Raw genomic sequence first — 115,343 nt, 5'->3', positions numbered from 1 at the left:
TCTGGGAAGATGGCAACGGTCAATTTTATGGGTTGGATGAGTCCTACTTAAAACATATCTCTGATGAGGTGTCTTTCAGTAGTAATTGGCATTTTATCAAACTGACGACAGATATTGGTAATCGTCACTTGTTGGCTCGCCGAACTCCGATTGTGGACAACCAAACAGGAGAGGTTCTAGGCCAGCTCTATATCGCTATCGTACTTGATAACAACTTCTCTCTAGCGGAGTCGATTCAACAAGGCAGTAATTGTGAAAACATCGTTATTGAAGCGCATGGGACACCTGTCACCTCTACATTCAATGGTGATGAGAGCTACACAATCTCTGACATCCTTAACTATCAAATGTACGAGCAATTACCTCGCCATTTTGTCACTGTCGCAACGATTAAAATCAATGCTGTTGAAACCCCTCTCACTATTCGTGCCGTTCAAAAGAACACCAACTTCATAGCGTTAGAAGAGAACTATGAACGTGCGATCATTGTTGTGATAGTAGTGATCATATTTATGTCTTTCTTTGCGCGAGCTTGGATCCAAAGAAGGGTAGCTGCCGAGCTAGACAAGTTGATGGACTTTACTCGCTCTGCAAGTGATAGCGAGGAGTACAACAAGTTTGATGGCTCTAACATTTTCGAGTTTCATCATATTGGCTGTACGCTTGAAGATACCTTTGAACGCTTGTCTGAACAGAACCAAAAGTTCCAAGATCTCTTCAATTTTGCTCACTCACCTATCTTGGTTTGGTCTGAAAAAGGGGATTTGATTCAGATGAACCCCGCGGCTCGAATGGCGTTATTTGATGCCGATGACAATTACGGAGCGGTGGCTCAAGAGTTTGAAACCCGAATGCTGCCGAATATTCAGATGGTAGTTCAAGGCTCGAAACTAACGGGTATCAATGTGCCTATTGGCAAGAAGGTATTTCGCTGGAACATGTCTGCAATAAGCGTTGAACACGGTATCACCGGAGTGGTAGTGCAAGGACAAGATATTACCAAGCTTATTGAAGCTGAGAGGCAAGCAGATCGAGCAAGAGAAGAAGCAGAACACCTTGCTAATGTACGTGCAGACTTCTTAGCTAAGATGAGTCATGAGATTCGTACTCCACTAAACGGTATTCTCGGTGTTTCTCAGTTACTGAAGCGCTCTATACACAGTGAAGATAACCGAGAACAGGTGGATGTACTTTGTAACAGTGCGGAGCATCTACTTGCGGTACTTAACGATATTTTGGATTTCTCAAAGATAGAGCAGGGGCAGTTCAATATTCAAAAGAAAAACTTCCGTTTGGGGGAGTTGGTCAATACCTTGGACAGCATTTATCGTCCGCTTTGTGAAGATAAATCATTAGCGTTTACTATTGTGAATCACATAGTTGATGACATCGAAATAAATACCGACCAAGTGCGTCTTAACCAGATCATGTTTAACCTGCTGAGTAACGCCCTTAAGTTCACTCACCAAGGTGGCATTTCCGTGAGCTTTGAACTCGAAAGTATTTTTAATTCAGACCATGCTAGTTTGGTCGTTCGAGTGAAAGATACAGGTATTGGTATCGATGAAAGTAAAATTGATGCTGTGTTCGAACCTTTTGTTCAAGCTGAAGAGACTACGACTCGTGAATATGGTGGAACAGGGTTGGGTTTAACGATTGTAAAAAACCTTGTCGATATGCTGGAGGGGGACATCCAAGTCCGAAGCGTTATAGAACAAGGTTCGGAGTTCATTATAGAAATTCCTGTGGAAGTGCGCTCTAAGTCGCTCTTGAGCATTAAGCAACAAGTGAATATCGAGCCAGAGGTGTTGTTTAGCCGGTCTTTGAAGGTGCTGCTGGTGGAAGATAATCACACTAACGCCTTTATTGCTCAGGCTTTCTGCAAAAAATATGGAATGGTAGTTACTTGGGCAAAAGACGGTTTAGAAGCGATAGAAATGGCTAAGGCGACAACCTATGACCTTATTTTGATGGATAACCAACTTCCCAATCTAGGTGGTGTTGAAACTACACAGCAATTAAGAGGTGAAATTGGTGTCACAGCTCCAATTTATGCGTGTACCGCTGATGCTCAAGATTCAACCAGAGACAACTTTATGGCTGCAGGGGCGAATTACGTGATTGTAAAGCCTATTAAAGAAGAGTCGTTACACCAAGCATTTGTTCATTTTAAAAACTTACACTGGGATGTAACGAAATACTAATTTGACTCTTTGAAAGTGCTATAGAGCAAGTATTGTGAATAAAATCATTTATACAAAGCCGGCAACAAAGGCCTGCTCTAACAGCAGTGTTTTTAACTCGTCACTCATATCTAGGTGTTCAGGGAACTGAATGCCTAATAGCCAGCCTTGGCCTTGTCGTTTCTTGCTCACCACTTTGTAGACCAGTTCACTATCTAAGTATTCACTTAAGACAGAGTTTACTTGTATCTTCCAACCTACATCGATATCTGATTGTTGCGTGATATAAATGCCGCAGCCTGAAACTGAAAAGTCGACCAAAGTGGCATCCAATGACAAAGTATCAAAGGTGACTTCACAGCTAAGGCGTACCTTGTATCTTTCGTGTTCTCGGATAGGCTTGCTTGCAAAGCTCGAAGGAGGACGCAGGAAAATAAGGTGCGCGGGCGAGGTGATATGAGCCAGTACATTGGTTTTAAAGGCGACAATATGCCCCAGTTCAGTATCGGTGATAGCACGAACAATAATATCTACATTGATGAGTTTTCTGAGCGTCAGAGCCTCTGTCGCTTTTTGTGAAAGCTCTAGGATAAGGTACTGATCCTCTTTGTATCCGATATAAAGTGTACTGATCTGGATGGAGTCGTCTGGGCCAAATTCTAATACAGCTGCTGTTTTTGTACCTGGTTTAAGGTATCTAAACAGTTCTAAGTTCTTATCTTTATGCATATTCGTTACTGAACAATGTTAACCGCTTGATAAAATAATATAACGCCCTGATAAAACTATGTCATTAGTTTCATTGAGGTAATTAGCATTGTAAGCCAAAAAGTGAATCGCTGTCCAAAGTAAACAACGGCTTACTCTTACCGAAAAACAAGATACACTGCTGTCAGTTATATACTTGATGGAGAAATAGTAAATGGAACTGGAAACCTTATTAAATACTCTGGCTGAAACCCCAGAAAGCGTGCAATTTGAAGAAACAATGCAGGTGATTGAAGCTCACTATGATTTTACGGAGAGTGAATTTCGTAATGGCGAGGTGGTGAATGCAGCAGGGCAAAATAATGGTTCGTGTAAGATTTTTGCTTTTGGTTTAGCGCAAGGCCTATCAGTAGAGCAAACACTTGCTTGTTTTGGTCAATTTTATCGTAATGACGTGCTAGCTTTTCCTGAGAACACCGACCATCAAAATATTCGTAACTTCATGGTTCATGGCTGGAACGGAATACAGTTTTCTCAGCCTGCGCTGGTTGCAAAAGCTAAGTAATAAGTAAATTGCTTTAAAGAAGAAGTAAATACTTACTAAACAACAAGTGTTTTGAAGCGAGATTTGATTTTCTCGCTTTTTCTTTTTGAGTGGCTTTTATCTTGGTAGGCTACTGAATCGGCAACTCAGACAAGCACTTACGACACATGCATACCCCAGTTGTAGGTACGGAGTTAGTGTCTCTCTTCTCTAGTTCAAAACACCAACACGTTTCTTTACCTGCACTAATATCGCACTGAGCCGGTTCATTGCATTGTGGACACTGGTGAGTGGAACTTACACCGCTAAGGTTATTCATGACAGACAGTCTTTCGTCTTCAGATAAGCCTTTCCAGCCTATAATCTCATCCATAGTTCGAAAGCAGCCACTGCACATTCCACCGTTATTTTTACAAGCCGCTCGGCAAGGTGTTTTCATTTAACTAACCTGTGATTCATTTGCGCTGAAATGTAGCATACTTGTTTCGCTATTAAGAGTCAGAAAAATAAAAATGACCAAGCGAAAGAAGCAAATGACCTCGTAATTTCAAGGCTTTTCAGGTAGCATCTTGCCCCTTTTGTTGAGTGGGGGATACTATGTTTATTGGATTTGATTATGGAACGGCTAACTGTTCTGTCGCGGCGATGGTTAATGGAGAGCCAAGCCTGTTACCGCTAGAAGGTAACAACCACTATATTCCCTCAACCGTGTTTGCGCCTACCCGTGAAAGCGTTTCTGAACATCTATTCCGCCACTTGAATATCAAGCCGAGTGATACGATCGGTGAGCAAGTACTCCGACGAGCTATTGCTCTGAACAGAGAAGAGAGTATCGATCTAGTGCCAGAAGACATGGCATTTGGTCAGGCTGCGTTGGATCTCTATTTAGAAGACCCTCGCGACGTTTATTATGTTAAGTCCCCTAAGTCTTTCCTTGGTGCGAGTGGACTGCATGATGTTCAGGTGAGCTTTTTCGAAGATTTAGTGTGCGCCATGATGGCAAATATTAAACACCAAGCTGAGCTTACGACTCAAGAGCAGATCAAACAAGCCGTCATCGGCCGACCAATTAACTTTCATGGTCGAGGTGGTGAAGAGGCGAACCGACAAGCTGAAGATATACTGTCTCGCGCAGCTAAGCGTGCCGGTTTCTTTGATATCGCTTTTCAATTTGAGCCAGTAGCTGCAGGTCTTGATTACGAAAGCACCTTAACTGAAAACCAAACGGTATTGGTTGTGGATATTGGCGGTGGTACCACCGATTGTTCATTGTTAGAAATGGGACCAACTTGGTCTGGTAAAGCGGATCGTACCCAGAGTTTGCTCGCACACAGTGGACAAAGGGTAGGGGGCAATGACCTTGATATCTATCTTGCGTTCAAACAACTGATGTCACCTTTTGGTATGGGCAGCAAAGGCATTTCGGGTATCGATATGCCACTGACTCAATTCTGGAATCCAATTGCGATTAATAATGTTGAAGCTCAAAAGAATTTCTATTCAAGAGAAAACCTAGCAGCATTGAAATTACTTCGTAAAGAAGCGTCAGAGCCTCAAAAGCTAGAACGTTTGATGAAGGTTTATCATGATACTTTAGGTTACGGCATTGTGCGCAGAGCGGAAGAAGCTAAGATCGCGCTGGCAGAATCCTCTCAATATCGTGCTGCGATTAATGTTGCCTCTGAATTGGTCGAGGTGGACATCTCAATCGAACAGATGGTTGAAGCGATTGAAACCCCAAAGTCTAAGATGATTGAGTTGGTTAAAGAAGCGATTCAACAAGGTCAGAAACAGCCAGACGTAATCTACATGACGGGTGGTTCAGCTCGTTCACCGATACTTCGTGAAGCTGTACAACAAGCTGTGCCTAACGTACCTATTGTGAGTGGCAACTATTTCGGTTCGGTAACTGCAGGTTTAGCTCGCTGGGCTGAAGTTTGCTTCAAATAAGAGTTTAATGATGTGTTATTTAGGGCAACCGGTCGCTGATTGGTTGCCCTTTTTTTGTCTTTTTTCTAGTGAACTTCCAATTGAGTGATTTTTCCTAGCTCAAATTGGGAATTGTTTCACAAAGCAAAATATTTCAGCCGAGTTCTGTGTGTTACAAAATGTTTCAAAGTTAAAGATATGTCACTCAATGGTCTAATGAGTAATATGTTGCTTTGAATTTTAATGCTACTTTTGCGATTGAAAAATCAAAAGTTGATGAGCAATCGGTCTCAAAATATAAAAAAGGTTACGACAGGTTTGTGCTCTATCTTTTTGTTTAGTATTGATTTTTTGTTTTTTATAGTGTGATTTGTTTTATTTTATATATTTTAATGCAACTTTTTTGTCATTCGTATATTAGTGTTTTCCTACTTGTTAAATGCAGGTAACAACTTCTCCGTAAGCACGAGGTTGTTAGTGAATAACTCACCCAGTTACAAATGGATATGACAATGAATAAGAAACTTTTAGCGCTAGCAATTTCTGGTGCAGTATTTGGTACACAGGCAGTTGCAGTAGAACTTTACAACGAAGACGGCACAACATTCTCAGTTGGCGGCCACGTTTCAGTTGCAGTTGGTGACGTAAATAGCGATGACCGTCAAAACAGCGATGATATTGGTGTAGAGACTGTTTCTCCACGTATCAACTTCGGTGCAACTCACGAACTAGGTAACGGCTTTACTGCTGACGCTAAAGGTGAATGGGCGCTAAACATGCTTGACGGTGGTGAACAGTCTTTCACTACTCGTCTTGGTTATGTTGGTGTTTCTCATGATGACTTAGGTCGTGCAGCTGTTGGTACTCAATGGGCGCCTTACTACAGCGTTGCTGGTGTAGCTGATATGCCAATTGCATTCGCGAATGACTTCATCTACGAAGATCACGGCAATCTAGGTACTGGCCGTGGTGAAGAGATGGTTAGCTACGGTAATGCGATCGATTTCGGGAATGCTGGTTCTCTAAACGTAGGTGTTGCATGGCAAGGCCGCAAAGCTGATACAATTGATTACGGTAACCGTGGTCAAATCGCTTTGAACTACTCCATTGCAGATTTCACTGCAAACTACGCATACAACACTGGTGACGTAGACTACGTTGTAGCTGGTTCACAAACTGCGGATTCTCACGTAGTAAGTGCAACTTACGGTTCTTACGGCGCTGAAGGTCTTTACCTTGCTGGTGTTTACGCAATGAACAACTACATGAATTCTGGTAACAACCAGATTCTTGAAGAGTCAGTTGCTATTGAATTACTAGCGTCTTACGCACTTTCTAACAGTCTTAACCTAAGCGTTAACTACGAAGCTGTAGAAGATGATAAGAAGAGCGAAACTGTATACAGCACGACTGCTCTACAAGCTGAATACAACTTCACATCTCAGTTCGTAGGTTTTGCTGGCTACCAGTTCGACCTACAAGGTTCTGGTGAGTACAAAGAAAAAGCTGATGACCAATGGCTACTTGGTGCTCGTTACTACCTGTAAGTCGAAAACTAATTTAGCATAGTGTTTACTCCTTAGGTTTACCTTCAGGATACTGTCCTAGACACCATGCTAAGCCCTCTCAAGCCTTTTGGTTTGAGAGGGCTTCTTTCGTTCTATACACACCTGTTTTAGCTTTTCCTTCATGCTCCCCAACTATTCATTTTGTCTACGTAGCTATGATCTACGAAGCTATGGCTCTTGTCATCAGTTCTTATATGTCGCGATCTTCGGATAAAAGTATTTAAATCATTTAATTGAGCTCAAGATCAGAATTTAGATATTGGTAACCATCTTGTCAAAGACTCTCATTTTATGATGCGTTAAACTCTGCACTCCAAAAATAGTTCAGGGATAAACTATGAGCAGCGTTGTAGATCAGGAACAATTGATGAATTCGAAACGAACAGCAACTCCCAGCAAAGTGTTGTGTGTTGGGCGTAACTATGTCGATCACATCGAAGAACTAAACAATGCAATCCCTGATGCTATGGTGGTTTTCAATAAACCGAGTACCAGTGTTACGTCATCTCTGTCTTCTTTTCATCAAGAAGCACTGCACTACGAAGCCGAAATCTGTTTCATCGTCGAAAGTGGCCAATATTCAGCTGTGGGTTTAGGACTAGATCTTACCAAGCGCGAGCTACAAAGTAGCTTAAAAGCGAAAGGCTTGCCTTGGGAGCGTGCTAAAGCGTTTGATGGTTCTGCTGTTCTCAGTCGCTTTGTTCCTACTACTGACTTGGAGCTCACGGACTTGAATTTAGAGCTGTTTATCAACTGTGTTCGCGTTCAAAAAGGGCATGTAGAGCAGATGCTTTACTCTCCACAAACTATCCTCGAAGAGTTATCTTCTTACACTACTTTTCTTGATGGCGATGTTGTAATGACAGGTACGCCTAAAGGTGTTGGTGAGGTGCATCGAGGTGATATATTCCTTGGTCGTCTAAAGTGTGGTGAAACGACACTGATTGAGATCGAGTGGGTAGCAAGTTAATCAGTCTTTTCTATTTAGTTAATAAATTGGAATTATCGCTTAATGCTGGTTTTTAATTCGAATAAATAAACGACGAACAACTGATTGCATCTGGAAGGGTGTTGGTAATTGATATAAAATCCGCCTCCGTTTTTATCAATGCTGACCCACATGATCGATTTAACCATCTTACCTGTTTACCTGACTGCCGTTGTTGCACTTCTACTTTTACCTGGCCCTGATATGTTACTTATCGCGAGCTCAAGTATGAGCTATGGCCGCAAGGTTGGTGTGTTCGCAAGTTTAGGCAACGCGACTTCTGGAATCATTCTGACAGTGTTAGCGGCTATGGGTGTATCAGCGTTGATCGCAATGAGCCCAATAGCGCTTAAAGCCCTTCACCTTTTAGGCGGAGCCTACTTATTGAAAATGGGGTGGGATTGCCTTCGGACAGAGCAGGGTAACGCGCCTGAGCTAAGCGATAACTTTGCAGCAAAAGCCTACTACCAACGAGCACTTATTAGTAACCTGCTTAATCCTAAAGCCTTGGTTTTTTTCGTGATGTTTTTGCCTCAGTTCGTATCGACGAATATTGAAGCGACTTCCGGTGAGCAGATGCTTGTTCTGGGTTTATTATTGAATGTTCTTGGCCTAACGTTCAACTTTTTGCTGGTGGCTTTAGTGGGTACGATTGGTAAGTCACTGGTGGAAAATGCTAAGTTTCGCACCTATCAACAGAAAGTGATGGGCGGAGTCTTCATCGTATTGGCGATCTGGATGTTGTCTTCTTTCTTTACTTCGTAGACGAATCAAACCAGACATCTTCTTGCGGTTAGCCGCTGAGACAAAAATGGACGCTTCGAGCGTCCATTTTTTATTTATAACCGTTACATGGTGAACACGCTAAATCGCTATGAGTTTAACTCTTTTTGGTGCTGTTCAATCAGTTTTTCCATGTACTGTTCGCCGCGCAAGCGAGTATCTTCGTACGTTTCTGTCCCTTCAAACTTTGTCACAGTCTCATAATAGACTTTCACTTTCGGTTCTGTGCCGGAAGGTCTTACGATAATGCGTGAGCCGTCCTCGAGATGATAGATGAGCACATCACTCGAAGGCAGGTTAATGGCTTCAGTATTGCCCCCAATGACGAAGCGCAAAGAAGACTGTAGATCTTCAATCACAGAGATAGCGACTCCGTTTATTGCATTAGGTTGTGCCGATCGGAGTTTAGAACCAATCGACGGTGAATCTGGGTCGAGGGCAATACTTCGTTGCGCGTTGGTGTGAACCCCATGTTCAAATGAAATCTGAGCAAGGAGATCCCAAACCGTTCGGCCTTGAGATTTTAACTCTTCAACCAATTGAGCAAACACGACGATAGCCGATAGCCCATCCTTGTCTCGTACCTGAGTACCAATGGTGTAGCCTAACGCTTCTTCATAGGCGAACAAGAACTCGTTATTCTCATCTTCTAATTGCATGCCAATATTAGCTAACCATTTAAACCCGGTCAGCGTTTGGAAATAAGTCGCACCATGAGATTGAGCCACTTTTTCAAGCAAGGTTGAAGATACAATACTGTTGCCAACTAACTGGTTTTTGGCATGTGGCTTTGACAGTAAGTAATGTGCGAATAACACACCCACTTGGTCGCCAGTTAGCATTTTGTATGAGCCATCATCTGTTCTAACCGCAACCGCAAATCGGTCCGCATCTGGGTCATTGGCACAAGCAATGTCGGCATCGACACTTTTTGCTAAGTTAACCACCAGATCCATCGCGCCTTTTTCTTCCGGATTCGGGAAGTTCACGGTTGGGAAGTTACCATCAGGCTCTCTTTGTTCTGCAACGCTGAATACCTTATGGAAACCAGAATCATGGAGCAAATCTTCAGCCATTTGTGCGCCCACACCATGCATAGCGGTGTAGGTGATGGTGGTGTTCGCCGATTCAATGTCTTTACTCACATATGGGCTCTGATTGATCGCAGCGCGATACGTTTGGTAATAGCCTTCAGTTAACCACACTAACTTGCCTTGTGCTTCCGCGTCACTCAAGCTCATTAAAGGAATAGGCTTGGTCGATGCGATATCGATTTCAGAGGCAATGCCAGCATCATGCGGTGGAATGATTTGAGCACCATTCTCCCAGTACACTTTGAAGCCATTGTATTCTGGTGGATTATGACTAGCCGTTACCACAACAGCTGCGGCTGCGTTGAAATGTTCAATACCGAAAGCAACGATAGGGGTTGCTGCGACATTCGAGGTTAAGTAAACCTTAATACCCAAAGCCGTGAGTACAGAAGCGGTATCAATAGCGAATTGCTTTGAATCTAAGCGGCCGTCATAGCCCACAACAACACCACGAATCTTGGCATTTGCAACGTGCTCTATCAAATAATGACCAAGCCCAGTCGCGGTTTCTTGTATCACTAAGCGATTCATTCTATTTGGACCACATCCCACTTTGCCTCGTAGACCTGCTGTTCCGAACTCCAATCGCTGCGTAAAGCGGTCTTCTAATTCGTCGTGCATTCCTTCATCGATGAGGTGTTGAAGCTCTTCACGAGTTCTCGGGTCTGGGTCTCTCGCTAACCAATTCATTGCATCTTGCATAATCACTAAACCTTTTAATGTCTGTATGACTTACTGTTGATTTAACTTAAGTGATATTGATTATCATTTCTATGAAAGCAATCGTAAAACTCGATATAAAATAAATTCCAACGGCAAGAGGGCATGTAGCTTAGTCACTTCAAATAATTGACTGTTTAGTAAGTAAACTTACCTTGAACAATTGGATATCACTAACTAGCCTTTTACATAAATATAACAAAATTTAACAAATTCGCCGTTTTTGAATCTTTCATGGAAACCTCCAACGCTTTTGAGCCGTATTGGCTCATGGGGAGATATGAGGTTGATAGTGTTTTAAAGCTGTCTCCATGTGAGTTGTAGATTGAGATTCAGATTCAGCCTTTTCATGTGTAGTCGGGATAACAATGAATGTTGTCTGGCTCGTAATGGCATATAGCTTGTAATGAAACTTAGCTCACAACGAAATATGGCTCGTAACGACATTTAGGTCGCAAGTATCCAATTAGGAAGGATAAGGAGAGATCTTTTGAAAAGATTACTGGTTAGGCTAGCGTGGCTTTTGAAGAGTTTTGTTGTGGTTTTAGTGTCGCCTTTAGTGCATGCAAGTAGTGAATACAACATGACAAGAGGTGTGACTGAGATCAGCGGTGAGGTTTATGAACTTCACATGCTTATCTTCTACATCTGCTGTGCAATCGCCTTCGTCGTTTTTGGTGTGATGTTCTATTCGATTCTGAGGCACAGAAAGTCGAAGGGCGCGGTAGCCGCTCATTTTCACGAAAGCACCAAAGTTGAAATCCTCTGGACCATCATTCCTATTATCATCCTCATCGCTATGGCCATACCTGCCACCAAAACCTTGATAGCGATGGAAGATACCTCCCAATCAGACCTGACAGTTAAAATCACTGGATCACAATGGAAATGGCATTACAGCTACTTTGGTGAGGATGTCGAATTCTTCAGCCTTCTAGCGACCAGCGACAAAGAGATTGAAGGCATCGAAGTGAAAGGCGCGCATTACCTACTAGAAGTTGATAAGCCACTTGTATTGCCTATTGACCGTAAAGTCCGCTTCTTAATGACTTCCGACGATGTAATTCACTCATGGTGGGTGCCAGCGTTCGCCGTTAAGAAAGATACCATTCCAGGTTTTATCAATGAGGCTTGGACAAAAATCGATGAGCCTGGGGTATATCGCGGCCAATGTGCTGAGCTATGTGGTCGTGCTCATGGCTTCATGCCGATAGTGGTGCATGCCATGGAAGAAGCCGAGTTTGACGCATGGCTAGCCGAGCAGAAAGAGTTAGCGATAGCTGAACAACAAGCCGCGAAAGATGCATTAGATGCGTCACTTTCCTTGGAAGAGTTGAATATGATCGGTGAAGAGGTTTACAAAACTCGATGTGCAGTTTGTCATCAAGCAAACGGTGAGGGTATTCCTGGATCGTTCCCTGCCATTAAAGGGAGCCCTATTGCTCTTGGTGATGTGGGTGTTCATATCGACACCATTGTTTATGGACGTGGCGGCACGGCGATGCAAGCATTCGATAATCAGTTAACCGAGAAAGAGATCGCAGCGGTAGTGACCTATCAACGAAACGCTTGGGGCAATGATACAGGTGATATTGTTCAGGCTTCAGATGTGAATGCTTATAAGACCAAGCAAGAAAGCGGTTCTGAAAGCTCATCGGACGAAGCACAAAGTGATGCTAAGGAGCAGTTATGAGTTCACCAATTAATAAGCCGGTGAAATCGGCTCCAGCAGAAGACCAAGCGCTAAGCCATTCTGTGGAAGGTACGCTGGGCAATAGTGATTTGCCTGTTGATGATCACGACTCACATGCGGCACCTAAAGGCTGGGCTCGTTGGCTATATTCAACCAATCATAAAGATATTGGGACACTTTATTTGTGGTTCAGCTTTGCGATGTTCTTAACGGGTGGAGCCATGGCAATGGTGATCCGCGCGGAGCTATTCCAACCGGGGTTACAACTCGTTGAGCCAGATTTCTTCAACCAGATGACCACAGTCCACGGCTTGATCATGGTATTTGGTGCGGTGATGCCAGCATTCACAGGGTTGGCTAACTGGATGATCCCAATGATGATCGGTGCCCCTGATATGGCGCTACCGAGAATGAACAACCTCAGCTTCTGGATCTTACCTTTTGCGTTTCTAATCTTAATCGGATCTTTGTTTACTGAGGGCGGCGGCCCTAGCTTTGGTTGGACCTTTTATGCGCCACTCTCGACCACTTATGGTCCAGACAGTACCGCGCTATTCGTATTCTCAGTTCATATTATGGGGATCAGTTCGATCATGGGGGCGATTAACGTGATCGTAACCATAGTGAACATGAGGGCACCGGGTATGACTTGGTTTAAATTGCCGATGTTCGTATGGACTTGGTTAATTACCGCTTTCTTACTGATAGCCGTTATGCCGGTGCTGGCCGGTGCCGTCACCATGGTACTGACTGACAAATACTTTGGAACAAGCTTCTTTGATGCCGCTGGTGGTGGTGATCCGGTGATGTTCCAGCACATATTCTGGTTCTTTGGTCACCCCGAAGTGTACATCATGATCTTACCGTCTTTTGGTATTGTCTCAGCCATCATCCCTGCATTCAGTGGCAAGCGTTTGTTTGGCTACCACTCGATGGTGTACGCGACTTGCAGTATTGCATTGCTGTCATTCTTGGTTTGGGCGCACCACATGTTCACCACGGGTATGCCGGTCTTTGCTGAACTGTTCTTCATGTATTGCACCATGCTGATTGCGGTGCCGACCGGTGTGAAAGTCTTTAACTGGGTGGCGACCATGTGGCGAGGTGCATTGACCTTTGAAACCCCAATGCTTTTCACAATCGCCTTTATTGTACTGTTTACGATAGGCGGCTTGTCTGGATTGATGCTCGCTATCGTTCCTGCTGATTTCCAATATCATGACACCTATTTTGTTGTGGCTCACTTCCATTATGTTCTGGTGACTGGTGCCGTGTTCTCGATTATGGCCGCGGCCTATTATTGGCTGCCTAAGTGGACAGGGCATATGTACGACCACAAGCTTAGTCTGTGGCATTTCTGGACTTCAGTAGTTTCAGTCAATGTGCTGTTCTTTCCTATGCACTTTTTAGGCTTGGCAGGTATGCCACGTCGTATTCCAGACTACGCTATCCAGTTCGCTGATGTTAACCAAGTGGTGTCGATAGGGGGCTTTGCCTTTGGTTTGTCTCAATTGATCTTCTTGTGGTTAGTCATCAAGTGTGTGAAAGGTGGGGAGCCTGCGTCGAGTAAACCATGGGAGCGCGCTGAAGGGTTAGAGTGGACGGTACCAAGCCCAGCACCTCATCATACCTTTACTCATCCGCCTAAAGTGGATTAGAGGGCTGAATCATGAGTGATAACCAAAGCGATCTAGATAAAAACCAGCCCAAGCGATCATCCAAAAAGCTGACAGGCTACTTAGTGTTGAGCGTGGTTGCGATGTTTGGCTTCGGTTTCGCTTTGGTGCCGCTTTATGATGTGATGTGTGAGGCTTTGGGAATCAACGGTAAAACCAATACGGTTTCTGCGGTTCAACCTCAGGGGATGCAACCTGATTACTCTCGGACGATTCGGGTGGAGTTCATGTCTCATATTAAGCCTGATATGCCATGGCATTTTTCGCCTGAAGTGAGAGTGTTAGAGGTTCATCCTGGTGAGGTGGTTCAAACTAACTATATTGCCAAAAATCTTTCTGGAGCCTCATTGATTGGTCAGGCTGTGCCATCTGTATCTCCAGGTATGGGGGCAACCTACTTCAATAAGATGGAGTGTTTTTGCTTTAATCAGCAACCACTTGATGGCTTCAAGAGCGCCGAAATGGGTTTGATATTTTATATAGAGCCAGATATTCCAGAATCGATTCACACGCTGACGCTCTCTTATACGTTATTCAATATCACGAGTAAGGTGGTTGGGGGAGTAAACGAACCTGAGCCTAATGTACTCGCAAGTAATTAAGAAATTACAGAACCAGAATCAACAAAAGGAGTCGAGCGATGAGTTCTAAAAAGGAAGTGTATTTCGTTCCACATCAAAGCCATTGGCCGCTAGTGGGTGCCGTTGCTCTGTTTCTTGTTGCGGTCGGAGCAGGGTTAACCGTCCAAAACATGGGTACTGACGCTGCTGGTGGCGTATTCGGCAAAGCGGTGCTGTTAGTGGGTTTCGCTGTTCTTCTGTATATGCTCGCGGGTTGGTTTAGTAACGTGATTACAGAGTCACTGAGTGGTGTTTATTCAGAGCAAATATCTCGCTCTTTTAGGCAAGGTATGAGCTGGTTCATCTTCTCTGAAATCATGTTCTTCGGTGCTTTCTTTGGTGCGCTTTTCTATGCTCGCATGATTTCTGTGCCTTGGATTGGTGGTGCGGGCAATAATGAAATGACCCATGAAGTATTGTGGCCGATGTTCCAATCAATATGGCCGCTAACGACTACACCAGGTGGCGTAACGACAGAAGCCATGTCTTGGCAAGGTATCCCATTTAAGAACACCATTATTCTGCTGCTTTCCTCTGTGACATTGCACATGGCACATATCAGTCTTGAACAAAATAAACGTATGGCTTTGATCGTGTGGTTGGAGATAACTATTGTTCTAGCTGGCTTCTTCCTATTCTTCCAAGTTGAAGAGTACCTTCACGCTTATCAAGAGATGGGGCTGACACTTCAATCCGGTATCTATGGCAACACATTCTTCTTACTGACAGGATTCCATGGCTTGCATGTTTGTTTAGGAACCCTCTTTTTGATTGTGTTGTTAGCAAGGGTTGCGAAAGATCATTTTACTCCGAAAGACCACTTTGCCTTCCAAGCGGGCAGTTGGTATTGGCACTTTGTCGATGTGGTTTGGTTAGGGTTGTTCGTATTTGTCTATGTACTTTAACGACATATTGAGCTGCTCTAAGCCACACTTGAAAGAACAAATAAGTTTGAGAGCGTTGATAAACCTGAAAGTGCTAATAAGGTCGTGGATTTGGAGTGATGGTTCCAGAAGCAAGAGCCAGTAAAAGCAACAGTATCACGATGGCAGAAAGCATCACACGACGACCCAAGAAGTGACTGAGCCTTTTTCCATTGTGTTTACCTGAGGCGATTTGGATTAGACCTTTCATCAAATTGAAAGCGATAAAAAACAACAAAGCGACCAATACAATTTTAAATAACAATACAAAGGTAGATGACGCCATAGTGATAACTCCAAACCGATTGATTGAGGATGAACACAAGTTCCGCAGTAAAGGTTTTTGGATAGCGGTTGTTTTAACTGTGGTTTCAGTCAGCGCTTTAATCAAGTTGGGTTTGTGGCAACTAGATCGTGGTAACGAGAAATTGCGTTATGAACAGCAATTAACAGAGAGAGCGCAGCTATCGTCACAACCTTTAGGTGTCGTTATTTCTGAGTTTCGAGACATGAGTTCCTCTGACCAAGATTCATTGCCCCTTCAAACCCTATACGGATTAAAGGTTGATGTTGAATTAGTAAATACGAGTGGCTTGATTCTCCTGTTAGATAACCAGATTAACCAAGGAACGGTAGGGTATGTGATTTACATGCTCGGTGAGGTTCAAACACAAGATGGAAGAAAACAACTGTTGATCGATCTTGGGTTCGTTGCAGCAAATAATGACAGAAGAGAGCTCCCACAAATCGGAAACGTCACGCTACCAACCAACATGTCTGGGCGTTTGTACACACGTTCAGTGAATCCGTTAAGTCAGGAGCTTGGGTTGGAGAATACGGCACCGAAAAGAATTCAAAACATCAATATAGAGGCGTTATCGCAATATACAGGACAAGAGGTGTTGCCGTTTATCTTTCAACCTCAGAGCTTAGATTCATGGCCTTATGAAATGTTATGGCGCCCGACGGCGATGAAGTCTGATAAGCACTTTGGTTATTCGTTTCAATGGTTCGTGATGGCTGCGGTACTGCTCTCTCTGATGTTATTGATTGGCTACCGACACTTAAAGAAACATAGTCACATTAATAAGAAGTAAATGCCCGAAATGACATAAATACAGATAGCGAACGGCAGCGCTTAATACAGGGAATCAAAATGGATAAGTCTCAAGTACAACTTAACAAGGACAGTACCGATGCAAACTTGGCTGCGTTTAAACAGCGTCGCTCACGTGGTCGCCTTGTATTAATCGGATTGATTCTGATCTTCGCCTTACCTGCCATTATCGCTAAAACCGTGTTAGAGCAAAATTGGTACACATCTGGTGTGACAAACACGGGGGAGTTGGTTGAGCCAAGAGTGACGTTGCAAGATTTTGGGTTGACGGCGCCGGTGGAAGGAGAAGGATGGCTGGTGGGTTACATTGCTCCGACTGAGTGCGATAGCTTGTGTGAACAACAACTCCATTACTTGAATCAAAGCTATTTGGCGCTAGGTAAAAACAAAGAGCGGGTGACCCCTGTTGTTTTTGTATCGGAGGGTAACTCGTTAACGGGTTCGCTCGATAAGCCTGCTCTATCTTTGTTAGCTGGTGGTGATCAGTTAAGTACCGAGTTTTCGCCTGCTTCCATTGTCATTATTGACCCACTAGGACAGTTGGTAATGGAGTACAAAAGCGTTTCTGATCCTTCGCAGCTAGTTGGTCAATCTAAAGGCATGATTCATGATTTAAGAAAGCTTCTCAAACTGTCACGAGTCGGGTAGTTGATAAGCTTTAGTAGATGGCGCGAATGCTTGAGTTAAGTAGCGAAAGGGAATAAGTATAGGGAGATAAACGATGCAGAATAAAGCCTCTGATTTACTGATGCTCGTGATGAGATTAACTATCTTGTTAACCCTTACCGTGATTGTTCTCGGCGCTTATACCCGTTTGTCTGATGCAGGCCTTGGCTGTCCTGATTGGCCGGGTTGTTACGGAAAGATCACCGTGCCCTCTGATGCCCAAGCGGTGAATCAAGCCAATCTGCAATTTCCAGAGCGAGCTCTCGAAGCAGATAAAGCTTGGATAGAGATGATACATCGCTATTTTGCAGGAACATTAGGGCTGCTTATCTTTGTCGTTGTAGCTTGTTGTATTAAAAAGAATATTACTTCGATTGGGCTTCCTTTGCTTATTTCAGCCACTGTGATTTTTCAGGCTTTGCTTGGAATGTGGACGGTGACTCTCAAGTTGATGCCCGTTGTGGTTATGGCGCATTTGATGGGGGGCTTCACACTGTTGTCACTGTTGTGTCTGCTCTACTGTCGTTTGTCTCAATTCCAAAGCCGTTTTGGCGAGGTTTCTTGTTCTCCATCACTTAAAGCTTGGGCGCTCTTTGGGTTACTCATTGTGGTTGGGCAGATACTGCTTGGTGGTTGGACATCGTCAAACTATGCCGCTTTGGTGTGTACCCAATTACCTATTTGTGAAGGTAACTGGATGAGCTACCTCGATTTCAAAAATGCGTTCGATTTTGCTCAACGCGGACATGATAATTATGAGTTTGGTGTGTTGGAGTATCCCGCAAGGCTCACCATCCATGTCATGCACAGGTTTGGGGCTATTGTGGCGACGTTAACGGTGCTGATGGTCGTGTACCAGCTATGGAAGTTTGGTCAAGTGCCTCACCAAAAGCTAAGCGTGATTGTCGCAATCGTGTTGTTTATTCAAATCAGTCTTGGGGTCAGCAATGTATGGTTTCACCTGCCAATCTCAGTTGCGGTTTTGCATAACCTAGTCGCAGCGATGTTGCTCATCAGCATGGTTGTAACCAATTTTGTGGTGTGGCAGCGCAAACCGAGTGAGAGCTTGGTGAGGAACAGTGTATTACAAGGAGGTAATCATGGTCAGTAGAACGTCAACACAGCATGAAGTAGTGGTTCAAGACGCAACCTTAAGTCATAAGGTAACAGCCAATAACGACATAGCTTTAAGTAACGAAATGGCTGCAAAAAACAAAGCTACTTGGAAAGTTTATCTAACGCTGACCAAGCCTAAAGTGGTTGCTTTGATGTTGCTGACGGCATTGGTCGGGATGTGTTTGGCTGTGCCTAATAGCTTACCTTTACAGCAAACACTGTGCGGAATGATTGGGATAGGACTAATGGCGGGTTCAGCGGCTGCATTTAACCACTTGATCGATAAAAAGATCGACGGTCAGATGACTCGAACAAACCGACGACCTTTACCGTCAGGTGAGCTGAGTAGTGTGCGTGTATTCAGCTTTGCGGCGGGTATCGGCTTACTTGGATTCGTCACGCTTGTCGTGTGGGTCAATCAACTCACCGCTTGGCTAACTTTTGCAAGCTTGTTGGGTTACGCAGTGATTTATACCATGTACTTAAAGCGAGCGACGCCACAAAACATCGTGATTGCTGGGATCGCAGGTGCAATGCCTCCGCTATTGGGTTGGACGGCAGTCACTAACGAACTGCATTCAAACGCTTGGTTGTTGGTGATGGTCATCTTTATTTGGACACCTCCGCACTTCTGGGCGTTGGCAATTCATCGTCGTGACGAGTATGCCAAAGTGAACATACCCATGCTGCCTGTAACCCACGGGATCGAATACACCAAGACTTCTATCTTGCTCTATACTTTGTTGCTTAGCATCGTGTGTATATTGCCTGTATTGGTCGGTATGAGCAGTTGGATATATCTGAGCGCTTCATTGGTGCTCAACGGTGGGTTTGTTTACCATGCTTGGGTACTTAAATATCGTGATGAGCCTAATATGGCGATGAAGACCTTTAAGTTCTCCATCTATCATCTCATGATCTTGTTTGTTGCTCTGTTGGCAGACCACTATCTACTTTGAACACCTTAATTTCTGCTGTTGCTGAAGAAGAAAACGGATGCTCTGGGCATCCGTTTTGGTTACTCAAACTTATCAATTAAGAGTAAGTTTCTAGTGAGCAATTAATCCACTTTGTTCCAAGCATCTTGCCAGTGTGAACCTACACCTGGTTCGTACTGAGTTGCTGTTGGTGCCCATTGAACACAGTAGCCAGAGTATGGGAACTCTTTACACTGATAAACGCCACCATCGCTGCTCAGTACTTTAGTACCGGCTGTGTAAGATTCAATGCTTTCTGGGAATACGAAGTCGTAATCGCCCGCTGGTGGAGGTGTTTGCTCGTCCATCAGATGGAAATCAAGCGTGTTCTGATCCACTAAGTTACCTTGGTCATCTTTCGTCACAACCACAAGCATGTGGTGGCCAGCTTCAGACTTAGAAAGAGTCAGTTGAACACCTTCAACTTGTCCGTCTGTTAGCTCCGATTTCTGAGATGCAAGCGCTTCACGGTGATGGTTGTACACGGTAAGCTCAGCTTGGATATCGCCTGTTGCCGCTAACGTAAGATCTAGCTGGGTAGGTTGGCTCTCATCGATAATGTACTCTGACTCTAACCCCGTTACTTCTAGCTCATGCTCCGGCTCTGGAGTGTCAATCTTGTAGCCGATTTCTACACTGTTAAAGCCAGAGCCTGCTTTTAGATAAACAGGGTTAGTGCCGTAAACGGGTGCAAAATCGCCTTGGTCGTTCAATTGACCTGCCTTGATTTGCGTCTGCTCTTGATTGATCTTAGAGGCAAGCGCGTAAGACCAATTATTGGCTTTGCCTTGATCAGAACTTTCAATCACAAGCTCAGTGCTGTATGAAGCGTTCTCACCTGATTGGTCGAATACACGAGTGTAAACAGCGTCACCAACATTCAGGTCTTGTGTTGGGTTGATTTGACCGCCTTGATCCCAATCAGGAATGATAGGGCCGTCGCCATCAAATTTCACGTCGATAACGTTGTAGAAAGCCGCAGCAGTATCACCTACATCCCATACCGCAAGGATTACTTGGTAACCTTCGCGTTCTGGCACATTACAAAAGTGGCTTACTTGCATCGGTGGCTGTTTCATATTGCCTTCAACAACACAGAATGGCGTTAAGTCAAAGGAGCTGCGTGCCAAAGGCTGGTTTGGATTCCAGTCTGGTTGAGTAATGTAATATTTCCAATCGCGAGTCTTGTGGTTAGCTGTGAACGTCCACTCAAAGTATTGAGAACCAGACTTGATCGGGCGTTTGACCCAGCGGTCTGCTTTTTGCTCGTCTAGTGCTGCTGCTAAAGAAGATTGCGCACTGGCGATTTTCCCATCAGCAGGGCCGACTTCCGGAAAGCCTTCAGGGCCTTCTACACTTTGTGGTTCATATTGGATACCACCACAGTTGGTGTTTTTCTCTTGCGTATCACTTGCAGGGAACTTACATAGGGCAACACGGCTCTCAGCAGCGCCATTGTTGTATGCAGAGACATAACCGTGACCGAAGCTTGCACCGCTTACGCTAAGTAGCGATAGCGCGATGAGTGATTTTTTTTGGAGTTGTTTCATTATTTGTCCTTACTATATTTGGCCGACAAAAAAGAGAACACTCCGGCATGCATTTACACTTAAATCCTATTAAGTGGCGGCCCCGCTATCATAGACAGAATATTTGTCGACAGACCGGTGGCTTTGCGTCCTATTCTTTCAAATAGTTTGCCAGAAGTGCGTTTGAGCAAACGAAATGTAGCCAACCAGTTTTATAAATGCGAATCAATCGATTGAAATGTGGAATGCCAATCTCGAACTTTTAATTCTTAATACAAATTAACTTGCTATATATTTCTTAAGTTAATGTATAAATTATTGATATAAATAAAGAAAGTATTTGATCTAATTGTTTTTGTGAATGGATTTTGGTTGTTGTGTTTTGCTGTGTACAACAATTGCGCGCATATCAAAACCAAACCTTTGGCTTCCACTAACCGAACTCTGACACGCCATGTATGAAAAACCGGACAATTGATTGGTCTGAATTATATAAAGGAGTCGGTATGGAATTCACAGAACTAGACAGAGACGCGTTGTATCAAACGTGGATGTCACAAAAATCGAGAATGCGAATTACGCAGATGGAGTTTTCAAAAAAGCTAGGGATGAACCAACTTGATTTCTCAAGAGTGCTAAGAGGGGAGACGCCATTAACTATGTCTTTCATTAGTCACTTTTGTCGTTTACTTCATTTAGAACCAAGGAATGTCTTCCCTTCACTCAAAGAGGGTAATGAATCTGGACCTAAAGTTGTCTATCTGAAAAGTAGAATGAGTGTTGATGGTGAGATCCAAAATGCTTATATCGAAGGGAATCAGGTGATTGTAGAGTACGCACACACTGTTCAACATGATTAAATTTAGAGCTATCTCTGATTTTTAACCCCCTTTTTCTACAATCTTTTCACATAGGGTATGGCATACTTGGTTGGATTCCTTAATTTTAGCTAAGTGCGTTATGAACCCTTTAAAAATCTTTTTGCTTGTTGCAACCAGCATTTTCTTGCTTGGTTGTGCAGGCGGCCCAATTAGAACCGCTACTAAATTTACCAGCTACGAAGATTTTCAGGCTGGGCCTGACGGAGGCGTCGACTTGGTTTGGGCAAGGGTTGGGCTCCGTGACGTACAGCGTTTGAAATCCAAGTTAGATGATTACGATTCTGTAGTGATCGACCAAATTTTTGTTTTGGCAGAAGAAGGTTCGTTAGAGCAGGACGAAATTCAGGTGCTCACAGCCCACATGGTTGCGCGTTTGGAAGAGAAAATATCGCCTCATAAAACGATTGTCGATGAACCTACAGGAAAGACGCTGCGCTTGAGTATCGCTCTAAGTAACGTTGAAACACCCAATCCGATCTTAGCTGTAACGAGCAGTGTTCTGCCGTTTGGCCTTGCGATGTCAACCATATCTAAGGTGACAACAGGCGAACACACCAATGTTGGGAGTGCGAGTGTAGAGTTATTGGTCAGTGATGCTCAAGAGGGGACGCCATTGTTTGCTGCAATCGACCGTGAAGCGGGTAACAAAGACTTTTCAACCATGATTGACTCGCTGGATGATGCCAAAGACGCGATCAACTATTGGGTTGAACGTTTAGGTGATACTCTACAGAACATAAATGACGCTTAGAAAGACCGAATAATGCTAGAGAAAGAGAACCTGATTAAGTTGGCTCGAATGCAGATGCCATTTGGAAAGTACGCGGGCCGTACACTGATTGACTTACCTGAAGAATATTTGCTGTGGTTTGATAAAAAGGGATTCCCGTCTGGTGAACTCGGCGACTTATTAAAACTGTGTCTTGCTCTGAAAATTGAAGGGCTTGACAGTGTCGTCAAGCCTTTGAAAATAATGTAATTAAATAAAAGCTCACGCTGATCACGTGAGCTTTTTTGTTTTAAATTCGACACAATTTCACATGCATGGTGGAGCTTGAAGAATAGCTGATCTTGCTTTCCTATAAATTACGCAATCGATAGCTTGTAAATAATGGTGTACAGGGTGTTTTAAATATAAAACACAAAAAAAATTGCGTTTATTTTCAATTAGTGATTGAAACTGTGGTTTTTACTAGTTAAGTTACAAGGAACAAGAAGATTAGTGCTGAAAGAAAGTGACGTGAGACAACGTACATTCAGCTCAAGGATAGAAAAAAGGAAGAAGTAAGCAATGTTCCAGACTGATGATGTAAGAATTAACAAAGTAAAAGAGTTATTACCGCCTGTTGCTGTTTTAGAAAAGTTTGCAGCGACAGAAATTGCTTCTTCTACAACCTTTGAAAGCCGTAAAGCGATTCACAATATTTTAGAAGATAGTGACGATCGCTTGCTTGTAATTGTTGGTCCATGTTCTATTCATGACACAGAAGCTGCTCTTGAGTACGGCAAGCGTTTAAAAGTACTGCGTGACGAACTCGGCGATAAGCTTGAAATCGTAATGCGTGTTTACTTTGAAAAGCCACGCACAACGGTAGGTTGGAAAGGTCTAATCAACGACCCGTACATGAACGATACGTTCAAGCTAAATGATGGCCTTCGTCTAGGACGTAAGCTACTGCTTGACTTAACTGACATGGGCATGCCAACGGCAAGTGAATTTCTAGATATGATCACGCCTCAATACGTTGCTGACCTAATCAGTTGGGGTGCAATTGGCGCACGTACGACAGAATCTCAAGTTCACCGTGAGCTGGCTTCAGGCCTATCTTGCCCAGTTGGTTTTAAGAATGGTACTGATGGCAACATCAAGATCGCAACAGATGCTATTCGCTCTGCTAGCGCTTCTCACCACTTCTTATCGGTAACTAAGTACGGTCATTCAGCTATTGTTGAAACAGCAGGTAACCCTGATTGTCATATCATCCTACGTGGTGGTAAAGAGCCAAACTACAGCGCAGAACACGTTGGTAAGATCAAAGAAGAGCTAGCAGCTTCAGGTCTTCCACAAAAAGTAATGATCGATTTCAGCCACGCAAACAGTTCTAAGCAGTTTAAGCGTCAAATGAATGTATCTGATGACGTAAGCGCACAAATTTCTGGCGGCGACAAAGCTATCTTTGGTGTGATGATCGAGTCTCATCTAGTTGAAGGTCGCCAAGACTTGGTTGATGGCAAAGCTGCAACTTACGGTCAATCTGTTACTGATGCGTGTATTGGTTGGGAAGATACTGAAACAGTACTTCGTCAGCTGGCAGATGCTGTTGAAGCTCGCCGTAACAAATAGACAAATTACAGTTAGCGACTAAGCTACTGAAGATTCAAAGCCCTTATTAGCAATCGCTAGTAAGGGCTTTTTTATGGTTTTTAGTTGAAAATTGGAAGCACCTTGTACTCTTAAATGAGAAAAGACAGTAGCTCGTCGACTTTTAATGATAACAAAGCTTTATCTTGTTTGGTTTCAACGTTAAGGCGTACTAATGGTTCTGTATTCGATTGTCTTAGGTTGAAGCGCCATGTTCCCATATCCATACTGATACCGTCTGTATGATCGATCTCAACGGCATTACCTCGGTAGTGCGACAACACGCAGGCCATGACCTGTTCGGGGTCTGAAACTTTGCGATTTATCTCTCCGGAAGAGGGGAATTTCTGCATACTGGTACTCGTCAATTGATGAAGAGATTGTTGAGTCTTCGACATCAGTTCGATAACCAGTAGCCAAGGAATCATCCCTGAGTCGCAATATCCAAAATCACGAAAATAATGGTGTGCGCTCATTTCACCACCGTAGACAGCATTGTTTTCACGCATCTTCTCTTTGATAAGTGCGTGTCCCGCTTTAATCCCAATCGCTTTTCCACCATGAGTGTTGGCGACTTTAACCGTATTCCATGTCATGCGCATATCGTGCAATACAGTCGCATTAGGCTGTTTAATCAAGAATGCTTCAGCAAGCAACCCGACAATGTAATAACCCTCGATGTAATTGCCTTTGTCATCAAAGAAAAAACATCGGTCGAAGTCTCCATCCCACGCAATTCCAAGGCCTGCAGAGTGTTCTAAAACGGCATCTCGAGTGGCTACTTGATTCTCTCTAATCAAAGGGTTTGGAATACCATTGGGGAAGTTTCCGTCAGGCGTATGATGAACCTTGATGAAGGTGATTGGAATATTGAGTTCGTTGAAACGTTCCTCTAAAGCATCAATGACGTGTCCTGCAACGCCGTTTCCTGCGTTAACTACAATCTTCATTGGCGAAAGCTTAGAAGGTGATATATAGGAGAGTAGGTGGTCTACATAAGGGGCGAGAATACTGGTCGATCTACTAGAGTTACTTGGTTGTACATAAACGAGTGGTAAATCGCTGTTTAGTTCTTGTTCGAGTACTTCAACGCGTCGTTTGATTTCATCTAAACCACTGTTTTTACTAATAGGGCTAGCGTCTACACCGACCAATTTCATGCCGTTGTAATTGATTGGGTTATGGCTCGCTGTAATTTGTATTCCGCCAATCGCTTTTAGGTAACGTGTCGCAAAGTAGGCTTCTTCTGTGCCAGTCATACCTAGGTCTATCACGGTAATCCCTGACTCTATTAAGCCTTTGGTCATGGCTTCTTGTAATGAAAGGGACGTTTCACGGTTATCACGACCAATCACCACCTGCGCCAAGCCATCGAATGAGGTTTCAGGCGTAGCGGACAGGACGTATTCGCCAAATGCCTTGCCGAGTAGGTAGGCGAGTGACTCATTGATTTGTTTACCAATGATGCCGCGGATATCGTTGTTCTTAAAGCAACTAAGGTCCAATGCTGGTTTCATAGATTTGTCGCTGCTTTATTTCGTTTGGTTGTGCTTAGATGAGTGGGCTTGTTGATTGCGCACGACTCGCCCATAGCTGTCTTGATATCGAATAATGTCGCCTTCACTTAAGTGACTGCCTGTTTGTACTTCAATCATCTCGAGTGGGAGATCCCCTGGGTTCTCTAGGCTGTGGATATGGCCTAAAGGGATGTAAGTGGATTGATCTTCTTCGACCAGATATGTTTTCTCATCGTTGGTCACTTTCGCAGTACCAGCCACTACTACCCAGTGTTCCGCTCTATGGTGGTGCATTTGTAATGACAACTTGTGACCGGGTTTTACGGTGATACGTTTAACTTTGTCGCGCTTGCCTAGATCGATCACATCGTATTTACCCCAAGGCCTAAAGACTTCTCGGTGGTAAATGTGTTCTGCTCGACCGGCTTGATTTAGTTGGCTAACGATTGATTTAACACCCTGAACCTTGTCTTTCTTCGCAACCAATATAGCGTCTTTGGTTTCGACAATAATCAGGTTATCGACGCCTACCGTCGCGACCAGCTTATTTTCAGCATGAATGTAGTTGTGCTGAGAGTCGACGGTTAACACATCACCTTCAATGACGTTATTGTGTTCATCTTTTTCACTTACATCCCAGATAGCAGACCATGAGCCAATGTCATTCCAGCCGACATCCATCGGAATCACAGCTGCGTGTGACGTTTTTTCCATCACTGCATAGTCGATAGAGTCGCTCGGGCTGCTTTTGAATGCTTCGGCGTCAATACGGATAAAGTCGAGGTCGGTGTTTTGCGTCGCAAGAGCGAGCTTACAGGCTGCTAAGATCTCTGGACTATGTTCAGCAAGTTCTTCAAGGTAGCGTGATGCTCTAAACATGAACATACCGCTGTTCCATAGGTATTGTCCCGAATTAATGTACTGCTCTGCAGTTGTTAGGTCGGGCTTTTCAACGAAACACTCAATCGCATAAGCATTTCTGGAGAGAGGCTCTCCTTGCTTGATATAACCATAGCCCGTTTCGGGTGCGTTCGGAGTAATACCAAATGTGACGAGTTTGCCTTGTCTCGCGTATTCGACACCTCTAGCTACCGTTTGCTGAAATTCGGTCGCTTTGGCGATGTGATGATCGGCTGCCAGTACCAATAATATTGGATCTGACTCGCTCTGTTGGTTGCTGTTCGAGTAACTTAAGGCCTGTAAGGCTGCGAGTGCGATGGCTGGGGCTGTATTTCTACCTACAGGTTCTAACAATATTCCACTGTGTTGGATATTGGATGCTCGAGCTTGTTCTGCAGCAATAAAGCGATGTTCTTCATTACAGATTATGAGCGGGGCATCGCAGTTACTATCCGTTAAGTGCTCATCAAGACCTTGCAGTCGTTGAAGTGTTTGCTGAAGCATGGACTGCTCGCCGGCAATATTGAGAAATTGCTTAGGGTAAAGCTCGCGAGACAGTGGCCAGAGGCGGCTACCAGAGCCGCCAGCTAGAATGACAGGTAAAATCATATCGTGGTAATTGAGTGCCTTAAAATACTGGCGTCATATTACCACGCTTCACTGTTATTATTTATCGATAAGAAATTTACTTATCGATGACCTTCTGGGTTGGAAATGACCATAGCTTGAGCTTCGCTAAAACCTTGAGGATCAATCTTGAGTGTTTGTGTTGGGAATGCGATATCCGCATTGTGTTTATGGATGATCGCTAGTACCTGTAACAGAACATCTTGCTTAACTTCATGGTATCTCACCCAGTTGACCGTTTTTGTAAAGGTGTAGATAAAGAAATTAAGCGTTGATGGTCCAAACTTATCAAAGTTAACGATCAACGTCTGCTTAGCATCAATGTCAGGGTGCGTTTCAAGCATGGCTTTTACGTCATCCACAATAAGAGCGAGTTTGCTTGCGTCTTCGTAGCGAAGCCCGAAGGTTTCATTAATTCGGCGGTTTAGCATTCGCGATGGGTTCTCCACCACAATGTTACTGAATACCGAATTTGGTACGTACAAAGGGCGCTTATCAAAGGTGCGAATGATGGTCATACGCCAGCCTATACGTTCGACTGTACCTTCAATTTGGCGGTCAGGTGAGCGAATCCAGTCTCCGACTTTAAAAGGGCGGTCGAAGTAGATCATCATGCCACCAAAGAAGTTCGATAGTAGATCTTTTGCTGCCAAACCAACGATTAAACCACCCACACCACCAAAGGTGAGTAAGCCTGACAGGCTGAGCCCAAATGCCTGCATGATCGTCAGGCCGCCCATAACCATAAAGAACAGACGAGCTACTTTTGCAATCGCTTGTACTGTGGTTTCATCTCTGTTTTTTTGCTCTAAGATGTACGCTTCAGCATTGGTGATCATTCGTAAGGTGAACCAAACGAAGGTACATATGATCAATATGTGCTTGAGCGTTTTTAACCAGTTGATTTCGTTGCCAAATTGGTCTTGAAGGATCAACCCGATAGATACGGTCGCGGGCCAACACCAAAGTAACGTACTGACAGGGGTTTTCAGTGCCTCTAGTAGCAGGTCATCCCAGTGAAAGTGGGTTCTCTGCGCCAGAACTTCCAAGCGATTATGGATAATTCGCCAAGCTACCCAAGCGAGAAAACTTGCAATAGTGATGAATAGGACGCTGTTTGCCCAATCACTATGGCTCTGGTTGATGTAGGTTTGTACTTGGGTTATGAATTCATTCATTGTGTGTGCTGCCGCAGAAATTATGAATTGGAAATTAGCAGAAACTCGAGTTGTTCTCTACCGTTATAAATCAAGCGATTATGACAATAGTATAACCTTATTATTACAGAACTAACTTTTTTTGAGATAGAAACTAATGTAGGTTTAACTATCCCGTGTAATTAAAATTTCTAAACAGGATCTCAAATGAGCGATAAACAATATGCAGTTATCGGTTTAGGGCGTTTTGGTCTGTCTGTTTGCAAAGAGCTGCAAGGTTCAGGGGCGCAGGTATTAGCCGTCGATATTGATGAAGAGCGAGTGAAAGAAGCCGCGGCTTTCGTTTCGCAAGCGATTGTTGCGAACTGTACGAGCGAAGAGACGGTTACAGAGCTAAGGCTCGACGATTACGACATGGTCATGGTGTCGATTGGCTCTGATGTTAACTCCAGTATTCTAACCACTCTGGTGGTGAAAGAATCAGGCGCAAAAGCCGTTTGGGTAAAGGCAAATGATAAGTTTCACGGCAAGATTCTCTCTAAGATTGGCGCCGACCATATCATCATGCCGGAGCGAGATATGGGTATTCGTGTAGCCCGTAAGATGTTAGACAGGCGCGTTCTGGAGTTTATTGACCTTGGCAGCGGCTTAGCGATGACGGAACTCGTTATCGGTCATAACCTACTGGGCAAGCAACTCCGAGACCTCAAGCTTTGCAAAGAGAGTGATGTTGATGTGCTTGGTTTTAAGCGTGGTCCAAATCTAACTAAAGCGCCTGAACTGGATATTAGTTTAGAAATCGGAGATGTGGTGATCATCGCAGGGCCTAAAGAGACCTTATCTAGAAAACTACGTAATTGGTAACTGGCAATAAGGCAACAGTATGAATTCGTTTCAACGAAAAGGTACTTTTTATACCCTTAAGAGAGATGAAAAGCCTCGTAAGGGCTCTGAACCTAAGATAATTCTGACCAGTTTCTTAGGCGTTCTCATTCCCTCGGCCATCTTGCTGACGTTGCCTGTTTTCTCTGTCACGGGGCTCAGTTTTACGGATGCACTGTTTACCGCGACTTCTGCGATCAGTGTGACAGGTTTAGGTGTCGTCGATACCGGTGAGCACTTTACTTTAGCTGGAAAAATCTTGCTGATGTTCTTGATGCAGGTAGGTGGGCTAGGGCAGATGACTTTATCTGCGGTACTGCTTTACATGTTTGGTGTTAGGTTAAGCTTGAAGCAGCAGGCATTAGCGAAAGAAGCATTGGGACAAGATCGTAAGATTAACCTTCGAAAACTGGTCAAGAAGATTATCATCTTCGCATTAGTGGCTGAATTTATTGGTTTTGTATTGCTTTGCTTCCGATGGGTTCCCGAAATGGGATGGGCAACCGGAAGCTTTTACGCGCTCTTTCATGCGATATCAGCCTTCAATAACGCAGGTTTTGCTCTATTTTCAGATAGCATGATGAGCTTTGTTGACGATCCATTGGTGATCTTTACGCTAGCGGCTCTGTTCATTTTTGGAGGCCTTGGCTTTACGGTTGTCGGTGACTTATCGAGTAACTGGCGTAAAGGCTTTCGACATCTGCATCTACACACCAAGATTATGCTAACAGCGACACCAACTCTATTGTTGGTCGGCACTGTGATGTTTTGGCTTTTGGAGAGGAATAACTCAGCAACCATGGAAGGGTTATCGACTCAAGGGCAGTGGCTAGCGGCGTTTTTCCAGTCGGCGAGTGCTCGTACTGCTGGCTTTAATAGTGTGGATTTGTCTCAATACACTCAGCCTGCATTGCTGGTGATGATTGTTTTGATGTTGATTGGTGCAGGTTCTACCTCAACGGGTGGTGGTATTAAGGTTTCGACCTTTGCGGTTGCCTTTGTCGCGACGTGGACGTTTTTACGTCAGAAAAAACATGTAGTGATGTTTAAGCGAACCGTAACTTGGCAAGCGGTAACAAAGTCATTGGCCATTATTGTGGTAAGTGGGGCGTTATTAACCACCGCTATGTTTTTGTTAATGCTTACTGAAAAGGCAGCGTTTGATCGAGTCATGTTTGAGGTGATTTCAGCCTTTGCAACGGTAGGACTGACGGCTGGATTAACTGCGAATCTGACTGAGCCAGGTAAATACATCATGATTGTTGTTATGGTGATCGGGCGTATCGGTCCTTTGACGTTAGCTTATATGTTAGCTCGGCCAGAACCTTCTTTGTTGAAATACCCAGAAGATACGGTGTTAACGGGTTAATAATGCTAACAGGCTAGAGTTAATCCTTCTTGTTAGAGCGTTAGAAAAACGAAAGCCAGCGATATGCTGGCTTTGTTGTTTATGAATAGAATTCTGTGAAATTGAGTCTTTAGCTAGCCCTCAAACATTTCAACGTATTCTTCGTAGCCTTCTTCCGCTAATTTATCGGCTGGGATAAAGCGCATTGCTGCTGAGTTCATGCAGTAACGCAAACCTGTCGGTTTAGGACCATCTTGAAATACATGACCTAGATGAGAATCACCAAATTTACTGCGCACCTCTGTGCGTGGGTACAGCAGTTTGTAGTCGGTAGTCGTTACGACATAAGCTTCGCTAATTGGCTGTGTAAAGCTCGGCCAGCCTGTGCCTGATTTGTATTTGTCTTTTGAAGAGAACAGTGGTTCACCAGTTACGATGTCGACGTAAATGCCTTCTTGTTTATTATCCCAGTACTTGTTGTCAAACGGGCGCTCTGTTGCGTCTTCTTGCGTTACGTCGTATTGAAGTGCTGTAAGCTTGGCTTTGATCTCTGCATCAGACGGTTTTACGTAGGCTTTAGCATTGGCTGTCGCATTCTTACTGTCGATGATCTGGCGGATTGTTTTAGGGTTATCCTTTCTGTCATCACCGAAGATCTTGTCTAGATACTGGTCACGGCCTGAAGCGTAGCGGTAATAGTTGTAACGAACCTTGCTCTTCTTGTAATAATCTTGGTGGTAGTCTTCTGCTGGCCAGAATTTTTCAAACTTAATCAATTCTGTTTTTAGTGGGTCACCAAAGATCTGAGCTTTGTCGATCTCCATCATAAAGCTCTGAGCGACGGCTTTTTGCTCTTGATTATGATAGAAAATAGCAGGTCGATATTGAGGGCCTCGGTCTACGAAAGAGCCTTTGTCATCGGTTGGGTCAATGTGACTGAAGAATTGGTCAAGAACCTGTTCATAGCTCACAACATCAGGGTTGTAAGTCACGTTGATCACTTCGATGTGACCAGACTTGCCCGAAGATACTTGTTTGTAGGTTGGGTTTTCTAATTCACCACCAGAGTACCCAGAGATAACGTCGGTGACGCCTGTCAGTTTTTCTAGGTCGGATTCTGTACACCAAAAACAACCGCCAGCCAGTGTCGCGATTTCACTTTTACCTGAATCAGCCGTTTTATCCATTGTATTGGCAGTGCCAGTCTGGCTTACAAACAGCGAAATCAGTGGCAGTGCGACCACGAGTGATACCAATATTTTAGATAATTTATTCATAGATACCTCATCTTGACGTTTTTCTCATTCGATTTTGAATGTACGAATAGAGACAGGTTTTAGATGGAAAAAATTGCATCATTCACAAAAAAATATGTCGCCTAGAAAATCTTGCTCATGAATGCCGCCAGTAGTAGGGTGTCAGTATTAATATCCAATAATAGACAGTGATGGCGGTTATCGGTCATCTAAGGAACAACATGCAAGCAGAAGTTAAATGGGTCGAAGGCTTTAAATTCCTAGGTCAATCTCAATCAGGTCATTCTATCGTTATGGATGGAAGTGGCGGTGCAACCGCACCAAGCCCTATGGAAATGGTGCTAATGGCTGCGGGTGGTTGTAGCTCTGTTGATGTAGTGGATGGTTTGAAATCTGCAGGCCAAAGCATCACGGGCTGTAATGCAAAGCTTGAAACCACACGTCGTGAAACGGCGCCAAAAATCTTTACTGTGATTAATATTCACTTCGAAGTATCGGGTGAAAATCTTGATCCTGAGTTGGTTGCTAAGGTCTGTGCGGATTCATTAGAAAAATACTGTTCAGTATGTCTAATGCTAGGTGCTGGTGTAGAGATGACTCACAGCTGGGAAATTGTCTAATCTTCTGGTTTACAGTTTGAGTTAGGCTATTTTTACGGCTTATGGGCAAAGATAGATAAAGAAAAGGGCGGCGCACTTAAAGTGCTCCGCCCTTATTAGTTTGGTCAAGGTAGAGTGCTATTATTCAGCTGTTTCTACGATAACTTCTTCAACTTGAACTTCTTCTTGATATTCGAAGCTTGGGATAGTTGCTTCCACACGGCGGTTTTGTGCACGGCCTTCAGCGGTAGCGTTTGATGCGATTGGGTTTTCTTCCCCTTCACCAGAAGCCGTAATACGCTCAGCTTCAATGCCTTGCTCTTCGATGTATGCGGCAACCGCAGCTGCACGTTTCTTAGATATCATCATGTTGTATTCTGCCGCACCAGTTGAGTCAGTGTGGCCAACAATATTAACGGTCGATTGAGGGTGCGCTTGTAAGACTTCAACAATTGGCTGTACAGCTGTTTTACCTTCTTCTGAAAGCTCTGTGCTGTTAGTCGCAAATGTACCTTGAGAGAAGCTCTCGGTTTGCGCTTTAGTAACAACTACCGCTGCTTCTTCTTCAATAACCACAGTTTCTGGCTCGGTGATTGGCTCAGAAGGTGCTTGAGTCACTGCCGCCGCAGAAGCTGCAGCCGCTGCTGATGCGGTTGTGTTGCCTGTACCGAAGTTGTAACTAACACCAACAGAAAGAAGGTTTGAATTTAGATCTTGAACGAAGTTGTCATCGAAATCATCAAAGTATTGGTATTCAGCACGCACAGCCCAATTAGAAGACAGTTGCTTCTCAACACCGATACCCGCAGAAAGAACAACGTCGTCTTCGCCACCGTGTGAAATGTAAGCAGGGCCTGCTTTGAAGAATACGTCAAACTCTTGTTGTACTGGTAGGCGGTACATTGGCGTTAGTGAGATAGCGATGATAGGGTCGCTAAACTGGCTTGTAACACCGTTCTTAGTGAAGCTAGTTTTGTAGTCACCTAAGAAGTCAGAACTTAACTCAATACCAAGTCTGTCAGTAAAGTTATAGCCAGAATAAATGCCTGCGCCAATCGCATCATCATCACACTTCACGCCGTCAACACACGCACTGTCTAACCAGCCCATGCCCACTTTTGCACCAACGTAAGTCGTAGCAGCGATAGATGGAGCCGCAGCTAAGCCTGAAGCAGCGATGACAGCACACATGATTTTTGACAGTCTTTTCATAATCTTATCCTTGGATTTGTTTTTATTTTTGTCTGAACCTGCCAGTAAAGAGAAAACTTACTGGTTTACGACACTACTAAAGTAAGTAAATCAAGGCGTTGGCTCAGGTTGAATCGATTTAGAATTTATTGACGTATTGTTAATCTGATTGCGTATTAGAGTCAATGAAATTGTTAAAAGTTATATAGTTAAGGTGCTATTTATAGCTTTTTTGTCGAAAAATTGTTGTCTTAAATATTGGAAATGAAGAAACCTCGTATCATTTTAGGTGATACGAGGTTTCATTTTGCATGTGTGCGGATTATTGGGCTACAGACCCTGATTTGCAGAAGTGACAGGAGTTATGGACGCTCACCTGCTAGTAAGCGCTTCTCGATATCAGCAATGACACCCGGCAGATCTGCAATAGTATCGATCAGGTAGTGTGGGTTTGATTTGTTTAGCTTCACGCTAGCTTTTTCACGTGCATCGGCAAGTGTTGCTTCATCTGCGTCTAAGTATTCTTGGTAGGTGAAGCCAGCTTCGTTACCAGATAAAACAAGGCCTACCGTCCACATGCCTGCGTTGTGACCCTCATCGATACCAGGTGCTGCGTCATCTACTTTCACACACGCAGCAACGTTTGTTACTCCTAGATCTATCACGTTTTTAAGAGCCATAAATGGAGCTGGGCGACCACCTTGAGGTAAGTCATCCGTTGCAACTACGTTGTCTGGTCGGTAACCGTAATCTGCCGCAGCAGGGATTAGCACATCCATCACCTCACGTGGGTAACCTGAACAAGAACCAATCTTCACATTCTTCTCTTTTAAGTTCTTGACCACTTCTATCGCATTCAAAATAGGTGCTGCATGGTCGGCTACTTTGGCTTTTTGAAGAGGCATAAATGCCGCGTAGATCGCGTCAACGTCTTCACTGGTCATCGAGCGTCCGAATTGAGCCTTCCAACGAGCGTCAACAGCTGGAATTCGACCAACCGCTTGGATGTGGTCCCATTTTCCGATACCCATAGGTTCACGCGCTTCTGCTAAGTCGATATCAAAGTCGAAACCTTGTCTGAATGCTTCAACGAAAATGCTGGTTGGCGCAAACGATCCAAAATCAACGATAGTGCCAGCCCAGTCAAAGATAACCGCTTGGATAGGTGATGTTGTGTTCATAGTCGTGTCCTATTTCTGTTTTTCTCCCAACTCAGGTTGTTCTGGGAGATGAATGATTGTTTTAAGTTATTGGTTAGATGATGGTTTAAAGGTATTCAAAGTCTTTGCAGACTTTTGCTATCGCTTTTTCGAATACAGACAGAGCGACTTCTAGTTCGCTGCGGCTGATGATCAATGGTGGGCTCAACTGAATCACGTTACCTTGTGACACCTTAAAGCTCAGGCCATCGTTCAGACATTGGTAAAGTACTGCTTCCGCTTCATCGAACGCTCGGGTTTTGGTGATACGGTCAGTGACCAACTCCACGCCCCAAAGCAGGCCGATGCCGCGAACGTCACCAATGACTGGGTATTTCTCTTTCATTTGAAGCAGCTGTTCACGCACGAATGCGCTGTCCGTTTGTACGTTTTCAAGTAGGTTTTCTTGCTCAATCACTTCCATGGTGGCAAGTGCTGCCGCGCAACCAATAGGGCTTTTCTCATGGGTGTAGTGACCAAGTGATACTTGCGCAGCGGTGTTGTACTTGTCTTTGGTGATCATGGCTGCAATTGGAACTAAACCGCCGCCAAAACCTTTACCGATACAAAGGATGTCAGGCTCGATATCAAAAGCTTGGTGTGTAAACCATTCGCCACTGCGACCCATGCCATTAGGGATGTCATCAATGATCAACAGGACGTTGTGTTTGTCACAAATCTCACGGATGCGCTTCCAGTAAGCTTTGCTTGGTATTTGAACGTCTGTGTTACGCACTGCTTCCGCAATGAAGGCACCAATGCCACCTTCTTTTTCAATCACATACTCAAGGTAATCGGCGTAGTGAACATCACATGCGGTCTCGTTCGCATCGCTGGAGTTTTGCCCGCGAAGCGAAAAAGAGTCATTGAGGGGGAAAGCACCACGATAAGAAACCGCTGGTGGAATACGTTCTACGCCAGCCATTAATGGCCCCATTCCTTCGCGGAAACACGCTTCGCCACCTACTGAAATCGCATCGAGTGACGCGCCATGGAAGGAATCCCACAGTGATACTACTTTAAAGTTTTTGGTGATATGTCGAGCCAGTTTTAGCGCCATGCCGATCACTGATGTGCCACCGGGAGCAAACAACACGCGATTCAAATCACCACCGCAGATTTGCGTGAGCTTTTCAGCGCACTGAACGGCTGTTTCATTGGTAAAACGACGAGGTGAAAATGGCAATGATGCCATTTGTTGAGTCACTTTATTAATGATGTGGGGGTGACCATAACCTAGTTGATGGACATTATTGCCGTGAAAATCCATGTACTTCTTGCCAGTCGCATCTTGAATGTAGATGCCTTCGGCTGCTTCAAGTGTATCTAGGCAAGGTGTTGACATGGCTTGGTGAAGAAACACGTCAGCATCACGCTTTAAGATCGCTTGAGTCGCATCATCGTTTAGCGATTCGTTCCATTTTTCGCGTGCTGGTGTGGTGTTCACATCGCCTTCACTTCGAAAGTGCGCCGCGTTCACCACTGGCTCTTGGTTAGTTATCGTCATTACTTGATGTCCCAGTACATAGCATTCTTAACTGCGCCAATGAGAGCTTCAATGTCTGACGGATAAACTTCACCGATGTTACCGATTCGGAAGCAATCTGCGTTTGAAACCTTGCCCGGGTAAATCACAAAACCTTGTTCTTTCAAACGGTCATAGAATTCCTTGAATTGGTAATCGCTATGAGTTGGAGAATAGAAAGAGGTGATGATAGGTGAATGAAGATCATCATTAAGCAGTGGTTCAAAGCCAAGAGAGCGCATCCCCGCAACCAATGTGGTTTGGTTGGTTTGGTAGCGATTATGACGAGCTTCGATGCCACCTTCTTGCTCCAATTCAAGTAGAGCTTGGTAAAAAGCGCGCACTGTATGAGTCGGAGAGGTGAAACGCCATTTACCATGGTTGCTTTCCATGCAGTGCCATTGGTCAAACAGGTCTAGGCTTAATGAACGAGCTTGGCCTTTGCATTTCTCAAGTTCCGATTGCTTAGCAATAACAAAGCCGAATCCCGGCACACCTTGGATGCACTTGTTTGCGGAACTGATCATGTAATCGATCCCTAAGTCAGCAATATCCATAGGGATGCCACCAAAGCTCGACATCGCATCTAGAATGACGGTTTTGTTGTGCTGCTTTGCCAATTTGGCGATGTCTTCAATTGGATTCAACATACCAGTAGTGGTCTCGCAGTGCACAATCGCAACGTGAGTAATGTCTGAATCCATGGCCAATGCCGTCTCCATTTCGTTCAAGTCAGGCTGTGATATTTCACCTGGGGAAACGACATGGCATGGAATGTTTAAGTATTCTGAGATTTGAGCAATACGAGCACCATACGCACCGTTGTCAACAACAAGAAGCTTGCCGCTTTTAGATATAACGCTACCGATTGTTGCTTCAACTGAAGCAGTGCCGCTACCTTGCATTAGTACGCTCGTATAACCCGTTTGCTTAGTCGCCAAAGTCACTAGCTTGCTACGAATCACTTCAACGACGTATTTGTTGTATTCATCATCCCAAGTACACCAGTCTTTTAGCATCGCTTGGCGAACGGTTTCAGAAGTAGATAGAGGACCCGGTGTCAGTAGTAGGTATTCGTTTCTCATGTTCAATTCTCGTGATTTGTATTTTGGACTATACCAGTATTTGCAGTTACTTTAACAACCAATTTGAACGGTCGTAAATAGCCCAAACGTTATTTTCACAAAAGCTTCATATTCAAATTTGTCACTTGTGTTGAGAAATTTCCCGATCTTTAAATTGCCATTTTTTGTTCATTTAACCGTCATAAAAGTCGACTAGGTTAATACTCGCCATCTGGTACATACCAGCAAAAAGGCGTGTACTAGTAACCTAAATGAATTTATGGGTATAGAAGCCTCTAGATGGAGCTTCTAGCTTTAACAACTTTAACTTTGGCAATTTTTAATTTTGGCAACTTCTCACTTTAGAGTTGGCCTGACTGGAGAAAATGATGAAAAACCGTTTTATGAAAGGATCACTTGCAGCGTTAGTCACTCTACTCGCTGGTAATGCTTATGCAGCACAGGAAGTGACGGTTTACACTGCTTTTGAAACTGACATTTTAGCTAAATACAAAAATGCTTTCGAAAGTGAAAACCCAGACATCAACATCAAGTGGGTACGTGATTCAACTGGGATCATGACGGCAAAATTATTAGCTGAGAAAAACAATCCTCGTGCAGAAGTGGTATGGGGCCTTGCGGGTTCTTCAATGGCTCTACTTAAAGAGGAGGGCATTCTTAAGCCTTACACTCCTCAAGGTGTAGAAGCGCTGCGTTCAAACCTCAACGATCCGCAATCTACTCAAGCTTGGTATGGCAATGACGCATTCTTCAATGCGGTTTGTTTCAACGAAGTAGTTGCTAAGCAATTGAACCTACCTGCACCTAAATCTTGGGATGACCTAACGAAGCCTATCTACAAAGGCCACATTGCAATGCCAAACCCAGCGTCTTCTGGTACGGGCTACATGCAGGTTTCGGCTTGGTTACAAAACATGGGTGAAGACCAAGGTTGGAACTACATGCAGAAGCTAGATCAAAACATTGCTCATTACACGCACTCTGGTTCTAAGCCATGTGTTCAAGCGGGCATGGGTGAAGTGGCTATCGGTATTTCTATGGCGAGCCGCGGCGCGAAGCTGAAGACTCAAGGCGCCCCACTTTCTGTGATTACACCGGAAGGTATCGGTTGGGAATCTGAAGCGGTAGGTCTTGTTAAGCCTTCAGATGCAGCACAACGTGTTATCGATTGGTCTATCTCTAAAGCAGCGAATGAACTTTACATCGAAATGTATCCAGTTGTTGGCCACCAAGATGTCACAGGTAAAGCAGAAAACTTCCCGAACGTAGAGAAGAACATGGCAAAAATGGATTTCGCTCGTATGGGCAGCGAACGTGCAGATGTTCTGAAAACATGGTCTGAGAAGTTTGACGCTAAATCAGAGCCAAAATCTTAACCTGCTGAGCTAGTTAGTTTATTGGCTACTTGGTTCATTAGGCATTTGGTCCATTAAATACGCAGCCCACTAGAAGTAAGAAATCAGCAAAGGAAGGCTTCGGTCTTCCTTTTTTAGTTTTACGCCTTTAGGTTTTAAGTAAGGTACAACAAATGACAAAGCACTACTCATATTGGTTCAAGCAAGCATTGGAACAGGAATTTGGTAGCATCAATGCGGGGCTAAAATCCGCTACACCGCTTCAAAAAGACGTTAACGGTGATATCGCCATTGTCGGCGGCGGTTACACAGGGCTGTGGACGGCAATTTTAATTAAACAGCAACAGCCTCAAAAGCATGTTGTGGTGATTGAAAAAGGCTTGTGTGGTAGCGGGGCTTCTGGCGCGAACGGTGGCTGTATGTTGACGTGGTCGACTAAGTATCCAACGTTGAAGAAGCTATACGGCAAAGAACAAGCAAAATGGTTGGTTAAAGAGTCGGAAAAGGTCATTTATGAGATCGAAGCTTTCTGTAACGAACATAACATCGACGCGCATCTTTATCGAAGCGGTACTTACTACACGGCGACCAATGAAGCGCAAAAGGGGGGAATGGAACCTGTTGTGAATGAGTTGGTCAAGCAAGGCATAAATAGTTGGAAGAAGTGTGATAACTCTTTGGCTGAGAAAGCGGGATCGGAGCGTCATATTGAAGGTTATTACTCAGAAGCCGCGAGCAGTGTGCAGCCAGCGTTATTGGCGAGAGGCTTACGCCGAGTCGCTCTCGAACTGGGTGTCGAAATTCACGAAAACACAGAGATGACATCACTCGACTATGGCTCCCCAGCTCGTATCCAGACTAAGGGCGGAGTTGTGTTTGCTGACAAAGTGATCTTAGCGCTCAATGCATGGATGCTCGATCACTTTAAAGAGTTCAAACGCAGCATAGTGGTTGTTTCTTCAGATATGGTTGTAACCAAGCCAATCCCAGAAAAACTCAAGCAGTTTGGCCCCGAAAAAGGAGCGGCGGTGGTGGATTCGCGTATCTTTGTTCATTACTACCGTGACACTGAGGATGGACGACTCATGTTGGGCAAAGGCGGCAATAAATTCTCGTTTGCCAATCAAGTTGAAAGCATGTTTAACCAAACGACCAACTACCTGCCGATTCTCAATCAATCCTTTCAAAAACTGTTCCCTAAATTGCAACAAAGTGAATTCGATTACAATTGGTCTGGCGGCTCAGACCGTTCGGTCACCGGATTGCCATTTTTCGGTAATCTAAAACGCCAAAACAACATCTATTATGGGCTCGGTTACTCAGGTAATGGTGTTGCTCAAACTCGTATGGGCGGAAAGATTCTCTCATCTATGGTACTTGGAGCTGATAACGCTTGGACCTGTTGCGGATTAACCAACGGACCGCTTGGGCATTTCCCGCCAGAGCCATTTCGTTGGGTAGGTGCGATGATGGTGCGTGACGCGGTACGAAGAAAAGAGAACGCGGAAGATTCTGGTAAAACGCCATTGTGGCTGGATAAGCAATTGGCAAAGCTGGCTGGTGCGGCGGGCAAAGCCGACAAGGTTAAATCATAGATTAATCTAGCGTTTAAATTAGAAGTTTACATTTGGGCTCTCAGTGATCTTTGGGGAAGTCATTGAGGGCTTTCAACGTTGAATTAAGTTTCAATGCTGAACAAATAATGATCTTTAATGCTTATTATATCTGCAATATAACTGTCATTTAGCTTCTATAAATTTGTCACTTAACTGCAATGTTCTCAGTTTAAATTTGGTATATACCATATAGAGAGTGCTGTAGTATGAGCAACCAAACTTATTTGAATATTGAAAACGTTGTAAAGCAATTTGGCCAATTCACAGCGTTAAAAGACATTTCCCTATCGATAGATAAAGGCGAGTTCGTCTGCTTCCTTGGCCCATCTGGCTGTGGAAAAACCACCTTATTACGTGCGATTGCAGGTTTAGATTTACCTACTTCAGGTTCTATTGAGCAGAACGGTAAGGATACGACCTTCTTACCACCAGAAAAGCGCGACTTTGGCATTGTGTTCCAGTCTTACGCTTTGTTCCCGAACCTTACTGTGGAAGAAAACATTGCGATTGGCCTTAAAAACCAAGGCATGTCGACCAAAGAAGCTCTTGAGACGGTTGAGTCTTGGTTAGAGACCATCGGCTTACCGACGTCTGGTCAGAAATTCCCAAATCAATTGTCTGGTGGGCAGCAGCAGCGTGTGGCTTTGGCTCGTGCTTTGGCTTTGTCTCCAGGTTTGCTACTCCTTGATGAACCGCTGTCTGCATTGGATGCAAAAGTAAGAACACACCTGCGCGACGAGATCTGTCAATTGCAGCGTAAATTGGGCATCACCACGATTATGGTGACGCACGATCAAGATGAAGCTTTGACCATGGCTGACCGCATTGTGGTAATGAATCACGGTATTATCGAGCAAGTGGGCGCTCCACAAGAGATCTACCAAAAACCCGTCAGTCGTTTCGTGGCTGAGTTTGTCGGCAGTATGAACTTTATTCAAGCTTCTGTAGCAGCTCAAGGCAAGATGCGTATTGCTGAGTCTATGTTGCCATTGCCTGGGTTAGACAACCTGACACCAAAGCAGGGTGATATGTTTGATATCGCGGTTCGTCCTGAGCAAATCCAGTTTGTTGATCGTTTTAGTGAATCCTTGCCAGTGAGAATCGTATCAAGCGAATTCTTAGGGGCGTTTTATCGCGTGGAGTGCGAGTTGCAACATGACTCAACGGCGAAAGAGATCATCGTGGATGTACCCGTCAAAGAGTTCAACCGATTGAAGCTGCGTCGCAGTGATATTCGTTACGTTGCATTCGATCAAGAAGGCCTGAGAGCTTACCCATCGAAAAGCTTGCAAGTGATGAAAGACGAGGCGGCGTAAATAATCATGGAATCGACTCAAATGATGCAATCTAAGCTGCTAATTCAACGACGAGTACAACCTTTTCTGGCTCGGTTAAGCAAAGACAACGTAATTCTGTTTGGGCTGTTGGCCTTTTTGTCTGTGGTTATGACGTTGTTTATCCTGATGCCACTGTGGGCAATGTTGAAAAAGAGTGTTCAGAACGCAGATGGTGAATTTGTAGGCTTACAGAATTTCGCTACGTATTTTGCGTCTCAAAGCCTGTGGCAGTCGGTGGGCAATACCTTCACGCTCGGGTTGTTAGTGACCGTTGTCGTGGGTGTCTTGGCGTTTGGTTATGCCTATGCGCTAACTCGTTCATGCATGCCTTTTAAGGGGCTTTTTCAAGTACTGGGTTCAGCGCCGATTCTAGCTCCGTCGTTGCTTCCTGCGATCAGCTTGATCTTCCTATTTGGTAATCAAGGTATCGCCAAAGAAGTCTTGGGCGGCAACTCGGTATACGGCTTGATTGGTATCTCACTCGGCTTGATATTCTGGACTTTCCCACATGCCTTGATGATTCTAACCACTTCACTCAGAACTTCTGATGCTCGTCTTTATGAGGCTGCCCGTGCTCTAAATACTTCCTCGCTTAAAACCTTCTTCATGGTGACCTTACCTGCAGCCAAATATGGCTTGATCAGTACTCTGATCGTTGTGTTTACGTTGGTGGTATGTGACTTTGGTGTACCAAAGGTCATTGGCGGTAGCTACAACGTTTTATCTACAGATATCTTTAAGCAGGTGGTTGGTCAGCAGAACTTTTCGATGGGTGCTGTAACCAGTATCTTGTTGCTATTGCCTGCGCTACTTGCGTTTACAGTGGATCGCTGGGTACAAAAGAAACAGAAGAGCTTGTTTGATACCCGTTCTGTCGCGTACCAACCAGAGCCAAATACCATGCGTGATGGATTGTGTTTCCTTTACTGCACGGTCATTTCGGCTGCTGTCGTTATCGTGTTGGGCATGGCGATATACGGTTCTATGGTCACCTTCTGGCCTTGGAACAAAGCGCTCACCCTGAATAACTACAACTTTGCTGAGATGAGTACCTATGGTTGGACACCGTTCTTCAACTCTCTGACGCTTGGTGCATGGACTGCCATTATCGGTACCGTATTGATTTTCTTAGGTGCGTATTGTATTGAGAAGGGCAGAGCATTTGGTCCCGTTCGTCAGGCGATGCAGATGCTCAGTGTTGTGCCGATGGCCGTTCCGGGTATGGTTCTGGGTTTGGGGTATATCTTCTACTTCAATGACTTGAGTAACCCACTTAACTTCCTGTATGGCACGATGGCGTTCTTGGTGATTAATACGGTGGTTCACTACTACACAGTAGGGCACATGACGGCGTTAACGGCATTGAAACAGCTACCTTCGGAAATTGAAGCCACGGCGGCCTCGGTTAACCTACCGCAATACAAGCTGTTTTTTAAGGTGACGGTGCCCGTTTGTTTGCCTGCGATTTTAGATATTGCGACATACCTGTTTATTAATGCACTTACCACGACATCTGCGGTAGTATTCTTGTATTCTACCGATACGATACCTGCGTCAGTTTCAGTGTTGAATATGGACGATGCGGGGCAAACCGGTGCAGCAGCAGCCATGGCGGTAATGATCATGATATCTGCAGCGAGTGCGAAGTTGATTCATATGCTAATCAACAAGTTTTTCGAGAAGCGCACCCAAGCTTGGCGCAAACGCTAGCGAACCATTTTATATTGCAGTTGGCCAAGGAGTGGCTGACGACAAGAACAAGAATGAAAGGAAATTAAGTGCAGTACGTAAAAATCAAAGATGTCATTGTAGAGCAGATAGAGTCGGGGATGTTAACGCCACGACAGAAGTTGCCTGCAGAACGTAAGCTGGCTGAATCGTTTGATACAACACGAGTTACCTTACGTGAAGCTTTGTCTTCGCTTGAAGCTGAAGGGCGTATTTACCGAGAAGATCGCCGCGGTTGGTTTATCTCACCAGCGCCGCTTCGTTACGATCCAACCCAAACACTGAACTTCACTAATATGGCTCTGGCGCAAAATCGTCAACCGAAAACTGAGTTAGTGGTAGCAAAAGGGATGTTGGCAACCAAGGAGGCGACTAAGCTTCTTGAGTTACAACCGTTCTCCGATGTTTATCGAGTCGATAGAGTTCGCTACCTTGAAGACAGACCGGTTGTGTATGTGACGAACTACATTCGACCAGAGTTGTTTCCTAACTTACTCGATTATGACCTGTCTAAATCACTGACCGACATCTACCGTGAGCACTTTGGCGTGGTGTATCAGAAGATTCGTTACCGTGTGAGTACAACGTCTTTGCTGGGTGAAACCGCGCAAGCATTGCGTGCGACTTCTGGCTCTCCTGCAATGGTGGTAGAGCGTGTTAACTACAATCAAAATGGCGATTTGATTGACTGTGATATTGAGTATTGGCGTCATGACGCGATCAGTATAGAGTCGATCGCACAGTTAGAACGCTAGTCATACGTTAGAACGCTGGCACACCTTAAATTCTCTGAGCTTGCTCAATTGAAACGATCAAAGGTCTCTTATCTGGAGGCCTTTTTTATCCCCTGTTTTAAGCGGTTGCTCTTATCAGTCAATAAGTTAGGAATTAAATGGAATTCTCTGCCATCATCATCGTGATTATCTCGGCTCTGCTGCATGCGGGTTGGAACGTTCTAGGTAAATCTAATCAAGGATCGGGTTCGTCTTTCTTCCTAGCCTCTGGCTTTGCCGCCGCAGCGATATTGACTCCCTATCTGGTTTGGTATGCCTACAGTGTTGGCCTGTCAAATATATCACTTCCATTCTGGCAGTTGGTTTTCTTGAGTGGGATCTGTCAAATCGTCTATTTGATTGGGTTAGGCGCTGCCTATAAACAAGCTGATATTGGTGTGATCTATCCGATGGCACGAGCACTTCCGGTGTTGATGGTGGGGTTAGGCACGGTGTTGATCGGCTATGAATTGTCGGCGAATCAGTGGATGGGTTTTGCACTGATCACATTAGGCTGTTTGTTCGTTCCACTGAAACAATTCTCTGAGCTGAGGTTCAAGGCCTACCTGAACCTCGGTGTGCTGTGGGCATTAATCGCCGCCATTGGTACCACGGGCTACTCCATTATAGATAAAGAAGCGCTCCTGTTATTGGAGCCGTTAAGCACGCCTACCATTACTAATAAACACACGGCGATTTTCTACCTAGGCATTCAATTTTGGGCGATCGTGATTCCGCTGAGTATTTGGTTGTTGGTGTCCAATCAAAGAATCGAATTTACCAACGCATGGATACTACGTAAGAAAGCCACGGTTGCAGGCATTATGATGGCATCGACTTATGGTTTAGTGTTATTTGCGATGACCATGACAGAGAACGTCAGCCTGGTTGTGGCACTTAGGCAAGTCAGTATCATCTTCGGCGTAGTGATGGGGATCTACTTTTTAAAGGAAAAGTGGCACATGACTCGCGGTGTAGGCGTCGTTTTTATTATTGCTGGTTTAGTTATCTCACTGACTTAAAAAGAAATTAATTTACACCTCCAACCTATAATGTGACTTTTTAGGCACATTATCCTTATTGATAGCAAACGTTTTACTAATGTTAAAGATGTGATCCTTCTCATAGACAAGGCAGTAAAGTTACCGGTAACATCCACCCCAACGTTACCGGTAACATATAACAACAAACCGGACTCTGTGAAACTCATAAGGATACCCAAATGAAAGCTCTGACTAAAACGCTGATTGCTGCTTCCCTCACTGGCCTATTTGCTACTTCAGCAATGGCTGCAGACTTTAAACTTAAGATTCAATCTTCAGATCCATCTGGTGATTTGAACTTCAAGGTTCAGCAGAAGTGGGCTGAGCGTGTAGAGACGATGTCTAACGGACGTATCGACATCGACCTTCTGCCTGTAGGTGCTGTGGTTAAACACACTGAAACGCTAGGCGCGATCAAGATGGGCATCCTTGATGGTCATATCACAGCAACAGGTTACTTCTCTGGTAAAGATCCAGCATTTGGTCTTATCGGTAACATGGTTGGTGCATGGTCAGACACAACACAACTGCTTCAGTACATGAACTACGGTGGCGGTAACGAGCTAATGACTGAGCTTTACAAGCCTTACGGTGTTCAGTTCGTTGGTGCTTCAACAACAGGTGTTGAGTCTTTCATTTCTAAAAAGCCAATTGACGGTGTCGCGGATCTTAAAGGTCTTAAATTACGTGCACCTGAAGGTCTAGTACAACAAGTGTTCGCAGCAGCGGGTGCGACTCCAGTAAACCTTCCGGGCTCTGAAGTATTTACCGGTCTAAGCAAGGGCGTAATTGATGCTGCGGACTACACAGTATTCTCGACAAACCAAAAAGCGGGTATGAATGACATTGCGACACACCCAGTTCAACCGGGTTTCCACTCGTTGCCACTTATCGATATCTCTGTTTCTCAGAAGAAATGGGACAAGATGCCTGCTGACCTACAAACAATCTTACAAACATCGGTGCGTGACTTTTCTTACGACATGACGACTCAGCTAAAAATGGCTGACCAAGCAGCAGTTAAAGAAGCGCAAGCGAACCCAGAAATCACTATTCATGACTGGTCTCAAGAAGAGCGTAAGAAGTTCCGTGAGATCGCAAAAGGTCAATGGAAAGTATTTGCAGAGCGCTCTGATAACGCACAGAAAGTTTACACCTCAGTTACCGTGTTCCTAGAAGAAAACGGCTTACTGTAATTCAAACTTAGCTTACTGATGGGGGAGGGCATTGCTCTCCCGTTTTCTCCCAGGAAATTTGGCCATGACAGACAAAATCCCTCACGCACCAGCTGAAAACGATGAAAAGCCAAGAAACGGGCTTGATCGTCTTATCATAAAATTCAGCAACTTAGTTAGCTGGTTGTTTATCTTCACTGTATTGATTTCATTTTACGAAGTTGTGATGCGCTATGCATTTGACGCCCCAACCACTTGGGTTCACGAGACGGCTTCTTTCATCGGTGGTTCTTTATTCATTATTGGTGGCATCTACGCTTTTGCTGCGAATAAGCACGTACGTGTGGTTCTTATCTACGATTCAGTCTCTAACCAAGCACGTAAGTATCTTAATCTTGTTCACCACATTGTTGGTTTAGCCTTTGCTGGCATGCTTGCTTACGCGGCTTATTTCACCGCAGAAGAAGCGTGGGTTGCACCATGGGGCGAATTCCGCCTTGAAACATCAGGCTCAGTGTTAAACGCGCCTTATCCAGCGCTGCTGAAAGGCCTGATTTTTGTCGTTTTATGTGTTCTTGTTGTCCAGTTTGTATTGCACCTAATCCAAGAGTTGATGGGTCTAAGGAAGAATGACGATGTTTGATTTATCCTCGATTGGTATCGCATGGGGCAGTTTGCTCATGCTAGTTATGATGATCGGTTTGCTACTAACGGGTATGCAGCTGGCTTTCGTAACAGGCTTTGTTGCCATTTTCTTCACTCTATGTTGGTTTGGCCCTGATGCATTACCTTTGATTGCGAGCCGTACTTACAGTTTTGCTTCTGGTTATGTATTCCTCGCTGTACCTATGTTTGTGTTGATGGCGGCTCTCTTGGACCGTTCTGGTATCGCACGTGACTTGTTTGATGCTATGAAATCTGTTGGTCGCAAGGTTCGCGGTGGTGTTGCGGTACAAACATTATTAGTTGCGGTTCTATTGGCTTCAATGTCGGGCGTTATCGGCGGCGAAACCGTTCTTCTTGGTATTCTTGCTCTGCCACAGATGCTTCGCTTAGGGTATGACCGTAAGCTTGCGATCGGTACAACATGTGCAGGTGGTGCTCTCGGCACTATGCTTCCACCAAGTATCGTACTGATCATCTATGGTATGACAGCCAGCGTATCAATCGGTGACTTGTTCAAAGCTTCTTTCTTACCAGCGTTTATCCTCGCAGGCTGTTACATCGGCTACGTATTGATTCGTTGTAAGTTGAACCCTTCTCTTGCGCCTATTCCTAGTGATGATGAAACAGAGGAAGACATCGCGAATCAGCCTAGCTACTTCAAGGCCCTGTTCTTCCCACTGCTATCAGTCGCAACGGTTCTAGGCAGTATCTACACAGGTATCGCATCAGTAACAGAAGCGTCTGCTTTAGGTGTGGTTGGTATCATGATCAGTGCACTAATCCGTGGCGAGTTGAACTACAACATGTTGAAAGAGAGTGCCATCGCAACAATGCGTACCTGCGGCATGATCATGTGGATCGGTATCGGTGCGAGTGCTCTGGTTGGTATCTACAACCTGATGGGTGGTATTGATTTTGTTGAAGAAACCATCCTTGCACTCAGTGGCGGCAACGCAACAGTAACACTGCTAATCATGATGGCTATCTTGCTGGTTCTTGGTATGTTCCTTGACTGGGTAGGTGTGGCACTTCTAACAATGCCAATTTTCGTTCCAATCATTACTGGCCTTGGTTTCGACCCAGTTTGGTTTGGTGTTGTGTTCTGTCTAAACATGCAGGTGTCTTTCTTGTCACCTCCATTTGGTCCAGCGGCGTTCTACTTGAAATCGGTAGCACCGAAAGACATCAGTTTAGGTGAGATTTTCTCTTCACTACTGCCGTTCATTGCACTTCAAGTATTGGTTCTGGCACTGGTTATTATCTTCCCTCAGCTCGCGCTTTGGTGGCAATAACAATGAAGGTTCCCGAGCGAATTTAACGTTCAGGAACCGACCAACAGTAACACAAGTTTAACTATTAGATTCGATTGTCAGCCCCAGTATTGGTTGGGGCTTAGGGAAGGCTTGCCTTATGAAAAGCAAAAAAATACTCGTGATGGGCGTATCTGGATGCGGAAAAAGCCTGATTGGTAGCCGTATTGCACAGGCTTTAGATCTTCAATTCTTTGATGGCGATGACTTCCATCCGCAAAGCAATGTAGAAAAAATGCGCCAAGGTATTCCGCTGACTGACGAAGATCGTCAAGGGTGGCTAGAAACACTCAACAAGCAATACATTGAGCAACCAAGTGCTGTGATTGCTTGCTCGGCACTGAAACCGCAATACCGAGATATTCTGCGTAACAATAATGAAGATCTGGTGATTGTGTACCTACAAGGCGGTTTCGATACGATTTGGAATCGTCATAAAGCGCGTGAAAACCATTACTTCAATGGTCAAGAAATGTTGAAAAGCCAATTCGCAGCATTGGTTGAGCCGAATGAAGGTGAAGCGTTGTTTGTTGATATCTCACAAGATGTTGAACAGGTACTAGAAAGCGCACTAAACCAAATTAAACAAATAGGTTAAACCATGACTCAGACAAAAAATGACATTGCGATGATTGGTTTAGGGGTGATGGGTAAAAGCCTTGCACTCAACCTACTTGATAACGGCTTTAATGTTGCGGGTTTTGACCTAAACACCGACAATATTGAACGAGCTAGCGCTGAAGCGAAGCAACTCAATGAAGCCTTTGAAGGAAAAGGGCTGTTTACTAGCGGTGAGAGCCTTGAACTGGTTATACAAGGATTAGCCAAACCGCGTGTAATCGCACTGTCGGTTCCTGCTGGAAAACCTGTCGATATCGTCGTGAATAGCTTGCTAGATGCAGGGTTAGAAAACGACGATATTGTTATCGATACGGGTAACAGCTTATGGACAGATACCGAGACACGTGAACAGAATTATAAAGGTAAGCTTCGTTTCTTCAGTACCGCTGTTTCTGGTGGTGAAGAGGGGGCTCGTGTTGGCCCTGCGCTAATGGCAAGTGGCGACCAGTCTGCTTGGCAATATGTAAAGCCAATGTGGGAAGCGATTGCTGCAAAAGTGGATGTGAACGGTTTACCAGTTGCTCAATTTGAAGCGGGTGAGGCGTGTGCTGCGTATGTTGGCCCTTCTGGCACAGGTCATTACGTTAAGATGGTGCACAACGGCATTGAATACGCCGATATGCAGCTAATTTGCGAAGTGTACCATTTCATGCGTGATGTTCTGGAAATGCCAGCTCAAGAGATTGGTCAAGTCTTTGAGCAGTGGAATAACGGTGTTCTTAATAGTTACCTAATGGAAATCAGCGCGGATATTCTCCAGCAAGACGATATTGTTACTGGGAAGCCATTCGTTGATGTTGTGCTGGATAAGGCCGGTCAAAAAGGCACTGGCTTGTGGACAGCCGTAAACAGTTTGCAAGAAGGTTGCCCAACGCCAACCATAGCACAGGCGGTCTATGCACGTGCGATGAGTGGTCAAAAATCACAACGTATTCAAGGTAGTCAGCTGCTAAAAGGCAATATTGCTGATGCCAGCCTGTTGGACAAGGCGGAGGTTGTCTCTGAGCTTCATGATGCTCTGTATTGCGCCAAACTGTCTGTTTATGCGCAAGGTTTTGATTTACTGAAAACAGCGTCAGACAAAGAGGGTTGGAATCTCGACTTCACTCAAATAGCTAAGATCTGGCGTGCGGGTTGTATTATTCGCGCGGCCTTCTTACAAAGCATCACGTCGGCTTACCAACAAAATAGCGAACTTGCGAACCTGTTGTTTGATGAGGCTTTCATCAAACAAGTAGAAGAGCGCGAACTTGCTTGGCGTATCGCGGTAGCGAATTCATCCTTGTATGGTGTGCCGATGCCAGGAATCAGTTCTGCATTAAGCTATTTTGACTCATTGCGTTGTGAGGTGTTGCCCGCGAATTTACTGCAAGCACAACGTGATTACTTTGGTTCTCATACCTATTCACGAGTTGATAGAGAAGAAGCCGAAAAGTTCCATGTCACTTGGAGTCAGTCCCCAAGAACAGAAGTAAAAGTTAACGCTTAAATAATCAATAACGCCCTCTAATGAGGGCGTTTGTATTTATGACGCTATATCAATATTTTACTAAATTAGACTTCAAATTCTACGTCAGTTGGATACACTGTTACCAGTAACATAATTCATAACTATAACAATTAAATACTATGTCGAATAAGAAAAAACGTCCCACATTGCAAGATGTTGCCAACCTAGTTGGTGTCACTAAAATGACCGTCAGTCGCTGTCTACGTGACTCTTCACAGGTATCAGAAGCACTGCGAGATAAGATCAGTGCTGCAGTAGACGAACTAGGTTATATCCCTAACCGCGCACCAGACATTCTTTCCAACGCAAAAAGTAATGCGATTGGTGTTTTGGTCCCCTCGTTAACTAACCAAGTTTTCGCTGAAGTTATTCGTGGAATTGAGCAAGTCACCGCGCCTGCGGGTTACCAAACCATGATTGCCCACTATGGTTATAGCGCAGAATTGGAAGAGCAGAGTATCGCTTCGCTGCTTTCTTACAATGTGGATGCGATTATCCTTTCAGAAAATGTTCACACCGATAGATCTCGAAAGATGCTGCAGACCGCTTCGATCCCAGTGATCGAGATTATGGATTCGGTATCGCAAAGAATTGAGCAAGCGGTTGGTTTTGATAACTTTGAAGCGGCTAGAGCCATGACCAAAACCATGCTCGACAGAGGGCGCACCAATATCGCTTACTTAGCGGCTCGTATGGATGAGCGAACTCGCTTAAAAATGGCGGGCTATGAACATGCGATGCAAGAAGCCGACAAAGCGCCCGTGACACTGCAAACTGAAGACGCGTCCTCGTTTACGCTTGGTGCAAAACTGATAGGAGAGTTACTTGAGAAGCACCCTGAAGTGAATGGCATTTTCTGTACCAACGATGATTTAGCAATCGGTGCTTTCTACGAATGCGTACGTCGTGGTATTCAAGTACCAGAGCAGATGGCGATTGCAGGTTTCCACGGGCACGACATCACAGTGGCGATGACACCTCGCTTAGCCACTGTGGTTACACCTAGGGAGCAAATTGGTAAAGTCGCTGCACAGCAAGTTGTGGCGCGTTTAAAAGGTAATAAAGAGTGGATTGCCAAGCTTGATCTTGGTTACGAGATTGAAGTGGGTGAGAGTATTTAATCCCACTCCTTGGTTTGCTCTCATCGAATTTAAAAACGCCCTTAGCGATGTATTGATCGTTAAGGGCGTTTTCATATTTGGTCTCAAGACGGGCTATGTGGTGGCAGGTTTAGTCTGCTAGTGATTGAGCATCTTGTTGTTTGATAACCTTATGCCCATCTTCACTGACACCTCGCTTCCAGTAGCTGCTGATGTAGATGTTCTCTTTTTCTACTTCTTTTTCGTTACGGAAGTATTGTCTGAGTTCGCGCATGCTTTCAAATTCACACGCTGTCCATACTGAAACCTGCCCGTCTAACCACGTTAAGCTGCGAACCGTTTGGGATAGAGTTTCTGACGTTTGATCTTCAATTAACCAAGTGATCTTGATGCCTTCAGGGACCTCAAGTATTTGCTTGTCTGCCGCTGAATTGATCTGAATAACAGCGTGACCTGTTACGTTTTCCGGAAGTGTTTTTACTTTTGCTGAAAGCGCAGGGAGTGAGGTCATATCTGCCACTAAGAAGAACCAATCCGACTCAAGGTTCAGTCCTTGAATTAAACCAGGACCAGCCACTGAAATCGTGTCACCTACTTGTGCGTTCATTGCCCATCTCGCAGCAAAGCCACATTGCAAATCTTTAGTGATATGGCGAACGAAATCGACTTCGATAAATTTTTCTACAGGGTTGTAGTGGCGAATGGTGTAGGTGCGCATGGTTGGGCGTTCGCCTTCGTTCAACAGGCTCAAGTCGGTGGTGCCGAGCGGCGAGAATAGAAGCTTGATGTAGCCGCCTACACATTCAGCTGGGTACTTACATAATCCCTCACCGCTAAACGTAATACGCTGCATGTTTGGAGTAATGGTTGAGGTTTGAGTAACGGTTAATGTGATAGGACTAGGCTTGCTCATATAAGGCTCTCTTAGATTTTGATGCCCACATAATAATCCTGAGCCAGAAAACACTCAATACTAATAATTATCATTTACTGTAATTTACACAAGTGCAATTTAATCAAAATTGTTCTGCTTATATCGCTAACTATTATCAACGAAAAAGCCCTTTAGTAAACTAAAGGGCTGGATGAATAGCTTTCTGAATAACAGTGTTTTAGCTGTTTGCTTCTTCTAGTTGAATGGTTTCATCAGCAGCTTTTGCAGCTTCTAGCATCTTACGAATAATGAAAGATGCAGCCATTGCGATACCTACCATCACCACCGCAAGAACAGTCAGCATTTGGAAGTAGTCACCGTAAACCGTTTGTACGATCTCTTGTGTGATCTCTTGACCTTTCTCTAGTGCAATAGACGTTGAGAATACGGCACCAACGATGCCTGATAGTGCGATAGCAACCGAGAACAAACTTACAGAGAAGTTCTCGATGTGCTTAGGTGCAACAGACAGGATGAAGGCTACAACCATTGAGCCTACAATCACTTCACCAAATGCTAGGAAGAAGTGAATCGCTAAGAATATTTCTGGGCGGATCAGAACATCATCACCAACTGTCGTTACTGCCATCGTAAGGATACCGAAAGCGATAGCCGTAAGGATGAACGAGAAACCTACTTTGGTTGCAGTAGAGAAGTTAATGTTTTTCTTTTCTAGGTTAGAGAAGATACCCGCGATGATTGGGCCTGCAACCATACACCATAGAGGGTTCATTGCCATCGAAGCTTCAGGTGCTACAGGGATGAAGCCGAATAGGTCACCACGCATTGTGTTGATCGCTACCATTGTCATCGATGTCATCATCTGGCCGTAGTACACGAAGAAACATGTTGTCAGGAATGTGATGATTAAGATTGTGCCCATTTTAAGCATGTCTGATTTCTTCGATTTCATCATCAAAGAAACAAAGTAGATGATCGCTGCACCGCCAATTGCGTATACGATGTTTTGGCCAATATCCATGTTAGAGAACATGAAGAATACCAAGCCAATCATAGCGGCAGAAAGACCAAGGAAGGCTGCCCAGTTTTTCGTACTTACTGGTTGTTGATCGATTTCTGCACTTGCTTCAACAAGACCTTTGCGAACAAAGATCATCATCAGAAGCGCCGCACCCGCTAGAATAGCAGAAAGAAGGAAACCACCGTGGAAACCAACAACAAGCACTAGCATTGGGAATAAGTATTGACCTAGCAGAGCACCAATATTGTTTACTGAGTAGTTTATTGGGTAGCAGTTCTCAAAATCTTCTTGAGTTTTGAACGTGCGTTTGTAAAGACTTGGGTAAGAAGGGGACATCAAACCACGTGCATAACTTGCTAACGCAATACCACACAACGCCATAGGCACATTGGTTGCTGCAGCGCCTAGTACCAGTAAAACGTAACCACTCGCGAATCCCAGAAAAGCGATGGTTAAAGAACGATAAGCACCTAAGAATTTGTCGGCGATAAAGCCACCTGCGATAGCAAATAGCGGTCCGATTGCAGAGAAAGCACCAACAACCATCATGGTGTCGGCTTCATTGTAGTTCAGATCTTCAAGGAAGAAACGAGTCAAGATCACCATGACGCCATAGAACGAAAGTCCGAACATCATTTGGCAGAACATCATTGATTTGTTTAATCTATTCCACATTATTTTATTCTCACATTTGTATTAATATGTAGTGTAATTACCCAATTATAATATCATTAGCAGTAATACATAAACTGAAACATCCATCCCAAACAGAACTTTACTCGATATATCTTTTCTTATGAGTTCATTCATATTTCTCATGAATGAAATTTGCAACGTTAGATTTTGCTGTTGGATGCATAACGGTTTAAAATTTAGCCGCCATCATTTGCGGCTAAGTAATGAACTAATAAAGGGAAAGTTAGAGATAACCATTCTGTAAGTTATTTTGGGTGAGTATCACTTTCAATTGGCTGCTGGGCTTTAGCCAATAAAAAAGCCAGCTTGGCGGCTGGCTTTGTTGATATATTGAAAACTAAGTTTACAAGAATGCCGTCTCTATAGAGGCTTTCTCCACTCGTGTTTTATACCAATCGTAGCAAATAACTGGTCATCCTAGCTGGTTAAAACGCTCAATAACTGCGTTAGAAATTTTGATTGTAGAATAACTACTTATCGAAAATTTCCGCCTTGTTCTTGAGCTTTTTTCCTGCGCTATTTATGATCACTTACTTACTGTGATTGGTATTCGCGGTTATTCACAAGGTGGTGCCATGTGGATCACGGCTAGGCCGCCTAGAGAAGTTTCACGGTACTTCTTGTTCATGTCTTTACCTGTTTGATACATGGTTTCGATAACCTTGTCTAACGAGATAAGACACTTGCTGGTACGTTTCAATGCCATGCGCGATGCATTGATCGCTTTCATTGCACCCATTGCGTTACGTTCGATGCATGGTACTTGTACAAGGCCACCGATCGGATCACATGTCATGCCCAGTGAGTGTTCCATCGCGATCTCAGCTGCAATACAAATTTGTTCGTTGCTACCGCCACGCAGGGCAGTTAGGCCTGCAGCGGCCATTGATGAAGATACGCCGACTTCACCCTGACAACCTACCTCTGCGCCAGAAATCGAAGCGTTGGTTTTGTATAAAATGCCGATTGCGCCAGAGACTGCTAAGAAGTCTTTAAGCTGTTTAGTGTCTAGTTCTTTGATGAAGCGATGGTAGTACATTAATACTGCAGGAATAACGCCAGCAGCACCATTAGTAGGTGATGTGACCACCTGGCCACCTGCTGCATTCTCTTCACTCACGGCAAAGGCAAATAGGTTAATCCAATCCATGATCTCCATTGGATCGTTTTCAATCGAGGCATTTGCTTCAAGCTTTTTCAAAAGAGCAGGTGCTCGACGCGTTACTTCTAGGCCGCCATCAAGAATGCCTTCGGTGTCAAAGCCACGCTGCATACACAGAGACATCACCTTCCAAATTTGGTCGGCTTTCTGGTCAATCATATCCATGTCTTGGAAAGACACTTCATTACGGAGGATTAAGCCACCAAGGCTAAGCCCTTGTTGTTCAGACAATTCAAGTAATTGGTCGGCAGAAGTAAAAGGGAATTCAACTTGTGTTTCTGCTTCTTGCTTGCCGTTTTGTAGCTCATCAGCGGTTGCAATGAAACCACCACCGATAGAGTAGTATGTTTCCATATCCAGAAGGCTACCGCTTGCGTCAAAGGCAGAGATAGTCATGCCATTTTCATGCAATGGAAGGTTGGTTTTGTGGAAGAGTAGGTCGCTTTCTACATCGAAATGAATTTCATGTTTACCGCTAACCAACAGAGATTTGTCTTCAATCGCCTTACGCATTGCTTGGTTAGCGCTGGTAATTTTAATGGTGTCGGGGCGGTTACCTAGCAAACCTAATAAGGTCGCTCTGTCTGTGTGGTGACCAATACCTGTCAATGATAACGAGCCGTATAAGTCTATTTGAATACGCTTCACTTGCTTAAGTTGAGCATCAATTTTTTTGGTAAAATTAAACCCAGCGATCATTGGTCCATTTGTGTGGGAGCTGGACGGCCCAACTCCAATTTTGTAGATATCAAAAATAGACAGCATAGTAACTTCCTGTGAAGACGGTTCGATGAACGAACTCTGTGTAAAATTTATATTTAGTTAGTTCCACTTCTTTGAGTGAACCTATTCGTGATTGAGCGTAATCATTGATTGAAACGGCTCTTTTATCGACTCATGCTAACAAGCATAGAGCGCTGAAATACAAGAGCGTGCTATGTTTGCTTTAAAGCGACACGTCTATTCTTGTATGACCTAAGGTGTTGCTATCAATAGTGAGCATTATTGCGAGCAACATATAAGAATTTCAAAATACTTTTGTTAACAAGTATTGTATACATAATTCACTTCATCTAATCCCCAAAACGAGACTTGAACATAAAATGAGCATTAATCACCTCCTTATTGTGCTGGGTAAGCGACTTAATGAGAATAAATTGACTGATGAAGGAATCAGTCGAGTTGATGCTTTAGTTAAGTATCTGGTGGAGCCTTTGGTCGAAGAGTCGAATCAGCAAACTGCCGTTGCATTCTGTGGTGGGATCACAAAAGGGCAAACCCTCTCAGAAGCCGATGCGATGCACCAGTATTTTAGAAAGCTTGAAAAGCAGCGTGAACATCCGTTCTCCTTAGGATCGATTTTACTTGAGCAGCATTCGACCAATACTGTCGAGAACATTCAGAACTTGGCCTCAGAGATGATTGCAAGCGGGCTGTTTACTCGCGGGCAGAGTGTGAAGGTGACATTCGTTTCTAATGACTACCACTTACAACGTATATTCGAGATTCAATCGCTCATGGACGAGCAAGGTTTGCTCAAAGTTCTCGTCGAGAAGTGTTCAGCACTTGGAGTAGATTTACAGATAGATTGCCAGTTAGAGGCTCATGTTGCGGTGGCATATCCTCATCAAAGTGCTCAAGGGCAATTGTTTTTATTGATGGATGTACTGACGACCTACCGAGTTTATCTTGAAGGTGTTTGTGCGGGCGCATTTAAGCGAGATTTAGAGTTGGTTAGACGAGAGCCAGAAAGACTATCTTTGGAAGCATTGATAGTCGCAAAGGAACTCGTTGGGCGTTCATCTGACTTTGGCATTGTGGAGAGTTTACTCCCAGTATTGGAGCGCTGTATCCGGTATACTTCAGTGGGTACAGACATAAAAAAAGTCAGGGAATACCTAGCTCTACTAGATACTAACCTGACTTTATTGAATCGTTATTTAGACCCGGAATCGGATCACACACATCGCTGGTGGCGATAGGTGATTATTTATTTCTCGTGATGCCAATAACGGTCTTTAAGCTCGCAAAGGCAATCAAACAGTAAGCTAGAAGCTCAGTGCCTTCTTCTGCGATGGTCTTAACATTACTTATATAATGTTCTCCCATTACGCCATGCCAAAAACTACCCATGCCAAATAAGCGAGAGAAAACAAGTAAAAGCATAACACCAGTAATCAGCATGTTCATGTGTGGGGATGCAAGAATAAGCGCAAGCTGATCAATGGTTCGTTTACCGTTTTTAATCGCATAGAAAATTGCGCTACCAGCAACCAATAGGGCAGGGACAACCCAAGCGCCATGTACGATCATGTCAAACCAATAATCTAATTCTCGGATGAACATTACGGCGAAAAATGCGCTGATTAACATAGCGGCATGCTTTACCTCAGGACGTTTTTTAGCGAGGTAAGCAAATGCGCCAGAAGATACGATTAAAAGAAATTGCTGTAGCATTTCAGTGACTGAATTTTCACCGATTCTTCCACTCAAGAAAACGAAATCAATGCGGATTGCAAGGTTGACTATAAAACCAATCGCTAAAACTACCAGTGCTGTTTGACAGCGTTTATAGATTACCGCAGAGGTCGACTGAGATAGGTTGAACTCTGGTATCTCAAGTGACATCTGAGTTTGTTCTTTCGATTTTGTTTGTATTTTCATAATCAACACTACTTGTAAATATTTGTAACAGGCAGGCATTCTATCGGTCTAGATTAGGCTAATGTCAGAGTTGTGTCAGGAATAAAACGGTGTTCAATTGGTGTGTGTGTACGGTAAACCGCTACCTTATGGCAGACAGTTTACGTAACATAATTGAATTTTTAGGGGGAGGGTTTTACAGCTTTGAGATTGGAAACTTGTAATAGAAGTGATTACTTTTCAGTTTCTTGCTCATGGTTATTGCGGTAGTACTCCCACTGTTCAATGCGCTCGCCGTCATCGAATACACAGTAAGTTGTACGTTGATTGTTTTCAGTCACCGTGTCTAATTCACCGTCCTGTTGAACACAATAAACCGCTGCTGGGTTAGCGACTGAAACACGTTGGCCTTCGCTATATTCTGCATAGTCGTTTGCACAACCGCCTAATACAACGGCACATACAGCCATCAAACCAATTTTCTTCATGTCTATCTCCTACGTGATAACTCTATAATCGAATGCGTTAAGTTCTACAGAACCAAATGAGAAGCTCTATGAAATTAGTATATTTTAGATTTCAGAAAAGGTTGTCCTAATTTGGTCAAGATATTGAAATAGGTTGATATTTCTTTATGTTTAACGATTTTTTGAGTGTTAGATCAAGCTAAGTGGATTCAAGTTACCGTTGGAATATCCCCGTCCGATCAGTCCTGGTTGGCGGTTGTGAACCTCGAATCTATTGATGATTATGATATGATGCCGCCAAATTCAGTAGAGCAGTCAGAATCATGAGACACCTAAAAACAACCATCCACCCTGATATCGACCATCTAGACAATAAAACGGTCTATAAGCGCAACGCTGCCCGTGCCATTGTGTTAGATGGTGAAGACATTCTGATGCTGTATACAGAGCGTTATCACGACTACACCATTCCTGGTGGTGGTTTGGATGAAGGGGAAGATGTGATCGCAGGTATGGTTCGTGAACTCGAAGAAGAGACTGGCGCGAAGAATATCCATAGCATCAAGCCGTTCGGCATTTTTGAAGAGTTTCGTCCTTGGTACAAAGACGATGCGGATATGATGCACATGATTTCTTACTGCTACTCATGCAAGATTGATCGTGAGCTTGGTGAAACGGCTTACGAAGATTATGAAGTGAAAAACGGGATGAAACCGGTGTGGATGAATATCCATGAAGCGATCGCTCATAACGAAAAGACGATGGCAGAGAGCCCTAAGAAGGGGATGAGTATTGAACGTGAAACCTTTTTGCTGCATTTGATTGCCAAAGAGATGCTTTAGCCGTTATCAACAGCCCCAAGCCTGTTAAGCTATTTATTTGCCGCCACTTTTGGCGGCAAAGTTGTTTCTAGCAATGCTAAAATGTAATAACGGTAACTAATTACTGAATGTGGTTGATATTGTCAACTAGGTGTTTTTGATGTATCTTTACTCAGCGATGGCCCTATCTAGTTTAACTGCCCGGTCAGATCGCTAAATCTCGCTGTGAGCCTGCCCCAAACAAAGAATACTATGAATAAAAGACAGTTTATTGCCCATTATCTGCGCATGAATCGCACCTCGTACTTGTTGGCGATTGTGTTCATCTTTCTCGTCAACTGGTTACAAGTAGAGATCCCTCGTTATATCCAATTGGCGATAGATTTGATTGATGATGCCTCTTCCACTGGCCACCAACAGCTTCAAACCTATGTTTGGATTGTGGTCGGTATGTCGGTTGCCATGGTTGTGGTGAGAATTTTGTCTCGTATTTATGCGCTTAATCCGGGACGAATTACAGAGGCTGCGCTTAAAAGTACCCTTTTACAAAAGCTAAACCGCTTACCAAGCAGTTTTCACGAACGCTTTGCTTCTGGTCGCTTGATCTCAATCATCAACAATGATCTGAGCGGTATTCGTTTAATGTTTGGTGTCGGCTTCCTGCAGTTCTTTAATGCGTTGTTAGCACTGTCGCTGACGCCTCTGTACATGTGGCGTATTTCACCAGAATTAACGCTTTATTCGATTATTCCTATCTCAATCGCTTTTGTGATTTTCCGTGTGGGCTTCAAGCGTATGAAAACGCTGCATTTAGAGCATATGAAGCGGCTGCAAAACTTGTCTGCGCAATTGATGAGCTATTTATCCGGGATTGATCTGATTAAAAGCCAGCAGATGTCACCTTGGGTGAAGGCGGAAACCGAAAAGCTCAATCAGCTACTGCTTGAATGTCGCCTTAAGATCACTCGCATTCAAGTCTTCTTTATGCCGGTGCTCGATTATGCCAATGACCTGATGAAAATTATCATTCTTGGTCTGGGTGGTTTCATGCTGATGAGGCAGGAACTCACACTTGGTGAGATAACCGCTTTCCTAACTTACTCGGTTTTACTCGCTATGCCATTGATGCAGCTTGGCAGAATCGCGACGATTTATCAGCGTGGCATGGTAGGCATTCAAAGTGCACAAACCATTCTTAATGCCAAAGTTCCAGAGCTTGATGAAGATAAGCTTACTGAATTAGATGTTGAATCGCTCAAGGGAAAAGCGTTTTCCGTTCGCAACCTCAGCTTTAGCTATTCAGGTGAAGAACGCGTGATTCTCGATGACATCAGCTTTGATATTCCTGCTGGTAAGAAAGTGGGTGTGCTAGGCGGAATCGGAGCGGGGAAAACGACATTAGTGAATTGCTTGAACCATCACTTGGATGTACCCGAAGGTTCAGTTTTTCTTGGCGAAAGAGATGTCACAAGCTTCTCACGCAGTGACTTACGCCGTTATGTTAAAACCGTGACGCAAGACCCTTACCTGTTTTCAGCAACCGTCGAAGACAACATCCGCTTTGGTAGCCTAGATACTGGTTTGGCAAAGAGTCAGGTTGATGAAGTGCTGGAGCTCAGCCAGTTGGCCAGTGACGTGACGCGTTTTGAGCATGGTGATCAAACTTTAGTCGGTGAGAAAGGGATCATGTTGTCGGGTGGCCAGAAGCAGCGCTTAAGTATTGCTCGTGCTCTATTACAACCCACCGATCTGATCATCATGGATAACGTTCTATCGGCTGTCGACTATGAAACAGAACGTAAGATCTTGGAAGGCTTGTTTAAGCGCTTGGAAAATCAATCGGTTCTTGTGGTTTCACACCGCGTTAATGCCCTTGAATATATGGATGAAATCATCGTGTTGAACGAAGGTAGAGTGATCGCGAAGGGCGACCACGCGACGTTATTGAAAACGTGTGATTACTATTACGATACATGGCAGCTACAGCAGAACGAAACGGAGGCAGCAGCATGTTAAAAGGTGTTGATCTCAAGTACCTCAAGCACTTTTTTAAGTTTGCTAAGAAATACAAAGGCTCTGCGATTCTGGGCATCGCTATGCTTCCTCTTTCTGTCATCACGAGTTTGTTGTTCCCTTGGCTGATCATTCAAGTGATCGATGTTCACCTGAGTCACGGTGATATGGATGGTTTGCTCGAATACGTCTTCTATCTCGTTGCCGTGTTGGTGGCGAGCTATGTTGTGGATACAACCTATTCGTACAACCTGCGTAAAACCGGACAATATACGATAACTGACATGCGCTCAGTGCTGTTCGCTCGCGTGCTTAAACTGCCACGTAGCTATTTTGATAACACACCGATTGGCGTAACGCTTTCACGACTAACCAGTGACTTGGAAACCATCGGCGAGACGTTTGTTCAATCGGTTGTAGGGCTAGTTAAAGACAGCATTAATACCATTGCTCTGTTGATGATGATGTTCTTCATTGATTGGCAGTTAACGATGATTGTGTTGATTATCATGCCACCAGTGATGTACTTGACGGTGTATGTGAGAAACCGGCTTCGTGCTTTATATAAGGTGACTCGTTCTTCGCTAGCTCGCGGTATTGGCTTCTTACAAGAAGTCTTATTTGGCATGAAAACCGTTCAGATGTACCGAGCGGAAGAGCAAGTCGAGCAACGCTACCAAGGCTATACCGATGAGTTTCTGAGAGCGCAAAAGAAGATCAATAAATACGATGCGATTTTGTTCTCGTTTATCTCTGGCATCACCTCTATTACCATCGCGATTATGATCTGGTATGGCTCTGAGCAAGTGATAGAAGGGGCGCTCACCTTGGGTGTGCTGATTGCGTTCATCAACACCTTAGAAAAAGTGTTCGTGCCGATCCGCGATTTTACTTCGCAAATTGCATCAATTCAGAGCTCATTTGCAGCGTTCGATCATATTGAAGAACTGTTTGTTGAGCCAACTGAAGAGGAAGGACGCAACCTTTTGCCGTCTAACGAGGTAGAGAAACAGCTTGAACAGTTTGTGAGCCTTGAGTTTAAGAGCGTGAGCTTCCGTTATAAAGATGACTCTCCCTATGTCCTAAAGAATGTTTCGTTTGTATTGGAGAAAGGACATCAAATCGCGCTTGTGGGTTCGACGGGTTCGGGTAAGTCGACGATTCTGCGTTTGATCTCTAAAACTTACCAAGACTATGAAGGTAGCATTTTGTTGAATGGAATAGAGTTGTCGCAGATCTCAAGCGAAGACTCTGCTCATTTGTTCTCAATGATGATGCAAGACGTACACTTATTTGAAGAAACAATTCAGTTCAATATTGCACTGGGTAAAACACATTTATCTAGAACAGAGGTTGAACAGGCGGCGCGCTATGTTTATGCCGATAGGTTTATTGAACAACTCCCTAAAGGTTATGATTTCCATCTGGAAAAGAATGGCTCCAATTTGTCTGTGGGGCAAACGCAGCTTATTTCGTTCGCACGAGCGGTTGCACAGGGGGGGCAATTGATGATGCTTGATGAGGCGACCAGTTCGGTAGATTCAATCACCGAAGACCTTATCCAAAAAGCGATGCAGCGTCTGTTTAAGGAAAAAACCGTGATTGCGATTGCACATCGCTTGAGCACCGTTCGCCACTCGGACACCATTCTCGTGTTGGAAAAGGGTGAAATTGTTGAGCAAGGTAGTCATCAACAGTTAGTGGCTCACAATGGAGTTTATGCTGGGTTGCTGAAGGAATCGATTGTAGAAACGAGTGATTCTCACGTTACAGTAGCCTGATGGCTCTAATTTAGGTTCTGATTTTCGATAGGTGGTATGTTGTGCTAATGTCTATTGCTTGCCAATACCCCTTGGGTTAAAGGAAAATAATACATAATTTACGATCATTAATATGTTATGATCTCCCTACTACTAAAGGGGTGTCTTCGGGCATCGGGGTGTATGCGAGCAAACAGGCGTGCTTGTGTCAGTCACTTTCTGGCGAATATGGAATCGAAAATGTTGTTGGAAGAAGTTGTAGAAATTATTGAATTAACCGACTCAGACCATTTATCTCAAGCAATGGAACTGTTTAACGAGCATGGCTTTGTTGACGCAGAGCACTTACCTTTTATGACGGTTGTTTTTGAAACAGCGCCAGAGCACCTTGCGAAAAAGTTGTCGCAAATTGGCTTTAAAGGTTTAGTACAAGTAGAGAAAAGCGAAGACGCAACTGGCTTTATGATTGTTGATGCTGAACGAATCCAGCTTAGCAAAAGCGCGTAATTGGAATCGCTCCGTAACATCCATTATGACTATTTGAGGTTAACACAGTGACAACAGCTACCGTTTCATCAACAGAGCAACACGTATCCAATGAACATGCACTTTTGGGTGCGTCGTTATTAGCATCACAAAAAGTAGAACTGGCGCTGTTTACTGTGATCTCTAAATTAGCTAAAGCCTTATCAAAAGAGCAGCAACAGTCATTAGGTTTGGATCTGGATACCTTTTTAAGGGAGAAGCCAAGTGAACAAGCCTCTACGTTGAGCCTATACGAACAGACGTTTGGTGAGCAGCTTCCTTTGACGAAAAATGAACTCAACGATTTTATTTATCATCGAAACTTGGTAACTCGTGGCTTTTGGCGAGTGACTGGCGCCGATGTTAAAGGCGGCGAGAAGCTTGCTAACCCAGAACTTTATTTAAAAGAGTTCTTGGCAAAATGTGAATACTGGCAAGTGATGCTTGATACCCAAGCCAAGTAAGCGAGTTGAAATAAGAAAGCCATAGCGAACATGCTATGGCTTTTTTATTTGTGCAAACAACATTAAGTTTCTTAATGTTATATGGTCGCATCGAATACTTTGGAGAACAATTTTAGTGCTTAAAGCTCGCCCCTAATACCTAAAGCATCATCTTCAAAACATAGTTCCTAGAGACAAAGTGGTGTTTAAGTGCAGCACTGACATGCAGCACAATTAAACAGGCTAGGGCAATACAACTGGCACGATGTAAATAAAAAAAGAAGCCATTGATTGCAGAGTCAGTAATTAGATTATTTACGCTCACTAGCCAAAATAAAGAGTACGGTTCTTTTAGCATTAAGTAACCAGTACTGAAGACCATAAACATCGTAAGGTACATCAAAGAGTGTGCAAGCTTCGCTACACATTTTTGCCCTTTAGGCACAGAAGTTGGCATGGTTGGCGATGACCGGAAGTGACTCCAGACATAACGAACCACGAACAATGGTGTTGCCACTGTCGCCAATGACATATTGAGTACCGACAGAAAAGAAAACAGCTCTGGATGACTGGTAACATAGTGCATCACATACCCTGCAATTGTTGCATAGATGATTACAGAAGCCATTGCCCAGTGCAGTACACGGCTTACTAAATCGTATCGTGGATTATTCAAATTAACCTCGTTCTGATCGTTATTAATATAAAATTCATCTCGATGCAATAAATCAACTATCGGTATGTTCGCATCGCGAATTAATTATATAGAACAGTATTACGCGGTATTTTTATAATTTAGAAATTAATGATGTTGCTTCAGGTGTTTTATAATTATCAATGATGTTTTAGAGTGTTAATTCCAATGCGGACAAGCCAAGTTTGTCGACTTCCTGGCTTGTATACCTATTACAAGATACAGTTAGCTTAAAGATGAAATATATAAGGAATGTATAATGCTTCGAATCTTATTGATTTTAGTTATCTCGGTGTTCAGCTCGATGAGTTTTGCAAGCGAAGAGGATAAATACTCTGAACAGGAATATTTGGATAGACCACTGATGGAACGCTATATCTTGGATGAGTTGAAGCAACTACGAATGGAACAGCAGGATCTTGAAAGGCGTCTCACCATTCAGATGACAGATCGTGAATTGGCAGTAGCGGATAAATCGTTGAACTATGCCAATGTGACCGTGACGTATTTCTTCTACATTATTGCTGGTGTAGCTTCTCTTATTGCATTGGTGGGTTGGCAATCACTCAAAGAGTTGAAACACACCACCAAAGAGATGGCAGACCGACGACTCAACGACATTGCCCAAGATTATGAGAAGAAGTTTAACGTTCTTGAAAGGGATCTTAAGCGTAAGACTCGAATCATCTCAGAGAACAACCGAGAAATCGAAATCATCAACGAAATTCATAATTTATGGTTAAGGGCTCAGAATGCTCAAACCGCCGAGCAAAAAATTGAGATCTATGATGAAATCTTAAAAGTCCGCCCGGGTGATTTGGAAGCACTAACTTACAAAGCCGATGCCGCAATGGACATGCAGGAGTACCACTGGGCGATGAGCTTATGTAATCGCGTGTTGGAAGTGGACGATCAAAATGCTCACGCCCTGTATCAACGTGCTTGTGCTTACGCAAGGTTAGGTGCTGAAGGTCAAGCGATCGATGACTTAGAGCGCTCGGTTGAAGCCAGTGGCTCAATGAGAGAGCTATTGGCTGATGAACCTGACTTTGAAATGCTGCGCGGTTTAGAACGCTTCGAAGCACTTCGTGAAGAGTAATGTGAGGTAAAGATCCGTGTTAACTAAGGTGGTGGGCTTTGCACGCTCACCATACTTTCACACCTATCGCGCTACGGTTTCTTACATTCCATTTGTTTTTTTGATTGAATTGTTATGTTATAACACTTTCTAAGTTCCTCGTTATAACCGCTAAGTATTTTATGAAGTTCCTCCGTATTGGCCTGATCGTTATTGCTATCAGTGCATTTTTCCTTGCTGCTTTGCTCTCTTTTCACTCCGAACCAGCACCAGAAATTTCTATCAAAATCACACCTTATCAAAATTTTCAACCGAATGATGAGGGAGGTGTCGATTCGCAACCGACTCCCAACTCTTTGGTCAAAGTTCATTATTTTGTGAAAGTTGGTGACACGCTAAGCAATATATTTTCGTCATGGAAACTGCCTTATGGAACGGTTCAAAAGGTAATGGAGGCGGATCTGGAGTCTTTGAAACTCGACACATTAAAGCCTGGTGATCATCTAGAGTTGCTGTTGGATAGTGACTCTAAACAACTCGTTGAGCTGATTTTCCATGAAAGCCTCGTAGAGCAAGCTGTATTTACGAAAAATGATGACGGAAGCTTTGATTACCAATTCAATGAAATGCCTGGTGAATGGAAGGAAAAGCTTTATAAGGGTAGCGTTCATGGCAGCTTTTCAACGTCAGCCTATAAAGCGGGGTTAACTACTAACCAGATAGCCAATATCACCCGCACACTAAAAGACAAAGTCAACTTCGCTAGAGAGCTCAGAGCTGGTGATAGCTTTAATGTGCTGGTTAATGAGCAGTACACAGACGATCACCTTACAGGAAAAACGGAAGTTCAAGGGATCTCCATTAAGTTGAGAAACCGAGAAGTGGGAGCTTTTCTAGCACCAGATGGTCTTTTCTATGACAGAGAGGGAAATAGTCTAGAGCAAGCCTTTGATAGATACCCAGTCGACAGAAAATTCCGAAGAATCACTTCTTCGTTCAATCCGACACGAAGACACCCCGTAACTGGGCGAATCTCACCGCACAATGGTACCGATTTTGCGACACCTGTTGGTTCACCTATCTACTCAACAGGTGATGGTCGTGTGGTGGCACTTCGTGACCACCCGTATGCTGGTAAATATTTGGTGATTGAACACAACAGTGTATATACGACCCGTTATCTTCACTTGAGCCGCTTCTTAGTTAAGAAAGGTCAGCAAATTAAACGAGGTCAGAAAATTGCGCTATCGGGTGCTACTGGCCGTATTACTGGCCCGCACTTGCACTTTGAGGTATTGGTTCGTGGTCGCGCCGTCGATGCGATGAAGGCTAACTTACCAATGGCAAGATCAATTATGCCTAAAGATAGAAAAGAGTTTTTGGCTCGAATTGCCTCTTTTGATGCCATGCTCTCTGAGCCTGCAGATCGCGCGAGTTAGAGATACTCAAATCTAACTTGGTAACGCATACAATCACGCCCCTTAGCTAGCGATTTAGCTAAGGGGCGTTTTTTAGAGAATCACATGATTAAGCGAATGAATCCGTTATTCGATGGATAGAGCTATTGAGCGATGGGTTTGCCACCGACTAAGCAACTACCACCGCCGTGCCACTAGCAGACACCATCAACATGCCATTACCTGTTCCTAAAACTTCGTAATCGATGTCGACACCGACCACCGCGTTAGCACCTGCTTCAATCGCTTTCTGTTCTAACTCTTTGAATGCATAATTACGTGCTTTTTCCAGTTCTTTTTCGTAGGTGCCAGAACGTCCACCCACAAAGTCACGAATCCCCGAAAACATATCTTTGAAAACGTTCACCCCTAGGATAGCTTCTCCAGCAATAACCCCTTTGTAATCGACAATGCGCTTGCCTTCGACTGATTGCGTGGTGGTAATAATCATAATGGCCTCTTGTAAGCTTGCAGAGCTGTTACTCGCTTATTGATTGATAGTTCGGTCTTGCTCTTGAATGTCATCGTTCAGTGCTGTCTCTGAGCGTGTGAATTCATGTCTTAACCATGTTCTCAGTTTTAGCACACTTTCTTGTTTTAATTTGTTTTTCGGGCAAACAAAGTAAAAATCTTGGTGCGGGTTAGCAACCGGTTTACCCAGTTCGACGAGCATCCCATGGCTGATGTCATCCTTCACAAACAAGCGATGTGTAACCAATACGCCTAGTGAACGAATTGCAGCTTGCACTGCTTGAATGGAGACATCGAACGTGAGGTTGCTATGGAATGTGGGCATTGGGATTTGGTAATTGTCACACCACACTTGCCAGTCGTGTTGCCGCCTGAGGTTAAAAACGCCAATGGTCGGGTTTTGTTTGACGAGTTGATCGACGCTCAATCCGGTCTGGTTTTTTAATAGAGTAGGGCTGCACACCAAGACCAGATCATCGTCGCCCAGTTTCTCGCTGTAATATTGTTCCCACTCGTTGGGTTTGCCATGTACCAGCGCAACATCGACCCCTTCCTGCTCGATATCGAAAGGGCCAGTCAGCGTCGAAATGCGGATATCAAGTGAGGGTGCGAAGGCTTGGAAGTCGGGAACTCGTGGGATCCACCAGTGCATCGCGAGCGAATTGACCATGTTGAGGGTAATGCGGTGGTCGTTAGGCGTTCTGGCAAGCTCTTCGGTCGCCTCTATCACTTGTTCAAGCGCTGGGGCGACTTTTCGATAATATCGCTTACCGGCGGCATTAAGAACAACACGACGACCGACTCGTTGAAACAGAGGCTTGTTGACCAGTTGTTCTAACGACTTTATCGCTTGGCTTACCGCAGAGTGACTGACGTACAATACCCGAGCGGCGTCGGTCATGCTGCCAGTCTCAGCAACAGCAATGAAAGCGTAAACGGATTTAAGCGGAACGAGTTTTTTCATTGGTAAGTTTTCCTTACAGTTATGGTTAATATTACTCGCTATTTTTCATTACGTCACGCCTCTAAAATAGATGTCATAGGAGGTGATAATTATGTCTGATATTACCAAGGCGACGACTTTCATGTTGTTGTCGACGTTCAGTTTGTCTTTAAGCGGCTTGATGGCCAAGTATCTATCTGAAGTGATGCCCACTTCGTTACTCAGTTTCGTGCGTTTTTTGTTACCCAGTCTGTTTTTATTTCTTTTTCTGACCTTTTACAAAATCAGCAAGCCGACACGAGAAATGTGGAAACCTTTGGTGATGCGGGCGATCTTTATGGTGGCGTGTCAGTGGTGTTTTCTTACTTCACTGCAAACCTTAACGCTAGTTGAAGGGGTCGTGTTGTTCAGTACGGGTCCTCTGTTTATTCCATTGTTAGAAAAGTTAATATTTAGAACCAAGATTCATACAACGACGATAGTGTGTTTAGCTGTCACCTTTGTTGGCGTAGTGATGATGGCAGGGGATTGGTCGCAGTTTGAGTTGGGTTCGGAGTTCTTTAGACCTGCGCTTCTGCTTGGGCTTCTCGCGGGGGTATTTAATTCTGGCTCGCAAGTGAGTTTGTACCGAGCGTCTAAAACTAGCCTGACACCAGCAGAGCTTAACGCGTGGACCTTTTTAGTTGCGGCAATTATTGTGATACCAATGGTGGTGTTTACTTCAGTTTCTGCGGTGCCTGATGTTCTTGAAAGTGCTGAAAAAGGCTTCGTGTCGGCGTTACTGTCTTTTGACAAATTACGTTGGATTGCTCTCGGAGCACTTGGTCTTGCACTGTTTACCATTAATACCCAAATCTTCCGTTCCAAAGCGTATAAGCTCGCAGACAGTGGCTCCCAGTTGGCACCTCTGATTTTTACTAACATGCTGTTTAGCGCGCTTTGGCAGGGGTTGTTCTTTGATGATGTGTTTTCTACTCAGCAGATGATTGGTATTAACCTGATTGTCGTGGCGAGCATCACCAACACGCTACTAGCGAAAAGATACAGCAAGACGAAAGCCAACCAGAAACCGCACACCACAGTGGCTGTAGCGACTGTAGTGGACGTTGCGGTATTGGACTCGGCAGCTAAAAGCTAACTATTGAGCTATGGCTTATCCTCTGAATGGTTAGCCTAGAACTTAAAACTTAAAACTTAGAACAATGAGCGTATGTACTCTTTTACTCGGTCGATGTGTTCGTGCGGGTCAATCTCGCAGCGTTGGTTCATTTCTAGGAATCGCTCAGCGTATTTGTCGTAGATTTTGTTTTCCAAAAACAGTAAATACAACTTGGGATCGATATGACCGCTGGTGGCCATATCGGTCATGATGTTGAGTGATTCGCTTAGCAGTTTGCCTTTCTTGTACGGACGGTCACTGGAAGTGAGGGCCTCAAACACATCGGCAATTGCCATCGCTCTTGAAGGTAGAGGTAGTTGGTCTTCGTTTAAGCCTCTTGGGTAGCCCTTACCATCGACACGCTCGTGATGGCCGCTGGCAATGTCTGGAATGCTCTTGAGATAAGATGGATAAGGCAGCTTATTGAGCATGGTGAAGGTTTGAATAATATGATCGTTGATCATAAACCGCTCTTCATCGTTTAACGTACCACGGCGCACTTTCAAATTATGCAGTTCACCTTGGTTGTATTTTACTTCTCCAGGTTTGAGTACGAACTCTTCTTGCCAGATATCAGCAGGGTTTAAGCCATTATCCCACTGTATTTTATGTTCAGGTTTGTCAGCCAGTAAGGGCTCCATCACAGGAAGAGTTTGCTTGTTTTCATTTGGTTCAGTTGAATCTTGTAGTGCTGTGTCTTGCTGAGTGTTAAACCTCTCTTTTTCAGACCAAGACAGCCCTAATTGATCATCTAATGTGCGCTTCCACTGGCGTTTCGCTATGTGGTCCAAGCGTTCTAGCTGCTCTTCCGTCATAGATTCGCCACCAAGGTTACACTCAGCAACAAAGGCAAACTCCTCATCCAGTTCAGACAGGCTTTGTTCGAGTATTTTGAGTTGTTCTTCTTGAAGCGCACCGTTTGCTATGGCTTTCCAGTAATCGGTTTCCGCTTGCTGTTTCAACACCTCAAAACGCATTCGCACTTCGTGTATTCGGTCGTAAATGGTTTCCAGTTTTGTTGCCTTGTCTACCACGTACTCAGGTGTGGTTACCTTGCCGCAGTCATGAAGCCAAGCAGCGAGCATTAACTCTTCCCACTGTTTACTCTCCAATGAGAATTGTGGGTAATAGCGGTCATCATCAATGGTCGCTTGAGTCAGCCATTTGGTGAGTTCAGGCACTCTTTGGCAATGCCCACCCGTGTACGGTGATTTGGTATCAATCGCCGACGCAATCAGCTCGATAAAGGCATTTAGCATGTCTTTTTGTTGCTGCATTTGGTCGATGTTATCTTTGGCTATTTCCGCAAAACTGAGTAGCTCTCGCAAAAAGGCATGCTTGTCCGCTTGCATCTTAGTAATTGGTCTTTCATAGCCAATGACCACAATACCCACTAGTAGTTTCTCTCGGTTTAATAGTGGAAAAAGGTACAGGTCTGAATTGAAGATCGAATCCTGGTAATAGTTGAGAACATTGTCTTCTCTGTTTAAATGGATCGTCTCTCCAGATTTAAGCTGACACAGCAACCAAGGGGTGTGTTTAATGAAGTCATTGATGTCGGCCTTAAAAGGGATAATGGCAAGGTTAGCTGCCGTATCAAACACGTCTTTCTCTTTTGATTGAGTGAAGAGGACAATGGTTTCTGCTTTGGTAATTAAATAGCTTTGATGAGCAATGTTCTTGGCTAAGATAGAAAACTCCTGATTTCCGGCGGTGTCTCGAAGTAGTGTAATCAGATCATGAAGCGTATGTTCCATCAGCTCAATCGAGTGAGCGAGGTTAGCCACTTCTTGAATCATACTTTTGGGATAATGAGTACGCCTGAAGTCAAATCTTGCGATGTTGTCGGTGAGTTGCATGAGCGTATTGAGTGGCTGAGACAGACGATTGGCAACAAACCATACGATAGTGAAGCAGATGAACAACATCCCAATCGCGACGGCGACTTGCTTGTCACGCATCGAGATAAGATCAGCGAGCAGCTCATTATGCGGCGTTGCTTCTGCCAAATATAAAGTGACATTCTGAGTGAGCTCAACAGGCGTTAGCGTTAATGCCCAAGTGTTTAAGTTGTACTCAATGTTTTTTAGGTTTAGGTTTAATTTCTCCTCGTCGGAGATAAGTGGTGCAATGACGGATGCTTTCAATGCTTCCATTTGTTCACGCTTGGGCACATTAAAGAAGTTTAGGTCTTGCTCACTGCCAGAGAGCTTCTCAGTTTTACTTGTGTCGTTAGGCTGGGAGGTCAGCTTGGGTATCGATAAATCAAGTTGATGTTGGCCGAGAAGATTAAAATGTTGATCGAACAAAGCGAGTCGGGTTTGCGGGGAATAGGCCAATCCACCGATCTGGGAAGAGAGAGATTTCAACGTAAAGTCCGCGCCGACGACATGTTTGCCATCTGCAGAGCGCCTAGAGAGCGTAATGCCATTGATTTTTAGGAAGTAGAACAGATAGGGCTCAGAAAGTTGTATTGAGCCGTCGGGCTTTGCGTTACGAAACCAAGGTCGAGTGGTTGGGTTGAATTTACTCTCGGCTTGTCTGGTACTGATCACTTGATGTGCACCATCGAGAAAGGTAATAAAATTTTCACCATCTAGATTGGTGCTGCTGACCATCATTGTCGCTTTAGCGGGTGCGTTGTTGTCGGCTCTCTGTTTAATGGAGCTCAGAGGGCGAAAGATCCTGAAGTCACCATCTTCTGAACCATAGAACAGAGCGACCAAGTTGGTATTTTGCTTGAAGATGATATCGACCGAGGCAAGCCAAGAGTCTTTCTCGACTGAGGTGGTTTGATGAGCAACAAACGGGCTCACCGCCATCACATTTAAGGTTGTGATGACCGGGGCAATGGCTTGTTTAAATACTGATTCGAGTTTATCGCGGTGCTCATTACTGATCTCGCGCACGGTGCCTAACAGCAGCTCTTGAGAGTGCCGATAACTTATCGAAATCAATACCGCACCGACAAGTGTTGTCAAAATTAGGAAAAGGCTAGTGATGTGGATACTCAGCGGATATCGTCTTCTTCTCATCTAACACTCCAGTTTGGTAACTGGTTTAAGTATTGACGAACTTGGGTAGGTTGCAAAAAATTGGCGTAATTACTGAGTTCATTGCCGATAAGTTAGGGCTTTCCGCGTTATTTTGAGTTGTCTAAAGGAATGAATAATAAACCTTTATGTTTGGGTGCTAATTGTCACTTTCAGCTGATAAACTGGTCGCATTGCTGCCATTAGGTATTTCTTTTCAGAAAAAGATGCAGGCACTCCTTTCCAGAAAGAAGTTCAGAGTTACTTTCTGAAAAACGTTTTTTGACCAAGCGAAGAGGGCATTGATTCATGGAACTCAAAGTAGATACTCACACTCATACATACGCAAGTGGTCATGCTTACAGCACATTGATCGAAAATGCCAAGTCGGCAAAACAAAATGGTTTAGCCATGTTTTGTACTACCGACCATTCAGAATCAATGCCGGGCGCGCCACACTATTGGTTCTTCAGTAACCAACGTGTCCTTCCTCGATTTATCGAAGAAGTTGCGATTATTCGTGGTGTTGAGTCGAACATCATGAACACTCAAGGTGAAATCGATATTCATCCTAGTGTAGATAAGAACTTGGATTGGGTGATTGCAAGCTTCCACGAGCCCGTTTTTCGGCCATCGGATGTCGCAACGCATACAGAGGCTCTCGTGAACGTGATTAAGGGCGGGCGAATTGATGCGCTTGGTCATCTAGGGAATCCTAATTTTGATTTCGATTTTGAAACTGTCATTCAATGTGCGGTTGAGCATAACGTAGCGATTGAAATCAACAACACCACACTTAAAGGTAATAGCCGAGTTGGCAGCGTTGACCGCTGTTATGAGATTGCAAGAATAGCGAAAGCGAAGGGTGCGTTTATTACTACAGGCAGCGACGCGCATTTCTGTTTAGATGTCGGTGGTTTGGACTTAGTCGCTGCATTGTTAGATGAAGTGGGTGTCGATTCGAGTAAAGTGATCACTCATTCACCACAGCAATTCTTGGCATTTTTAGCTTTACATGGGCGTGAATCTATCGCTGAGTTTTCGGAGTTTGAGTGATTGATCATCTTTTATTAGTTAGCTAGTTTGCATTTCGACACAATCAATTTTTGTGCGTGACGGATTTTTGTATACACTAGCCGGAAAATAATAAAGTCGAAGTGCCACAGTAATGATGGCTCTAACTTCAAAGACACCGCTTCACTTGGAGAAACAATGAAAACTCGCTCAATCCTTTTATCTGGTTTAATCGCTGCTTCAGTATTGTCTGGCAACGCATTTGCTAATGTAGACCTTAAGAAAAACATGCAAGAAATGAAGCTTGCATTCAAACAAGCGGCAGAAGCTCAAAGCATTGAAGAGATGCAAAAGCCTATCGTTCGTTTAGATACGCTAGTAGCAGAGCTGAAAACGGGTGTTTACCCAGTAGAGAAAGAAGATAACTTCATGGAAGGCTTCAAAAAGATCAGTGCATCACTGGATAGCATTGAGCAGAAGCTAGACCAAGGTGACTTAGCGTCGGCACAGCAGGAACTTCGTACTATTGACGGCCTTCGTGAAGAGTACCATGAGAAGCGTAATCCAAGCATTTGGAGTAAGATCTTCGGCTAACTTGCTAATCAATTGAGTTTGCTTATCTATCACGCCGATAGCCATCTTGTTCGCTAGAGTTACCAAAACAAGTTAGTAGATAACAAAGTTCAACTTCTAAAACGCCGCTTATATTTCCTTTTTCAGGAAAATATAAGCGGCGTTTTTAATTGTCTTTTTTCTAATCAGTTTGATGCACTGAAGTACGTAATATTTTATTAGTGCTTCTGTTGTAACCAGTTTTTAACTAAATAGAGTGTGCGTTAGCTTCAATTTTTTAACCTGATGTTAATCTTTACGTTTACCTATATTCCAAGTGCCCCATAATAAGGGAAATTTATAAAGATTTGGAATAATGCGCCGAACCTCGTTCAACTTCTCCATGTTACTTGCAACAGCACTAAGCTGGGCGTTAGTAACATTAATGCCTGTTATCAATGCTCATGGTAACAGTGCGGGAGTATGGGCGTCGTTATGTACGGTCAATGGCTTTGAACTGGTTCAGATTGAAGAAGGTGAACCAAACACACATAAAGGAAAACCGTGTCCGTTTAGCCATTTTTCCACGTTTCACCAAGATGAACTTCCAACTACACTACTGACAACTCGACTGAGTTCTATTGTCTCCGACAGCTACGCTTTTTTGGCTCTAAGCGAACGCTACACGAGGCAAGTTCCACGCGGCCCTCCCTTTGATATTGCTTAAACCTAACCCATTAAAACAATTAAAAAATATAGTATTAAGTAAAGTTAAACATGCTCCGATTACTTTCTGATTTTTCAGAAGGTATGTTTGCGTGTGTCAAAGGAAATAATAATGTTGAGAAATGAATCTCAAGCCTCTGCGAAAGCACAAACTAATTCGCAGTCAGCAAGCAGTGTAAAAACGAAAGACCGCAATAAAACCCTCTACTTCCTCACATGGCGCTGGCACTTCTATGCTGGGCTATTCGTTATCCCATTTATGTTGATGTTGAGTATTACTGGTTTGGTGATGCTGTTTGACGATGAAATCGAACTTGCTTTCCATCAAGATGCGATTGAAATTGCGGTATCGGGCGAACCGATCAAGGTGTCACAACAATTAGCTGCCGTACAACATCAATACCCACAAGGTACGGTGACACAGTTTGTACCTAGCAAAGTCCCTGATCTGGCTAACCGTTTTTCAGTATCACTTGAGGACGGAACGTCCGTTTTCGCCACCGTGAATCAATACACTGGCGAAGTGGTCGGAGAGATTCCGCGCAGCGATAGCCTTTATCAACTCGCGAATGATATTCATGGCACCTTACTAATCGGTGACTGGGGCGACTATCTGATTGAGGTTGCAATCAGCTTATCGATTCTGCTTCTTATCAGCGGTATTTACCTATGGTTACCAAGAGACAACGCAAGCCGTGCCGGTTTTCTTAAGCTGAGAGTCTCATCCGGACCGCGCGTACTGATGCGAGACCTGCATGCGAACATTGGTGGCACGTTATCGCTTATTCTACTGTTGTTTATCCTTTCGGGATTAGCGTGGACTGGTTTCTGGGGCGGTAAGCTTGTTCAAGCATGGAGCACTTTCCCGGCTCAAATGTGGGACGATATACCATTGTCAGATAAGACGCACGCTTCCCTAAACCATGGTTCAGAAGAAGAGCTTCCATGGAATTTAGAACAGACACTGCTGCCTTTGTCTCAAGATAAGCAAGCTGAACACGTCCATCATTTAGAAGAGGTGTCTGAAGCTCATGATCATTCTAAAATGGATGAAGAGCACTCTCAGCATGTGTTGTCAGCAAGCAGTTTTGACATTGATGATGTTGTCCTAAAGGCGCACTCACTTGGTTTTACACAATACAAAGTGAATTTCCCGCGTTCAGAAACGGGTGTTTACACGGTCACAGCCAATACAATGGGCGGAGATATCATTGATCCAACCCAAGATCGTACCACGCACCTAGATCAATACTCAGGTCGTATCCTTGGTGAAGTGACCTGGCAAGATTACAACTTCATCGCCAAGACGCTAGCAGTTGGTATTTCATTGCACCAAGGTGACATCAGTATCATCAATAAGCTTCTAAATGCTTTGTTTTGCTTGGCGTTCATTGTTGTGTCAGTGACTGGCGGTGTAATGTGGTGGATGCGCAGACCTTCAGGTCAAAGAAAGCTTGGTACGCCACCGAAGTTTGGTGATGCAGGACTTTGGAAGACAGGTTTAGTGACCGTGATAGTTATTTCAGTACTGTTTCCACTGGCGGGTGCGACGATCGTGACAGCAATGCTATTGGATTGGTTACTGTTCTCTCGTGTCGAGAAATTCAAGACAGCATTGAGTTAATTGATAGATAAACTGACCTTCTTTTTGAGGAGGTCAGTTTCAATAATCAGATGACATGCTCTGTTTACTAATAAGACATTAAACTTGATATAACTCTATATTTGATAAAGATCTAGATTTCATAAAGCTCTAACGGCAGCCCGTCAGGATCGGCAAAAAAGGTAAATGCTTTACCTGTAAATTCATCAATTCGAATCGGTTCGACTTCGATTCCTTGTGCTTCCAAGTAGTTCTTGATTTCTTGAACGTCATCCACATAGAAAGCTAAGTGTCTTAGCCCTTGAGCTTCAGGAAAGCTTGGTCTTTCAGGCGCGTTAGGGAAGCTGAATAATTCTATTTGAGCGCCATTAGGCAGTGCCAAGTCGAGCTTATACGACTGACGTGTTTCACGATAATTCTCAGCAATCACTTCAAGCTTTAAAACTTCCGTATAAAAGCGTTTAGATAATTCGTAGTCTGAGCAAATAATGGCGGCGTGGTGTATTCCTTTCAGCATTAATTTATTTCTCCTGCCAGCTTGTCACCCAAATGTTCCATCGCGTAATCAATGAATACACGCAATCGGGCAGGCATGTACTTGGTTTGAGCAAACTGCATTGCGATAGCACCATGGTAATTACTCTTGATGGTCCAATCTTCCAAGACTTGCACTACAGAACCTTCAGCCAATGCATCTTGAATCACGAAGTCATGGAAAATACCGACACCTAGACCTTCTTTCACACCTTTTAGCCGCATCTGTGAGTGGTTAACTGCGTAACGTCCACTGACGGGTACCGTGTGAAACTCATCATCTTTAAGAAAGTCCCAAATGTGGTCTTTGTCTGTCTCAGCAAGATACAAACAGTCGTGTTCAGACAGCTCAGTAGGGTGGTGAGGAACCCCTTTCACTTCTAAATAGTCAGGGCTTGCACATAACACGAGGTTGGTTTTGCCTAACTCTTTTAATACTAAGCTTTCGTCGGGCTTATCGGTCAGGCGGAACGCGATGTCTATGCCTTGACGTAAAATATCGATGTCTCCATCAGCCGCTCTTAACTTGAGCTGGATCTTTGGATATTGACTTAAGAATGGAACAACAAAAGGCTGTAGCACTGAGTTTAAGAACGCCTCAGGCGCTGCCACCGTTATAGAGCCCGCAGGTTCAGTATGGTCGGAGGTTGAAAGCTCAACGGCTTGTTGCGCCGCGTTGATCATCACCACGCTCTGATCGTATACCAACTGACCTGCTTGGGTGATGATAAGGGTACGAGTGGTTCGTTCAAACAGTTTCACCGACAGTGCTTTTTCCAAGCGAGTGATGAGCTTACTCAAGGCTGAAGGTGTTACCCCTAACTGTTTTGCTGCCGCAGTAAAGCTCCCTTCATTTACCACTAAAATGAATGAGGCGAGATCTGGAAGTAGGGCGATGAGTTTAGGGTTGACCATAAGTATCCACGAGTTTCGGCGATGAGCGTAAAGTGATTGTGAGCGATTTGCTTGGATTTGTGAATCAATTTCATTAATTGCTTAGCGTGATTGCTCTGATAGATTGATGTGTTTGTAGCTTATCTGTATAGCGGCGTTGCTGATGCACATTCTAAGAGAAGCGGATAATCATCACCATATCGTTCTGAGATGAAAAATAGAGATCTGATATGAAAGTGAAATTAGAGACAAACGGAAGGGGATTTGACGTTAAAAAGAGCAGGTAAGACGCGTTTATGTGCCCTGTGTCACTGGGATGAACCATTATTCGTGCCTGTGATTCATTAATGTTTTTCCAAATAAAGGGATAATCGAGAAGGTGATGTTCAACTAGAATAGGGGTATAAGTTTTACAGTGTAAATGATCGAATTGAAATCGTTTACATCCCCTACATAATGCGGCGCGCGATGCTGCTGAATAATAATTAGGAAGGAATAGACAATGTCTTCTGCATTTTACCAACAGATTCAAACTCAAATCGAAGAAGTTAAAGAAGAAGGTCTTTACAAGTCTGAGCGCATTATCACTTCTGCTCAAAAAGCAGCGGTTTCTATCTCGACTGGTGAAGAAGTACTAAACTTCTGTGCAAACAACTACTTAGGCCTTGCTAACCACCCTGATCTTATCGAAGCGGCTAAAGACGGTATGGATCAGCACGGTTTTGGTATGGCTTCAGTACGTTTCATCTGTGGTACTCAAGATTCTCACAAAGAACTAGAGCAAAAGCTTTCTACGTTCCTAGGTAAAGAAGACACTATCCTTTACACATCTTGTTTTGATGCAAACGCTGGTTTGTTCGAAACGATTCTAGGTAAAGAAGACGCAATCATCTCTGACGCACTAAACCACGCATCTATCATCGATGGTGTTCGTCTGTGTAAAGCAATGCGTTTCCGTTACTCGAACAACAACATGGAAGAGCTAGAGCAGCAACTTATCGCTGCTAAAGAAGCGGGTGCTCGTCACACACTAATCGTAACTGACGGTGTGTTCTCAATGGACGGCGTAGTGGCTAACCTTCCTGCTATCTGTGACCTTGCAGACAAGTACGATGCACTAGTAATGGTTGATGACTCTCACGCTGTGGGCTTCATGGGCGAAAACGGCGCAGGTACTCACGAGTTCCACAACGTTGTAGACCGTATCGATATCATCACTGGTACGCTAGGTAAAGCAATGGGTGGCGCTTCAGGCGGTTACACTTCTGGTAAGAAAGAAGTGATCGACTGGCTACGTCAGCGTTCTCGTCCATACCTATTCTCTAACTCTGTTGCACCTGCAATCGTATCTGCGTCTATCCGCGTTCTAGATCTCCTAGCTGAATCTGGCGACCTACGTACTCAACTATGGGAAAACTCTGCTCACTTCCGTACTCGCATGGAAGAAGCTGGCTTCACTATGGGCGGTGCAGATCACGCAATCATCCCAATCATGCTTGGTGATGCAAAAGTAGCGGCTGAGTTCGCAGAGCGCGCACTAGAGAAAGGCATCTACGTTGTAGGTTTCTCTTTCCCTGTAGTACCAAAAGGCCAAGCTCGTATCCGTACGCAAATGTCTGCTGCACATTCTCGTGAGCAACTAGACCGCGCAATTGATGCGTTCATCCAAGTTGGTAAAGACATGGGCATCATCTAATTTTAAAGGGGTGCCACGGCATCCTTTAATTAGATAGAGCAACACCCAATAGAACATATAGATTTTTGATTCTCGCCTTACAGTTAGGCGAGATGAACTAGGTAACATTATGAAAATTAAAGCACTTTCTAAGCTTAAGCCTGAAGAAGGCATTTGGATGACCGAGGTTGAAAAACCTGAAATGGGTCATAATGATCTTCTTATCCGTATTAAGAAAACTGCAATTTGTGGTACTGACGTACATATCTACAACTGGGATGAGTGGTCACAAAACACAATTCCAGTACCTATGGTAGTAGGTCACGAATACGTGGGTGAAGTTGTTGGCATCGGCCAAGAAGTTCGTGGTTTTGAAATCGGCGACCGTGTATCTGGCGAAGGTCACATCACATGTGGTCACTGTCGTAACTGTCGTGGCGGCCGTACTCACCTTTGTCGTAACACAACAGGTGTTGGTGTGAACCGCACTGGTGCATTCTCTGAGTTCCTTGTGATCCCTGCGTTCAACGCATTTAAGATCCCTGCAGAAATCTCTGACGATCTAGCATCAATCTTTGACCCGTTTGGCAACGCAGTACACACAGCGCTTTCTTTCGACCTAGTAGGCGAAGATGTGCTAATTACGGGTGCTGGCCCAATCGGCATCATGGCTGCAGCTGTTGCTAAGCACGTTGGTGCTCGTCACGTTGTAATCACTGATGTAAACGAGTACCGCCTAGATCTTGCTAAGAAGATGGGTGTAACGCGCGCAGTAAACGTGATGGAAGAGAAGCTTGAAGACGTAATGTCTGATCTTGGCATGACTGAAGGCTTCGATGTAGGCCTAGAAATGTCAGGTGTACCATCTGCGTTCAACAGCATGCTAACTAACATGAACCACGGCGGTAAGATCTCGCTACTAGGTATTCCACCATCAGACATGGCAGTAGACTGGAACCAAGTGATCTTTAAAGGCTTGGTTATCAAAGGTATCTACGGTCGTGAGATGTTCGAAACTTGGTACAAGATGGCTTCACTAATCCAGTCTGGCCTAGATCTGTCTCCAATCATTACTCACCACTACAAAGTAGACGACTTCCAAGCAGGCTTCGACATGATGCGCTCTGGTATGTCTGGTAAAGTAATTCTTGATTGGGAATAAGCTTTAACTGAGTAACAAGATATTAGAAAGGCGACAGTTTTTACTGTCGCCTTTTTTGTAGGAATTTTTAATTGATGAATAACTTAAGTTATTAATATTTATTGGTTATTTTGGTTTTGTATATGGGCAAACCTTACTTGCTTCACCACAGTCTGAATCGATTGCATCAATGGATACATAAATGACAGCAGAACATAACCTTCACAGCCCCCGAATAAAGCGTCTACGAGCATTGAGCATTGACTCTCACTATCGGTGAAAAAGTTGGATTCGCCGCTATCAAAATTCTTGTTGTATTTAATACCCTTATCAATACTAGTACTTTTAATCATAAGGTTTAGCCAAATCATGTTTATGCTAATGAATCAGTACCTCTTACTTTCGTCTTATCGGTGTATATAGCTTTTACTTAACTTACTTAAATTTATGAGAGTAGTGAGTTCTCATTACTGTTGGCTCTAGCACTTTCGAGTACTAGACTGAGCTGGGCAGACATAAGCGTAAAAAGTGTTTAGGTTCTATCAAGTCAATGGGGTATGACACCGCATATTTCTTTTTTGCTACTAATGCTTGTTTAAGGTTATAAGCATCTATCTACTTTCGATGTTCTCTTGGAGGAAGCTAGAAAGTCTATATAGTAACGGATTGCGATTTATAAAAAATTAACTAATCACGAATAAATTATCAAAGAAAGCGTTTTCATGGATGATCTGTATCAAGTTAGTCATAAAACTGAATGTTAATCTATGCATAAAGTCTATTGCATACGAAGGGTGAATGATTTGAGTTGACCGCCTCTTATCCATTAAGGCTGTGATTGTTAGTTTTCAAAGACTTAAAGCAAAGGCCGGATTAATAGATGGCTTAACTGTTTATGTAGAGACGATTGTTCAGCAGAAAACCGAAATTTTGGTCGCGTTTCTCTGTGAGATTAACACGCAAAGAAAGCGCTTTCATTTGGGTGTTAGTGATGACAATGAATTTAAAGTATAGCGAAATTAATGGGTCTTCAATTGGTTTATAACAATGAGAAGTTAACTAAAAAGAATGTGTTATCAGCTCTCTAGCTTAAAGAAATAAATATGAAAACAGATAAATCCATCAACATATTAGGTAACTATTGTCTTTCGGACGCGCTCAATAAAGATTACACCGAGTCACCATTAATTCCAAAAAAGAGTATTTCTGTGATGGGGGAAGAAGAAAAGCTGTCATTTTTCTTCTCTATTGTCGATCAAAGTGCAAACGCTGTTGTCATCACCAACGTGAATAAAAACATTATATATGCCAACAAAAAATTTGAAGAGTTAAGTGGCTTTGCACTTAGTGAAGTTCTTGGAAGAAATCCAAGACTATTAAAATCAAATAAGACTCCGGCAGATACCTACCGCGATATGTACCGCACATTACAGGCAGGAAACTCTTGGAAGGGAGTATTCTTTAATATCCATCGAGACAACACTGAGTACATTGAAGAAGCTGTTATATCCCCGGTAACGTGCGATAGAGGAAATGTTATTTGTTACGTAGCAGAAAAAAGAGACATTACTGCTCAAGTCGCCGCTGAGGAAAGCGTTAAGAGACTAGCTCATTTTGACAGCCTAACGGATTTGCCTAATCGAGCCTACTTTATTGAAGAAACTAACAAGCTTGTGGACTTGCAACCAAGTCAAGAGAGCGGGTTTACGATCTTATTTGCAGACTTAGATAGATTTAAAGAATTAAACGATAGCTGTGGTCACCTTGCTGGTGATGCCGCACTAAAAGAAGTTGCGAGACGTATTGCACAAGTCATTTCGCCTAATGATTTAGCCGCTAGAGTTGGAGGCGATGAATTTGTTGTGGTTCACCGGAAACCAACGCAAGAAAGCACAGAACAGTTGGCAACTAAATTAGCAGCAGAGCTGAGTCGACCGATTCAAATTAATAAAGGCCAAGAAGCTTTTCTTGGCGTTAGTATCGGTGCAGCAACATGGCCTTCAGATGGCACAACAATGAATGAATTACTATCGCATGCAGACTTAGCGATGTACGAAGCTAAATCTACTGAGCGGAACTTTGTCTTCTACACAGAACAGGTAGGCATACGCTTTTATCGCGAATTAGAACTATCAAACAGGCTAAATCAGGCAATCAGACAAAGTAAAGATCAATTTTATTTGGTCTATCAACCCAAATTTTATTTAGATACTGGGCAAGTTACAGGCGTTGAAGCCCTGCTTCGCTGGAACGAACCTGAGTTTGGTATTATTAATCCTGCGGAGTTTATACCTATTGCCGAGAAACACAGAATCATGTGCCCTATTGGTAAGTGGGTCATTAAGGTCGTCTGCAAACAACTTCGTCATTGGCAATTAGAAGGTAGGGTGTTGCCAGGCAGGATAGCTATAAATATTTCGGTACAACAGTTAGAGCATCCAGATTTCTTTGAGGATATCACTAATATAATTATTGATGAGGGGCTATCTCCTACCTTTTTTGAACTAGAGATTACTGAGTCGGTGCTGATGAGCAACTCAGGAAATACCATATACGTGCTGCAACAGTTAGAGCAAGTTGGATTTAATATTGTCATCGATGATTTTGGTACTGGTTTTTCGTCTCTATCGTACCTAAAAATAATTAATGCAAAGATTTTAAAAATAGACAAATCTTTTGTTCAAGATATTTCAACCAGTACACATGATCAAGTAATCGTTAAATCAGTGGTAGATTTAGCAACTAATTTAGGTTTATCAATTGTAGCGGAGGGAGTTGAAACCGAAGAACAAAAAAGTACATTAATAAGCTTAGGTTGTAATATCGGTCAAGGGTTTTACTACTCCAAACCGTTATCAAACAATGAAATATCAAAGTTGTTTAATTATAAGGTTTTTTAATGAGTTTCTTAAAATGGAGTAAAGACTTCGAAGTTGGTATTGATAGTATAGATCATCAACATAAAAAATTAGTAGATTTAATAAATAGATATGGTGAGGAAATAAAAGAAAATGACAAAAAAGAGATACAAAAAACACTTAACGATCTATCTAACTACACTATATATCATTTTTCTGAAGAGGAAAGTATTATGGCAAGGTCAGGCATACCCAAAGATCACATAAAAAAACATCATTGTGAACATGAAAAATTCATTAGTAGTATAGGATCTGTTATCGATGCCTCTTCAAGATTGAATGAAATTCAGTTATCTCAACTTTTTGATTTTTTAGTAAATTGGTTAGCAACACATATTTTATGTTGTGATAAGAGAATGGTAAAGCAAATATCTTTAATCAAAGATGGCCTTGATCCAAACAGTGATTTATTTGATGAAGAATTAGAATACTATAAAGCAATAGATATCCTTCAATCTTCATTGTTCTAGTGAATAATAATTATATTTATGTTGTTAAATTAATCATGAATGTATTGTTTTTTGGTAATGTTGGATTGTAATTTATGTTTTTTGAAAAAACTATATTTATAATAGATGATTCGCAAGTTTTCGTTTCATTGTTAAAAAGTATGTTAATTAGGTTTGGTTTTAAAAACGAAAATATTGATAGTACGACAGAAAGCGAAAAGGCTCTTAGAATACTAAAAAATAATTTCTTTGACATTGTTTTTTGCGACTATAATATGAATCATCATATCGATGGGGCATTGATACTCGATGAGATAAAAACAAAAAAATTACTTAATAATAGTTCTGTATTCATATGCCTAACTGGGGATAATAGCTTAAGTGTAATAACTTATTTTATCGAACTAGAACCAGATGATTATCTAATAAAACCATTTAAAGCGAACGATCTTATTGATAGACTGAAAAAGGTAATAAATAGAAAAAAAGTTTTACATCCTCTAATTAGTTTCGTTGATAATAGAAAATTTGCAGCTGCAATCTCTCTATGCGAAAAGCTTAAGCTTGACAGCCCTCAATACACACCTTACATACTTAGGATTGAGGCTGATTGCCATTTGAAATTAAATGAGATTGAGTCAGCAAAGAGAATATATCTTGAAGCGAGTAAGATCTCTGACTCCCTGTGGCCAGAAATTGGTTATGGAAACACTCTAAGGATTGAAGGAGAATATGAGAAAGCGAAAGACATATTTAAGGGCATATTAAAGTTAAAACCAACCCATCCGATTGCAAGAAAAAATCTAGCAATGTGTATGCTTGCTTCAAATGACATCTTAGGTGCTTTATCTGAGTTTGGTTTTCTAAAAAAAGTAAATCCAGCTAATCCGCAACGAGATTTGGTTTTAGCAAACTTATTGTTTTCAACTGGTGATTTTGATGCCTCAACTCAAGGCTATCAGAGATACTCAGAGAAAGTTGAAGGTACCAGTAAGTTCGACCCAAAATTAATATGTATATCGATATTAGCGAAATTGCTTAGCTTTATTGAAGATAAAGATAAGATACTAATTGATGATATAAGGAATGACTTATTTCATTCTCGAGAGTCATACATTAATGATTATCAAGAAGATATAGAGTATGGGGTAATGTTAAATTCACTAGCATCAATACTGCTCTGTTGTGAGAATAAATTTCATGATGCATATCTAATTTCAATAAATTTAAGAACGGAAGAAATTAAGTATAATAACTTCTATACAACGATAGTAGTTTCTCAAATGTATGCACTTTGTGGGTTAGTAAGTGACTATAAAGAAACGATGAATGTAGCAAAAATATTAGTTGGAGAGGAGAAAGATGAATCAATAATGCTTAGTAAGTTGGAGTTATACCAAGGAATTACTCGAGTGGTTAAATCTCGGATGTCAACATCACATAACAATAAGCTCAATGCGTTAAAACTACGAGAAGAAAAAAAGCCAAAAGCTGCATTTTGTCTAGCTTATGATGCTTATAAAATAGCTGCATTTAATAGTGATATTTGTTTGCTTTTATTAGAGCTAGTAGCCCTATCAACCCCAGTTAGCATGACAAGAAATGAAATAAAAAACTTGATAAAATCTTGTTTCTGGACAACTATGCATGACAAAAAATCATCTGAAAAAAATAAAGAATTAGCTAGGAAGTTTTATAAAACCCTGAGTATAAAGCTAGAAATATAAAATAATATATAAGCACAGATCATATCTTATTTTATCATTACCTCGTGCTTAAGTGCGTTGACGATGTGTTGACTGGCTCAATAGATTAAAATTAAGATGAAAAATACTTATTATTAACCCGGCTTTTATTTTGGTAAGAAAATGTTTCGCGACCTTATCACCATTAGTAATTCTTCTTGTATATAATGACTTCACTAATCCAGTCTGGCCTAGATCTAACACCAATCATTACTCACCACTACAAAGTGGACGACTTCCAGAAAGGCTTCGACATGATGCGTTCTGGTATGTCTGGTAAAGTAATTCTTGATTGGGAATAAGCAAAAGGAGTAAACACTCCTGAGCTGCCTGATTAATTGAAAATGCCTCAAAGCGATTTGGGGCATTTTTGTATCTAAATTCTACCTAGGGTTAACCTATCTCTCTGTCACTTAATGGCCATTTTACTGCCCAGTAATCTCTAAAATACTCAATAAGCAGTTATACCTTATTGTTTTACTATTAAAGAGAGGACTCATGGCTTGTAAACCACTTGCACTGATAATAACTGGAATATTATTAACGCCGAATTTTGCTAGCGCTAAGGTCGACATTTCGAAAGCTGAAAGCGATCAAGCAGCAGAACAGGCAGCAAAGGAACTTGCAAACCCAAACACAGCTTACGCTAGTCTCAATTTAAAGCTTCAGTATTTAGGTGGTTACGATGGTGGAGGAGATGCTTTCGCGACCGTGTTACAGCCGACATTGCCATTTCCTATGGATAACGGTGACAAAGTGATCTTCCGCCCGGCGCTCTCTTATGTACAGAACGATTTCCATGTGGATACGCCAGTAAGCTCGCGGCATATGGATCAGTCTGGCGTTACAGACATCTCATTTGACTTAGCTTATGCGCCTAAAATGGAGGGCGGTACTATTGTCGCGTTCGGTCTCTTTGCTTCGTTGCCAACGGGCAGTAGTGACTTAACGGCGGATCAATTTGCTGTCGGGCCAGAGTTTATGGTCGGGAAGGCGAGTAGTGAACGAGTTGTCGGTATGTTCCCAAACCACTTGTATGGCGTTTCTGGACACGGCGCTGACCATTCTGATACTCGAATCAACAAGACATCGACACAAGTGTTTTGGGTTGAGATATTAGGAGGTGGTTGGACGGTAGGTTCTGCGCCGACATTCTCGTACGACTGGAATAAGGATCAGGCGGAAATTCCGTTAAACATCAGTGTTAGCAAAACAACGGTTCTGAATGGACGCCCTTGGAAGTTTGGCATTGAAGCGAACTATTACCTTGAGAAGGACGAAGAAACGCGTCCCGATTTTATGTTGAGTTTTAATGTCAGCCCTGTGGTGGAAAATAAACTGGCGTCTTTATTCGACTAGTTATATTTCCTTTATGACATTAAATAGGCTAAAGCTTTGGTATTGATATTAATCAGGATAGCTTTAGCCACTTAACTGAATATGTCACTCCAACATATATTGAATGAAGCATAGATAAAATAACTAAAGATGACTGTTAAAAACAACCAAACACCAATGTCTTTTTTAAATTTATCAAGGATATTTCTCATTCTGTATATTCCTCGTAACTTAAACTCACTAAAAATTTGGTTTTCTACCAACCGGGTTTGGTCTACATTTTCGATTTTTAATAAATAGCGCTAATGGCGAGTTAGTGACAAGGTCTTGCCTTGCTTCTTCTATCTCTTTGAGCTGTTTACAGTGAGCAAATTGAAATGGGTTACAGTGGCTTTTCTTGGTGTAGCCAAATACATTGGTTTGGTAGCAGATAAACCATTCGTCACTGCTAAAGCTCGATACAACGACACCCATGTCGTAAAACTCTAAAAGCCCATTCGCGTCAATGTTTATGTTGTGCGCTCTGATCCGATAATCTAGGTACTGACCTTTAACTAGCTTTGTCGATTTTACTTTCCAATTCTTCATCTCTACTCCTAGAGGAAAATGTTCTTTGTGGGAGTGTTTGGTTCTTTGAGACAAGTCATTTGGGATAACTTTATTCTATAACCATTCATATATTTATTGTTATACGCTTTCGGAGTATGGCGACTTTCAATCTTGCAGGACTTGGCTTGTCGCCATACTTTCCTTTAGTGGGGGCTCTATCTCTAAGTTTCGTTTTCTTTATGGGGTTAGATGCTAAACACATACGTCTTGCTACGCAATATGACAGATGTATGTATAAATTTAACCGATGTTAAATTTCTTTGAATGTTAACAATGCCAAGACAGTAGAAAAATAGTAATTAATCGAGTGTGGTTTAGGAAGGACGTAGAAATAGTCGTTTAGTAAGCTCTAATAATTAAATATAAGCATGATTTTAAGTTTTAATTCCTGTTTCATCACCTCTTGGCAACGCGCATAAAAAATCCGACATTGGCGAACCAATATCGGATTTAAAATTCAACAGATTGTTGGCGCTAGTCGTATTAGCCAGCAGCGACCTGCATGATGAGACCACAGATGTAAGCGCCGTATGTACCTAATGCGTAACCTAGTACCGCCATCAAGATACCTACTGGAGCTAGTGCTGGGTGGAATGCTGCTGCAACCACTGGAGCTGATGCCGCGCCACCAACGTTAGCTTGGCTACCTACTGCCATGAAGAACAGCGGTGCACGAATGATTTTCGCCATCGCAATCATGAGTAGGGCATGGATAGTTAACCATGTAATACCAATGAAGAAGTAACCTGGGTTATCAAAGATAGCGGTAATGTCCATTTGCATACCGATGGTAGCAACTAAGATATAGATGAACGCTGAACCAATTTTTGATGCGCCACTGTGCTCTAGGCTACGTGTTGATTTGAAGCACGAAGCGATCAAGGCGAACGTAGTTACCATAACGATTAGCCAGAAGAAGCCAGATGTTAGGCTGTATTTTGCTAGTTCTGGCGCATTGGTTGAGATCCACGGTGCAATCATGTCACTGAATAAGTGAGCCAACCCCGTTAAACCAAAGGCAATTGCTGTGATCTTCATGAGATCGGTTGTAGTTGTTGGGCGAGCGTTCTCTTCTTGGTATTTAGAAACCGTCTCTTTTAGCTCTTCGATAGATGATGTGTCTGCTTTTAACCATGCATCAATTTTCTTCTGACGACCAGCCATGATAAGTAACACTGCCATCCAAATGTTTGCACAGATAACGTCTACCGTAATCATTGCAGAGAAGAGTTGGTCATCAACCTCAAATACTTCTTTCATTGCTGCTTGGTTTGCACCGCCGCCGATCCAAGAACCAGCAACAGTTGTAAGGCCACGCCATACATCGCCAGATACGAGGTCAGGGTTAACTTGGTCGATGATTAGAATCGCCAAAGGGCCACCAATGATGATGCCGACAGTACCCGTTAGGAACATGATGACGGCTTTTGAGCCAAGGCCGAAGATTTTGCGTAGGTCAGCTGAGATGATCAGTAGAACGAGTGCGCTTGGCAATAGATAACGACTTGCAACAAAGTACAGCTTTGAGTTTGATGCGTCGATGATGCCTAAACTGTTCAATAGAGAAGGAACAAAGTAACAGAGCAATAGACCCGGAACGAACGAGTAGAATTTTTTCAGTGCGCTATTTTGGCTACTTTCCGTGATAAAAACACCGCCAAGAATAACAGCTAACATGCCCATTATTACAGCATCATTAGTAATCATTATTATATCTCCTTTAAGGTGAGCGCAAAGGTCTCACTTTTTGAATTGCAGGACTATACCGACAACCGTCATTCGTTACAAATTGTAACGGTAGACACACTTTGAAATGTTTATGTTAAATTTGATGGTTTGAATTTGTGAATGTCGTACATTGTTTATTTGATTGATGAATGGGTTTATTGGGGCTTTTGCGACGCATTTAGATATATGCAATGTAATTCAATCCTTAGAGAGTGGTCGCTATGAATTGGGTGGATGCTTGAATGGCAGGAATGAGTGCATATATAGCCATGTTTATGTTGTGGTTTATGCAGGGTTGGAATGTTTCAATAATGTAAAAATTGAATCCACTTTTGCTATGTGGTCAGAAATTAAAAATTTTAGCTAGATCACACAAATTTCTCGGATTACGAGTTTCAGCAGCTGATACTTGTGCTCATTTGACGTGTTGTAGGGGTGAGATGAAAGAAAAAGCGGCTTAAATAGCCGCTTTTGATGGTTGAATAGCATGGTCATCTAGAGCTGTAGCTTGGACTTCTGCTTAAGACTCGTCTTCCTCAAAACCATCAGCATAGCCCTTCGGTGGTGGGGTCCAACCACGTTCAGAGCGAGAGTGCTTATCCGAGCGGTCTTTCTTCATATCTTCTTTCATTGCTTCTTCAAGGTGAATGAAGATTTGTCGGTAGTTGTTGTCGTAACGTGGGTTCTCTTCCGCTTCAGACCAAGCTTGGTAAAGCTTTTCAGACTTACGGCTCTCAACACGTTGATACGTCGATTTTTGCTGCTCGACGAAGAATGGGTGGTGCCCTAAAGAGCGCAAGGCTTCTGCTCCCATTTCAAGTGCAGAGTGGTAAGTTTCGGATACTACAGAATCTGCCCCAGCTTCTTTTAGGCGATAACTATGACCACGGTCGAATGCTCGTGCCAAGATCTTCACACTAGGGTAGGTGTGTTTAATATATTTCACCAATTCAACACTTGAGTCTTGGTTGTCGATAGCCACAACCAACATCGCTGCTTCTTCGATACCGGCGGTATGCAATAAGTCATGACGAGTGGCATCACCGAAGTAAGATTTGATGTTGATGGAACGTAGTAAGTCTACTTGGTTAGCTTGGTGATCCAGAACCACCGTATTGACATCGTTCGACACCAACAAACGGTTAACGATTTGACCGAATCGACCAATGCCCGCAATGATAACGGTGCCTTTCTCTTCGATGGTATCTTCTTCGCGGTCGTTAGATTTTTGTTGGTAACGAGGGAGAATCACTTTATCAAATAGAATGAACAGCCCTGGTGTTAGGAACATTGAAAGTGCCACAACCAGCGACAGAGTTTGGACGATGTCAGCAGGCAATACGTGGTTTTGAGCCGAGAAGCTAAGTAGTACAAAACCAAATTCACCGGCTTGCGCCAAGCTCAATGTAAACAGCCAACGGTCACTGTTTTTAATTTTGAAGATTAACGCCAATGTAAATAACACTAAGGCTTTAAGTAGCATAACGCCAAGAGTGAGGCCAATGATCAAACCAAAGTCGTTGAATAGAACATCAAAATTGATGCCTGCACCTACCGTAATGAAGAACAAGCCAAGTAGCAGTCCTTTAAACGGATCGATATTAGACTCAAGTTCGTGGCGGAATTCACTGTTTGCTAAAACCACACCCGCAAGGAAGGTACCCAAAGCCGGTGATAGGCCGACGAGGCTCATTAGTGCAGCAATACCAATCACCAACATCAGTGCGGTTGCAGTAAAGATTTCACGTAGGCCTGAGCTCGCCACAAAGCGGAACAGTGGACGACTCAAGAAGTGCCCGCCGACCACAACAATCGCAATAGATGCTGTGATCACAAGGCCATAAGCCCAGCCGGGTAGGCCAGCAACAAGACTCAACTCTTCATGGTGATCAGAAGCCGAAGCGACCGCGCTTTGTGCAGCTTCGATTAATTCTGGCAACGCCAATAGAGGGATAAACGCCAACATAGGGATGACGGCAATATCTTGGAACAGTAAGACCGAGAAAGCATTCTTGCCGCCTTCTGTCTTGGAGAGCCCTTTCTCGTTAAAGGTTTGGAGAACAATCGCGGTAGATGACAGTGCGAAGATCAAGCCGATAGTCAGCGCGATCGTCCAAGGTTGGCCGAAGAATAGGGCAATACCCATTACAATCGCGGTAGTACCACCAACTTGCAAGCCACCCAGTCCCATAAGGCGGTTTCTCATTGCCCAAAGCATCTTCGGCTCAAGCTCAAGCCCGACCAAGAACAGCATCATAACAACACCGAACTCGGCAAAGTGTTGAATGGTTGTGGTCTCTTCACCTACCAGGCCTATGATTGGGCCAATCACAACACCAGCAATTAAATACCCTAGAACTGAACCTAACCCGAGTCGCTTAGCAATAGGCACCGCGATGACAGCTGCTACCAAGTAGATAAACGCTTGTAGAAAATATCCCGTCATTATTTAACCTCTGCCATTAGTTCTTCTACGTAGTGGTTTAGTTTTTCTGCTTTGCTGGCTTTTTTAATATTGATCTCGTCAGCAACCAGCGCCTCTAACAGTACTTTATAGCTATCGACATGCTCTTGAATACGATTCTCTTCCAAAGCGGTACGCGAACCAAATAGAGCAAATGGCGCGAGATAGGTCATCCCACACAGTGAAGCTGTTTGTTCGATTGGATGAAGCAGTTCTCGAATAGTGAAATGGTTGTAGCCATCACTCTGGTAGGCGTCTTTTTTACCGCCAGCGGTGATACAGCAGAGTAAGCTTTTATCTTGTAGTTCGTTGCCATCGGTTCCGTAAGCGAAGCCATATTCTAGAACGAGGTCTTGCCACTCTTTAAGAATTGCCGGTGTCGAGTACCAATATAAAGGGAACTGAAAAATGATGATGTCATGGTCTAGCAGGCGTTTCTGTTCACGATCGATGTTGATTTTGAATGTAGGATATTCTGCATAGAGATCGACACAGGTTACGCCTTCAATACGTTTGGCTTGCTCAAATAAGGGTTTGTTTGCTTCAGAACGATGTTGAGAAGGGTGGGCGAATAGCACCAAGACTCGATTTTTCGACATATAGCCCTCTTTGTCCATTAACGAATAATATTTATTGGAATTATAGTTATACAATAATAGAAGAATGCTTGAACAACAACGAATTAGCCCATACTTCTCAATTTAGATACGCGTGCTTTTTTATGTTTAATTATATAAGACATCAGTCATTTTGTGTATTTCAGGTGCAAGTAGCCGATGACTGAGTAAAACTAATTATTCACGAATAGTAAAAGCGAATATGGGCATTTTATGTCACCTTTGGTGGGTAACGTAAATAATCCCATAACCCTACATAGAACGATAATGAATAAAGGAAAAACTATGAGCATGGACTTGCGTCAACAATGTGATTTGTTGCTTTCCGGTCACCTAGAACCGACACCAGCACAGACATTCGCTCAGATGGCTGAATGGTGTGAAACACATAATGTGAGCCATGATAGCTACGGTGATGGTGAGTTTATTGAGAGCTTTGAAAACAAGGTCGCAGAGCTGCTTGGTTATGAAGCTGCCGTGTTTGTGGTTACCGGTACCATGAACCAACCAACAGCATTAGAAATTGCGTGCCAAGAGAAAAGAAACCCAGTAGTAGCGATGCATGAGTCGAGTCATATCATACGTCATGAACGCCAAGGGTATCAGCTCCAAAATCGCTTCAACGTGCTTCCAGTCGGCAACGTATTTCGCACTTGGAATGTTGATGACTTAAAGGCGTGGCCTGATGAGATTGCCGCCGCTCTGTATGAGTTGCCGATGCGCGAAATTGGCGGCCAACTGCCAGAGTGGGAAGAGCTTGAAGCTATAAAGCAGTACTGTAAAGAACAATCGATTCACCTTCATATGGATGGTGCGCGTTTGTGGGAATGTGGCGCGTATTACCAAAAATCATACCGCGAGATTGCTCAGGGCTTCGATAGTGCTTATGTTTCGCTGTACAAAGGTCTCAACGGCCTTGGTGGTTCGTTACTGTTGGGCGATAAAGCCTTTGTAGCGAAAGCATCTGCGTGGATGAAGCGCCAAGGTGGCAATGTTTATCACCGAACGCCTTATGTGGTTTCAGCCGCGATGCAGTTTGATGAGCGATTAGAATTGATGCCTGCTTTATACGAACGCACCAAACAGGTTTATCAAATACTACAAGATTATCCTCAGTTCACGGTTAACCCACAGCAACCTCAGGTCAACATGCTTCATCTTTATTTACCAGTGAGCTATGAAGACGGTATTATTGTGAGAGATAACATAGCAAAGAAACACAAGGTTTGGATAGGAAACCCAGCGATCAGCGAGTTGCCAAACCAATGTAAGATTGAATGGTATGTTGGTGATAACTTACTGAATCTGCCTGATCATGAGCTGATCGACATTCTTGATTTTATTAACGAAGAGCTGATTTGATTACGGAAAAGTTGATTACAGAAGAGCTGACTGCGGAATAAATGATCTAGTTGAAATGGATACAGACCGTTGGTCCAGTATCCATTTATGCAGCTAGGATGACGGTTCTGTTACATATACTGGTTGATGTAGACGTCGACTAGGAACATGAATACTGGAACTGTGCTTAGAAGTCCGAAGAAGACGATAGGCACCCAATTCTTCATTTTCTTTTTAGGTTGCTCTGTATTGCTCATAGATTCGGCCTTAAATTCGTTGTTGAGTCAGTGCTTAGGTGATAACTGAATGGTATCAAATAAATTCAAATTGCCCTATGCGGATTTGACGTTTCGTGGCGTGTATCAATCACATAAAATGTAAGTGATTCATAAACAGTTCATAAAGGTTCAACAATAATGAACCTATTACAACAATCATTGCCTTACTCGGCATATTAAATAAACAGCATTCAAAGATTTGGAGAATACAGAATGAAAACAATAGGAAACATCATTTGGTTTCTGTTCGGTGGCGTATTTATGGGGCTAGCTTGGTGGTTCTTCGGACTGCTCGCATTCCTAACCATCGTTGGTATTCCATGGGGCAGAGCATGTTTTGTTATGGGTAACTTCTCATTCTTCCCATTTGGTCAGGAAGCAATTTCTCGTGATGAGCTGACCAATGAAATGGACATTGGCACGAGTCCGCTAGGTGTGATTGGTAACATTATTTGGTTCTTGTTTGCGGGTATCTGGTTGGCTATTGGTCACATCATGTCAGCTGTGGCGTGTTTCATTACCATCATCGGTATTCCGTTCGCGATTCAACACCTTAAACTAGCGGTTATCTCGTTAGCGCCAATCGGTAAGACGGTTGTCGATAAACGTGAAGCAGAAGCGGCACGAGTGAGAAATTATAAAGGTTAAGGTTTCAGCTTGAACTTTATATAATTGAAAAGCACATCGCATGATGTGCTTTTTTTGTGCCTATGTTCTTATCTCTCGATGCTCATATCACAAACAATAACTAAACGTGCTTGAGCTAGACATTGTTAAACAGGACTTCAAGTCGAAGGGTGATGTTGGCTTCTTCGGTATGTTTCTCATTGGGCTCTCGCTCCCATTGATAACGAGGAATGAGTTCGTAGAACAGCCACTCTTTCCATACATTTTGTCGGTAGGTAATCGAAACTTGAGCGTATTCGTAATGATTATAAGGCTCATCCGTTGCATTAATCGTGGCGCTATATTGCAGCGCTTGGTCTTGGGCAAGGTAGTGATACAAGGTTAATCCCGTACCATAGTTCCAACCTTTAAGGTCGTCGTTATACCCCGCAAAGCTCGACCATCGAGCCAAGAAATCATCACTTAAGGAAAGATCAAAATCGATGTCAGTGATTTCGCCAGTCTCTTGTTTTTCTTGATATACACGCTGGGTAATCCTGAATACCGCATCGGTTGTGAGAGGGTAGGTAAAACGGTAGCGAGCTTCGATACGCGGTCGTAATGTCGCCTTAATATTGAAGCTGCTATATCCCTTGGCATAGGCGTCGTAACGCAGACCAAGTGCACTTTCTAATTCCTCAGAATCTTGCGGGAAGAAATCCAAGAACTCTTCATCGCTGACAGATTCGTAGATTAATTTCAGACGCTTACTCACAAAGGGGAGGTGTAAACGCGCTTTTAGTTTTGTGGAGTAGTCGACATCGCCGCCTTCAGAATAAATAAAATCGTTATACCAACGTACAGACGTACCCGCTCTGGCATCTTCGGTAATACGGTCATCCACAAAGAAGCTATCAAACCACAACGCAGGTTGGCAAAACTTACTGTTCAGGAAGTGGTAGGCTTTTTCGACAGGGGCGTCTTCTAACGGCTGACTGTGACACTCATTTTGTTCCTCTGCTTGAACTGAGTATGAAATGAGTGACGCCAATAATGAGGTGCTAGCTATCCTACGACTCAATGGAACCTGTTTGTTATTCTGTATATCAATAGGTTAACTATAACCAAGCGATCGCAACAATGCGACTTTTTCGTGATGAGTGGCTATTGATTAAAGGCTTTAGGGAGTGGGGAAAGCAAAGGTTTGAAAGGGATTGGACAGATAAAAGAAACGGGCTCAGAAGGTGAGCCCGTTTGTGTTTTTATCGATTTGTTTCAGAAACTAGATTACATTGCTGCTTCGAAGATCGCTGAGATCTCTTCGTGAGTTGCTTGTTTAGGGTTAGTGAAACCACAAGCATCTTTCAGTGCGTTGTCAGATAGAGTAGGGATGTCTTCGAGCTTAGCACCAAGCTGTGCGATACCCGTTGGGATGTTCACGTCGTTTGCAAGTTGAACAATCGCATTGATCGCCGCTTCTGCTCCTTGCTCTGCTGTCATGCCTTCCACATTCACGCCCATTGCTTTTGCAACATCACGAAGACGCTCAGGGCACACTTGTGCATTGTAGCGTTGAACGTGTGGTAGCAAGATAGCGTTACATACACCGTGTGGAAGGTCGTAGAAACCACCCAGTTGGTGCGCCATTGCATGAACGTAACCCAGTGACGCGTTGTTGAACGCCATGCCAGCCATGAATTGTGCGTAAGCCATTTGCTCACGAGCTTCAATGTCTTCGCCGTGTGCCACTGCAGTTCTTAGGTGCGCTTGTACAAGTTCAATCGCTTTAATCGCTACAGCATCTGTGATTGGTGTTGCTGCGATAGAAACGTAAGCCTCGATGGCGTGGGTTAGCGCATCCATACCGGTTGCAGCAGTTAGTGACGCAGGCTTAGCAAGCATCAACTCAGGATCGTTTACTGAGATAAGCGGTGTAGTGTGCTTATCAACGATAGCCATCTTAATGTGACGTTCCTCATCAGTGATGATGCAGAAACGTGTCATTTCTGATGCTGTACCAGCTGTAGTGTTGATAGCGATAAGAGGCATCATTGGCTTTTCAGATTGGTCTACGCCTTCGTAGTCTGCAATCTTGCCGCCGTTAGAAGCAACCAGAGCGATGCCTTTTGCACAGTCGTGTGGAGAACCGCCACCTAGAGAAACAACGAAATCACAATCGTTGTCAGTCAGCAATTCTAGACCATCGTTCACGTTAGTGATGGTTGGGTTTGGTTGAGTGCCATCGAATACAACTGCGTCTACGCCGCGCTGGCTAAGAAGGTCTTGTACCTGCTTAACAACACCAATTTGATTCAAGATCTTATCAGTTACGATCAGACCTTTTTTAAAGCCTTGAGACTGAATGCTATCAGCAGCATCCTTCAGACAGCCAGTACCCATGAAGTTGATTGTAGGGATGTAAAATGCAGTAGACATTGGAAAAACTCCGTTAATTATGATTTTTAATTTCCTACATGTTGTCGGCATTCAAGTGGTCGACCATTGATCTGGAACAACTTTGAATTCGAACTACTACTTTGTGATTAGTCGTTGTGATAGGGCTCATATAGCAATCGTTTTCATGGTTTTTGGCTGTGTTGATTGTCAGTAATAGATCGCGATAAATCGACTAAATTAGAGACAGTATGGTGCTCTATAACAATGAAAAATAAGGTTTTTCATTGAAAACTCCTCTAGTTAGGCTGGTGTCGACGTTTTATCTGAGTCATCACTGCATTCAATTTCAGGCTCTTGTGGCTCTTCAGAATCAAGCGTGTCTTCTGACTCCTCGTCATAGTATTTGACAAGAAAAGGGGTAAGCATGACAGACGATGGTAAAAAGTGCTTCATAGTACCTCCCGGTACCTAAGTGTATTTATTGTATGGTATTGGTTTAATATGTGGCAAAATTTGCGATACATCATGACTTGTGGCTTGTTTTCTATAAATTATTAGAACTATATTCAGGCTCACAAAATTGGTAGTAGAATGAACATCTGGCCTTTGAGCCAATGAACAACTAAAGATAAACACAGCTCAACAGCGCGATTAATAGGAAATAAAATGAAGTACGACTGGATATTCTTTGATGCAGACGAAACCTTGTTCCATTTTGATGCTTATCAGGGAATGAAGCTGATGTTTTCTCGTTTTGGTGTGGACTTCAGCGAACAGGATTATTCGGCTTATCAAAAGGTTAACTTGCCACTTTGGGTCGATTACCAAGATGGCCGCATTACCGCAGACCAATTAAAGCACACTCGCTTCGAAAGCTGGGCTGAGAAATTAGAGACAACAACCGCAGCTTTAAACAGTGCATTCTTAACAGCGATGGCGGATATCTGCTCTTTATTACCGGGTGCACAAGAGTTGATGGAGTCTTTAAAAGGCAAAGTGAACATGGGCATCATTACTAACGGTTTCACCGAGCTGCAATCTATCCGTTTAGAACGCACTGGAATGACGGGTTACTTTGATCACGTGATTATTTCTGAAGAGGTTGGGGTAGCCAAACCGGATGCACAAATTTTTGAATATGCCCATAAGCTGATCGGGTTACCATCTAAGCAACGAGTATTGATGGTCGGGGATAACCCACATTCAGATATTCTAGGCGGACTCGATTTTGGCATCGAAACTTGTTGGTTAAACAGCCAAGAAAAGGCAACGCCAGCGGGTATTAATCCTCATTATCAAGTGAAGTCTTTGGCTGACTTACAAGCACTTTTGCTGGCATAGCTGATGGCTAATGGCCTGAGCTCATAATGAAAAACCAGTAACTTATAATTAATTAAAAATAGATAAAGGAAAAGGCGTGCTGAAAACTCATCGCTATAGCTGTTACGGTATTGTGGCTATTTTACTATGGAGTTGCTTGATTGCTCTGTCTCGTAGTGTCTCAGAACAGCTAGGTCCAATTGGTGGCGCAGCCAGTCTTTACACGGTGAGTTCGCTGTTGTTGGTCTGTGTTATGGGGCTACCAAAACTGTCACGCTTTTCTAAGTCTTATTTGCTGATCGGCGGTGCCTTGTTCGTTTGTTATGAAATTTTCTTGGCTCTGGCTTTGGGAATGGCTAACAGCCGACATCAAGCGATAGAGATGGCTGTAATCAACTATCTATGGCCAGCACTGACAGTGTTATTTGCAGTGCTGCTTAGCGATAAAAAGATTAACTGGTTGGTTTATCCAAGTATCTTTTTGGCATTCTTTGGTGTGGCTTGGAGCATAAGCGGTGACCAAGGCCTATCTGTTGAACAAATTGCAGCCAACATTGCGACCAACCCTAAAACCTATTCTATGGCGTTTTTCGGTGCGATTATTTGGGCTGTTTACTGCAACTACACCCAGCGTGTCGCGAAAGGGCAGAATGCGATTGTGCTTTTCTTTATCGCTACGGCGATCACTCTGTGGATCAAGTACGCATTGAGTGATGAAACCGGCATGGTGATGACAACGAGTGCGGCGATTGACCTAGCGTTAGCTGGCGCTTGTATGGGCGCAGGCTATGCACTTTGGAATACTGCGATTCTTGGTGGCAACATGGTGTTTCTTGCGACCATGTCGTACTTTACGCCAATTTTCGCGACCTTACTCTCTTCGGTGATTTTGGGCTTGTCATTGACCATGACGTTTTGGCAGGGCGTATGTATGGTAACTGTTGGCTCACTGGCTTGCTGGTGGGTAACAAGAGAAAAGCCGACGGCAAAGGCGTCGGCTTCTAAAAAGGTTCAATCTCAGTTTTAATTTGCGCTAGTGTGCCAGCGTCATTTGCTAGGTGAAATCTTAGCTCGCGACATTGAGGTTTAGTTGAAGCTCATAAGGCATTTTAGATAGGCGTCGCTTCAGTTGGCGGCGCGTTCGTTCAATATCATCAACCGCAATGGCTTGTTGGTCGTTGGTATGAATATCAACGTTGATTCTTAGCTCAGGACCAACCTTAGTCACGCCCATTAGCTCTAAATCTTGATCCGCTTCTTTGTCTACCGCGACAACGTTCTTATCCACTGCATCACAAATATCTTTGGTCGCCGACATCATAAGTAGTTCGCGCATTGCTTCACGTAACATGTCGAAAGGTACTTTGATGAAGTAGAAAGACATTAGTAACATCATCATAGGGTCTGCATACACTGCGTAAGCCGCAAGAGGTGAAAACGTCATTGACCATGCTACTAAGAAACCAGCGGTTACCGCTACACTCAATAGTGTATCCATCTGCCATTGTTTAGACTCAGCCTGAACCAGCCCTGAAGACATACGTTTGCTCTTATTCGCGATGTACCACCAAGCGTAACCACAACCCAACACGTTGACAATACCAAACAGAGTTGCAATAGAGGCATCAACTTCACGACCACCCGTCATCAGGGCGCCAATTGCAGAGTACAGTGAATAACCAACCACAAGCAGAATCACAACGGCTTTAATCGCAATAACAATTGGTTCAATGATTGCTCGACCAAATGGGAACTCAGTGTCTGATGGGCGATTAATGTATTTCGAGGCAGCTAGTGACAATAAAGTTAACAGTAAGCTGATAAGAGAATAGACACCGTCAAATACTATGACCAGAGAGCCAACGATAAGACCCAACACCAATCCGCCAACTGCGAAGCCTGATGCTAAAAGGGCTGAGAACAATAGTACTCGGTTTTCGTTTTGGCTTTTCCTGTCACACATAATATTTTCCAGATGTTTTTGATAACTTCATTGTTCTAATATTGAGCTAACTTTACAAACTTTATCTGATGATGATTATATTTCTTATTTGGATAATACATATAAATATATTAAATTCAGTGGCTTAAGGCTATGTTGCGGTGTCAGTAAAGATGACGCTGAGTGTTTTTTGGGGATGATGTGCAACTAAAATAGGATCGTTTATGATTAATAAAACACATTAGTCGCTAAGGTCTTATTGGTCTTCTAGATTGAACTGCGACTGCGACTGCGACTGCGACTGCGACTGCGACTGCGACTGCGATGGACTGGACAAGGAGTGAATCAATATGAAGTTTGACGATATCAGTGATAAAGAACTATGGGTGATTGCTAACCCGATCATGGATAACCTGATGGACGGTTCAACTAAGGTTGATCATGAACAGCACTGCCGAGACTTTACTCAAAGGATGAAAGACATCGTTACGCCAGAATATTTAGAAAAGGTGTGTCACCATTATCAGCACAGTAATGGCTTTTTTGCTGAACGGGAGCAAGTTGCGCTATTCAGACGCTCAGATTCCATCGCCTTTGTATGGAAACAAGCGTACACCATTGCAAAAGGCGAGTTTGTAGCCGAAATGGTGTTGGTTGAAGAAGACGGGCGTTACTTGGTTGATCACGTGATGGTTTTCTAGAGCAAGACTTAGGTATGGAGTAAAAGTCGTCTGTCTAGAAATCAAACAAGTAATCACTAAGCTGGTCGGCTAACCAATTCATTCCAGGGTGCTCTGCCATGCCCGCTGCAGTGAACATACAGTAGTCTTCTTGCGTTAAGCCGTAGGTGTGTTTGATCACGGCTAGCTCTTGTTCACGCAATAAATGGCGAATCAATGGCTCTGGCATTACGCCCCACGCCTCTTCACGTAAAATTGTATCCAGCATAAAGTCGAAGCTAGAGAAGCCGATGTAACGGCGAGAGAATGGCTCAAGCTCAGGGTTGTCCTTTTCATTGAGATAAACCATGGTAGCTTGCATCGAATTTCTCAGTATTTCATCAGAAACGCGTCGCATCGCGCTAAGATCATGCCCTTTTTTGCACACAGACATCATTCGAATCTTACCAAGAGGGTTGTAGATAATTCTAGGGTCATCGACACGTTCATAATCTACACCAAATGCAAAATCGACTTGCTGAGTTTCGACCAGGTTGGCTAAGTCACCACTAGATGCGAGAACAAAATTGAATGAGGTAGAAGGGTACTTGTTATTTAAGGCGTGAGATAAGTCCTGCCACATATCATCGGGTAATGAGTCGTCGCGTGCAATCCATATCTCGGCGTTGAATTCGCCCGAAACATGCAAGCAGGTTTGCTTAATACGAGCAGCAGTCACCAATAGGCCTTCGCAATCCTTGTAAATCGCTTTGCCTGCTTCAGAAAGTTCAACGTGGTTTCCGCTACGTACAAACAACTCGACATCTAACTCTTTTTCCAAGGCTTTAATCGACATGCTGAGTTTGGTTCGGTTGCATTCTAACTGACGTGCGGCTTCAGAAACTGATCCTAAATCAGCAACGGAACAAAAGGCTTGGACTTGAGAAAGGTTCATTTCATTTCCATATTAAGCGGGGGTTGGTGCATATTATCTGAATATTGTGCTGACTATCTTAGAAATAGTCCATCTTTGCATGATAACTCTATGACGAATTGGCTAATTTGGTTTACTCTGTGGGGGTTCCGAACCTACAAGAAGTAAAGATGGAGGCCATGATGGCGAAACAATGGGACGAGTACGCCGTTGATTGGGATAAAGATCCCGCGACCGCAGTATTCGCACAGTCCGTATTTGACCAGTTAACACAGCTCGTTGATTTAAACGGAACCCGTGTCCTTGATTTTGGTTGTGGTACAGGACTACTCAGCCAGAAAATATCTCCTTTAGCAAAAGAGATCATCGCACTTGATATCTCCGAAGGGATGATTGAAGAGTTAGATAAGAAAGAGCTACCTAACGTTGAACCGGTTGTTGATATTTTATCGCGCGGACTTGCAGCGCAGCATCCAGCATTCAGAAATCAGTTTGATCTAGTGGTAGCTTCTTCGGTGTGTGGTTTTATCCCTAATCTACAAGACACAGTCAGTCTTATTTACACGTTGCTTGAAAATGACGGCACGTTTGTACACTGGGATTGGTACTTAGAAAACGATAGTGAAGACTATGGCGTAAGCCGACAGCGCTCAGAGAATGTATTGAGTGCAGCGGGCTTTGCAGTGGTTGAAGTCTCTACACCGTTCTCGATTGACACTCCACAAGGAGCGTTAAAGGTGTTGATGGGTGTTGGACGCAAGCAAGCGCTTCCTCACCTGTAATCGTTCGTAGCTTGAGTTAGCATTTAAAATACTAAACCCACATTAACGGCTTTAAGGTCAGTTATGTGGGTTTTGTCTTTTAGGGCGGTATGCTTTCCACTAATGCTAAATCTCTATTAACTCTTCTTGTCCTTTATTGTTTATCTTTCGTGTATATCCCGTACTAACCATAATATATTTCCATTTTGGAAATATATCCTTGCATACATTTCACTAGTGGAAATTTAATGGCCAGATATAGAATAAGCCCATAACAATATTAAGGGTTTAATCATGAGCCACCAATCTGCTTCTCCACAACTTTCAGAGCAACAACAACGCTTTAGCAATATCATTTCAGATGCCAACCTGTCACCAAAACAGAAGTCGAGCTATCTTGCCTTAGAAGCTGAAGCCAGCCTGCCGTATATGTCGGTAAGCAATGAAGTAGAGCAAGCCTTACAACAAGGTGTGCTGTGTGACATGTTCGAAGGCCATGCACCATTTAAGCCGCGCTATGTGCTTCCCGATTATTCTAAATACTTACATCAAGGCTCAAAGTATTTAGAGCTTAGCGCGGCAACTAATTTCGACGAAGCATTGAACATGCTGACCATCCTTTATCATCACGTGCCATCCGTAACATCAATTCCGGTTTACTTAGGTCAACTGGACGATGTGTTGATGCCTTTCGTTGACGACTTAACGGAAGAGCAGGTTTATCAAAAGCTTAAGCTGTTCTGGATTATGTTGGATCGCACGTTGCCAGATGCGTTTATGCATGTGAATATCGGGCCAACAGACAATGTTATCTGCCGTACTATTTTACGTGTCGATGCTGAACTCAAGCAGATTGCCCCTAACTTGACCTTTATGTATGACCCAGCCGTGACGCCTGATGATCTGCTTCGTCATGCGGCGAGCAACATCTGTGAATGCAGTAAGCCACACATTGCCAATTATCCTGCACACGCCGCTGCTTACGGAGATAAGCGTTTTGGCATCGTGAGTTGCTACAACTCTTTGCCTCTGGCGGGTGGTTCAAACACGCTAGTACGTATGAACCTGAAGCAGGTAGCTCTGAAATCTGAGGACAGCGTAGACTTCTTACAACAAGTTCTACCTAACTACAGCAGCATTATGATCGAATTGATGAATGCGCGTAGCCGATTTTTACATGAAGAATCTAACTTTTTTGAGGGTTTCTTAACCCAAGAAGGCTTGATTGAAGAAGACCGTTTTGCGCCAATGTTCGGCATCTACGGTATGGCTGAAGCCGTGAACATTTTGATGGAGAAAGAAGGCCAAGCAGGGCGCTATGGTCACGATGAACAGGCTAATCAGCTTGGCCATCGTATCTCTGAAAAGCTGGCTGAGATCGTTGAAAGCTCTGAAGTGAAGTATGGGTTAGAAGGTAAAGCTCTGCTGCATGCTCAAGGCGGTATTAGCTTAGATGAAGATGTGACGCCGGGTGTTCGTATTCCTTATGGTACCGAACCGGATCCAGTCTCTTACGTTCGTGCTACCGCTGGTCACCATAAGTTTTACACCTCGGGTATCAGTGACATTCTGACCATCGACGAAACAGTGAAATCTAACCCTGAAGCGATGTTCAACTTGTGTAAAGGTGCGATTCAAGCGGGTTACCGTGAGTTCACGGCTAACGTGGCATCAAACGATTTGGTTCGTGTGACGGGTTACATGATTAAGCTGTCTGACATTGCAAAATACGACGAGCAAGGCTCACGTACCAATACCACCTTCTTAGGTGCTGAAGCTGCGAAGAACACGGGCATACTAGAGCGTAAACCACGCGTGGCGAGCTTAGAGATGTCGCCGACATACGAATAGCTTTAACGCGCGTGTGTGACGTGTTTCGAATACAAACGATGTGAATTATGAAAATTTCTGATCTAACAACTCAAGTGGCTAGGGTTAAAAATAATAAGACAGAAAAACAAGCGAAGGTCAGCCGTGTGCTGACCTTTTCTTGTGTTGATGGCCCGGGAAACCGCTTAGTACTGTTTTTTCAGGGCTGCAACTTTGACTGTATTACTTGCCACAACCCACACACAATCAATCACTGTAACCATTGTGGTGACTGCGTTAGCGACTGTCCGAGCAGTGCTCTGAGTTTCATTGATGGCAAAGTTAAGTGGGACCCAGCAGCTTGCACTAACTGCGATCAGTGCATTGATATCTGCGACCATAAGTCGAGCCCGAAAATTACCACAATGACGGTCTCAGAGGTGCTTGAACTCGTCAGACATAATCAATTTTTCTTAAGTGGCATTACCGTTTCTGGCGGTGAAGCGACCATGCAGTTGCCGTTTATCATCGAACTGTTTCAAGCGATTAAATGTGATCCGCAGTTAGCGCATCTCACGTGCTTTATTGATAGTAATGGCTCGTTACCAAAGCAAGGCTGGGATAAGGTTCTGCCTTATCTTGATGGCGCGATGATTGACCTAAAATCATGGCAATCGGAAACACATCAATGGTTAGTGGGCAGAGGCAACCATCGAGTATTTGAGACTATCAATTACTTAGCTGATAAAGGGAGGTTACACGAAGTTAGGTTGCTGCATATTCCAAATAGAAGCGACCTTGAGGACGAAATTGAACAAGTGGGGCATTACTTGAAGGCGCTACCAAGTGATGTTCTAATTCGACTGAATGCATTTCAACATCATGGTGTGATTGGCGAAGCGTTAGATTGGCCGAAATGCACCGAAAAACAGATGCAGAGCTTTCACGACAAGCTCTACGCGATTGTTCAAAGGCCTATGCAAACGCCAGAGGTTTATACCTAATATCTTTAGATAATCAATTATGAAAAGATTTAGGTTTCTACTAAGAGCATTCAGCTTCTAAAAACAGGTCACACAACCATTTTATCGCTTGATCATTCATGTTCGGCTTGTTCCACACTAAGCTATAAGCCACTTTACCGTAATCAAAGGGAAGTGGCTTGCTCACTAAACCGTGCGCTTGTTTTGCATGTTCAGCCCACTGTTTAGAGCAGGTGAATAGAAAAGGGGTGTGATGACACAACACTGCCGCTGCGCCGAAGTCCGCTACCGATATTGCCATCTCTCTTGGCTTATGACATTGAACCAAGTTTTGCTCAAAATAAGGCTGAGACAGTTCGTTATCTAAAATTCCAATGTGCTTGTAATCTAAGTAGCCTTCAATCGTCAGTTCTTGCTGAGCAAGAGGGTGGTGTGCACCCATTAAACAAACCATCTCATCTGGAAGAATCGTCTCCCAAACCAGCTCTTTGTTATCGGTCGGCGGTTGAGATATATCATGGGGTAATAAGATCAAGTTGACCTTGCCGCTGAGCAAAGCATCGAAGCCGAGCTGTTGCTTTGAATAGATGTTGAGTTTGGCTTTTGGCGCGAGTTTAGTGGTGATATTGCTTATCTTAGACGCGAACACCTCGAAGGTACTTTCACGCATCGAAAGTGAAAAGCTGCCTTGATACTCATCAGGAGCAAAGCTCTTCTGATGAAGCAATCCATTCATACTAGAAAGGATTGCGTGAACCGTTGGAGCGACTTGCAGTGCAAAGGGTGTTGGGATGAGCTTAGTACCATCTCGATAGAACAGCTCATCGTTAAGGATCTCACGAAGCTGAGATAGAGTCTTGCTCACACTTGAAGGACTGACACAGAGCTGCTCAGAGGTTTGAGTCACGCTATGGGTGTTCAGCATAATATGCAGCGCAGTGAGGTGCTTAAGGCTCACCCTCGATAAGTGTAAGTAATCCATTTATGACTCACGCATTGAGATTGGCTTGTGATTTTGCATGAACGACAAAACCGAACAAGCCAAATTGGATAAAGGTTATTTACGAGCTAGTTTATGGTGCGCTCGTGAAAAGTGGCCTGCGCAAAATGCACCGACAATCGATAGCTCACCCGCCAAACACAGTGCAGCACAAACTTCAGCGAGAGCTTGTGATTTACCGTTGCCATGCAGCCCAAGTAAATCTAAACAGGCTTTTTGACTTGGTAAGCCGGTACCACCGCCGACAGTCCCTACCATTAAGTTAGGCAGTGTCACGCTAGCGTATAAACCGCCTTCTTTGTTGAGTTCCATACGCGTCATACCAATCGCTGACTCAGCGACACAGGCCGCGTCTTGGCCGCAAGCAATGTAAAGTGCCGCCAGCGCATTCGCATAATGGGCATTGATACCGATAGTACCACTCAAAGCGCCACCGACTGTGGTCATCTGACCAAATTGGACCATCTTCTCTGGCGTCGTATGTAGGTATTTCGCGACAAGCTCTGCAGGAATATTCACTTCTGCAGTTACCTTTTTACCACGAACGCTGCGCAAGGTTTGGGTATTGGCTTTCTTATCGCCTGACAAGTTGCCATCAAGGAAAGCATGGTCGGGCTTCACTGGAGTATTTTCTATGATGTACTCAAATACAGCATTGGTGGCAATGGTCACCATGTTCTGACCAGAAGCGTCTCCGGTTAGAAATTCAAACACCAAGTAAACGTGGTTACCTTCGATGTTGATGTTGATGTCGGTAAGTTTGCCGTGCGAAGTTGTCGATTCTGCCAAGATCTTGAACTGGTCATACTGGGTAACGGCCCAAGCCACAAACTGTCCGGCTTCAACTAAGCCTTGGAATGCAAACCCTGGAGTGCGTGTTACCCCTTCATTGAGTAACATTGCACTTGCACCACCACATGCGGTGATCAGTTTTGAGCCGCGGTTATAAGATGCGACAAGCGCTGCTTCGGTGGTTGCAAGTGGTACGAGGTAATCACCCGTAGCAAACAGGCCATTAACTCTTAGTGGGCCAGATACACCCACAGGGACTTTAACCGTGCCAATAAAGTGCTCAATGTTTTTCTCATAAGCTTGGATCTGGCTTTGTGTATGACGGTCGAGCAGTTCTTGCTGTGAATCTGCATTATCGAGAGCTGTCCAACGACGTGTGAGGTTCTTTTCTGTCAGGTAGGGGCTAGGTGTCAGCTTATTTGCTGGCTTTTCAAAATGAGGTTGAAGCTTTTTTTCTAATTCGTCTGCGGAGATGTCGCCTCCTAAAATAGAAACATAGTCACGGCGATGCAGATTTAGTTTTGGCATAAATAGTATGAAGTAAAGTTTGTGCAGCAAATTGGTTTGCGCTGATTCTACCGAGTAATAAACCAGAAACAAGCGCCTGATATAATGAGTTACAGTTTGTGTGGTTGTTGAAGCAAAAAGTAGCGAAGTTTCACTAAATATAGGCTGTATTTGAGCGAAATTTAGATATGAATGTCGAGAAGGCTACCGATAGCTTCGTTTTGACGATCAACCACACTCGCACCAATGCGGTTATAACTTGCGCTTTGTGTCAGTTTTATCAAGGCATCAGTTGAGGATGAAGTAGGCTCAGGTTCTTTGTCTTTAAACGAAATGGATTGCTCTGGCTCTATTTGATTAAAGCTGAAATCGCTAGTTTGGAAAGCGTCGTCGGATTCTAAGGAGTGTTTAGAGGCTTGATTAAGCTCGATTGCGGCTTCTTCAGCCATGTTGGTTGACTGCTGAATAATGGCGTAACCAGATTGAATACCAGATATCGACATAACAGAACCTTTTATTGACGTATGAAATGAGTCTAGGCGGACGATATTTTGAGCGCAATGATGAACAGATGAAATTTACGGTGAAAATGTGAACTTAAGCTAAAATAGTGATGTCTGTCTATTAACTGAACAGGTCATTTAGTGCGTTTAACTCTTCATCAGTTAGCACAGAAGGTTGGTCTGTTTCAAGATTACCGTCGATCTCGCCTTGAAGCGCTTTCAATTGCTGTGGACTAAGAAGCTGTATTTGCTGCTTAAATGCTTCAAATTGCTGTGTATTCATATTGTGACCTTAGTTCAAATCCATATGCTCTATAGAGCATAGCCTACTGATACAGGAAATCAAACAAGATTAAGTGAATATTAAATGATGTTTGAAGTTTCCTAAAACTAAGACAACTATAAATTCCTGTGGTTGTTTTTTGTCCGAGAAATGTTAGGCAAAGTTATGGCTTGGTCAATCAAAGTCAGAAGATTTTTATAATGTAAAATCTCTTTAACCCTTATGGAGTAAGGCTAAGCAAGTAGTTGCTCTATCAAGATTGGGGTTTCGATAGAGCAATATATAAAAACATCTAGCGATTAAAAGGTGAGCAGATTCTCTATCTTTTTGTTTTTACAGTATTTTGTTTGTTGCTCAAGAAGTTTCTGTTTCAAACGGTTTATCGATCTTAACCTTGACTGCAAACTTGGTCGCTAAGGTATGCAGTTCTGGAAGCATTCGATAAATCAAATGGAGCTGCTGTAGAACCATTCTGACAGAACTCTCATCTTCTTCACGCCATTCACTCAAACGTTTATCCAGTTCAGGGTCATAAGCGTTTTTCACTTCACACTGTTCTTGATGAGAGTAGAGCTGATCATTTAGAGCATCTAGGTGCTCGTGTATTACTCTGTGTGCATCAAGAACTAGCTTATGCGTGGCTTCGTCATCGATACGCGTTCTGTGTGCTCCCAAAGCTGAGATATAGCTAAGTAGGGCATGATTGAGTGTTAGGAATCGGAAGCTCTCATCTTCAGAGGTACGGTACTTGCCCGGCTCAACCAACATGCTACTGATAGCGGCAGTCAGGTTTGCATCGTTATTGTGTGCACTACGACGAGCGATACGATAGTTGAGGCTGTCTTTCTTGCCTACGCGGTATTGGCCAATGATCTGAGCGAGATAATTTTTATTGGAATCGAGCGCATCCGCCATTACTTTGTGTAGTCGCTTCGATTGCCAATCCGGCAATACATAAATGACAGCAAGTACGGCGAGGGCACAGCCAATAAAGGTATCCGCTAGTCTTGGTAGAACGACTGCGTATCCTTCTCCTAACTGATTAAAGCAGAAGAGCACAAGCAGTGTGATAAAACCGGTCGCGAAGCCGTAGTTATTGATTCTGAACGCAAAGAACATCACGCCACTGATCACAATGAACACCAACTGGCTCTCTTGGGAAGGGAAGAAAGTCAGTAGCGGTACGCCAATCAATAGGCCTGCAACCGTGCCTATAACACGGGCAGTTAGCTTTTGGCGGGTGGCGCTATAGTTAGGTTGGCAAACAAACAGTGTTGTTAGCAGGATCCAATAACCACGCTCAATATTAAACCCTTGGATGATTCCGTAGCCGAGTGTCAGTGTGATCGCCATACGAATCGCATGACGAAACAGCATGGAGTCGGTATGCAGGTTGGCTTTGATTTTATGCCACATTGCCGTCAACGTGTGTGGGTTTGTGTCGTCTAATACACCTTCTTCAATCTTCTCTGCATCTGGGTTACTGATATTTGAGAGCTGTTTTTCAACCGTTGCCAGGTTATTGAATAAGTAATCCAATTGGTTTAACAGCGATTTCCACTCGGGCTTGTTCTGTTGGTGTAGATGGTTAAGTGAAGACATAAGCTCATCAAGTGCCAGTACAGATTTATCACCATGTTGGTATTCCGCACCAACCTTTAATGAGCTCGCCACTTCTTTACAGGCTGTGGCTTGGGCTTCGAGTAGGTATTTAAAACGGAACAACACGTCAGAGCGTTCAAAGTGTTTTGCCAGCTCTTGATAGCGATAATGGCTTGAGCTTACGCGTTCATGAATATCTTGTGCGATGAAATAAGTATTTAGGAATCGGTCACTTGGTCCATCAATGTGCCCGCGTTTAGAGCGATTAAGCAGCGTCGCTTTACACATGTTGAGTGCGTTAACAGTACTAGCGTTGAGCTTGGCTTCAATGATTCGGTGTGGTTGAGGAATTAAATCTGAAACGGGATAAAAGAGTTCCGCTTTTGAATCAATGTAATTGCCGATTTGATCAAATACCGTAGCTAGGTTTTGCTGCACGGGCTGCATTGGCCATACTATCTGCCAAATCATCGACATGAAGTAGTACCAAGCGGCGCCAGTTAACAGTAAAAGTGGTTGAAACCAAAGGTTGGTGCTCTCGTGGGCACCGAGCATGGTATAGATAGCAACTAAGAGAGAACCAAACGCGATACTCGCGTATTTAGGGCCGATTGCACCGAGTATGATAAAAGAGAAGGTTGAAACGAAAAGCCCTAACGCGAATAACCAAGGCGTATCGAAGAGAATCTCGATAGAGAAAGCCGCAACGGCGAAACAGATAAAGGTCAGTGTGAGTGCTTTTAAACGGCCAGTAAAGCTGTCATCACTTTCAGCAAGAGCCGCAGCAATAACACCTAAAATCAAAGGAGTGATCAGTGTGTTTTGTTCATAATACCAAGCAGGAACCACAACACCGAGCAGAGTGATGAGAATTAATACGCTGTAATTTATGGTTTTGTTCGCCCAATAGAGGCGTAATTTGGCTGAGAAGTCCACAGTTGCTCGCTTGACACACTAAAAACCATAATCCTAACAGAAATCAAGCACAAGAATTTGATACTTATCCATAATTGCCCGTAGGTGGTCATGAATGCGTCGATAAGATGTGAGATATTATTAATTCTCATTGCATCATGATATAAATTCAATATTCCTAATTAAGAGCACACTCCAATGCAGCTAAGCGCTAACAAGACTGCACAATTTTTTATTCAAAATGAATATCATCAGGTTGAACTTGATGGCCCACGTTTGCTGTTATCTTCAGTAGGCAGTGAAGAGCGTATTCCGTTTACTATTTGGAGTGGCAAGATCGCGATCAAACGCGGATTGTTTTGGGGATCGCTGCAATTCTTTGCTAATCAACAAGATGGAAAACAGCGCAGTTGGTTAGTACAAGGCCTACCTTGGGATAAATGCCGTCAATTTGCACGTGCGTCAGTTGCCGCTTATCAAAAGTGGCATGACACCCAATGTGAACAATTGGCTGAACACGTTCCTCAATGGGAAGCTGAATTAACTCGTTTAGAGCAACTACCTGCGTTCCTACCGCATTCTAAGGTCAACACTTGGGTCGATATGGTCAACGCTGGTTTAGAAAGCATGACTATGACTCTGGATGAAGCCGCGCAGCGTATGCCAAACCGCATCGCGAGAATGCAGCCATGGTTGTCTGAAACGGAAATCAAGCAAGCTGAAAGAAACCAGCAATGGCTAGAGACCGAGCGAAAAAACTGGGAAGTGTTGTTTGCACAATGTGAATCGTCACCACTGAACTTATCACAGCAATATGCGGTGTTGATGAATGATGATCACAACCTTATTTTAGCAGGCGCAGGCTCGGGTAAAACCAGTGTTCTGACGGCTCGCGTCGCGTATTTACTGCAAAGCCATCAAGCTCAAGCTGAAGAGTTGTTATTACTTGCCTTTGGTCGAGAAGCAGCTGAAGAGATGAAGCAGCGCCTCGACAGTAAAATTGGTTTATCAGCAGAGAAGGTACAAGTCAGCACCTTCCACCAGTTGGGTTTAAAGATCCTCAATCAGGTAGAGCCCGAACGCGTGGTTATTTCTCCGCTAGCACTTGATGATAACCAACGCCAAGCGTGGTGTATTGATTGGTTGAAAAAGCACTGGATGACGCCGACTAACTTCAAACGTTGGCAGAAGCACTTGTCTAAATGGCCAATTGCTTACTTAACCGGTGATGATGAGCTAGGTAGTCATGTTTCAAACCTCAAGCTGATTGGTTGGCTTGAAAAGCAGCTTGAACAGTTGAATGCATCGGGTTTATCGAAGAAAGAAGTACAACAACAGCTGATTGATCACCGAGACTATACGCGCCTCAACAGCGAGCTTTCACTGTGTTGGCCATGTGTGACGGCTTGGCAAAAAGAACTGAAAGAACAGAATCATATCGACTTCTCAATCATGATCAGTCGAGCGACTCAGTATGTCGAGAAAGGCAAATTTATTTCTCCTTGGAAGTTCATCATGATCGATGAGTACCAAGATATCTCTCCAGATCGCCTTGCCTTGGTTGAAGCACTTTGTAATCAGTCGAAAGCTCAGCATCAAGCCTCTATTTTTGCGGTAGGCGATGACTGGCAGTCTATTTATCAGTTTGCGGGGGCGGATGTTGATTTGACCACCGGCTTTAAAGGTCGTTTTGAAAGCTCAACGATTCATCACCTAGATACCACTTACCGCTTTAACAATCAGTTAGGAGCGGTTGCCAATCGCTTTGTACAAGAAAATCCGATTCAGTTGCCGAAAGAACTGAACAGCTTCAAGCAACAGAAGCAGAAGGCGGTGTACAGTGCACCAAGTAAAGAAGTTGAGAAGATCTTGGATCAGATCAACCGTCAAGCGAAAGGCAAAACCAACAAGTCTGTGTTGTTACTTGGACGCAATCATTACCACAAACCAGAATTGCTGGAAGATTGGAAAAAAATATTTACCTCCATTGATATCAAATTCATGACTTGCCACGCGAGTAAAGGTAAAGAAGCGGACTTTGTGGTTATTCTTTGTGTTGACGAAGGACAGTTCCCTACGAAGAAGAAACAGTTGCATATTGATGGCGCATTGACCGAATCATCAGACGCGTTCCCTTATGCAGAAGAGCGTCGTTTGTTTTACGTAGCAATGACGCGAGCAAAAGAGAAAGTATGGATTACGCACAGTGGCGACGGTTCTGGTTTTGTACAAGAGCTGCATGGCTCTGATTACCCAGTGGTTCGTAAGAAGTAACCGCTTAGACTAGATGTCTACTAAGGGTTCAAGTTGCTTTCGCTGTATTTTATTCGCAGACATAAAGTAGAAGGACATACATATGGAACATGGCTCAATCAATTACATCGAATTTGCCGCGAAGGATATCGCGGCGACCAAGGCGTTTTTCAGCCAAGTGTTTGCTTGGAAGTTTGAAGATTATGGGCCTGAGTATACTGCTTTTGAAGGGAAAGGCTTAATGGGCGGCTTCTATTTAGCAGATCTGGCGTCGCATACGGATAATGGTGCAGCGTTGATGGTTTTCTATAGCCAAGATCTTGAGCAAACTGAGCGTGATGTGATTGATGCTGGTGGTCAGATAAACCGCGAGGTCTTTAGCTTTCCCGGTGGCAGACGTTTCCATTTTAGAGAGCCAAGTGGCAACGAAATGGCGGTGTGGAGCGACAAATAGCCTCTACTAAGAACTTCTATATTTAGATAAACAAAAGCCTGCGATTTAAGCAGGCTTTTTGGTCTGTTCAGTAGAGATAACATTTACCGTGCGATTACGTGCGCTCAGCTAGGTACGCTTCGTAGTCAGGGATCTCAATGATCACTTCTTCTTCAAGCAGTGAAGAGTTAAACAGAAAGTTTGCCGTAGCGCGGTTAGTCGCTACAGGAATGTTCCAAACACTTGCGATACGAAGCAGTGCTTTTACGTCCGGGTCGTGTGGAACAGCATTCAGTGGGTCCCAGAAGAAAATCAGCATATCGATTTTGCCTTCTGAAATAAGCGCACCAAGCTGTTGGTCACCACCCATAGGGCCGCTGATCATGCTCTTAATCGCTAAGCCTGTCTCTTTACTCAGTAGAGAACCCGTAGTGCCCGTTGCATAAAGGAAGTGTTTTTGTAGTTTTTCTTTGTTCTCTTTGACCCATCTTAGTAGCTCAGGTTTGAAGTGGTCATGAGCGACCAAAGCGATATTCTTATGCGTTGGCATAGTACGCGTCGTTTTTTGCATGAATGTTCCCTAAATTATTGTTTCGTTTTTATTGTTTTGAGTTCTTCAGCCAATATAGCACTATGGATTCACACTGAATACCGGTCGAAACTCAGAAGGTGACAATGAGTCGGCGATAATTTGATCTTTGAGTGTTGCCGGTGTTAGCGTTTCGATAGTTGGTGCGCTATGTTCTTCATAAGGTTGTCCGCGCAAGTAATTCGCGGCTTGTTTTACTGATAGGCGACCTTGCTCAACCATTTTATCTGTTGGCGCAAAAAGAACCTTGTTACGAAGTAAGCCACGGTAAGTTCCGTGACTTAAGTAACTCGAAACCAATCCAATTTCTTTGGTTTTACCTGCCGCTCTCAGCTCACTTATCGCGGCTTCAATAGCAACAGCGCTCCCAACAATATATTGAATATCCGGTTGCTCAATGACTTGCTGTACTAAGTTTCTTTGTAGTTCTTTATCGTTATCTGCCCAATAGCTGATCGCGATTTTGATATCGCTCGACTTGATAGCATCATAAAAGCCAAGTGCAACAGGCTTAGTGCCACCACTTGCTTGTGGGCCAAGTAACAGGGCGAT

General features: G+C 43.6%; 103 protein-coding genes, 1 pseudogene and 1 riboswitch (2 of these 105 cut by a window edge). Of the genes and pseudogenes, 63 read left to right on the top strand and 41 right to left on the bottom strand.

Going from position 1 to position 115,343, the window contains the following annotated elements:
• Window positions 1-2,204 carry the 3' portion of a quorum-sensing autoinducer 2 sensor kinase/phosphatase LuxQ gene (gene luxQ, locus ATB74_RS07065; protein WP_061017531.1) on the top strand. It extends 367 nt beyond the left edge of the window, so the window shows 2,204 of its 2,571 coding nt (coding positions 368-2,571); the start codon falls outside the window, past its left edge; the stop codon is at window positions 2,202-2,204.
• A 48-nt stretch (window positions 2,205-2,252) separates the two neighbouring features.
• On the opposite strand, the gene ATB74_RS07060 is transcribed toward luxQ, so the two are convergent.
• Window positions 2,253-2,912 (bottom strand): PilZ domain-containing protein, encoded by a 660-nt coding sequence (locus ATB74_RS07060; RefSeq protein WP_060981612.1) that lies wholly within the window; start codon window positions 2,910-2,912, stop codon window positions 2,253-2,255.
• Between the two features lie 193 nt (window positions 2,913-3,105).
• Between ATB74_RS07060 and ATB74_RS07055 the strand changes: the two genes are divergently transcribed.
• Window positions 3,106-3,456, top strand: coding sequence for a HopJ type III effector protein (locus ATB74_RS07055; protein ID WP_060981611.1), 351 nt, complete (start codon window positions 3,106-3,108; stop codon window positions 3,454-3,456).
• Between the two features lie 109 nt (window positions 3,457-3,565).
• Here the strand turns inward: ATB74_RS07055 and ATB74_RS23725 are convergent, their stop codons facing one another.
• Window positions 3,566-3,874, bottom strand: a complete 309-nt coding sequence (locus tag ATB74_RS23725) for a DUF1289 domain-containing protein (protein WP_081090074.1) — start codon at window positions 3,872-3,874, stop codon at window positions 3,566-3,568.
• A 158-nt stretch (window positions 3,875-4,032) separates the two neighbouring features.
• On the opposite strand from ATB74_RS23725, the gene yegD reads away from it, so the two are divergent.
• The 4 genes from yegD (at window position 4,033) to ATB74_RS07035 (ending at window position 8,685) form a co-directional block, all read left to right on the top strand.
• The gene (gene yegD / locus ATB74_RS07050) at window positions 4,033-5,385 is read left to right on the top strand and encodes a molecular chaperone (protein WP_061017529.1); all 1,353 of its coding nucleotides are present in this window, start codon (window positions 4,033-4,035) and stop codon (window positions 5,383-5,385) included.
• A 491-nt stretch (window positions 5,386-5,876) separates the two neighbouring features.
• Window positions 5,877-6,911 carry a porin gene (locus ATB74_RS07045; protein WP_060981609.1) on the top strand — a complete coding sequence of 345 codons (1,035 nt, stop codon included), beginning with the start codon at window positions 5,877-5,879 and terminating at the stop codon, window positions 6,909-6,911.
• 358 nt (window positions 6,912-7,269) lie between these two features.
• Window positions 7,270-7,902: a fumarylacetoacetate hydrolase family protein gene (locus tag ATB74_RS07040; RefSeq protein WP_061017528.1), complete on the top strand. Its 633-nt coding sequence runs from the start codon at window positions 7,270-7,272 to the stop codon at window positions 7,900-7,902.
• Window positions 7,903-8,052: 150 nt separating this feature from the next.
• Complete coding sequence (locus ATB74_RS07035) at window positions 8,053-8,685, top strand: LysE family translocator (protein ID WP_061017526.1); 633 nt, start codon at window positions 8,053-8,055, stop codon at window positions 8,683-8,685.
• A 107-nt stretch (window positions 8,686-8,792) separates the two neighbouring features.
• Here the strand turns inward: ATB74_RS07035 and ATB74_RS07030 are convergent, their stop codons facing one another.
• Complete coding sequence (locus ATB74_RS07030; RefSeq protein ID WP_061017524.1) at window positions 8,793-10,499, bottom strand: phospho-sugar mutase; 1,707 nt, start codon at window positions 10,497-10,499, stop codon at window positions 8,793-8,795.
• A gap of 508 nt (window positions 10,500-11,007) precedes the next feature.
• On the opposite strand from ATB74_RS07030, the gene coxB reads away from it, so the two are divergent.
• Genes coxB through ATB74_RS07010 form a run of 4 tightly spaced genes read left to right on the top strand, consistent with a single transcriptional unit; the run spans window position 11,008 to window position 15,411 of the window.
• Window positions 11,008-12,210 carry a cytochrome c oxidase subunit II gene (coxB, locus tag ATB74_RS07025; RefSeq protein ID WP_061017522.1) on the top strand — a complete coding sequence of 401 codons (1,203 nt, stop codon included), beginning with the start codon at window positions 11,008-11,010 and terminating at the stop codon, window positions 12,208-12,210.
• Window positions 12,207-13,868 carry a cytochrome c oxidase subunit I gene (gene ctaD, locus ATB74_RS07020; protein ID WP_061017519.1) on the top strand — a complete coding sequence of 554 codons (1,662 nt, stop codon included), beginning with the start codon at window positions 12,207-12,209 and terminating at the stop codon, window positions 13,866-13,868. Before coxB ends, ctaD begins: the two co-directional genes overlap by 4 nt.
• 11 nt (window positions 13,869-13,879) lie before the next feature.
• Complete coding sequence (locus ATB74_RS07015) at window positions 13,880-14,488, top strand: cytochrome c oxidase assembly protein (RefSeq protein WP_061017516.1); 609 nt, start codon at window positions 13,880-13,882, stop codon at window positions 14,486-14,488.
• Between the two features lie 38 nt (window positions 14,489-14,526).
• On the top strand, window positions 14,527-15,411 hold the full coding sequence (locus tag ATB74_RS07010; RefSeq protein WP_061017514.1) for a cytochrome c oxidase subunit 3: 885 nt from the start codon (window positions 14,527-14,529) through the stop codon (window positions 15,409-15,411).
• 73 nt (window positions 15,412-15,484) lie between these two features.
• Here the strand turns inward: ATB74_RS07010 and ATB74_RS07005 are convergent, their stop codons facing one another.
• Window positions 15,485-15,715: a DUF2909 family protein gene (locus tag ATB74_RS07005; protein WP_060981602.1), complete on the bottom strand. Its 231-nt coding sequence runs from the start codon at window positions 15,713-15,715 to the stop codon at window positions 15,485-15,487.
• Between ATB74_RS07005 and ATB74_RS07000 the strand changes: the two genes are divergently transcribed.
• From ATB74_RS07000 to cyoE, 4 genes are all read left to right on the top strand, one after another.
• Window positions 15,603-16,526, top strand: coding sequence for an SURF1 family protein (locus ATB74_RS07000; RefSeq protein WP_081090073.1), 924 nt, complete (start codon window positions 15,603-15,605; stop codon window positions 16,524-16,526). The genes ATB74_RS07005 and ATB74_RS07000 overlap by 113 nt on opposite strands.
• Before the next feature lie 59 nt (window positions 16,527-16,585).
• A complete protein-coding gene (locus ATB74_RS06995) occupies window positions 16,586-17,194 on the top strand; it encodes a hypothetical protein (RefSeq protein ID WP_061017511.1) in 609 nt (202 codons plus the stop codon).
• A gap of 73 nt (window positions 17,195-17,267) precedes the next feature.
• Window positions 17,268-18,323: a COX15/CtaA family protein gene (locus ATB74_RS06990; RefSeq protein WP_061017510.1), complete on the top strand. Its 1,056-nt coding sequence runs from the start codon at window positions 17,268-17,270 to the stop codon at window positions 18,321-18,323.
• The gene (cyoE, locus tag ATB74_RS06985; RefSeq protein WP_061017508.1) at window positions 18,313-19,287 is read left to right on the top strand and encodes a heme o synthase; all 975 of its coding nucleotides are present in this window, start codon (window positions 18,313-18,315) and stop codon (window positions 19,285-19,287) included. Before ATB74_RS06990 ends, cyoE begins: the two co-directional genes overlap by 11 nt.
• A gap of 101 nt (window positions 19,288-19,388) precedes the next feature.
• Here cyoE and gbpA read toward each other — a convergent pair whose 3' ends face one another.
• Window positions 19,389-20,855, bottom strand: coding sequence for an N-acetylglucosamine-binding protein GbpA (gene gbpA / locus ATB74_RS06980; RefSeq protein WP_061017505.1), 1,467 nt, complete (start codon window positions 20,853-20,855; stop codon window positions 19,389-19,391).
• A gap of 72 nt (window positions 20,856-20,927) precedes the next feature.
• Window positions 20,928-21,017, bottom strand: a riboswitch (cyclic di-GMP riboswitch).
• Between the two features lie 323 nt (window positions 21,018-21,340).
• Here gbpA and ATB74_RS06975 point away from each other — a divergent pair.
• The 4 genes from ATB74_RS06975 to aroG all read left to right on the top strand — a co-directional run bounded on the left by ATB74_RS06975 (window position 21,341) and on the right by aroG (window position 24,059).
• On the top strand, window positions 21,341-21,694 hold the full coding sequence (locus ATB74_RS06975) for a hypothetical protein (protein WP_017061749.1): 354 nt from the start codon (window positions 21,341-21,343) through the stop codon (window positions 21,692-21,694).
• Window positions 21,695-21,794: 100 nt separating this feature from the next.
• Window positions 21,795-22,466: a DUF3313 domain-containing protein gene (locus tag ATB74_RS06970; protein WP_061017503.1), complete on the top strand. Its 672-nt coding sequence runs from the start codon at window positions 21,795-21,797 to the stop codon at window positions 22,464-22,466.
• 12 nt (window positions 22,467-22,478) lie between these two features.
• Entirely contained in the window at window positions 22,479-22,694 is a 216-nt protein-coding gene (locus ATB74_RS06965) for a DUF3820 family protein (RefSeq protein WP_061017501.1), read from the top strand.
• Between the two features lie 312 nt (window positions 22,695-23,006).
• On the top strand, window positions 23,007-24,059 hold the full coding sequence (gene aroG, locus ATB74_RS06960) for a 3-deoxy-7-phosphoheptulonate synthase AroG (RefSeq protein WP_060981594.1): 1,053 nt from the start codon (window positions 23,007-23,009) through the stop codon (window positions 24,057-24,059).
• A 110-nt stretch (window positions 24,060-24,169) separates the two neighbouring features.
• Here the strand turns inward: aroG and ATB74_RS06955 are convergent, their stop codons facing one another.
• The 3 genes from ATB74_RS06955 to ATB74_RS06945 all read right to left on the bottom strand — a co-directional run bounded on the left by ATB74_RS06955 (window position 24,170) and on the right by ATB74_RS06945 (window position 28,299).
• Window positions 24,170-25,594, bottom strand: coding sequence for a phosphomannomutase/phosphoglucomutase (locus tag ATB74_RS06955; protein ID WP_061017499.1), 1,425 nt, complete (start codon window positions 25,592-25,594; stop codon window positions 24,170-24,172).
• A 15-nt stretch (window positions 25,595-25,609) separates the two neighbouring features.
• On the bottom strand, window positions 25,610-27,103 hold the full coding sequence (locus ATB74_RS06950) for a mannose-1-phosphate guanylyltransferase/mannose-6-phosphate isomerase (RefSeq protein ID WP_061017498.1): 1,494 nt from the start codon (window positions 27,101-27,103) through the stop codon (window positions 25,610-25,612).
• Window positions 27,104-27,183: 80 nt separating this feature from the next.
• On the bottom strand, window positions 27,184-28,299 hold the full coding sequence (locus ATB74_RS06945) for a mechanosensitive ion channel family protein (protein WP_061017496.1): 1,116 nt from the start codon (window positions 28,297-28,299) through the stop codon (window positions 27,184-27,186).
• 186 nt (window positions 28,300-28,485) lie between these two features.
• On the opposite strand from ATB74_RS06945, the gene ATB74_RS06940 reads away from it, so the two are divergent.
• Together ATB74_RS06940 and ATB74_RS06935 are read left to right on the top strand one after the other, a co-directional pair.
• Complete coding sequence (locus ATB74_RS06940; RefSeq protein WP_061017494.1) at window positions 28,486-29,142, top strand: potassium channel family protein; 657 nt, start codon at window positions 28,486-28,488, stop codon at window positions 29,140-29,142.
• Between the two features lie 19 nt (window positions 29,143-29,161).
• Complete coding sequence (locus ATB74_RS06935) at window positions 29,162-30,529, top strand: TrkH family potassium uptake protein (RefSeq protein ID WP_061017492.1); 1,368 nt, start codon at window positions 29,162-29,164, stop codon at window positions 30,527-30,529.
• A 113-nt stretch (window positions 30,530-30,642) separates the two neighbouring features.
• Here ATB74_RS06935 and msrB read toward each other — a convergent pair whose 3' ends face one another.
• The gene (gene msrB, locus ATB74_RS06930; protein WP_061017490.1) at window positions 30,643-31,785 is read right to left on the bottom strand and encodes a peptide-methionine (R)-S-oxide reductase MsrB; all 1,143 of its coding nucleotides are present in this window, start codon (window positions 31,783-31,785) and stop codon (window positions 30,643-30,645) included.
• Window positions 31,786-31,985: 200 nt separating this feature from the next.
• On the opposite strand from msrB, the gene ATB74_RS06925 reads away from it, so the two are divergent.
• Complete coding sequence (locus ATB74_RS06925; protein WP_060981587.1) at window positions 31,986-32,384, top strand: OsmC family protein; 399 nt, start codon at window positions 31,986-31,988, stop codon at window positions 32,382-32,384.
• 120 nt (window positions 32,385-32,504) lie between these two features.
• Here ATB74_RS06925 and ATB74_RS06920 read toward each other — a convergent pair whose 3' ends face one another.
• The 4 genes from ATB74_RS06920 to phnW form a co-directional block, all read right to left on the bottom strand.
• Window positions 32,505-33,575: an OmpA family protein gene (locus ATB74_RS06920; protein WP_061017488.1), complete on the bottom strand. Its 1,071-nt coding sequence runs from the start codon at window positions 33,573-33,575 to the stop codon at window positions 32,505-32,507.
• Between the two features lie 341 nt (window positions 33,576-33,916).
• A complete protein-coding gene (phnX, locus tag ATB74_RS06915) occupies window positions 33,917-34,735 on the bottom strand; it encodes a phosphonoacetaldehyde hydrolase (protein WP_061017486.1) in 819 nt (272 codons plus the stop codon).
• A gap of 85 nt (window positions 34,736-34,820) precedes the next feature.
• The gene (locus tag ATB74_RS06910) at window positions 34,821-36,260 is read right to left on the bottom strand and encodes an aspartate aminotransferase family protein (protein ID WP_061017485.1); all 1,440 of its coding nucleotides are present in this window, start codon (window positions 36,258-36,260) and stop codon (window positions 34,821-34,823) included.
• The gene (phnW, locus tag ATB74_RS06905; protein ID WP_061017483.1) at window positions 36,260-37,363 is read right to left on the bottom strand and encodes a 2-aminoethylphosphonate--pyruvate transaminase; all 1,104 of its coding nucleotides are present in this window, start codon (window positions 37,361-37,363) and stop codon (window positions 36,260-36,262) included. Before phnW ends, ATB74_RS06910 begins: the two co-directional genes overlap by 1 nt.
• Window positions 37,364-37,728: 365 nt before the next feature.
• Between phnW and ATB74_RS06900 the strand changes: the two genes are divergently transcribed.
• From ATB74_RS06900 to gntR, 12 genes are all read left to right on the top strand, one after another.
• On the top strand, window positions 37,729-38,739 hold the full coding sequence (locus ATB74_RS06900) for a putative 2-aminoethylphosphonate ABC transporter substrate-binding protein (RefSeq protein WP_017094998.1): 1,011 nt from the start codon (window positions 37,729-37,731) through the stop codon (window positions 38,737-38,739).
• 152 nt (window positions 38,740-38,891) lie between these two features.
• Entirely contained in the window at window positions 38,892-40,313 is a 1,422-nt protein-coding gene (locus tag ATB74_RS06895) for an FAD-dependent oxidoreductase (protein ID WP_061017481.1), read from the top strand.
• Between the two features lie 227 nt (window positions 40,314-40,540).
• Window positions 40,541-41,650, top strand: coding sequence for a putative 2-aminoethylphosphonate ABC transporter ATP-binding protein (locus ATB74_RS06890; RefSeq protein WP_019820426.1), 1,110 nt, complete (start codon window positions 40,541-40,543; stop codon window positions 41,648-41,650).
• A gap of 21 nt (window positions 41,651-41,671) precedes the next feature.
• A complete protein-coding gene (locus ATB74_RS06885) occupies window positions 41,672-43,381 on the top strand; it encodes a putative 2-aminoethylphosphonate ABC transporter permease subunit (RefSeq protein WP_371714586.1) in 1,710 nt (569 codons plus the stop codon).
• Between the two features lie 68 nt (window positions 43,382-43,449).
• Complete coding sequence (phnR, locus tag ATB74_RS06880) at window positions 43,450-44,154, top strand: phosphonate utilization transcriptional regulator PhnR (RefSeq protein ID WP_061017477.1); 705 nt, start codon at window positions 43,450-43,452, stop codon at window positions 44,152-44,154.
• A 137-nt stretch (window positions 44,155-44,291) separates the two neighbouring features.
• The gene (locus ATB74_RS06875) at window positions 44,292-45,194 is read left to right on the top strand and encodes a multidrug transporter (RefSeq protein ID WP_061017475.1); all 903 of its coding nucleotides are present in this window, start codon (window positions 44,292-44,294) and stop codon (window positions 45,192-45,194) included.
• A gap of 200 nt (window positions 45,195-45,394) precedes the next feature.
• A complete protein-coding gene (locus ATB74_RS06870) occupies window positions 45,395-46,411 on the top strand; it encodes a TRAP transporter substrate-binding protein (RefSeq protein ID WP_019820432.1) in 1,017 nt (338 codons plus the stop codon).
• 64 nt (window positions 46,412-46,475) lie between these two features.
• Window positions 46,476-47,033, top strand: coding sequence for a TRAP transporter small permease subunit (locus tag ATB74_RS06865; protein WP_061017474.1), 558 nt, complete (start codon window positions 46,476-46,478; stop codon window positions 47,031-47,033).
• Entirely contained in the window at window positions 47,026-48,348 is a 1,323-nt protein-coding gene (locus ATB74_RS06860) for a TRAP transporter large permease (RefSeq protein WP_012600364.1), read from the top strand. Before ATB74_RS06865 ends, ATB74_RS06860 begins: the two co-directional genes overlap by 8 nt.
• A 118-nt stretch (window positions 48,349-48,466) precedes the next feature.
• Window positions 48,467-48,964 (top strand): gluconokinase, encoded by a 498-nt coding sequence (locus ATB74_RS06855; RefSeq protein ID WP_060981575.1) that lies wholly within the window; start codon window positions 48,467-48,469, stop codon window positions 48,962-48,964.
• 3 nt (window positions 48,965-48,967) lie between these two features.
• Window positions 48,968-50,476, top strand: a complete 1,509-nt coding sequence (gene gndA, locus ATB74_RS06850; RefSeq protein WP_061017472.1) for an NADP-dependent phosphogluconate dehydrogenase — start codon at window positions 48,968-48,970, stop codon at window positions 50,474-50,476.
• Window positions 50,477-50,616: 140 nt separating this feature from the next.
• The gene (gene gntR, locus ATB74_RS06845; protein ID WP_081090072.1) at window positions 50,617-51,618 is read left to right on the top strand and encodes a gluconate operon transcriptional repressor GntR; all 1,002 of its coding nucleotides are present in this window, start codon (window positions 50,617-50,619) and stop codon (window positions 51,616-51,618) included.
• A gap of 109 nt (window positions 51,619-51,727) precedes the next feature.
• Here gntR and ATB74_RS06840 read toward each other — a convergent pair whose 3' ends face one another.
• The 3 genes from ATB74_RS06840 to ATB74_RS06830 all read right to left on the bottom strand — a co-directional run bounded on the left by ATB74_RS06840 (window position 51,728) and on the right by ATB74_RS06830 (window position 56,136).
• Window positions 51,728-52,510, bottom strand: a complete 783-nt coding sequence (locus ATB74_RS06840) for a siderophore-interacting protein (RefSeq protein ID WP_061017470.1) — start codon at window positions 52,508-52,510, stop codon at window positions 51,728-51,730.
• A 199-nt stretch (window positions 52,511-52,709) separates the two neighbouring features.
• Window positions 52,710-54,188, bottom strand: a complete 1,479-nt coding sequence (locus ATB74_RS06835; protein ID WP_061017468.1) for a peptide MFS transporter — start codon at window positions 54,186-54,188, stop codon at window positions 52,710-52,712.
• A gap of 577 nt (window positions 54,189-54,765) precedes the next feature.
• Window positions 54,766-56,136: an L-serine ammonia-lyase gene (locus tag ATB74_RS06830; protein WP_061017466.1), complete on the bottom strand. Its 1,371-nt coding sequence runs from the start codon at window positions 56,134-56,136 to the stop codon at window positions 54,766-54,768.
• 338 nt (window positions 56,137-56,474) lie between these two features.
• Here ATB74_RS06830 and ATB74_RS06825 point away from each other — a divergent pair, with 338 nt between their 5' ends.
• Entirely contained in the window at window positions 56,475-57,353 is an 879-nt protein-coding gene (locus ATB74_RS06825; RefSeq protein WP_061017465.1) for a YdcF family protein, read from the top strand.
• A 4-nt stretch (window positions 57,354-57,357) separates the two neighbouring features.
• Here the strand turns inward: ATB74_RS06825 and ATB74_RS06820 are convergent, their stop codons facing one another.
• Entirely contained in the window at window positions 57,358-58,035 is a 678-nt protein-coding gene (locus tag ATB74_RS06820; RefSeq protein WP_061017764.1) for a hypothetical protein, read from the bottom strand.
• Between the two features lie 212 nt (window positions 58,036-58,247).
• Entirely contained in the window at window positions 58,248-58,502 is a 255-nt protein-coding gene (locus tag ATB74_RS06815; RefSeq protein WP_017079683.1) for a putative hemolysin, read from the bottom strand.
• 302 nt (window positions 58,503-58,804) lie between these two features.
• Here ATB74_RS06815 and ATB74_RS06810 point away from each other — a divergent pair, with 302 nt between their 5' ends.
• The 5 genes from ATB74_RS06810 (at window position 58,805) to ATB74_RS06790 (ending at window position 64,064) form a co-directional block, all read left to right on the top strand.
• Entirely contained in the window at window positions 58,805-59,323 is a 519-nt protein-coding gene (locus tag ATB74_RS06810) for an NUDIX hydrolase (RefSeq protein ID WP_017059522.1), read from the top strand.
• Window positions 59,324-59,554: 231 nt separating this feature from the next.
• Entirely contained in the window at window positions 59,555-61,318 is a 1,764-nt protein-coding gene (locus ATB74_RS06805) for an ABC transporter ATP-binding protein (protein WP_060981567.1), read from the top strand.
• Window positions 61,312-63,096 (top strand): ABC transporter ATP-binding protein, encoded by a 1,785-nt coding sequence (locus ATB74_RS06800; protein ID WP_061017463.1) that lies wholly within the window; start codon window positions 61,312-61,314, stop codon window positions 63,094-63,096. Before ATB74_RS06805 ends, ATB74_RS06800 begins: the two co-directional genes overlap by 7 nt.
• A 219-nt stretch (window positions 63,097-63,315) precedes the next feature.
• On the top strand, window positions 63,316-63,582 hold the full coding sequence (locus ATB74_RS06795; protein WP_061017461.1) for a hypothetical protein: 267 nt from the start codon (window positions 63,316-63,318) through the stop codon (window positions 63,580-63,582).
• A gap of 47 nt (window positions 63,583-63,629) precedes the next feature.
• Window positions 63,630-64,064 carry a hypothetical protein gene (locus ATB74_RS06790; protein WP_061017460.1) on the top strand — a complete coding sequence of 145 codons (435 nt, stop codon included), beginning with the start codon at window positions 63,630-63,632 and terminating at the stop codon, window positions 64,062-64,064.
• A 139-nt stretch (window positions 64,065-64,203) separates the two neighbouring features.
• Here ATB74_RS06790 and ATB74_RS06785 read toward each other — a convergent pair whose 3' ends face one another.
• A complete protein-coding gene (locus ATB74_RS06785; protein WP_081090071.1) occupies window positions 64,204-64,719 on the bottom strand; it encodes a cytochrome b in 516 nt (171 codons plus the stop codon).
• Between the two features lie 277 nt (window positions 64,720-64,996).
• Here ATB74_RS06785 and ATB74_RS06780 point away from each other — a divergent pair, with 277 nt between their 5' ends.
• Both ATB74_RS06780 and ATB74_RS06775 read left to right on the top strand, forming a co-directional pair.
• Entirely contained in the window at window positions 64,997-65,836 is an 840-nt protein-coding gene (locus tag ATB74_RS06780; RefSeq protein ID WP_061017458.1) for a tetratricopeptide repeat protein, read from the top strand.
• A gap of 161 nt (window positions 65,837-65,997) precedes the next feature.
• The gene (locus ATB74_RS06775; protein WP_061017456.1) at window positions 65,998-67,254 is read left to right on the top strand and encodes a peptidoglycan DD-metalloendopeptidase family protein; all 1,257 of its coding nucleotides are present in this window, start codon (window positions 65,998-66,000) and stop codon (window positions 67,252-67,254) included.
• A 148-nt stretch (window positions 67,255-67,402) separates the two neighbouring features.
• Here the strand turns inward: ATB74_RS06775 and ATB74_RS06770 are convergent, their stop codons facing one another.
• Together ATB74_RS06770 and ATB74_RS06765 are read right to left on the bottom strand one after the other, a co-directional pair.
• Window positions 67,403-67,723 (bottom strand): heavy metal-binding domain-containing protein, encoded by a 321-nt coding sequence (locus ATB74_RS06770; RefSeq protein WP_004730185.1) that lies wholly within the window; start codon window positions 67,721-67,723, stop codon window positions 67,403-67,405.
• A gap of 36 nt (window positions 67,724-67,759) precedes the next feature.
• Window positions 67,760-68,707 carry a LysR substrate-binding domain-containing protein gene (locus ATB74_RS06765; RefSeq protein WP_061017454.1) on the bottom strand — a complete coding sequence of 316 codons (948 nt, stop codon included), beginning with the start codon at window positions 68,705-68,707 and terminating at the stop codon, window positions 67,760-67,762.
• Between the two features lie 91 nt (window positions 68,708-68,798).
• On the opposite strand from ATB74_RS06765, the gene ATB74_RS06760 reads away from it, so the two are divergent.
• The gene (locus tag ATB74_RS06760) at window positions 68,799-69,824 is read left to right on the top strand and encodes a DMT family transporter (RefSeq protein WP_061017452.1); all 1,026 of its coding nucleotides are present in this window, start codon (window positions 68,799-68,801) and stop codon (window positions 69,822-69,824) included.
• 56 nt (window positions 69,825-69,880) lie between these two features.
• On the opposite strand, the gene ATB74_RS06755 is transcribed toward ATB74_RS06760, so the two are convergent.
• The gene (locus tag ATB74_RS06755) at window positions 69,881-72,880 is read right to left on the bottom strand and encodes an HD domain-containing phosphohydrolase (protein ID WP_061017450.1); all 3,000 of its coding nucleotides are present in this window, start codon (window positions 72,878-72,880) and stop codon (window positions 69,881-69,883) included.
• A gap of 306 nt (window positions 72,881-73,186) precedes the next feature.
• Between ATB74_RS06755 and ATB74_RS06750 the strand changes: the two genes are divergently transcribed.
• From ATB74_RS06750 to ATB74_RS06735, 4 genes are all read left to right on the top strand, one after another.
• Window positions 73,187-73,933, top strand: a complete 747-nt coding sequence (locus ATB74_RS06750) for a phosphatase (RefSeq protein WP_061017448.1) — start codon at window positions 73,187-73,189, stop codon at window positions 73,931-73,933.
• Between the two features lie 156 nt (window positions 73,934-74,089).
• Window positions 74,090-74,485 carry a cytochrome b562 gene (locus tag ATB74_RS06745; protein WP_017059534.1) on the top strand — a complete coding sequence of 132 codons (396 nt, stop codon included), beginning with the start codon at window positions 74,090-74,092 and terminating at the stop codon, window positions 74,483-74,485.
• Window positions 74,486-74,819: 334 nt separating this feature from the next.
• Window positions 74,820-75,170: a hypothetical protein gene (locus ATB74_RS06740; RefSeq protein ID WP_060981558.1), complete on the top strand. Its 351-nt coding sequence runs from the start codon at window positions 74,820-74,822 to the stop codon at window positions 75,168-75,170.
• Window positions 75,171-75,281: 111 nt separating this feature from the next.
• Window positions 75,282-76,793, top strand: a complete 1,512-nt coding sequence (locus ATB74_RS06735; RefSeq protein WP_061017446.1) for a PepSY-associated TM helix domain-containing protein — start codon at window positions 75,282-75,284, stop codon at window positions 76,791-76,793.
• A 112-nt stretch (window positions 76,794-76,905) separates the two neighbouring features.
• On the opposite strand, the gene gloA2 is transcribed toward ATB74_RS06735, so the two are convergent.
• Window positions 76,906-77,289 (bottom strand): SMU1112c/YaeR family gloxylase I-like metalloprotein, encoded by a 384-nt coding sequence (gloA2, locus tag ATB74_RS06730; RefSeq protein WP_061017444.1) that lies wholly within the window; start codon window positions 77,287-77,289, stop codon window positions 76,906-76,908.
• The gene (locus ATB74_RS06725; protein WP_061017441.1) at window positions 77,289-78,221 is read right to left on the bottom strand and encodes a LysR family transcriptional regulator; all 933 of its coding nucleotides are present in this window, start codon (window positions 78,219-78,221) and stop codon (window positions 77,289-77,291) included. Before ATB74_RS06725 ends, gloA2 begins: the two co-directional genes overlap by 1 nt.
• Window positions 78,222-78,702: 481 nt before the next feature.
• On the opposite strand from ATB74_RS06725, the gene ATB74_RS06720 reads away from it, so the two are divergent.
• The 7 genes and pseudogenes from ATB74_RS06720 to ATB74_RS06685 all read left to right on the top strand — a co-directional run bounded on the left by ATB74_RS06720 (window position 78,703) and on the right by ATB74_RS06685 (window position 87,487).
• Window positions 78,703-79,896 carry a glycine C-acetyltransferase gene (locus tag ATB74_RS06720; RefSeq protein ID WP_061017440.1) on the top strand — a complete coding sequence of 398 codons (1,194 nt, stop codon included), beginning with the start codon at window positions 78,703-78,705 and terminating at the stop codon, window positions 79,894-79,896.
• A gap of 109 nt (window positions 79,897-80,005) precedes the next feature.
• Window positions 80,006-81,037 carry an L-threonine 3-dehydrogenase gene (gene tdh / locus ATB74_RS06715; protein ID WP_061017438.1) on the top strand — a complete coding sequence of 344 codons (1,032 nt, stop codon included), beginning with the start codon at window positions 80,006-80,008 and terminating at the stop codon, window positions 81,035-81,037.
• A gap of 1,082 nt (window positions 81,038-82,119) precedes the next feature.
• Window positions 82,120-83,916 carry a putative bifunctional diguanylate cyclase/phosphodiesterase gene (locus ATB74_RS06700; RefSeq protein ID WP_061017432.1) on the top strand — a complete coding sequence of 599 codons (1,797 nt, stop codon included), beginning with the start codon at window positions 82,120-82,122 and terminating at the stop codon, window positions 83,914-83,916.
• Window positions 83,916-84,404, top strand: coding sequence for a bacteriohemerythrin (locus tag ATB74_RS06695; RefSeq protein ID WP_061017424.1), 489 nt, complete (start codon window positions 83,916-83,918; stop codon window positions 84,402-84,404). Before ATB74_RS06700 ends, ATB74_RS06695 begins: the two co-directional genes overlap by 1 nt.
• Before the next feature lie 74 nt (window positions 84,405-84,478).
• Window positions 84,479-86,110, top strand: coding sequence for a response regulator (locus ATB74_RS06690; protein ID WP_061017422.1), 1,632 nt, complete (start codon window positions 84,479-84,481; stop codon window positions 86,108-86,110).
• Window positions 86,111-86,289: 179 nt separating this feature from the next.
• Window positions 86,290-86,430, top strand: a pseudogene (locus ATB74_RS23720) (L-threonine 3-dehydrogenase); the annotation flags it as partial.
• Between the two features lie 196 nt (window positions 86,431-86,626).
• Window positions 86,627-87,487 carry a hypothetical protein gene (locus tag ATB74_RS06685; protein WP_061017420.1) on the top strand — a complete coding sequence of 287 codons (861 nt, stop codon included), beginning with the start codon at window positions 86,627-86,629 and terminating at the stop codon, window positions 87,485-87,487.
• A 219-nt stretch (window positions 87,488-87,706) separates the two neighbouring features.
• Here ATB74_RS06685 and ATB74_RS06680 read toward each other — a convergent pair whose 3' ends face one another.
• From ATB74_RS06680 to ATB74_RS06665, 4 genes are all read right to left on the bottom strand, one after another.
• Window positions 87,707-88,054 (bottom strand): hypothetical protein, encoded by a 348-nt coding sequence (locus tag ATB74_RS06680; protein WP_061017419.1) that lies wholly within the window; start codon window positions 88,052-88,054, stop codon window positions 87,707-87,709.
• Between the two features lie 504 nt (window positions 88,055-88,558).
• Window positions 88,559-89,782, bottom strand: coding sequence for a DUF819 domain-containing protein (locus tag ATB74_RS06675; RefSeq protein ID WP_061017417.1), 1,224 nt, complete (start codon window positions 89,780-89,782; stop codon window positions 88,559-88,561).
• 541 nt (window positions 89,783-90,323) lie between these two features.
• A complete protein-coding gene (locus ATB74_RS06670; protein WP_061017416.1) occupies window positions 90,324-92,249 on the bottom strand; it encodes a monovalent cation:proton antiporter-2 (CPA2) family protein in 1,926 nt (641 codons plus the stop codon).
• Window positions 92,249-92,866 carry an NAD(P)H-dependent oxidoreductase gene (locus tag ATB74_RS06665; RefSeq protein ID WP_061017414.1) on the bottom strand — a complete coding sequence of 206 codons (618 nt, stop codon included), beginning with the start codon at window positions 92,864-92,866 and terminating at the stop codon, window positions 92,249-92,251. The genes ATB74_RS06670 and ATB74_RS06665 overlap by 1 nt, the downstream gene beginning before the upstream one ends.
• Window positions 92,867-93,169: 303 nt before the next feature.
• Between ATB74_RS06665 and ATB74_RS06660 the strand changes: the two genes are divergently transcribed.
• Entirely contained in the window at window positions 93,170-94,246 is a 1,077-nt protein-coding gene (locus tag ATB74_RS06660; RefSeq protein ID WP_061017412.1) for a threonine aldolase family protein, read from the top strand.
• A gap of 110 nt (window positions 94,247-94,356) precedes the next feature.
• On the opposite strand, the gene ATB74_RS24475 is transcribed toward ATB74_RS06660, so the two are convergent.
• Window positions 94,357-94,482 carry a hypothetical protein gene (locus ATB74_RS24475; RefSeq protein WP_017098479.1) on the bottom strand — a complete coding sequence of 42 codons (126 nt, stop codon included), beginning with the start codon at window positions 94,480-94,482 and terminating at the stop codon, window positions 94,357-94,359.
• 234 nt (window positions 94,483-94,716) lie between these two features.
• Between ATB74_RS24475 and ATB74_RS06655 the strand changes: the two genes are divergently transcribed.
• Entirely contained in the window at window positions 94,717-95,151 is a 435-nt protein-coding gene (locus ATB74_RS06655; RefSeq protein ID WP_032544929.1) for a YccF domain-containing protein, read from the top strand.
• A gap of 115 nt (window positions 95,152-95,266) precedes the next feature.
• On the opposite strand, the gene ATB74_RS06650 is transcribed toward ATB74_RS06655, so the two are convergent.
• The 3 genes from ATB74_RS06650 to ATB74_RS24255 form a co-directional block, all read right to left on the bottom strand.
• Window positions 95,267-96,190 carry a hypothetical protein gene (locus tag ATB74_RS06650; RefSeq protein WP_061017410.1) on the bottom strand — a complete coding sequence of 308 codons (924 nt, stop codon included), beginning with the start codon at window positions 96,188-96,190 and terminating at the stop codon, window positions 95,267-95,269.
• A gap of 206 nt (window positions 96,191-96,396) precedes the next feature.
• Window positions 96,397-97,545 carry an L-threonine dehydrogenase gene (gene yiaY, locus ATB74_RS06645; RefSeq protein WP_048660391.1) on the bottom strand — a complete coding sequence of 383 codons (1,149 nt, stop codon included), beginning with the start codon at window positions 97,543-97,545 and terminating at the stop codon, window positions 96,397-96,399.
• 261 nt (window positions 97,546-97,806) lie between these two features.
• A complete protein-coding gene (locus ATB74_RS24255; protein ID WP_179946898.1) occupies window positions 97,807-97,959 on the bottom strand; it encodes a hypothetical protein in 153 nt (50 codons plus the stop codon).
• Window positions 97,960-98,172: 213 nt separating this feature from the next.
• On the opposite strand from ATB74_RS24255, the gene yjjG reads away from it, so the two are divergent.
• Window positions 98,173-98,847, top strand: coding sequence for a pyrimidine 5'-nucleotidase (gene yjjG / locus ATB74_RS06640; protein ID WP_061017408.1), 675 nt, complete (start codon window positions 98,173-98,175; stop codon window positions 98,845-98,847).
• Window positions 98,848-98,923: 76 nt separating this feature from the next.
• The gene (gene yddG / locus ATB74_RS06635; RefSeq protein WP_060981532.1) at window positions 98,924-99,853 is read left to right on the top strand and encodes an aromatic amino acid DMT transporter YddG; all 930 of its coding nucleotides are present in this window, start codon (window positions 98,924-98,926) and stop codon (window positions 99,851-99,853) included.
• Window positions 99,854-99,892: 39 nt separating this feature from the next.
• Here the strand turns inward: yddG and ATB74_RS06630 are convergent, their stop codons facing one another.
• Entirely contained in the window at window positions 99,893-100,789 is an 897-nt protein-coding gene (locus ATB74_RS06630; protein ID WP_061017406.1) for a cation diffusion facilitator family transporter, read from the bottom strand.
• A gap of 329 nt (window positions 100,790-101,118) precedes the next feature.
• On the opposite strand from ATB74_RS06630, the gene ATB74_RS06625 reads away from it, so the two are divergent.
• Complete coding sequence (locus ATB74_RS06625; RefSeq protein ID WP_061017404.1) at window positions 101,119-101,469, top strand: hypothetical protein; 351 nt, start codon at window positions 101,119-101,121, stop codon at window positions 101,467-101,469.
• Window positions 101,470-101,503: 34 nt separating this feature from the next.
• On the opposite strand, the gene ATB74_RS06620 is transcribed toward ATB74_RS06625, so the two are convergent.
• Window positions 101,504-102,382 carry a LysR family transcriptional regulator gene (locus tag ATB74_RS06620; RefSeq protein ID WP_061017403.1) on the bottom strand — a complete coding sequence of 293 codons (879 nt, stop codon included), beginning with the start codon at window positions 102,380-102,382 and terminating at the stop codon, window positions 101,504-101,506.
• Window positions 102,383-102,543: 161 nt separating this feature from the next.
• Between ATB74_RS06620 and ATB74_RS06615 the strand changes: the two genes are divergently transcribed.
• The 3 genes from ATB74_RS06615 (at window position 102,544) to ATB74_RS06605 (ending at window position 105,935) form a co-directional block, all read left to right on the top strand.
• The gene (locus tag ATB74_RS06615) at window positions 102,544-103,143 is read left to right on the top strand and encodes a class I SAM-dependent DNA methyltransferase (RefSeq protein WP_060981529.1); all 600 of its coding nucleotides are present in this window, start codon (window positions 102,544-102,546) and stop codon (window positions 103,141-103,143) included.
• Between the two features lie 273 nt (window positions 103,144-103,416).
• The gene (locus ATB74_RS06610) at window positions 103,417-104,973 is read left to right on the top strand and encodes a YjjI family glycine radical enzyme (protein WP_061017401.1); all 1,557 of its coding nucleotides are present in this window, start codon (window positions 103,417-103,419) and stop codon (window positions 104,971-104,973) included.
• A gap of 47 nt (window positions 104,974-105,020) precedes the next feature.
• Window positions 105,021-105,935 carry a YjjW family glycine radical enzyme activase gene (locus ATB74_RS06605; RefSeq protein WP_061017399.1) on the top strand — a complete coding sequence of 305 codons (915 nt, stop codon included), beginning with the start codon at window positions 105,021-105,023 and terminating at the stop codon, window positions 105,933-105,935.
• 40 nt (window positions 105,936-105,975) lie between these two features.
• Here ATB74_RS06605 and ATB74_RS06600 read toward each other — a convergent pair whose 3' ends face one another.
• The 5 genes from ATB74_RS06600 to yccS form a co-directional block, all read right to left on the bottom strand.
• Window positions 105,976-106,896, bottom strand: coding sequence for a LysR family transcriptional regulator (locus ATB74_RS06600; RefSeq protein ID WP_061017397.1), 921 nt, complete (start codon window positions 106,894-106,896; stop codon window positions 105,976-105,978).
• 75 nt (window positions 106,897-106,971) lie between these two features.
• Complete coding sequence (locus ATB74_RS06595) at window positions 106,972-108,234, bottom strand: hydroxymethylglutaryl-CoA reductase (protein WP_052880079.1); 1,263 nt, start codon at window positions 108,232-108,234, stop codon at window positions 106,972-106,974.
• Window positions 108,235-108,395: 161 nt separating this feature from the next.
• A complete protein-coding gene (locus tag ATB74_RS06590; RefSeq protein WP_060981525.1) occupies window positions 108,396-108,716 on the bottom strand; it encodes a hypothetical protein in 321 nt (106 codons plus the stop codon).
• 121 nt (window positions 108,717-108,837) lie between these two features.
• The gene (locus ATB74_RS24250; protein WP_179946897.1) at window positions 108,838-108,999 is read right to left on the bottom strand and encodes a hypothetical protein; all 162 of its coding nucleotides are present in this window, start codon (window positions 108,997-108,999) and stop codon (window positions 108,838-108,840) included.
• Window positions 109,000-109,353: 354 nt separating this feature from the next.
• Entirely contained in the window at window positions 109,354-111,537 is a 2,184-nt protein-coding gene (gene yccS, locus ATB74_RS06585) for a YccS family putative transporter (RefSeq protein WP_061017395.1), read from the bottom strand.
• 177 nt (window positions 111,538-111,714) lie between these two features.
• On the opposite strand from yccS, the gene helD reads away from it, so the two are divergent.
• Together helD and ATB74_RS06575 are read left to right on the top strand one after the other, a co-directional pair.
• Window positions 111,715-113,790 carry a DNA helicase IV gene (helD, locus tag ATB74_RS06580; protein WP_061017393.1) on the top strand — a complete coding sequence of 692 codons (2,076 nt, stop codon included), beginning with the start codon at window positions 111,715-111,717 and terminating at the stop codon, window positions 113,788-113,790.
• Between the two features lie 82 nt (window positions 113,791-113,872).
• Window positions 113,873-114,223 carry a VOC family protein gene (locus ATB74_RS06575; RefSeq protein WP_061017391.1) on the top strand — a complete coding sequence of 117 codons (351 nt, stop codon included), beginning with the start codon at window positions 113,873-113,875 and terminating at the stop codon, window positions 114,221-114,223.
• A gap of 94 nt (window positions 114,224-114,317) precedes the next feature.
• Here ATB74_RS06575 and ATB74_RS06570 read toward each other — a convergent pair whose 3' ends face one another.
• Window positions 114,318-114,773: a methylglyoxal synthase gene (locus tag ATB74_RS06570; protein WP_052880060.1), complete on the bottom strand. Its 456-nt coding sequence runs from the start codon at window positions 114,771-114,773 to the stop codon at window positions 114,318-114,320.
• A 60-nt stretch (window positions 114,774-114,833) separates the two neighbouring features.
• A protein-coding gene (gene torT / locus ATB74_RS06565; RefSeq protein WP_060981521.1) for a TMAO reductase system periplasmic protein TorT crosses the window boundary here: on the bottom strand, window positions 114,834-115,343 show its 3' end. Its footprint extends 519 nt past the window's final position; only the last 510 of its 1,029 coding nucleotides appear in the window; its start codon lies off the right edge, out of view — the gene reads right to left on this strand; the stop codon is at window positions 114,834-114,836.

The organism is Vibrio splendidus (genome assembly GCF_001557875.1).
In the GTDB taxonomy this organism is placed as follows: Bacteria; Pseudomonadota; Gammaproteobacteria; order Enterobacterales; family Vibrionaceae; genus Vibrio; species Vibrio splendidus_F.
The sequence above is the reverse complement of the archived record's forward strand: the minus strand, read 5'-3'. Positions and strand labels throughout refer to the sequence as shown.

What these genes read in the sequence shown, in the direction of transcription:
- ATB74_RS07060 (WP_060981612.1), bottom strand. Translation starts at nt 2,912, where the DNA reads ATGCATAAAGATAAGAACTTAGAACTGTTTAGATACCTTAAACCAGGT.
- ATB74_RS07055 (WP_060981611.1), top strand. Translation starts at nt 3,106, where the DNA reads ATGGAACTGGAAACCTTATTAAATACTCTGGCTGAAACCCCAGAAAGC.
- ATB74_RS23725 (WP_081090074.1), bottom strand. Translation starts at nt 3,874, where the DNA reads ATGAAAACACCTTGCCGAGCGGCTTGTAAAAATAACGGTGGAATGTGC.
- yegD (WP_061017529.1), top strand. Translation starts at nt 4,033, where the DNA reads ATGTTTATTGGATTTGATTATGGAACGGCTAACTGTTCTGTCGCGGCG.
- ATB74_RS07045 (WP_060981609.1), top strand. Translation starts at nt 5,877, where the DNA reads ATGAATAAGAAACTTTTAGCGCTAGCAATTTCTGGTGCAGTATTTGGT.
- ATB74_RS07040 (WP_061017528.1), top strand. Translation starts at nt 7,270, where the DNA reads ATGAGCAGCGTTGTAGATCAGGAACAATTGATGAATTCGAAACGAACA.
- ATB74_RS07035 (WP_061017526.1), top strand. Translation starts at nt 8,053, where the DNA reads ATGATCGATTTAACCATCTTACCTGTTTACCTGACTGCCGTTGTTGCA.
- ATB74_RS07030 (WP_061017524.1), bottom strand. Translation starts at nt 10,499, where the DNA reads ATGCAAGATGCAATGAATTGGTTAGCGAGAGACCCAGACCCGAGAACT.
- ctaD (WP_061017519.1), top strand. Translation starts at nt 12,207, where the DNA reads ATGAGTTCACCAATTAATAAGCCGGTGAAATCGGCTCCAGCAGAAGAC.
- ATB74_RS07015 (WP_061017516.1), top strand. Translation starts at nt 13,880, where the DNA reads ATGAGTGATAACCAAAGCGATCTAGATAAAAACCAGCCCAAGCGATCA.
- ATB74_RS07010 (WP_061017514.1), top strand. Translation starts at nt 14,527, where the DNA reads ATGAGTTCTAAAAAGGAAGTGTATTTCGTTCCACATCAAAGCCATTGG.
- ATB74_RS07005 (WP_060981602.1), bottom strand. Translation starts at nt 15,715, where the DNA reads ATGGCGTCATCTACCTTTGTATTGTTATTTAAAATTGTATTGGTCGCT.
- ATB74_RS06995 (WP_061017511.1), top strand. Translation starts at nt 16,586, where the DNA reads ATGGATAAGTCTCAAGTACAACTTAACAAGGACAGTACCGATGCAAAC.
- ATB74_RS06990 (WP_061017510.1), top strand. Translation starts at nt 17,268, where the DNA reads ATGCAGAATAAAGCCTCTGATTTACTGATGCTCGTGATGAGATTAACT.
- cyoE (WP_061017508.1), top strand. Translation starts at nt 18,313, where the DNA reads ATGGTCAGTAGAACGTCAACACAGCATGAAGTAGTGGTTCAAGACGCA.
- gbpA (WP_061017505.1), bottom strand. Translation starts at nt 20,855, where the DNA reads ATGAAACAACTCCAAAAAAAATCACTCATCGCGCTATCGCTACTTAGC.
- ATB74_RS06975 (WP_017061749.1), top strand. Translation starts at nt 21,341, where the DNA reads ATGGAATTCACAGAACTAGACAGAGACGCGTTGTATCAAACGTGGATG.
- ATB74_RS06970 (WP_061017503.1), top strand. Translation starts at nt 21,795, where the DNA reads ATGAACCCTTTAAAAATCTTTTTGCTTGTTGCAACCAGCATTTTCTTG.
- ATB74_RS06965 (WP_061017501.1), top strand. Translation starts at nt 22,479, where the DNA reads ATGCTAGAGAAAGAGAACCTGATTAAGTTGGCTCGAATGCAGATGCCA.
- aroG (WP_060981594.1), top strand. Translation starts at nt 23,007, where the DNA reads ATGTTCCAGACTGATGATGTAAGAATTAACAAAGTAAAAGAGTTATTA.
- ATB74_RS06955 (WP_061017499.1), bottom strand. Translation starts at nt 25,594, where the DNA reads ATGAAACCAGCATTGGACCTTAGTTGCTTTAAGAACAACGATATCCGC.
- ATB74_RS06950 (WP_061017498.1), bottom strand. Translation starts at nt 27,103, where the DNA reads ATGATTTTACCTGTCATTCTAGCTGGCGGCTCTGGTAGCCGCCTCTGG.
- ATB74_RS06945 (WP_061017496.1), bottom strand. Translation starts at nt 28,299, where the DNA reads ATGAATGAATTCATAACCCAAGTACAAACCTACATCAACCAGAGCCAT.
- ATB74_RS06940 (WP_061017494.1), top strand. Translation starts at nt 28,486, where the DNA reads ATGAGCGATAAACAATATGCAGTTATCGGTTTAGGGCGTTTTGGTCTG.
- ATB74_RS06935 (WP_061017492.1), top strand. Translation starts at nt 29,162, where the DNA reads ATGAATTCGTTTCAACGAAAAGGTACTTTTTATACCCTTAAGAGAGAT.
- msrB (WP_061017490.1), bottom strand. Translation starts at nt 31,785, where the DNA reads ATGAATAAATTATCTAAAATATTGGTATCACTCGTGGTCGCACTGCCA.
- ATB74_RS06925 (WP_060981587.1), top strand. Translation starts at nt 31,986, where the DNA reads ATGCAAGCAGAAGTTAAATGGGTCGAAGGCTTTAAATTCCTAGGTCAA.
- ATB74_RS06920 (WP_061017488.1), bottom strand. Translation starts at nt 33,575, where the DNA reads ATGAAAAGACTGTCAAAAATCATGTGTGCTGTCATCGCTGCTTCAGGC.
- phnX (WP_061017486.1), bottom strand. Translation starts at nt 34,735, where the DNA reads ATGAACACAACATCACCTATCCAAGCGGTTATCTTTGACTGGGCTGGC.
- ATB74_RS06910 (WP_061017485.1), bottom strand. Translation starts at nt 36,260, where the DNA reads ATGACGATAACTAACCAAGAGCCAGTGGTGAACGCGGCGCACTTTCGA.
- phnW (WP_061017483.1), bottom strand. Translation starts at nt 37,363, where the DNA reads ATGAGAAACGAATACCTACTACTGACACCGGGTCCTCTATCTACTTCT.
- ATB74_RS06900 (WP_017094998.1), top strand. Translation starts at nt 37,729, where the DNA reads ATGATGAAAAACCGTTTTATGAAAGGATCACTTGCAGCGTTAGTCACT.
- ATB74_RS06895 (WP_061017481.1), top strand. Translation starts at nt 38,892, where the DNA reads ATGACAAAGCACTACTCATATTGGTTCAAGCAAGCATTGGAACAGGAA.
- ATB74_RS06890 (WP_019820426.1), top strand. Translation starts at nt 40,541, where the DNA reads ATGAGCAACCAAACTTATTTGAATATTGAAAACGTTGTAAAGCAATTT.
- ATB74_RS06885 (WP_371714586.1), top strand. Translation starts at nt 41,672, where the DNA reads ATGATGCAATCTAAGCTGCTAATTCAACGACGAGTACAACCTTTTCTG.
- ATB74_RS06875 (WP_061017475.1), top strand. Translation starts at nt 44,292, where the DNA reads ATGGAATTCTCTGCCATCATCATCGTGATTATCTCGGCTCTGCTGCAT.
- ATB74_RS06870 (WP_019820432.1), top strand. Translation starts at nt 45,395, where the DNA reads ATGAAAGCTCTGACTAAAACGCTGATTGCTGCTTCCCTCACTGGCCTA.
- ATB74_RS06865 (WP_061017474.1), top strand. Translation starts at nt 46,476, where the DNA reads ATGACAGACAAAATCCCTCACGCACCAGCTGAAAACGATGAAAAGCCA.
- ATB74_RS06860 (WP_012600364.1), top strand. Translation starts at nt 47,026, where the DNA reads ATGTTTGATTTATCCTCGATTGGTATCGCATGGGGCAGTTTGCTCATG.
- ATB74_RS06855 (WP_060981575.1), top strand. Translation starts at nt 48,467, where the DNA reads ATGAAAAGCAAAAAAATACTCGTGATGGGCGTATCTGGATGCGGAAAA.
- gndA (WP_061017472.1), top strand. Translation starts at nt 48,968, where the DNA reads ATGACTCAGACAAAAAATGACATTGCGATGATTGGTTTAGGGGTGATG.
- gntR (WP_081090072.1), top strand. Translation starts at nt 50,617, where the DNA reads ATGTCGAATAAGAAAAAACGTCCCACATTGCAAGATGTTGCCAACCTA.
- ATB74_RS06840 (WP_061017470.1), bottom strand. Translation starts at nt 52,510, where the DNA reads ATGAGCAAGCCTAGTCCTATCACATTAACCGTTACTCAAACCTCAACC.
- ATB74_RS06835 (WP_061017468.1), bottom strand. Translation starts at nt 54,188, where the DNA reads ATGTGGAATAGATTAAACAAATCAATGATGTTCTGCCAAATGATGTTC.
- ATB74_RS06830 (WP_061017466.1), bottom strand. Translation starts at nt 56,136, where the DNA reads ATGCTGTCTATTTTTGATATCTACAAAATTGGAGTTGGGCCGTCCAGC.
- ATB74_RS06825 (WP_061017465.1), top strand. Translation starts at nt 56,475, where the DNA reads ATGAGCATTAATCACCTCCTTATTGTGCTGGGTAAGCGACTTAATGAG.
- ATB74_RS06820 (WP_061017764.1), bottom strand. Translation starts at nt 58,035, where the DNA reads ATGAAAATACAAACAAAATCGAAAGAACAAACTCAGATGTCACTTGAG.
- ATB74_RS06815 (WP_017079683.1), bottom strand. Translation starts at nt 58,502, where the DNA reads ATGAAGAAAATTGGTTTGATGGCTGTATGTGCCGTTGTATTAGGCGGT.
- ATB74_RS06810 (WP_017059522.1), top strand. Translation starts at nt 58,805, where the DNA reads ATGAGACACCTAAAAACAACCATCCACCCTGATATCGACCATCTAGAC.
- ATB74_RS06805 (WP_060981567.1), top strand. Translation starts at nt 59,555, where the DNA reads ATGAATAAAAGACAGTTTATTGCCCATTATCTGCGCATGAATCGCACC.
- ATB74_RS06800 (WP_061017463.1), top strand. Translation starts at nt 61,312, where the DNA reads ATGTTAAAAGGTGTTGATCTCAAGTACCTCAAGCACTTTTTTAAGTTT.
- ATB74_RS06795 (WP_061017461.1), top strand. Translation starts at nt 63,316, where the DNA reads ATGTTGTTGGAAGAAGTTGTAGAAATTATTGAATTAACCGACTCAGAC.
- ATB74_RS06780 (WP_061017458.1), top strand. Translation starts at nt 64,997, where the DNA reads ATGCTTCGAATCTTATTGATTTTAGTTATCTCGGTGTTCAGCTCGATG.
- ATB74_RS06775 (WP_061017456.1), top strand. Translation starts at nt 65,998, where the DNA reads ATGAAGTTCCTCCGTATTGGCCTGATCGTTATTGCTATCAGTGCATTT.
- ATB74_RS06770 (WP_004730185.1), bottom strand. Translation starts at nt 67,723, where the DNA reads ATGATTATTACCACCACGCAATCAGTCGAAGGCAAGCGCATTGTCGAT.
- ATB74_RS06765 (WP_061017454.1), bottom strand. Translation starts at nt 68,707, where the DNA reads ATGAAAAAACTCGTTCCGCTTAAATCCGTTTACGCTTTCATTGCTGTT.
- ATB74_RS06760 (WP_061017452.1), top strand. Translation starts at nt 68,799, where the DNA reads ATGTCTGATATTACCAAGGCGACGACTTTCATGTTGTTGTCGACGTTC.
- ATB74_RS06755 (WP_061017450.1), bottom strand. Translation starts at nt 72,880, where the DNA reads ATGAGAAGAAGACGATATCCGCTGAGTATCCACATCACTAGCCTTTTC.
- ATB74_RS06750 (WP_061017448.1), top strand. Translation starts at nt 73,187, where the DNA reads ATGGAACTCAAAGTAGATACTCACACTCATACATACGCAAGTGGTCAT.
- ATB74_RS06745 (WP_017059534.1), top strand. Translation starts at nt 74,090, where the DNA reads ATGAAAACTCGCTCAATCCTTTTATCTGGTTTAATCGCTGCTTCAGTA.
- ATB74_RS06740 (WP_060981558.1), top strand. Translation starts at nt 74,820, where the DNA reads ATGCGCCGAACCTCGTTCAACTTCTCCATGTTACTTGCAACAGCACTA.
- ATB74_RS06735 (WP_061017446.1), top strand. Translation starts at nt 75,282, where the DNA reads ATGTTGAGAAATGAATCTCAAGCCTCTGCGAAAGCACAAACTAATTCG.
- gloA2 (WP_061017444.1), bottom strand. Translation starts at nt 77,289, where the DNA reads ATGCTGAAAGGAATACACCACGCCGCCATTATTTGCTCAGACTACGAA.
- ATB74_RS06725 (WP_061017441.1), bottom strand. Translation starts at nt 78,221, where the DNA reads ATGGTCAACCCTAAACTCATCGCCCTACTTCCAGATCTCGCCTCATTC.
- ATB74_RS06720 (WP_061017440.1), top strand. Translation starts at nt 78,703, where the DNA reads ATGTCTTCTGCATTTTACCAACAGATTCAAACTCAAATCGAAGAAGTT.
- tdh (WP_061017438.1), top strand. Translation starts at nt 80,006, where the DNA reads ATGAAAATTAAAGCACTTTCTAAGCTTAAGCCTGAAGAAGGCATTTGG.
- ATB74_RS06700 (WP_061017432.1), top strand. Translation starts at nt 82,120, where the DNA reads ATGAAAACAGATAAATCCATCAACATATTAGGTAACTATTGTCTTTCG.
- ATB74_RS06695 (WP_061017424.1), top strand. Translation starts at nt 83,916, where the DNA reads ATGAGTTTCTTAAAATGGAGTAAAGACTTCGAAGTTGGTATTGATAGT.
- ATB74_RS06690 (WP_061017422.1), top strand. Translation starts at nt 84,479, where the DNA reads ATGTTTTTTGAAAAAACTATATTTATAATAGATGATTCGCAAGTTTTC.
- ATB74_RS06685 (WP_061017420.1), top strand. Translation starts at nt 86,627, where the DNA reads ATGGCTTGTAAACCACTTGCACTGATAATAACTGGAATATTATTAACG.
- ATB74_RS06680 (WP_061017419.1), bottom strand. Translation starts at nt 88,054, where the DNA reads ATGAAGAATTGGAAAGTAAAATCGACAAAGCTAGTTAAAGGTCAGTAC.
- ATB74_RS06675 (WP_061017417.1), bottom strand. Translation starts at nt 89,782, where the DNA reads ATGATTACTAATGATGCTGTAATAATGGGCATGTTAGCTGTTATTCTT.
- ATB74_RS06670 (WP_061017416.1), bottom strand. Translation starts at nt 92,249, where the DNA reads ATGACGGGATATTTTCTACAAGCGTTTATCTACTTGGTAGCAGCTGTC.
- ATB74_RS06665 (WP_061017414.1), bottom strand. Translation starts at nt 92,866, where the DNA reads ATGTCGAAAAATCGAGTCTTGGTGCTATTCGCCCACCCTTCTCAACAT.
- ATB74_RS06660 (WP_061017412.1), top strand. Translation starts at nt 93,170, where the DNA reads ATGAGCATGGACTTGCGTCAACAATGTGATTTGTTGCTTTCCGGTCAC.
- ATB74_RS24475 (WP_017098479.1), bottom strand. Translation starts at nt 94,482, where the DNA reads ATGAGCAATACAGAGCAACCTAAAAAGAAAATGAAGAATTGGGTGCCT.
- ATB74_RS06655 (WP_032544929.1), top strand. Translation starts at nt 94,717, where the DNA reads ATGAAAACAATAGGAAACATCATTTGGTTTCTGTTCGGTGGCGTATTT.
- yiaY (WP_048660391.1), bottom strand. Translation starts at nt 97,545, where the DNA reads ATGTCTACTGCATTTTACATCCCTACAATCAACTTCATGGGTACTGGC.
- ATB74_RS24255 (WP_179946898.1), bottom strand. Translation starts at nt 97,959, where the DNA reads ATGAAGCACTTTTTACCATCGTCTGTCATGCTTACCCCTTTTCTTGTC.
- yjjG (WP_061017408.1), top strand. Translation starts at nt 98,173, where the DNA reads ATGAAGTACGACTGGATATTCTTTGATGCAGACGAAACCTTGTTCCAT.
- ATB74_RS06630 (WP_061017406.1), bottom strand. Translation starts at nt 100,789, where the DNA reads ATGTGTGACAGGAAAAGCCAAAACGAAAACCGAGTACTATTGTTCTCA.
- ATB74_RS06625 (WP_061017404.1), top strand. Translation starts at nt 101,119, where the DNA reads ATGAAGTTTGACGATATCAGTGATAAAGAACTATGGGTGATTGCTAAC.
- ATB74_RS06620 (WP_061017403.1), bottom strand. Translation starts at nt 102,382, where the DNA reads ATGAACCTTTCTCAAGTCCAAGCCTTTTGTTCCGTTGCTGATTTAGGA.
- ATB74_RS06615 (WP_060981529.1), top strand. Translation starts at nt 102,544, where the DNA reads ATGGCGAAACAATGGGACGAGTACGCCGTTGATTGGGATAAAGATCCC.
- ATB74_RS06610 (WP_061017401.1), top strand. Translation starts at nt 103,417, where the DNA reads ATGAGCCACCAATCTGCTTCTCCACAACTTTCAGAGCAACAACAACGC.
- ATB74_RS06605 (WP_061017399.1), top strand. Translation starts at nt 105,021, where the DNA reads ATGAAAATTTCTGATCTAACAACTCAAGTGGCTAGGGTTAAAAATAAT.
- ATB74_RS06600 (WP_061017397.1), bottom strand. Translation starts at nt 106,896, where the DNA reads ATGGATTACTTACACTTATCGAGGGTGAGCCTTAAGCACCTCACTGCG.
- ATB74_RS06595 (WP_052880079.1), bottom strand. Translation starts at nt 108,234, where the DNA reads ATGCCAAAACTAAATCTGCATCGCCGTGACTATGTTTCTATTTTAGGA.
- ATB74_RS06590 (WP_060981525.1), bottom strand. Translation starts at nt 108,716, where the DNA reads ATGTCGATATCTGGTATTCAATCTGGTTACGCCATTATTCAGCAGTCA.
- ATB74_RS24250 (WP_179946897.1), bottom strand. Translation starts at nt 108,999, where the DNA reads ATGAATACACAGCAATTTGAAGCATTTAAGCAGCAAATACAGCTTCTT.
- helD (WP_061017393.1), top strand. Translation starts at nt 111,715, where the DNA reads ATGCAGCTAAGCGCTAACAAGACTGCACAATTTTTTATTCAAAATGAA.
- ATB74_RS06575 (WP_061017391.1), top strand. Translation starts at nt 113,873, where the DNA reads ATGGAACATGGCTCAATCAATTACATCGAATTTGCCGCGAAGGATATC.
- ATB74_RS06570 (WP_052880060.1), bottom strand. Translation starts at nt 114,773, where the DNA reads ATGCAAAAAACGACGCGTACTATGCCAACGCATAAGAATATCGCTTTG.